This is a genomic window from Oceanobacillus sp. M60 (genome assembly GCF_053839645.1).
On record NZ_JBSSNH010000005.1, the window covers coordinates 1 to 115,343 of the forward strand.

The window sequence follows — 115,343 nt, forward strand, 5'->3', positions numbered from 1 at the left end:
ACTTATTTTTTAAGAAAAACGAGGTTGTCTTTCTTCTTTCGTACTGGTTGTTTTGTTCAGTTTTCAAAGAGCAATTTTGTTTGTTGCTGTTTCAAATCAGCAACTTTATTAATATATCAGATAACCAATGCTGCGTCAACAACTTTTTTATAAAATTATTTTTACAAAAGCGCTAACTCAACGCTGGAAGTTTATTATAGCATTATCGACAAATTAAGTCAACACAAAACGAGAAAATTTCTTTTTATCTAATAAAGGGATTAAATAAAGCGGTATTATGTCCTTTTTTGTACTCCCTTCATTAAATTATAAATCTCGTATTGTCTGGTTACCTTACTCCTGCTCAGCATAAAAATCCCGCGGGAATTTATTTTCCCGCGGAATATCCTCTATAGAGTCTATAAATTCGTCACGCTTATGGAATTATTTAATAATAATTTCTCCATCCCACTCCAGCATTCCGCCGCTCATGTTTGATACATTAAACCCTTGCTCTTGTAAAAAAGCGGTTGCGTTATGGCTTCTTCTTCCAGACCGGCAGATCATAATATATTCCTTATCTTTATCTAATTCCTCATAAGCAGCCGGTATATCGCCTAAAGGAATATGCAAAGCATTTTCAATGATTCCTTGTGCTACTTCTTCATCTTCTCTGACATCGATCAACTGAATATTATCGTTTTCTCTGATAGTATCCACTTCTGCCGGTGTAAGCTCTTTTATATCTGCCATTTTCTCTCATCTCCTTCTGTTTTCCTTCTTTATTATATTAAATGCATTATGAATAGGATTCAAATCGTTTGATTAAACTAAGGCAAAACTTAATTATTTTATGAATAGAAGGTGTTATTGATGGCTTATATCAGTTTATTGTTTTTAGCTCTCTTTTTCGCTCCGGCAGAAGCAGCTTCGAATGATGCGATGCAAATCCAAACGTATGAAGAGGATGTTACAGGAGATGGAGAGAAAGAGCTGTTAGAGTTAAAAGGAAAATTATTTGCTGCAGATGGTGTTTATTATCAAGATATTTGGGTTGAAATTTCCAGCCCCTCTACTGATAAAACATGGCGGATAAACTATGGTGGAGGATACGATCCCGAATTACATTTTGCAGAATTAACTCACAACGGTGTCATGGATATTCTTTATCAGAGTCCTACCGGCGGAAGCGGCGGATTATATACTTCTCAGTTAAATCAATGGGAAAAAGATGATTTTATCGAGCTTCCACTGCCAGTAGAGCAGCCCGTGAAAGGGGAATTTATGGATGGTTTTCGAGTGTCCATTCAATTGCTTCCAGATGAAGACCCCATCATTTTAGATGTCTCGGGCCAAAAAGAAGAATATATCCGTTTAAAGCTATACGATGAGCAGGGGAAACTTCTGGAACCTACAACACTTATGATTGATCCTGTTGCATTTTTTGACATCATTGACTTAGACGATGAAGGTCAAAAAGGTCTTAAGAGCTTTCAGCAAATAAGTGGTGCTTATCATGCAGACGGAATTGGAACCGTGGAATCGATTTGGATGTATGATGAGGGGAAATGGATGCTGCTAGAAACAGACTTGCAAACAGATCTTCCGCGTTTGGATAATTCCTCCAGTTAGTATTTTTTATAAAGAAAACATAGAAAAACCGGACTATAATCAATTTCTGCCAAGCGAATTTTGATTATAGCCCGGTTTTCAGTTAGAGAAAATGGATTAATTAGCTACAACATTAACAAGTTTATCTGGAACAACAATCACTTTTCGAATTGTCTTCCCGTCCAGCCATTTTTTTATACTTTCTTGATTTAAAGCCATTTTTTCAAGGTCGTCTTTTTCAGTACCTGCTGGAACGCTTAGTTTCGCACGTACCTTGCCCATCACCTGCAAAACAACTTCCACTTCTTCTTCCACCAGCTTCGATTCATCGTAAGCAGGCCAGCCAGCAAGGCTTATAGAATCTTCATTGCCCAGCTTTTGCCAAATCTCTTCACACATATGCGGAGCGACTGGAGAAAGAAGCTTCACAAAGCCTTCTGCGTAATTTTTCGGGATTGATTCTGCTTTGTAGCATTCATTTACAAATACCATCATTTGAGAAATACCTGTATTAAAGTGAAGATTCTCAAAGTCCTCTGTCACTTTCTTAACCGTTTCATGATAAACCTTATCTAATTCTGTTGCAGCTTCATCTGTAATCTTATCTGTTAATGAATTATCATCATTGATATACAGTCTCCAAACACGATCCAAGAAACGCCGGGAGCCATCTAAACCATTTGTTGACCAGGCAACAGAAGCATCTAATGGTCCCATAAACATTTCATACAATCTTAGCGTATCTGCGCCATGAGAAGAAATAATATCATCCGGATTAACAACATTTCCTTTTGATTTACTCATTTTCTCATTACCTTCTCCAAGAATCATCCCTTGGTTAAATAATTTTTGGAAAGGCTCCTTCGTGGAAACAACTCCAATATCATAAAGGAATTTATGCCAGAAACGTGCATATAACAAGTGAAGCACAGCATGCTCTGCTCCGCCGATATATATGTCGATTGGAAGCCATTCCTCCAATGCTTTTGGATCAGCAAGCTGTTCCGTATTATGCGGATCAACATAGCGCAGGAAGTACCAGCAGCTGCCGGCCCATTGCGGCATCGTATTTGTTTCTCTTCTGCCCTTCATTCCTGTTTCCGGATCAACTACATTTACCCAATCTCCATTCGTGGCAAGCGGAGATTCTCCAGTTCCCGATGGTTTAATCTCGGTCATTTCCGGAAGTTCCAATGGAAGCTCCTCATCCGGCACAGCAGTCATGCTGCCATCTTCCCAATGAATGATTGGAATCGGCTCTCCCCAATAACGCTGCCTTGCAAAAAGCCAGTCACGCAAACGATACGTGATTTTCTTTGTCCCTTTTTTATTTTCTTCCAGCCATTCAATCATTTTAGAAATAGCCTCATCTTTATCCAGTCCATCCAAAAATCCAGAATTAACATGGGGTCCGTCTCCTGTATAAGCTTCCTCTTCTATATTTCCGCCAGCGACTACTTCTCTGATTGGCAAATCAAACACAGAAGCAAATTCATAGTCACGCTCGTCATGTCCAGGAACTGCCATAATTGCTCCGCTTCCGTAACTCATCAATACATAATCTGCTACCCAGATCGGCATCTTCTCTCCATTAACAGGATTAATCGCATAGGCTCCCGTAAATACACCTGTTTTTTCTTTGGCAAGATCCGTACGTTCTAAATCAGACTTCGTTTGTACGTCATGCAAATATTTTTCCACAGCTTCTTTTTGTGCTGCGGTTGTAATTTTTTTAACAAAATCATGCTCTGGTGCCATAACAGCATACGTTGCTCCGAACAATGTATCCGGACGTGTTGTAAATACAGTAAAGGTTTCCTCATGTCCTTCAATGGAGAAGGTCACCTCAGCCCCTTCGGAACGCCCAATCCAGTTACGCTGCATTTCCTTCAGGCTTTCCGGCCAATCCAATTCTTCCAAATCAGAAAGCAGTCGATCTGCGTACGCCGTTATTTTAAGCATCCACTGCTTCATCGGTTTACGAACTACCGGATGCCCCCCGCGTTCACTCTTCCCATCAATTACTTCTTCATTGGCAAGCACCGTTCCAAGAGCAGGACACCAGTTGACAGCCACTTCATCCATATAAGCCAAATCATTTTCATAAAGCTTTTTGAAAATCCATTGTGTCCACTTATAATAATGAGGATCTGTTGTATTGATTTCCCGGTCCCAATCATAAGAAAAGCCTAACTCTTTAATCTGTCTCTTAAAGGTTTGAATATTTGCTTCTGTAAATTCTTTAGGGCTGTTTCCTGTATCAATGGCATATTGCTCTGCCGGAAGTCCAAAAGCGTCCCAGCCCATCGGATGCATGACCTCATATCCTTGCATTCTTTTCATTCTGGCTAAAATATCAGTTGCCGTATAACCTTCCGGGTGGCCAACGTGCAGCCCCTGGCCGGATGGATAAGGGAACATATCAAGTGCATAAAATTTCTCTTTATTAGAAAATGTATTTGTTTTGAATGTTTGATTGTTATCCCAATATTTTTGCCATTTTCTCTCGATTTCCTGATGTTGAAAGCTCATTATAATCCTTCCTTTCGTCCTGACTCTTGTATCGTTCAATCACATACGGCACGGACATCTATATCCCGATTTCTTATAAAATCAGGTATAAAAAAAGCCACTCATCCCAATGAAGGGACGAGAAGCTGTGTTTATTCCCGCGGTACCACCCAAATTAACGCTAAGAAGCGCTCGCTTGACATCGGTAACGTTGATGAAACGACAGTAACTACTCTGATTTCATTACTGCAAACTAAAAAGGTGAGTTCATACGTCTATCAGTAGCAGTTTTCACCACCCACTGCTTCTCTAAAACTGATAAAACCTATTACTAATCCTTTTTCATCGTCTTTCGTTTTATGATAGATACTGGAATTATAATGAAATAAATATTCCGTGTCAAGTTGACCTGACGTATCTTACTTCTTAGTATACACTTATTTTTATAATTGGAAACCATATCACGAGGAAAAATATAATACAGACTGTTGACTATTCAATTGGAAGCGGAGCAATAAACATTTTACCGTTTTTCTTGTTATAATGAAATACAGCATATTTCCATTGGAAAAAATACAGAAGGAGACAGTAACATGCTATTAAATGTTTTAACCTGCGCACATGCACTTTTAAAAGAAAGCCTGAAAGAAGGAGATACAGCTATCGACGCGACCTGTGGAAACGGATATGATACATTATTTTTAAGCCAGACTGTCGGCCCTTCCGGCAAGGTATATGGATTTGATATCCAGGAGCAGGCCATTCAAAATACGAAAGCGACACTTTACGAAAATGACTGTCATAATGTAACCCTTATTCAGGACAGCCATGAAAAGATACATAGCAATATTAAAGAAGAAATTTTTGGCGGCGCTATTTTTAACCTTGGCTATTTGCCAAAAAGCGATAAATCAATAGTCACAAAAGCGCCCTCCACCATCGCCTCGGTTGAAGCGATATTGAAAAAACTGAAAACAAACGGTCTGATCGTTCTGGTTATTTATTATGGACACCCGGGCGGCGGGGAAGAAAAAGAAGCGGTTCTTTCTTACGCTTCACAATTAAATCAAAAAGAATATCAAGTGCTCAGGTACCAATTTATCAATCAGCAAAATAAAGCACCTTTTTTAATTGCTATCGAAAAAAAGAAACGCTCTGCATCATAGAGCGTTTCTTATGCAATTCCTAAAAATAGTAATCGAAAGAATAAATTTAAGAAGTGCCCGGCTGTCATGATAATAAATATAATAAATGAAATCATGAGCACACGGGAGCGAAGTGTCTTATATTTTTTGGGATAGGGAATCCAAATATAAGCTGATACAACCATGAGCGGGACAGAATATAAATATCCAAATAGATAAACCCAGTCGCGCAATGCAGAAAGGTCACCCAGTTCAGGGTCTTGCAGGCTGTTCAACTGATTCATATATCCGGCTGCAAAAATAATAGTTAGCAAAATAAAATAACCAAATGTTGTCAGACGCAGCCATTTTTGCTCATCGCTTATCAGAATATAGACACCGATAAAAAATAAAATCCCTATTACAATTTGAATCAACATGAAAGTACAACCCCATTTTTAACGATAAATCAGTTCTCTGCGCCACATGCAAAACTTTCTCTCTCTGTAAAAGTCCGCCTGTTTGTATGGATGTCCCATTATCCATAGCGAGATTAAAACAGATTTATACAATTACTTATTCCAGTTATGACTGGAACATCTGTTACTGCTCCCATTGTCAAATCAACAACGTGGAAATTACTTAGAATAGCATTTCTGTTTATCTCTTTATGTTATTACTATCCTTAAGTAACCAGCTTATTTATTCTACCATAAAAAGATGCGTATCTGTAGAGGATAAAAAGAAATAAATCTACATTCAAACTTATTATCCACATCAAACAAATGACTTAGAATATATGCCTACAATTAGGAGATTACGATAGGAATAACAAGTCTTTCTCCTTCATTCAGTACTAAAATCAACTCATTTAGAACTGCCTTTCCAGATAATATTTCCTTTGATATACTTTAATCAATATGACTGAGTTGGAGGAATACAAATGATTGAATCATATAAAGGAATAACCCCGTCTATTGATTCTGCCGCATTCATTGCCAAAAATGCAGTAATCAACGGAGACGTGACGATTGAAGAAGAAGCAAGTATTTGGTTTCATACGGTGATTCGCGGTGATGTAGCACCGACAAAAATAGGTAAGCGTACCAATGTCCAGGATCTCTCTATGCTGCATCAAAGTCCTGATATGCCGTTAATTCTTGAAGATGATGTCACTGTTGGACACCAAGTCACCTTGCATTCAGCAATTATACGCCATCATGCGCTGATTGGCATGGGGTCCATTATTTTAGATGGCGCAGAGATCGGGGAGCATGCTTTTGTCGGCGCAGGAAGTCTGGTGCCGCCGGGCAAAAAAATACCGCCCCGCACATTAGCTATGGGTAGGCCGGCTAAAGTGGTTCGTGAATTAACCGATAAAGACTATCAAGAAATGGACCGCATCCGTAAATCCTATGTGGAAAAAGGACAATATTATTTAAAAGAAACAAACATGGGCGGAAATGAGTAAAACCATCCTATTCCAAAGAAAAACGTCAGGCATCTTCAAACACCTGACGTTTTTTTATTTTGCAGTCAACGCTTTTAATTCTTCGACTTTATCTGTTTTTTCCCATGGGAATGTAATATCTGTACGTCCGAAATGGCCGTAAGCAGCTGTGTTTTTAAAGATTGGCCTTCTTAAATCAAGCATGCGGATAATACCTGCCGGACGCAAATCAAAAAGCTCCCGGACTGCTTCCACTAATCTCTCTTCACTGACTTCCCCTGTACCGAACGTATTGATTGAGATAGAAACGGGCTGTGCAACGCCAATCGCATAAGCCAGCTGAACCTCACAAGAATCAGCAAGACCTGCAGCAACAATATTTTTAGCAACATAACGGGCCGCGTATGCAGCAGAACGATCCACTTTCGTTGCATCTTTACCGCTAAAAGCGCCGCCGCCATGTCTGGCATAGCCTCCATAAGTGTCTACAATAATCTTTCTTCCGGTCAAGCCGACATCGCCTTGCGGACCGCCTAAAACAAAGCGCCCGGTCGGGTTAATATAGTACTTTGTTTTTTCATCCAGTAATTCACCGGGTACAACAGCTTCGACAACATGTTTAATAATATCCGCTTCGATTTGTTCATTCGTAATATCCGGATGATGCTGCGCGGAAATGACAACCGTATCTACACGCAGCGGCTGGTTATCTTCACCGTATTCAACGGTTACCTGTGTTTTCCCGTCTGGACGCAGATAGCCGATAATCTCTTCCTTCCGGACATCTGCTAATCTTTTGGATAAACGGTGTGCTAAAGAAATTGGTAAAGGCATCAGCTCTTCAGTTTCATTACATGCATAACCAAACATTAATCCCTGGTCACCGGCACCAATTGCCTCGATTTCTTCTTCGCTTTCTTGTCCTTGTCTTGCTTCCAGCGCAACATCCACACCGCCGGCAATATCAGGAGACTGCTCATCAATAGCAGTCAATACAGCACATGTTTCTGAATCAAAACCATATTTTGCCCGTGTATAGCCAATTCCTTGTACTGTTTCACGTACAATTGCAGGAATATCTACATATGTACTTGTAGAAATCTCTCCGGCAACTAAAACAATTCCAGTTGTAACCGTAGTTTCACAAGCTACTCTGGCATTCGGATCCTTCGAGAGAATCTCATCCAGAATAGCGTCTGAAATTTGGTCAGACATCTTATCCGGATGCCCTTCAGTAACTGACTCAGAAGTAAATAAACGACGATTTGCAGCCATAAGGCTAACTCCCCTTCTCCAATAATGTTACGGAACTCTATTTCAATATAAATTTATCATTCCACCCAATGTGGTTTCATTTTTTAGAGGATATTTAAAAAGTCTCCTAAAAACAAAAAAACCTCTCCTTCAAAATATATGAGGAAAGGAAAACTTATTGGCCTTTCGCTCTTATTGTTCAAGGAATGATCCTTGCATCAGGTTAGCACCTTTCACTTCAAGTGAGGTTGCTGGGCTTCATCGGGACTGTCCCTCCACCATCTCCAAATAAGAGTATCCGTTCAATATTTAGATTAACGAAACAAGCCTCTCCTGTCAACCTTATTATCATTTGTGACAGAAAAAATAATTTTTCATAAATTAGTATGGACTATTATATTTAATGTGTTATACTAATAAACATATTTCAAGATAAAATCAATTCTAAACCATTAATTAAGGAGTGAATAATTGCTTTATGAAAATATTGCGGAGAAGTATACTGGAGGAGCTCACTTTAACTAATATTTACAGCAACTATTCTGTTGGCCAGCTTATTGAAAAAATTATTCATCGTGATGAAGCAAAATTAACATCTACTGGCGCGGTCCGTGCCACCACTGGAAAATACACGGGACGTTCTCCAAAAGATAAATTTATTGTAAAAGATGCTTTGTCAGCGGATAAGGTAGACTGGGGAAATGTTAATCAGCCTATTGAAGAGGAAGTCTTTAATCAGCTGCTGGGCAAAGTGATTGCCTATCTAGATAACCAAGAGGAAATTTTTCACCTGCAAGCTTATGCGGGTGCGGATGAAAAATACAAACTGCCTATTCAGGTAATCAATGAATACGCTTGGCATAATTTATTCGCAAGACAATTATTTATTCCTGTTGAAAAAGACATGGAGCAATTACATGAAGCTGATTTTACAGTAATCTCCGCTCCCGGTTTTAAAGCAGACCCGGAAGTTGACGGTACAAACTCCGAGGCTTTTGTTCTCATTTCCTTTGAACAGCGCATTGTGCTTATCGGCGGAACAGAATATGCTGGAGAGATAAAAAAATCTATCTTCTCTGTAGCTAATTTCCTGCTCCCTGAGCAAAATGTTCTGTCCATGCATTGCTCCTCTAACGTTGGAGATGAAGGCGATGTTGCTTTATTTTTCGGGTTATCCGGAACTGGAAAGACCACACTTTCAGCTGACATTGACAGAAGATTAATCGGTGATGATGAGCATGGCTGGAGTGACGAGGGTGTCTTTAATATTGAAGGCGGCTGCTATGCAAAATGCATTAATTTATCCGCAGAAAAAGAACCGCAAATCTTTGATGCGATCCGCTACGGATCTGTTCTGGAAAATGTCGCCTTGGATGAAGATACACGCGTCCCGGATTATGATGATACTTCGTTAACAGAAAATACACGGGCAGCTTATCCATTAGAAAATATTGATAACAGCTTAGAGCCAAGTGTGGCTGGACATCCAAATACAATTATTTTCCTGACCGCAGATGCTTCCGGTACTTTGCCGCCAATCAGTAAATTGACAAAAGAGCAGGCAATGTATCATTTCTTAAGCGGATACACGAGCAAACTGGCTGGTACAGAACGTGGTGTAACTAAGCCTGTAGCTACATTCTCAGCATGCTTCGGATCTCCGTTTTTACCATTAAATCCATCTGTCTATGCAGAAATGCTCGGAGAAAAAATTGATAAATTTGATGCAAATGTATTTCTGATTAATACTGGCTGGACCGGCGGCATGTTCGGTGTGGGAACGAGAATGAAATTATCCTACACGCGTGCGATGGTGCATTCCGCTTTAATCGGCGAGTTAAATGACGCGGAAACAACAACAGATGAAATTTTCGGATTGGCTATTCCAAAATCCATTCCAGGTGTTCCTGATGAAGTGCTTGTTCCTAAAAATGCTTGGGCGGATAAGGAAAGTTATGAATTGGAAGCTAAAAAATTAGCTGGAAAATTTCATATGAATTTCGAGAAATTCACGGAAGTCAGCGAAACAATTCAACAGGCTGGTCCGCTGTATCGTCCAGTATAATCAAACAGCTTCTCCAAAATAGCATATTCACGCGTTAAAAGGGTAAACTCCAATTTGGATTTACCCTTTTTTCTTGCTGCTCTTTCCTTTTCACCTCACAAAATCTCCAAATTCTAGGCGTTCACACAATCATCCCGCGAAACATATATTTATAGAAGATATTCAAGAACAGTTTTTTGAGAAAGGAAGGAAGAAGAAAATGAGAAAGCTCGCTTGTTTCATTCTATTGATTTGTTCTCTGCTTCTCATTAGTGCCTGTAATCAAAATAAAATGACCCAGATAGACCTTGCAGAAGTCACACGATCTATTTTTTATGCACCGCAATATGTTGCTTTAGAAAAAGGCTTTTTCGAAGAAGAAGGACTGGAGGTTGATTTGCAAACAACATGGGGCGGCGATACGACAATGACAGCACTGTTATCTGACAGCGCAGATATTGCGCTGGTCGGCTCAGAAACATCTATCTATGTCTATGCTCAGGATTCCAGGGATTACGCTGTGAACTTTGCCCAGCTGACTCAGACAGACGGCACATTTTTAGTAGCCAAGGATGCAGATGAAGGATTTAATTGGGAGGATTTACGCGACAGCCATTTTCTCGGCCAGCGTGTCGGCGGAATGCCCCAGATGGTTGGAGAGTATGTTTTGAAGCAGCATGATATCAACCCTCAAGAAGATTTAAATTTAGTTCAGAATATTGATTTTGCAAATATTCCAGGCGCTTTTGCCAGCGGCGATTATGAGTATGTGCAGTTATTTGAACCAACCGCAAGTATTTTTGAAGCGAATGGCCAGGGTGAGATTGTCGCCTCTTTCGGAGAAGAATCCGGGCAAGTGCCGTACACTGTCTTCATGGCAAAGCAAAGCTTTTTAGATGAAGAAGAGGAAACGGTCGAAGCATTTACCAGAGCAATCTATAAAGCACAGCAATGGGTGCAGGAAACAGATTCGTTAGAAATTGCCGAAGTGGTAGAGCCATATTTTGAAGATACCGATGTAGAAATGCTCGCGAATGCCATCGACCGTTATAAACAGCAGGGATCCTTTGCGACATCTCCACTGCTGAAAGAGGATGCCTGGGAAAACCTAAAAGATATTATGGATGAAGCTGGAGAACTCCCTGGAGACGCTCCCTATGAAGATCTCGTCAACACAGAGTATGCAGAGCGGATTATCGGGGAATAAAGGAGGCCAACAATGTCTTATCTTACATTAGACCGGGTATCTCATTACTACTTCTCCAAAAAACAATATACAGAAGCGCTGCACAATATCTCTTTCTCTGTGAAAAAGAATGAATTCATTTCATTGCTCGGACCAAGCGGCTGTGGTAAATCTACGCTGCTCTCTCTTATCTCTGGAATGCTGCAACCTGCTGAAGGCAATATTTTAGTGAACGGTAAGAAAATAGAGGGAAGCGATTTAGAAATCGGCTACATGCTCCAGCAGGATTATCTGTTTCCCTGGAAAAATATTATTGATAATGTGCTCATTGGACCCAGAATCAGAAAACGGCAGCCAGAGGATTTAAAGCAAAGAGCAATTGCCCTTTTGGAAGAAGTCGGTCTAGAAAATGTCGCAGATAAATACCCTAATGAATTATCAGGAGGGATGCGGCAGCGGGCGGCATTAATCAGAACACTTATCACAGAGCCGGAAATTCTCTTACTGGATGAACCCTTTTCTGCTCTGGATTTTCAGACAAAGCTAAAACTGGAAGTATTGGTAGCTGATTTATTAAAAGCTTATCAAAAAACAGCGATTCTGGTAACACATGATATTGGGGAAGCTATTTCAATGAGCGACCGGATTATTCTGATGTCTTCGCATCCCGGTGCAATTGAAAAAGTATATGACGTGCCTGTTGAATTACGAAATGAATCACCGTTTATGGCAAGAAAGCATCCAAAATACAGCCGGCTTTTCGATAAAATCTGGGCGGACTTAGACCAGCAAAAAGATACAGTAAAGCCTCTAGAGGAGGATGCTTATGAACGGCCCTAAGTTATTTGCACTCTATCAGCAAAAATTAAAAAAAGAGGCTAAGATTGTACTGACCTGGCAGCTGTCTATTTTAATTTTATTTTTTGCTCTCTGGGAGACAGCCAGCAGGTTTTACTGGATAGATCCGCTGCTCTTCAGCTCGCCCAGCCGGGTATTCAGCTCGATATGGAGCCGGCTCTTAGAGGGATCCTTACTCAGTCATATTCAGATTACGCTGCTTGAAACCATCCTCGGCTTTTTGATCGGCACAATTGCCGGGATTATCATTGCTTCTATGCTCTGGAGCTTTCATCGTTTTGCGAAAGTCATGGATCCTTATCTGGTAGTTTTTAACGCGATGCCAAAAGTGGCTCTCGGCCCGATACTCATCGTAGCACTTGGTCCCGGCTATTTATCAATCATTGCGATGGGATTTATTATTTCTGTTATTGTTACCACCCTTGTTGTATTTGCGGCTTTCAACGAGGTAGACCAAAATTATTTAAAAGTGTTGCGGAGCTTTGAAGCAACAAAATGGCAATGCTTTAAAGAAGCGGTTTTTCCTGCCTCCTTACCAGCTATTATCTCCACCTTAAAGGTGAATGTCGGGCTATCCTGGGTAGGAGTTATTGTCGGGGAATATTTAGTTTCCAAACAGGGGTTAGGATATTTAATTATTTACGGCTTTCAGGTATTTGATTTTACGCTTGTTATGTCCAGCCTTGTCATCATCGCTATCCTTGCGGCGATTATGTACAAAACCGTAGAAAAAATAGAGCAGATGCTGATCCGAAAATAGCAGCCAGCGCTCAGCTGACTGCTATTTTTATACATACGTTTTTTTTATCCGGAGCAAACAGGATTCCAGTACAGCATCCTTCATAATAAAACTAAAATCCGTTTTCCTTTTTACATTCGCCGGGATATTCTTTAGGAATACCGGACCTTTCGTTTCATAATAAGTAGATTGCGGAATCAATTCATCAATTTCCGCATAGTAGACATTCTTAATGACTGTTTCATAACGCCCGTCCACTTTATACTGTCCAATGTAATAGAGCTTGTTTACCGTTGCCCCTGTTTCCTCCATAACTTCCCGGACAGCCGCCTGCTCTGCTGTCTCTCCAGGTTCGACCTTCCCTCCAGGAAACTCAATTCCTCTTTCTTTGTGATCCGTTAACAGCCATCTATCTTTATATCTGCAAATCACCCATACATGCTTAGGGCTTTTTGAAAATGGATGATCTAAAAAAGATAATTGTACCGTATTATTGTAAAAATCCTTAAAAACGTTCACTACTTCCACTACTTTCCCACAGGGCTGTTATCACTTATAGCTTATATCTTGAATTTTCCAGCCGTTTTGAAATGCCATCTCCACCACAAGAGTGTAACTCCCTACCATGTCATTTTCATTTTCCTGTACTACTTGTACAGAATGATTTGATATATTTATCATATCATATTCATTTTCTTCTTGAAACCATGGCTCCGTTTGTGTCGGGATAACATAAACGCCTTCCGCTTCAGCCCGGAAGTAATAGTCAACAAAGGCTGCGGCTAATTCTGGTATAACATATGCTTCAAAAGCTTCTGTAAGCTCCTGTTCTGTTGCATAATGCTTCAGCTTATACGAATCATCCGCATCCTGCTTCAATGTATCTTCTAACCCATTCAAAACGCGAATAACTTCATCCTTATCCGGCTGCATTTCTTCTGCTTCTGCAGATGCATCAATCTGATTGTTTCCTTCGCCAGCAGACTCTCCAGGTACAGTGATAGATAAAATAACGGCTGTCATCATTGTAAAACAAAGAATTAAAGCGAGCTTTCTCATCTACAAGCACTCCCTCTTCTTATCTATGTTTCCTGTCTAAACAAAACCTGTTTTTACTGATGAAAAATTCTTTATTTCTGATTTTCCATACACTATACTGTACCTTTTTATTATATCATCTAAACATTTTCATACCAAAGTACTTTTTTACCTACTCTTCATCCAATATTCCCATAGTCCGAATATGGTTCTTCGTATTTTCATCCCCCAGATCATATAACGCTTGATACACTCCTGCCATCGTTTCATCATAGACATCATTGGCAGTGTCCAAATGGTAGGGCACAAAAGGGATATGTGAACGTTTATAGCTGTCAAAACTCGCTTCATGCAGTCCTTCAAATTTTCTGCGCAGCATTAATATCTCTTCTGCCGTCGCATAAATCACAAAATCATCATTTCCCTGATACGGAATCCGGGAAATCTCACCTTGTCCAATACTGATAAAATATTTTTGTTTATCCAATATCATCACCTCACGATTATATTCTCCGCAAAAAACGAAAATAATCTCTTAAATATGAAAAAAGCGCATATACCTTTGAAGGTATACACGCCTTTTCAAACTGTTATTACAGATTATCATTATTGTCCGTATTATCCGTACGATTCTGCTGCTCCTGATTAATGGAAGTATTATCAATTGTTCTATCAAATTTCTGCAGATATTTTGCTGCAAAATCTTTTCCTCCCAAACCAAAGGCAAGTCCAAAGGCCAATGCTAATGCGGCCAGCAGCAAGATAAATGCACTATTTACAATAGTTGATGCAATACCTAATTGGGATACAGCCATAAATGCTGCCAGAATCAAAATACTATACTTGGCAAACCCTGCAAGTACACCAGTTGCCGGTCCATTTAACAGATGCAGTAATACTTTTTGCACCATTGAACCGAGTAATAAAGCAATGCCCAAAATAAGCACTGCTGCCAGAACATTTGGCAGATAAGCAGTAATCGCGGTTGCAATTCCTACCAGGAAATCCAACTGAATAATATACAATGCCTGCACCGTTAAGAAGAAAATAATTAAAATCTGTACAACATAGCCGCCAATATAAGATGGTGTCCATTTCGCCTGGTCCACTGCTTTATTATTGCTGACCGTGGAGACAAAACGATTAAATCCTAATTTAGCAAGATAACTGCTGACAAATTCGCCAATCAGTTTACCTAACCAGATGCCAACCAGAATTAAACCAATTGCAATCAAGATATTCGGAATCATCTGCACAACACTGTGCAGCATGCCAATCGCCGGCTCCGTAATCCCTGCTAATTCCAATTGTTCTAAAGCAGAGATGGTAATTGGAATCAGAATAAGAATGAAAACAATGTTTCCGACAAATTTTGCAAAAGATGTCCCTTCAAATAAATTGGACAGCTTTAATTTTTGAATCCATTTCTCTGTACCTGCTGCGTCTAATAAATTCGTTACGACACTGCGGACAATCTTCCCGACAAACCAGCCTACTGCAAAAATAAGTACGGCTGCAGCAAGTTTAGGGATAAAGTTTAAAACAGACGCCAACAGACCGCTAAACGGTTCGGCAACCCCCTGAATATTTAAAGCCTGCAGTACACCAGGAATAAATAGGAGTAAAATAAGATAGAACGCAAATTTCCCGATAGTTTCCGTTGTTTTTCGGATTCCATCCTCAGAATCAGCAACTCCTATTTTGGAAAACAGGCGCTGAATGCGCAGTTTCTTGCTTCCTTCAACAATCATCCATTGGACAACGGTTGCAATGACCCAAGCCAATAGTAAAATTAATGCTGCCTTCACTACTGCCGGTATGAAATTTAAGAATGTTGAGATCAAATCCGATAATGGATTAGCAATCATCGACAGATTAAGAATATTGAAGAACAAAATAAATGCAACAATCAGCAGTATGTAATAAACTGCTTTTGCAATAACCTTTTCTGACTTCACCGGTTCCCCTTTTAACCGGAACCGATTAAATAGCTTATCATCCCAGTTCGTTTTCTTTAACGCTTTTTCTACTACGTTGCTTATCAGTTTAGCAAGCAGCCATACGATAAGAAGAACAATAAGCGCTATAACCACATTTTGGAGTCCAGTCCAAAAGTTTGCTGTAAAATAATCGTTCATAAAGTTTTCCATTGATTTTTGCCCCTTTCTAAACAGTATAGTTAGCGCTACCCGTCATTAAAAAGAGCCAAACCTATTTTATGAAACTGTAAAGAAACAGCAAAAAATTTGTTACAAACTTGCTATGCGCCTATCGATAATTCTTTAATGCCTGACGAACCAGCTTATTTGCAGCATTTCTCGGTAATTGATCCATATAATGAATTTCCTTCGGATGTTTATAACGTGCTAATTTATCCTTTAAGAAAGAAAGAATCTCCTCTTTTGTAATCATTTTGTCCGTAACAACAAAAGCAACCGGAATTTCTCCCCATTCCTTGTCCGTCAAGCCGGTTACCCCCGCTTCCCGAATTCCTTCTATCTGCAGCAATATATTTTCAATTTCTGACGGATAAATATTTTCCCCGCCGGAAATAATTAGATCACTGCGGCGATCAACCACATATAAGAAGCCTTCTTCATCTAAATACCCCACATCGCCTGTTGCCAGCCAGCCATTTAAGAAAGATTTTTCATTCGCTTCTGGTCTATTATAATAACCAGGTGTCACCATTGGCCCCTTAACAAGTATCTCCCCAACTTCATTCGCCTGCTGTCCGCGTATTTTTAATTGCGCCGGAAACAGCGGTTTTCCTGCTGACCCCACTTTTCGAAGTGCGTCTCTCGGACTTAATGTCACAATTTGAGAAGCTGTTTCCGTCATACCATAGGACTGGAATACAGGAATTTGTTTTGCTTTCGTTTGCTGCAGCAGCGATTCTGGGGCTGGCCCTCCTCCGAGAAGCATACAGCGGAAACTCTCCGGATAACTTGATTCCCCCAGATAACTTACCAGGCGCTGCAGCATGACAGTGACAACAGAGGCAATCGTTACTTCCTTATTCATAATCGCATCGTGGACATCTTCCACATCAAATTTTTCCAATAAGTAAATTGGCATGCCGTAAATAATTCCTTTTAACATCGTGGACAATCCGCTCACATGGAATAGCGGGAGTGGAATCAGCCATTTATCGTCATTGTGCTTTCCAAAATTCAAGCTGGAGCTTGTTGCACTCCACCAGTGATTTTCATACGTATGCTGGACAGCCTTCGGAAAACCGGATGTCCCGGACGTATACATCATTGTGAATACATCAGACAGCTCTATCTCTTCCAAAAGCTGCATATGAGGAGAGGCTTTTAACTGATTCAGTTTTTCAAACGTCAGCTGTTTTATTTCTGTCAAAGCCTCCTCCTCTGCTTCTGCAACCAGCAGCGTAACTTCCGCATCTTCCATTTGCTGTTTTCGTTCGAAAGCAGTTAAGCGCATATTTAATAAAACAGCCACTGCACCTAAATAACTGCAAGCATGAATGGTCTCTATCATTTCGATGCTGTTGCCTGAAAGCACCGCCACATGATCACCTTTTGTTACATCAGCGGCAGCAAGCTTTCTTGCTTTTTCCCGGCTGTTTTCAGCCAGCTGGCTAAACGTCACGGTAGTGCCATCTTTCCATTCTACGGCTGTTTCATCGGGGGATAAATCGGCTTGTTTATCAAGCCAATGGGGAATAACTGTACTCATTTTACTTCCTCCGTCGTTATTAAAATATATTCCTTCCCTTGCGAAAAGAAACCTTTGCGTAATCTGCAAAGGTTTCTTCCATACTGACTTAAGGGAATCTAGGGAACTGTTTGAAGTTCGGCTTTCTTTTTTCTTTAAACGCGTCTCTGCCTTCTTTTGCTTCATCTGTTGTGTAGTAAAGAAGGGTTGCATCCCCGCCAAGCTGCTGCAGTCCTGCTAAGCCATCCGTATCAGCATTAAAGGATGCTTTCAGGAAGCGTAATGCCATTGGCGATTTTTCTAAGATTTCTTCACACCATTGTAAGGTTTCTTCTTCTAATTTTTCCAAAGGTACCACGGTGTTTACCAATCCCATTTCATATGCTTCTTCCGCATTATATTGACGGCACAGGTACCAGATTTCACGTGCACGCTTGTGTCCTACTAAGCGGGCTAAATAGCCTGCACCATAGCCTGCATCGAAGCTGCCCACTTTTGGTCCGGTTTGTCCAAAGATTGCATTATCTGCAGCAATCGTTAAGTCACAAACTACATGAAGCACGTGTCCGCCTCCGATTGCATATCCAGAAACCATTGCAACTACCGGCTTCGGAATGGTACGGATCAAGCGCTGCAGATCAAGTACATTTAAACGCGGAACTTCATCGCCGCCAACATAGCCGCCATGGCCGCGGACAGACTGGTCTCCGCCGGAACAGAATGCTTTATCTCCTTCTCCAGCTAACACAATCACGCCGATGGAGGAATCGTCTCTTGCATCTGTAAAAGCCTCAATCATTTCTTTTACGGTATTTGGTGTAAAGGCATTACGTTTTTCAGGACGATTAATCGTTACTTTTGCAATCCCGTTGTATTTTTCATAAATTATTTCTTCAAAGTTCTTCACTTTTTGCCATTCTACTGTCATGTTAATGACTCCTTTCAAGCGCAAGGCTTATGACGTAATATGATTTTCATTTAAGAACACATTTACCATTTTACCAAAGTTTCGCGATTTTTCCACATGAACAGCATGACCGGCTTTCGGACAAAGCATGAATGCTGCCTGTGGAATTGCTTTTTGCATCATTTGATTTATGGCGACAAATTTCTCGTCCTCTTCGCCGGCAATCAATAAAGTCGGTTTCGCAAGCTCTGATAATTGCCTCCACCAGGAGGGCTGAGTACCTGTTCCCATCGCCTGCAGAGACATCGCCAAGCCTTCCTCCTTTTGAGAAAGACGTTCATTACGGATATTCCGCTGCACATGATCCGGCAGCTGTTTTTGAGTGGCGAATAAAGGAAGCTCCTGCCATGTATCTACAAATGCTTCGATGCCATTTTCTAAAATACGCTGTGCCAGCTGCTCATCCTTTTCTTTCCTTTCACGACGGGCAGCTTCCTCTTTTAATCCTGGAGAGGCACTCTCTAATATAAGAGAAGCAATATACTCCGGATAATACATTGCAAAGCTGAGTGCGGTTCTTCCTCCCATAGAATAGCCGACGACATGCGCTTTTTTTATTCCTAATGTATCTAAAAGCTCCGCAAACAGGGTACAGCAATCTTTCATCGAAGAAATGGTACTGTCTGCCTCTCCATGCCCCGGCAAATCCAATAAAATACATTGATAGCCGGATAAATACGAGCAAGTCTCGCGCCAGGTCTCGCGTGTTCCGGTAAATCCATGTAAAAACAGCACAGGTTCTCCTTCACCGATGATTTCGTATGGTAAACCCGCTGAACTCATTGCCATCCCTCTTTTATCTCTGCCATAACACGATTCCATTTCTCCCGGTGCCAGACAGCATTTTCATCACGATCTGTTTTCACTTCAATGATGGATAAGCCGGATTGCTGATAACTTTGCTCCAGCTGTTCCTTTAAAGCACGCTCTGTTGAAACAACCTGATAAGCTGCACCATATAACGCTCCGGCTTTTTCAAAAGGCAAGTCAACCGGCGTGCCAAAAAGTGCTTCAAAATGCTTCTTATCATTAGCCTGTGGAAGAAAAGAAAAAATTCCTCCACCGTTATTATTTACTAATACAATAGTGATTGGGAGCTGGTATTGTTTTGCCGCCAGCAGCCCATTCATATCATGGAAAAAGGAGAGGTCTCCAATCAGCAGGGTAACCCGCTGGCCAGCTGCTGCTGCACCAACAGCACTTGAAATCACACCATCAATCCCATTAGCTCCCCGATTGCAAAGGATGGAAACAGCCTTCGAAGACACCATAAAAAAGCTATCCACATCACGGACAGCCATACTGTTTCCGACATATAATGTTGTCTGGTCAGGAATAACCGCTGCTATTCCGCGGGCGGCTTCTCCCTCTGTTACCTGCGTTTCTTCTCCAGATAATAAATGATTCTTAGCAATTTGATTATAATGCAGCCATTCATCCAGCCATGCTGCAGTTGAAAGCTTATCCGGCGCTTTTTCAATCAGCTGGCTGCATAGTTGTCTTGGGTCAGCATAGATATAAGCTGTATCATTGCCGGTCGGGTCACGGAAGCCTTCATTCTCTTCTACAACAAACTGCGGAATATGGCTATGCTCTTTGACATAAAACAAATATGCTTTCGATACCGGCATCGCTCCGAAGCGGATAATATAATCCGGCTGCAGCCGCTCACGGATTTCCGAATCTCGTAAGAACGCATCGTACCCTTCGATGACATGAGTTTTGTCATGTTCCCCTGTCCGCAGCTGTGATAAAGGATCAGCCAGAACAGGCAGATTCCAAACTTGAGCCAGTTCGCATACACGCTCTGCGAAATTTACATTCATCTCTGGTCCGCACACGAGGAGCCCTTTTCGAGAAGAACCAAAAAGAGCCGTAAGTTCCTGTATTTGTTCTTCGCCTAAATACTTCATGCCTTCCATTCTATTTATGCGGGCAGTAGATTTCTCTTTTTCAGCACCCCAAATATCAGGAAGGGTGAAATCTGGCGTGAGCGGTTCTCTAAAGGGAAAGTTTACTTGAACAGGCCCTTTATTCCCCTGCTCTGTAAAGGCAAAAGCCTGCGCTGCTTTTTGACGCGCATAACGCAGCATTGGCGGCGTTCCTTCCGGGGTCGCCATCTCATGAAACCATTTGACATAATCTCCATACATTTTTATTTGCTCAATGGCTTGCGGAGCCCCGACCTGACGTAATTCATGCGGACGGTCCGCTGTCAAAACGAGCAGGGGCACTCTGCTGTAAAAAGCCTCTACCACAGCCGGATAATAATTTGCAGCAGCCGTTCCTGATGTACATACCAGTGCTACCGGCCGATTTGATTTTTTCGCTAATCCCAATGCAAAAAAGGCTGCTGACCTTTCATCGATAACAATCCATTCTTTGATAGATGGATGCTCTCTAAACACCAGCGCCAGAGGAGTGGACCTGGAGCCGGGAGAAATAACAACATCCGTCATCCCATTCCTCGCCAGCTCGTCAATAAAGTTTGCAGTATAACGTGTTAAGCTTTCTGTATAATTCATTTCTCTAATCCACTCCTAAAACAGATAACATCGGCATCAATTTAATATTAGTCTCTTCATATTCACTTTCCGGAATCGAATCCTCGACAATTCCGCACCCTGCAAACAGGGAAGCTTCGTCCTTTTGGATAAGTGCGGAACGTAAGGCGACAGCAAATTCTCCATGATTATTACTGTCCATCCAGCCAATAGGTGCTCCGTACCAGCCCCGGTCCAATAATTCATTTTCCCGGATAAACGCTAACGCTTCCTGTCTCGGCGTTCCGCCAAGAGCAGGCGTCGGATGCAGACCGCTGATAATGGAAAAAATACGATGGTTTTTTTTCAGTTTTGCACGCACCGGCGTATATAAATGTTGAAGTGTTTTATATTGATGCACAGCCGGTTCAAACGGAACATTAACATCTGTACAGTAAGCCTCCATCGTATTGCGGATCATCTGCACGACATAATCATGCTCCTCGCGGTTTTTTGGGTCTCTAAACAGATTATCAGCGATTTGCTCGTCCTCTTCCATTGTCTCTCCGCGTGGTGCTGTACCGGCTAAACAGGTAGAAAGTACTTCGTCATCTTTCACTTTAACGAGACGCTCCGGCGTTGCTCCAAGGAAACAATCCTCTCCCATTTCATAGCCAAACACATAGGTATTTGGCTGCGTATCTACAAGACGCTTGAGAATGTCGGGAATGTTTGCTGATTGATTAAAATGCAGCCGTACCTCTCTTGCCAGCACAATTTTATCAACTGCCGTATTTTTCATCACATCTGTAGCCTTTTTAATTGTTTCCTTCCATTGTTCCGGATCAATCTCTGTTTTACGTTGAATGTGCAATACATATCCATCCCTCTTATTCTCTGCATTATTCAGCAGGGTCTGACGATGGTCTTGTAATTGCTCCAATACACCAGCATACGTTTCGTCTGTGCAGATGAAGCGATTTAGGGTAAGGTAATAATTCCCTTCTGCATGAGTTAGAATATAATTTGGAATAGAAAAATGACTGCAGGGAAAGTTTTCCCACAGCTTTGTCTGGGGCTTTAACGGGTCAAAAGAAAAACCTCCAAGTGCGACAACCCCAGTACCTGAAACATGATAGGGGTTATAAATAACAGCGTCACTTAATAAAGCATGCCATTCCTGCTCCACTTGTTCATAGCGAGATGGAGAATCTTTAGCAGATAATTCAAAAGCATGCCCCGCCCCCGCCATTTGAAAATCTTCATTTGCACTGGACCAAAATGTACGAGGAAGCTTTAAATCAGCCGCTTTTTCTAAAAATCTATATAAATTAACTGGATTTATTTTTTCCGTATAACTAAACAGTTTGTTTTTTTGATCTGTATGAACGGACTGTATAGCAGCTTCCAATTCAGCAGTAAACTGTTTTTCTTTTACTTCGATCATGTTGATAAACCTCCGTAATAGGTACGTGTTCAAGAATCACAAAAGAGATAACCTCTTTTTTATTATACTTCTTGAACATCCTTTCATAAGTTGGACAGGTATTTTTTATCCTCTCCTATTTTATGCCCTTTTCGTTACTTTCTCAAGAAAAGCCTACTAATTCGTTTAAATCTGCTATACTTTTCTCATTTTCCATCCATAACTGTCTGTTCCTCCCGCAAAATAGGTTTGACACGTCTCTGTCCCTTATCTAAAATAAATACGATATTGTTTTTTAGGAGGAAGCAGGTAATGACGACGAAAGATTCGGCTGATATAAAAGAATTACTGAATGAACGGGAAGGATTTCATAAATGGTGGCGGTTAATCCGGCCGCATACACTGACAGCATCCTTTGTCCCTGTTTTTGTCGGGACAATGATTGCTTTTAATGAAGGTACCATTGATTGGCTGCTGTTTTTTGCGATGATGGTTGCCTCTTTACTGATTCAGGCAGCTACCAATATGTTTAATGAATACTACGATTTTGTACGCGGATTAGATAACGATCAATCGGTCGGAATCAGCGGTTCAATTGTCCGGGACGGGATGCACCCAAAGCGGATTCGTAACATTGCTTTACTTTTTTATGCTATATCCGTTGGAATTGGTGTATACATATGTATCGCATCGAGCTGGTGGATTGCAATTATTGGTTTATTTTGCATGGCAATCGGTTATTTATATACTGGAGGTCCTATTCCGATTTCCTACACACCTTTTGGAGAATTATTCTCTGGTGTGCTGATGGGATCCGTTATTATTGGGATCACCTATTATATTCAAACGGCTTCCGTGACGACGGAAATGATCTGGATCTCCCTTCCAATTACTATATTTATCGGCTGTATTAACTTTGCCAACAATATCCGGGATCGTGATGGAGATGAGAGAGGCGGAAGAAAAACCATTGCCGTTCTTCTTGGCAGACCAAAATCAATCAAGCTGCTTGCTTTGCTGTTTATTGTTTCATTTTCAATCACTATTATTCTTATACTGACAGGCGCTCTGCCCTTATGGTCTTTCCTTACTTTACTGAGTATTCCACCGGCAGCCAGTGTCATCATCCAATTTAAGGGGAAGACAAAAGCAATTGAAATGATGCCGGCAATGGCAAAAACAGCGAAAACAAATACAATTTACGGGATGCTGTTAGGTCTCTCTTTGTTAATTTCCGGATTGTTCTAAAACGAAACTTCACGCAGTAGGGGTTTTTACGGACAGTTCTCTGTGAGAAAAGTGCTTGTTCAAAAAGTCCGATAGAAATTTGATATGTCATGTTGATTGGGCTTTTTGAACATCGTTTATAAGCATTTGTGGATAAATCATTTAGAAAGGATGGTAATCATGCAAGCGGAACATTTAACTAAAGAAGATATCACTTATTTTAAAAAAAGGCTTTTAGACATGAAAGAGGAAGCGGAAGCCCATATAGAAACAGATAATAATCAAGATGATGAACTTGCTTCCGTCAATAATCATCCGGCAGATTTAGGAACAGAGCAGTTTGAACAGCAGCGGGAGGCCGGGTTCAATCTAATGCGAAAAGAAGAGATTACAGAAATTGACGATGCGTTACAAAGAATAGAAGATGGCACATACGGAATCAGTGAAAAATCCGGAAAACCCATCCCTAAAGAAAGACTTGAGGTATTGCCTACTGCAAGCATTCTTGTGGAAGAAGCTTCCGACACAGAATAATTATCTGGGACTAAAAACAGAATAACAAAAAAGCAGAGACTTATTTTATCCAAGTCTCTGCTTTTTTTTGCATGTAACCTTCAGCGGAAAGTTTCTTTACAGCTCCCGGCTGAAGGAATTTCACTTTATATAAATCTGGTCCGCTGCTGCTGAATCCAGCTTTGCATTCTATTAAATAACGGGATAAACAAAATCGCGATAATAATTCCTTTAATAAAATTGAACGGAAGCACCCCGCCGATAACGGTAACCCACTTCACTTGCTCAGACATTTCCCAGCCCATAAACCAGCCGTACGCCGGTAAAATGAAGTAATAGTTGAGTACGCTCATGCCAACCGCCATGATAACGGTACCCGCTGCAAGCCCTGTAATAAGACCTTTTAAGCCTTTGACCCGATGATAAATGAGTGATACTGGCAATACAATCATAACCCCTGCCACAAAATTAGATAACACGCCAATCGGCTCTCCAGAACCAGATACAGCCAGATATAACAAGTTTTTAAATCCTACGACAAGCACTCCGGCCAACGGTGAGAATATCAACGATGCGATTAACGCTGGAACATCACTGAAATCGACCTTTAAATATGGTGTTGGTAAAAATGGCAACGGAAAATTGATAAAAAATAACACGAGTGAAATAGTACTTAATAATGCGATAATAATTAACTTTAACAGCTGATTTTTCTTCTTTTTTTGCATCAGTCTGCCTCCTCCATCATTTTTCCGATTCCAACTCGTGATGAAGGTTCGATGCTATTCTTTATTCTGTGTATAACCCAGAAAAGCGGTATCTCTTTACTAAACATTATCATGCCTATCCCGCTAAAAAAACCCTAAAGCTTTTGAGGCTTTAGGGTTCTGTGTCATCGCTAAATAAATACGCAAAAACATACACGTATAGTGAATAAAATAAGCTCGACATCTTCTCCCATCCAGACTATCACTGTCGGTTCTGGAATTTCACCAGATCAACTGTAACGTTATACAGTTCGCGGACTATTTCCGCCGGTCGGGAATTACACCCTGCCCCGAAGATTGGAATCGAATATTTAATTTAGGTATAGTATACCATATAAAACGCATTTGACAAGAGAAAAATTTTTAATTCAATATATCTTCACATTATCCATTTTTCTCATCATATAATGGGTTTAAATTTTCTTTTCCTGTCATATTTTCAAGCATCGTTACTAATAATTCAATTTCCATTTCCATATCTTTTTTACTTACTGTTTCTACAGGTGAATGCATATACCTGAGCGGCAAGGACACCAGCGCTACTGGCACACCTTTGCCTGTATAGCGCATTTTATCTGCATCTGTACTTGTCGCCTTAGGCGTTAACTCATATTGTAAAGGTATGTCTTTTTCCTTCGCTGCTTTTTTCAGCCACTGATTGATTTTACGGTGAATTGGAGCGCCTTTAGCTAAAACCGGACCGCCTTCTAACTCAACTTCCACTTGCTTTTTCGTATTCACATTAGGGTGGTCCGTTGCAAAGGTTACATCCATAGCGATGGCAAAATCCGGCTCTATACCAGCAGCGGCAAAATACGCCCCTCCCATATTTGTTTCTTCATTGACCGTACTTGCGCCATAAACACCAATGGACAAACCTTTTTCAGAGAGCCTGCGAATTACCTCCGCAACCATAAAAGCTCCGGTACGATTATCCAATCCTCTCGCTGAAATATAACGGTCCTGTAATATTTCCGGCTCCGTTTTGAACACACAGAGATCGCCAACCTGCACCTTCCTGAGCGCTTCTCCCTTTGATTGGAAGCCGCAATCAATGTATAAGTCCTGTACATCAAAATCACCCTTTATTCCGCCGAGATGCTGCGCATTTACCCCAACAACACCTGTAAAGGTTTCCTGATAGCCCAGCACCGTTACCCGCATCCCTACAGCTGCTTTTGGATTGACGCCACCCATTTTTTCAAAAAATAAAAAGCCTCGCTCATCGATGCGTTGAATCATTAAGCCAATTTCATCACAATGACCTGCTAAAAGTACTTTAAATGGAGCAGCCGGATTCAATACTGCAATTGCATTGCCGACATGATCTGTTCTGATTTCATCCGCAAACTCCTTAACATAGTGGATCCATTTCTTTTGAATTTCCATTTCCATACTTGATGGAGACGGGGTATGAAGTAAATCCATTAAAAAATCATATTGTTTATCTGCCATTTTATAGCCTCCTATCACCTATTCTTCCATCTAAAGTGATTTACCATTCACGCTTCATTTGAAGGAGGAAGATTTACAGAACCTCTCCATAATAAGTAACAACTGTTTACCAAATTTACAGAAGAAGGTACACTTACTATATCAAATAATTGAAATGAGGGATATAGATGTCATTAAACGAATGGTATGACAAAGGACTTGATCCAGATGAATACATTGAAGCAATGGAAGTAAATAAAGAGGATTTATTATACATCTATGATAATTTTTCATTACCAGCTGATGAAGCCTTTTTTGAAGAAGTTAAAAATAAGAACTTAAGAGCCATTATTCTTACAGAAGATTGGTGTGGCGACGCGATGTTAAATATGCCGATTCTTCTTAAAATTTCAGAGGCTGTCAATATGCCTGTTAAAGCTTTGCTTCGGGACGATAATCTTGAATTAATGGATCAATACTTGACAAACGGAACAGCAAGATCAATTCCGATTATCATTTTTATTGATTCAGAAGGAAATGAGGCTGGCAAATGGGGACCGAGGGCGTCTAAAATTCAAGCTTATATAGATGAAGCACGTGCGCAGCTTCCTTCTAAGGATGCCGATGACTTTGAGGAAAAACAAAAACAAATGCATCGTTTTATCTCCAAATCTTATCGGGACGACCAAGATAATTGGTCCATTGTTTATGAAAGTATGAAAGAAACGTTGAAAGCAATATAATATTTTCTAAAAGCATCCATTCACCTGTGTAATGGATGTTTTTTTAAAGATGGGAGCGGATATTGTCTACTCCTGCGGGAAAAGCAACAGGTAGACCTGATCAGGAAGCGGTTTTCTTCCGAAGAGACTGAAGCGTTGCTTCGGAAAGCGACTTCCCGGAGCGGACATCTGCTCTCCTCTTTTTCATAAATGCTCCAGACAAAAACACTCCCCCTGGGCATGCAAGGCAGCTGCAAAAGAAAACGAATAATGACCCCTGCTCTCTGCACATACTAACCAATATAGATTGGAGGGCTCCCGATGAACGTACGTTTTTTCAGACTGCTTTATTATCGTATACCCAATATCCTGAAACTCCTGCTGCTTGTACTGATCGCGATGCCGTTCTTTGGATACCTTATTTATTTAATTGAACCGGAAACCTTCCCTTCATTAACAGATGGTATTTGGTGGGCGCTTGTCACCGGGGCGACTGTCGGCTATGGAGATTATGTGCCGGCAACATTAATCGGGAGATTACTTGCTGCATTTTTAATTTTAAGCGGCGGGGGGTTAATTGCATTCTATATTGCATCCTTATCTACGACCGTTATTAAACGTGAAAAAAAATCACAGGAAGGAAAGCTCGCTTTTCATGGAACAGACCATTATGTCTTTATCGGTTTTAATGAACGGACCCGTCAGCTTGTCCATTTAATCATCGAATATTACTACAATAAGAAAATCGTTATCATTGACCGGACATTGAATAACCTCTCTTACACCAAATTGCCAGTCCATTACATTAAAGGCAATGCAACAGAAGATGCCATCCTGCATATGGCCAATATCAAAGCAGCATCCTGTGTTTTTATTGCTGCAGATAATCAAAAATCAGATTATGAATCGGATACACATACTATACTGACTACGATTGCTGTTCGCGGAAATAACCCTGATATCCCTATCGTTTCCGAGATTCTCTCCAAGAAGCAGATTGATAATGCTGCCCGTGCAGGAGCAACAACGATTATCCGATCAAATGATTTTATGAGCAGCCTGTTTTTTCATGAATTGGATCCCGAGGTGCAATCGACACCGTTTGAAGATATTTATCACCTTCTCACCCAGCAAAAATTTGTTCATCGAGCTGTACCTTCTTCTTTAACAGGAAGAACCTATACAGAAGCAGTCACTTCTTTCTTGGAAAAAGAGATTCTAGTAATTGGCATTATTCGTGAAAAAGACTATATCCTTCATCCGGAGACAACATATATACTTGAAGAAAAAGATACCCTTATCTGTCTCAGCAAACGGCAGCATTGAAAGCATAATTGTTAGATTAGCCATTTCCTATAGATTGTGATATACTGTTTTATTGTTGAAAAAGTACGTGTTCAAAAGATGCAGAAAAAGATAACGGTTTTAATCAGCTGATTCTCAGCAAAAATTGATAAAAACCTCACCAAAATCTGGTTTTTCTTTTTCCATCCGCTTTGGATAGCTTATAAAAGGTATAAAAAGATATAGGAGATGTTTAATGTGACTGCAAACGTAGAAATTGGTCAAGTAATAGAAGGAAAAGTAACTGGTATCCAGCCTTATGGTGCATTTGTTGCAATTGATGGAGACACCCAGGGGTTAGTTCATATTTCTGAAATCATGCACGGATATGTAAAAGATATTAATGAACACTTGAATGTCGGTGATACAGTTAATGTGAAAGTCATTCAAATTGATGAAGAAAAAGGAAAAATTTCTTTATCTATCCGCGCTACCGAGGAAGCACCAAAAGAGACGGTGAAACAAGAGAATACCGCAAACAATTATGATTCTAATAATGACTCAAGCGGTTTTAATATTCTGAAGGACAAATTGCAGGACTGGATTGACCAGACACAGAATAAGTAAGACAAAAATCGTCACCCAAGAGCGTTATCGCTCTTGGGTGATTTTCATATTCTGTTACCTCTGTTCTTCGGACTTTGTTTCTCTTCTAAACAGCCTATTATTATCCTCTTTTTTAAGAACATCCCGTTATTTTCAACCTTTTTTCCAGAACGTTATTTTCCTTTTGGGCACCCCCCTTTCAGACCCTTAGCCTTGATTTCATCACATTAATAGATTAAAGTAGAATAAGATATGGAATCAATTTTTAAGGGGGAAATCTAAATGACACATGTTACGTTTAAATATGATAAAGCACTTTCATTTTTTGGCAAAGAAGAGATTAAAAACTTGTCTCCATTTGTATTGCGTGCGCACCAGATGATTCATGAAAAAATTGGTGCAGGTAATGACTTTTTAGGCTGGGTGGATCTACCTAAAAACTATGATCAGGAAGAATATGCACGCATCAAGAAAAGTGCAGAAAAAATTAAAAATGACTCTGATATCCTGCTTGTTATCGGTATCGGCGGTTCTTATCTTGGAGCGAAAGCAGCGTTAGAAATGCTCAACCACTCCTTCCAAAATCTGCTTTCCTCAGAAGAGCGAAAAGCACCTCAAGTTATTTTTGTTGGCCACCACCTAAGCTCTACTTATATGAGTGAACTGACAGATATACTGAAAGATAAAGATTTCTCTATTAATGTTATTTCTAAAAGTGGAACAACTACAGAGCCTGCCATTGCTTTCCGTATCTTTAAAAAGCTGCTGGAAGAAAAATATGGTCAAGAAGAGGCTAAAAAACGTATCTATGCAACAACCGACCGCAAACGCGGCGCATTAAAAACTACAGCTGATGAAAACGGTTATGAAACATTCGTTATTCCTGATGATGTCGGCGGACGTTATTCTGTATTAACTGCAGTAGGTCTATTACCGATTGCAGCAAGCAACATTGATATAGATGCTATGATGAAAGGGGCACAAACTGCCATGGAAGACCTGGCTGTTCCTGACGTCTATCGCAACCCGGCATATCAATATGCAACCGTGCGTAACATTCTGTATCAAAAAGGAAAAGTAACTGAGTTGCTCATTAATTATGAGCCGGCGCTTCAATATTTTTCTGAATGGTGGAAACAGCTGTTTGGTGAAAGTGAAGGGAAAGATCAAAAAGGTATCTACCCGTCATCTGCCAACTTCTCTACAGACTTACACTCCCTTGGACAATATATCCAAGAAGGAAGAAGAAATATTTTCGAAACCATCCTTCATGTGAATGAGCCTAAGAAGAATTTGAAGGTAGAAGAAGAAGAAAATGATTTGGATGGCTTAAATTATCTGGCTGGCAAAAGTATTCATGAAATTAACGATAAAGCATTCCAAGGAACCTTATTAGCACATACAGATGGTGATGTTCCAAACCTGATTATCGAGGTTCCAAAACTGGATGCATATACTTTCGGCTATTTAGTATACTTCTTTGAAAAAGCATGTGCTGTCAGCGGGTATCTGCTTGGTGTTAATCCATTCGATCAGCCTGGTGTAGAAGCATATAAGAAAAATATGTTTGCCCTGCTTGGTAAAGCTGGTTTTGAAGCAGAAAAAGAAGAACTTGAGAAGAGATTGTAAAAAATAGAAAACCTTTCTTTTATGGGGAGAATCCATAAAAGAAAGGTTTTCTGCATTTGTGAGCACCGTTAAATAAGCAATCTTTAATAAAAATAAATTTAATAAACTTTTTTAAAAGTTTTTGGTTTATTTTTATTAACAGCGGGTATTACTATAATTGTAAGGCTTTCTCGTATTCCCCCTGTAGGCAGAGCGTATTCACGCTTTGCTTTTTTTTGTCCTAAAATGAATAACTGCAAGTTTCTGGTCAGCTTTCTATCTTTCTGAGGAATCTTTGTTATAATAGAAAAATGAAATCATGTAAGGAGGCAAACGAAGAATGAGTATTTTTGAAGAGGTACATGACCGTAAGCAAACCAAATCAATGAAATGGGATATGCTTCAAAAAAGATTCCAGTCGGAAGATGTTATCCCAATGTGGGTAGCAGATATGGACTTTAAAGCCCCGGAAGCTGTGAATCAGGCGCTTATTAAACGTGCAGAGCACGGAATTTACGGATATACAGTAATCGATGAAGATGTTACATCTTCTATTACAGATTGGGTTAAAAACCGGCACGGATGGGATATCCAAGCGGACTGGCTTAACTACAGTCCTGGCGTGATCAATACGCTACATATGGCATTGCAGGCATTCACTGAACCCGGCGATAAGATTATGATTCAAACACCTGTGTACACACCCTTTTATAATATTATAAAGGTGTTGGACCGTGAGGTTGTAAAGAATCCATTAATTCAACAAGATGACTATTACACCATAGATTTTGAGGATATGGAAAAGAAACTAGCAAGCGGTGTGAAGGCATTTATTTTATGTTCACCTCATAATCCGGTAGGGCGTGTCTGGACAGAGGAAGAGCTTCGAAAAATGGCAGAGCTGTGTTTACAATATGATGCGATGATTTTCTCTGATGAAATTCATGCTGATTTAGTTTTCAAAGGACATAAACATCTGCCAATTGCCAGTTTATCAGAAGAAATTGCTGATAAAACCATTACTTGCATGGCTCCCTCTAAAACTTTTAATTTAGCAGGCTTGCAAGCTTCCTATGCCGTGACGCCAAACAAGCAAAACAAACAAAAATTAGAAAAAGCATTTCTCCGTCAAGGTTTAAATAACTCTTTAAACGGAATGGCTATTACAGCTATGGAAGCAGCCTACCGTCATGGCGGGCCTTGGCTGGAAGAACTGCTCGAAGTTGTTGAAAGCCATACAGCATATATTAAAGAAATGTTTGCCGCTCATGCACCTGAACTAAAAGTAATCAAGTCGGAAGGAACCTACCTTGTCTGGGTAGATTGCTCCCAGCTGAATATGGATAAAAAAGAATTAAACCGATTCATGATTGATAAAGGACGAGTCGGCTTAAATCCTGGTCAGGACTATGGAGATGAAGGGGACGCTTTTATGCGTATTAATGTCGCATGCCCCCGGGCAACCATTGAAGAAGGCGTACAACGAATTATTCATGCAGTCGAGGCATGGAGAGCATCTACTAATTAATTAGAAAAGAGTAAAAACTGCATTCATCCTTGGGAGAATGCAGTTTTTATTATCATGAAATCAGACATTATTATATTTCACATCCAAATGCAATTACATCTTTAGCCGTTTTCTTCGTTTTTCTGTTTATCATTATTTTCCGTCGGATCAGTCGGTGCGTCCTGCTCTTCCCCGCTTTGAGAATCTCCGCTGATTACTCCGCAAACGATACGGTCTCCTGAATTACCTGCCGGCTGGCTCATCCCATCATCTACCCCATCATGAATAATTAAAGAAGTTCCGTTATCTGCCGTCAGGCTATTTTTTCCTTTTTTTAATGTTGCCTCATTAATAATCAGCTCTTCTTGAACAGCCCCGTCCGCATCTGCTTCAATATTCGGGAGATCACCGACGTGCGGTCCATCTGTTTGCATCAGACCATGGTCTTTCCCATCCGGGTTAAAATGATTTCCGCTGGAAGAAAAATCAGGCCCCTCACATTTTCCGTATTCATGAACATGTATTGCATGAAAACCAGGACTTAAACCTTCTACTTCCACATTTACAGAAACACCGCCATCGGTTTCATTTAATCTGGCTGTTCCTACACGATCTCCATCCGCATTATACATCTCCAGCGTTTCTGAGTTTTCATGCGGCAGCAAGCATCCTGATAAAAAAAATAACATCATTAGAGAGAGCATCCATAACTTTTTATTCCGTCGTCGCATCGATAAGCTCCTTTACCTTTTTTTATAGTTTAGGCAAAGAAGTAATTTTTAATCAAAAAACTCCTCAAATCTTATTGATTAGAGGAGGTATTTGTCACATTATTATTTTTTTGCGTTTGCTGTAAAACATCCTGGTACTCCTGCTCAAAACGTTCCTGATCTTTTTTCGACTTTTTCATCATCCACCGCATCACTGTGACGGCCAATGCGATAAAAATAATTAGTGATATCACTGCAGGAATATACTCCATTTTATCTTCCGGGAAATAAAGAAATGGCATCATAAAGCTATTCACACCTTTCTGAAGACAATTATATCAAATATTCGATGCATGTAAATATGAGCATTTTTGAAAACCATATGTATATACATAAAAGCGCCCTGAAATCAGGACGCTTTTATGCATCATGTAAAATTATTCACCTAAATGTTCTTTAATTACGTCAGCGATACCGTTTAAAGCATCCGCTTCGTCTTTTCCGTCTGCGCTTACTTCAATTTCAGCACCTTTTGGAATTCCTAAAGACATTACACCCATGATGGATTTAAGGTTAACATTTTTACCTTTGTAGCTCACTTCAATTTCTGAATCAAATTGACCAGCTTTATTTACTAACAAAGTAGCCGGACGTGCGTGTACTCCAGTTTCTGCAGTGATTGTAAAAGTTTGCGATTTCATTATATACAACATCCTTTCTTTTTTTGAAAACCTGTATCGTTTATGTACCAAATTAATTAATTCACATAAACCTATGTTCTATTATATACAAAAATCACGAAATATGAAATACATAACTGCTTTTTTTATGAAATAAAGAATCGGATACGCTTTCATTTTGAATTCACACTTAGTTTAGAAACAACTATACATACACAGCTTTGTGTTCCAATCTTTGAATTTTTCTGCTTTTTATTTTGAAAATGGATTCATTTGTTTTTCAAAAATCTTTATGATACCTTTAATTTAAAGACGGAAACTAATAATGGAGGGATATGAAAATGAGTGTACATATCGGAGCAAAGCAGGGAGAAATAGCAGATAAAATCTTATTGCCGGGTGATCCGTTGCGGGCAAAATACATCGCAGAAAATTATTTAGAGGATGCTGTATTATATAATGAAGTCAGAGGCATGTACGGGTATACCGGCACTTACAAAGGAGAGCGTGTTTCTGTACAGGGAACCGGCATGGGTGTCCCTTCTATCTCCATCTATGTGAATGAGCTGATTCAAAGTTATGATGTCAAAAAACTGATTCGCGTCGGCACATGCGGTGCAATTCAAAAAGATGTCAAGGTCCGTGATGTAATCCTGGCACAGGGAGCCACAACAGACTCGCAAATAAATCAGCTTATTTTTAACGGCATTGATTATGCGCCAATTTCTGACTTTGAATTATTAAAAAATGCTTATGATGCCGGAACAGAAAAAGGATTACAGCTCCGTGTCGGAAATGTATTTACAAGCGATACCTTCTATCGTGATAATGCCAAAGAAGTAAATGAATTACTTGCCAAATATCAAGTGCTTGCCATTGAAATGGAATCTACTGCATTATATACCCTGGCTGCGAAATACGGACGTCAGGCATTATCCATTCTTACTGTTTCTGATCATATCATCACCGGCGAAGAAACAACAGCAGAAGAGCGTCAAACCACATTCCATGAAATGATGGAAATAGCATTAGACACGATTATTCAATAAAACGAAACTTCATTCAGCGGGAGTTTCACAGACGATTCTCCGTGATAAATTATTACAGAGAAGGCTCAAGCACTTCCAGGAATACACTTTTCTAATCTGCAAAACCGCATATTCCTGATAGCACCTGAGCCTTCCTTTTATTCCGGTACAAACTATGGTAAAATAATTAGAAAACTTGATTGTCACCAAGCCTGTAGGTGACAACCTTAGCTACACTTATGCAGTAAGAAAGTATATACTTTTTTAACTGCCAAAAATTGATGCGTTACTTAGGAAGGAAGTTCCCTCATCCATGACTTTATTAACGAATTTCCCATTATGGGCTGCACTCATTGCGATTGTGTTCGCTCAAGTTATAAAGATACCAATTAAACTGATTTTCACCAAAGAATTTCAGCCTGGACTTGCTTTCAGTACAGGGGGAATGCCCAGCAGCCATTCTGCAGCAGTGACATCGTTAGCTACTGCTGTCGGCATTGCAGAAGGTGTATCATCAAGTGTATTTGCGCTTGCTTGTATATTCAGTGTCATTACCATGTTTGATGCTTCCGGGGTCCGCAGGCAGGCTGGTGAACAGGCAATTGTGATTAATCAGCTCGTCCGTGATTTTCAATTGATTACCTCCAGCGCCAAAGACTGGAGCAAAAAGAAAGAAAATGAAAAAATACAAGAACTGAAAGAATTACTCGGGCACCAGCCGATTGAAGTATTTTTTGGCGCCATCACAGGAATTATTATTGCCTTTTCTCTTGCACCGTTTTTTTCTTATTAATCCATAAGAACCAAAAGACCAATGCTCCTGCTGGGAGCATTGGTCTTTTCTTTTATGTAATCCCATTTCTCTGTTAAAACATTTGATAGCCGCTTTTCCTTAAAAACCGGATAACCAAACCAGATACAATCGTTCCAATAAAACCAGATAATAAAATCACAATATCAGCAATTGTTAAAGCAACCATTCGTTCTCCAAGCGCCGAAAAAGATTCCCCCGGACTTGTGAAATAGCTGAAAAAAGAAACATTATCTATAATAAAAATCATTAGAATCGGATATAAGCACGCCATCAGCCATGTTTTTCTTAATAACATATTTAATATAAATGCAATTCCAAAAAAGATAACAAAATATAATACAACAGAAACAACAAGTTGAACCATTCTCTTCCCTCCGTCCTTTCTAAGGATGCATACAAAGCACATTTTATCTTAAAATGACAAAAAAGCAAAGCAGCATCTGCCAACCTTTGCTTTTTTGTCACTATATTTCTATCTATTATTATTTATAATAAATGAAAGTTTCCTTTTTTCAGTAATAATTGCCATCCGCCTAATTGAAATAAATAATGATTATCGTAAATTCGTTTGACTAATACAGCTCGCCACCCAAACACCTTTCGATTCTTTATGACCGCCACTCCGTCTTCTTGACCTAAAGTAGCGAGCATTCCTTGTTTAACCGGCTGACAAGCAGTAAGTTCTTTATTCCGTAACCTGGAAGAAACATTTTTTGCGACTACAGCGGCTTCCTCGATAGCTTTTTTTGCAGTTGGAAGGACTTCCTCCCCATGTTCATCTGCTGTATATGCACATTCTCCAACGACAAATATGGAATCATCTTTTGTAGAAAGCATATTGGGATCCACTTCAATTTTTTTATTTTTCAAAGCCAGTCCGGCTTTTTCAAATGCAGGATTGGCCTGTACCCCGCCAGTCCAAATAAATGTATGTGTACAAATTTTATGATTTTTCCCTTCTGTTTCATAAATAATTTTATTATCCTGACATTCCTTCAGTTTAGCTTGATGGATAATCTCTACTCCTCTGGATTGTAGAGACGTAGCTGCGTAATGTGCCAGTTTCTCATCGAACCCTGGCAGAAGAGATTTACTTTCCTCCAGTATGGAAATATGCACCTGCGTTTTCTCAATGTCAAATTCTCTGCATATCTCTGGTATTTGATTAATCAGTTCCCCTGCAAATTCAACACCTAGAATTCCACCGCCGCCAATAACAATATTTAACTTGCTCTCATCCTTCTTTTCAGCATTCGCATAACTGGCAAAATTATATTCGATATGCTCACGGACAAAACGGGCGCTGTTGATATCCGTGATAGAATAAGCATGTTCATCCAGTCCCGGAATTCCTTCAGCCCTCGGCTCAAAGCCAAGACCGATAACAAGTAAATCATAGTGTAATTCCTTATTTTTAAGCTTGATTTTTTTAGAATTTCTTTTGATAGAAACAACTTCATCTATAATAAAATTTATTTTAGAACGATTAATAATTTCTTTGATTTTTATTTTGGAGCGATCTTGATGCCGTGTACCAGCAGCATTTTCATGCAGACAGCTTGCTTGAAAATGATAGTCATATTTATGAACCAGCGTTATCTCTGCTTCATTCTTTCCAAGCTGTTTCTGAAGCTTAACTGCCGTCATTATACCTCCATAACCCGCCCCTAATATTACAATATGCGGTTTAATCATGGTTTTTCACTACTCCTATTAATTTTGTAATTTATCACTAAAATGCGAAACAAAACGCATTTTGTCATATAAATAACTTCGTTTTGTAATCAAACTGTAATAATACTAACTTATCTTAAATGCTTTAATCAAAAATAGCAAGCTTTAAAACCTCTTTTTTATCTATACCTATGAAGAAAGCATTTAGACATGCTACTATCTAAATGAAAATTTCTTCCCTTTTGAAACGATATAATTCAAACTAAAACAAGTTTGTGATACCATAGGATAGGTAAACGTCTAGAAAGAAAAGAGGTATTGTATGGAGAAAGTTTTTGATGTAACAATCATTGGAGCTGGACCCACTGGCTTATTCACAGCCTTTTACGGCGGCATGCGTCAAGCTAGTGTTAAGATAATTGAAAGCCTGCCTCATATTGGAGGACAGTTAACAGCACTATATCCAGAGAAATATATATACGATGTTGCAGGATTTCCAAAAGTCCGTGCGCAGGAGCTTGTTGACCAGCTGGAAGAACAAGCCAATTTATTCGATCCTGAAATTGTACTTGGACAAGCCATTGAGACAGTGGAACGATTAGAAGATGACAGCTTTCGTCTTGTGTCAAACACCGGGGAAGTTCATTTGACAAAAACAATGATTATCACGGCCGGCAATGGGGCTTTTCAGCCTAGAAGATTAAACGTAGGAGACAGCGAAGCCTACGAAAATACGAACTTACACTATTATGTGACGGATATGAATAAATACAAGGACAAGCATGTTGCTATTCTAGGTGGCGGAGATTCAGCTGTAGACTGGGCCTTGATGCTTGAAAAAGTTGCTTCTAAAGTGACATTGATTCATCGCAGAGACCAATTCCGAGCTCATGAGCATAGTGTAGAGCAATTAGAGGCCTCTGCTGTAGAAAAGCTGACGCCATATGCTCCAACAGCCATTGTAGCAAATAAGAAGATTGAAAAGCTTATTTTACAAAAGATAAAAGAAGAAGAATTGATTGAATTAGAAGTCGATGATGTTATTTGTAACTATGGATTCATCTCCAGTCTCGGGCCAATTAAAAACTGGGGATTAGAAATTGAAAAAAATAGTATCGTTGTAAATTCTAAAATGGAGACAAATATTCCTGGTATATACGCCGCTGGAGATATTTGTACGTATGACGGAAAAGTTAAATTGATTGCAACAGGATTTGGTGAAGGGCCGACAGCAATCAATAATGCTAAAAATTACATCGATCCCAAAGCAAGAATTCAACCGAAACACTCAACAGCAATGTTTTAAAAAGGGGAATACATGATGGAAAAATCGTTTGAATGAGAATTTTCTCTGCTTCAGACGATTTTCTTTTTTTATACAGTTCACTTCATTAAATCCTGGGGATAAAAGAGCTTGAACACCACATTGTTTAGTTTGAGGATCTTGGAGATGTTTTTAGTAGAAATTTAGATAAAAGATTTAAAAGAAAGATTGGCAGTATTTCTCTGCCAATCTTTCTTTATTAACAATCGCCAGGTGCACCGGCATTTTGTGCAGTGCGGAAGGAAGAGCCGCATCCGCAGGAAATAATTGCGTTCGGATTATCAATGCTGAACCCGCCGCCCATCATGTTTTCTTTATAATCTATCTTGGTACCTTCAATAATTGGAATATCCTGGTTAAAAAAGACGATTGGAATACCGTTAATGGTTTCAATAATATCCAATTCCTCATTTACTTCATCAGCAAAACCTAAGGAGTAGGATAAGCCGCTGCAGCCGCCGCCTTTCACGCCAAAACGAAGCATCGCCTGGTCTGATTCCTCTCTCATCATTTCTTTAATCTGTGCACTTGCACGATCAGTCAGTTCAATAATCATCTTCTGAACCTCCTTTTTTCCTTGTATATCCTATATGTTTAGTATACACCTGAACTTGTCAGAATCAAGTAATTCATTTTAAGCATAAAAAATTCCCGTTGCGATGGTTTCTGCTCCGCCGGTCATCCAGATATGATCATCTTTTCTCCATTCAATGATTAAATCTCCGCCGGCTAAATGAACAACAATCTTTTTACCTTTGGTTACTTTTTTATTTAACGTTGCTGCAACGACAGCCGCACAGGCTCCTGTTCCGCATGCTTCTGTCACGCCGGAGCCGCGTTCCCAGACACGGAAATGTATTTCCTCATCCGACACAACCTCAATAAACTCTGTATTAACCCCTTCAGGGAAGCGTTCATCCTTTTCAATAACCGGTCCCAGCGTTGTCAGCGGCGCGTCATCAATCGCATCCACCATCGTTATCACATGCGGATTTCCCATGGAAACCGCAGTGACATGCAGTGTCTTATCTGCAACCTCGAACGGCTCATTTATAACAGTTGTTCCTGCTTCTCCAAGCATCGGAATCTGTTCTCTTTGTAATATCGGAGCTCCCATATCAATGGTTACTTCGTTGACTTTCTGCTCGTCATTCTCTTTCACAGTAGCTCGAACAATATTAGCTTTTGTCTGTATCGTAAATTCTTTTTTATCCACAATTCCTGTTTCATAAGCATATTTAGCTGTACAGCGCAATCCATTCCCGCAATTCATTCCCTCTGAACCGTCCTTATTAAAGATACGCATACCTACATCTGCTTTTTCTGCCGGATGAATCAAAATCATTCCATCCGAACCAATGCCCGTATTCTGATTTGACATGTTGATAGCTAATTCAGACAGCCGGTTCTCTGGCAGCTCTGTTTGAAAAAGATCAATATAGATATAATTATTTCCCAGCCCATGCATCTTCGTAAAAGGTATTTTCATCTTCTCTTCCCCTCTTCTGTTCATCCTTCTATTTCTTCGAGTCCCAGTTCTTCCAATGCTTGATAAATTGGCTTTAAACGCGGGATTCCTTCTGCTACCATTTTATCATTAATCCATACAACTGGATAAAAAAGATCTTCTTCTATTATTTTCTCTACATATGCTTGCTGACCAGCGTCTGGTTGCGTTTGATTGATATCGATATAATTATATTGAACGCCGTCAGAAGCATATTTCCTCCCTATTGCTGCCTGAAGCCACTCATACGTATCTTTGGAACCTGGTGCTCCGACACAGCTTGCGCAGATTTGTTCACTTCCATAGACAGTTATCGTTATTGCCGGCATGTTAACACCCTCTCCTTCCAAATATCTCTTTCCTCTCGCCTGTCCTCCATATTAATTATTTTACAAAATAAGCGTAAAAAGATAAAATAAAATTAACCAGCTAATTGAAAATCATTTTCAAATAGATTTTTATGCTTAACCGCGTTATAATAGATTTGTGGGAAAGGAGTAGGTGACTGTGGAAGAGCAAGTACAAGAAGTATTAAGCAAGCTTCGTCCATTCTTATTACGTGATGGCGGAGACGTAGAGTTAGTTGACGTTGACGATGATGGCGTTGTTTTACTTCGTCTCATGGGAGCATGCGGCAATTGCCCTAGTTCAACCATTACATTAAAAGCAGGAATTGAGCGTGCATTGATGGCAGAGGTTCCTGGCGTAACAGAAATAGAACAAGTATTTTAATTAAATATAAACGGAGAGGCTTTTGGCAATATCAAAACCCTGCTCCGTTTTTTATTTTTTTAAAATCAAATTTTGTTCTATGAAATTGGTGTAATTGCTTCTTCTCCGCTGACGACTGCCAGGATATTATCCATGCATAACTCTACCATTCTTTTTCTTGTTTCTACACTGGCAGACCCGATATGCGGAAGACATACGGTATTATTTAAACCAACAAGCGGATGATCTGCTCTAATCGGCTCTTCTTCAAAGACGTCCAATCCTGCTGCTTGGATTTCTCCCGTTTTAAGTGCATGGACAAGTGCATCCTCAACCACTACTTTTCCGCGTGAGATATTAATAAAAATAGCACTTGATTTCATTTTTTCAAAAGCGGCCCGGTTAAACATTTTATCCGTTTCCTTCGTATGCGGAACTACTGTCACAACAAAATCAGAAGTCTCCAAAAGTTCTTTAAAGCTGACATACGTTGCTTGCAATCGTTCTTCTGCATCTTTTTTACGGGAACGGTTATGATATTGGATATTCATATCAAAACCTGCTGCACGTTTCGCTATTGCTTCTCCAATTCTCCCCATTCCTACAATACCGATAGTTTTTGCGTGAATATCTGAGCCGGCAAAGAAAAATGGCGCCCACGCCTGCCACTTATCCTCCTTCACCCACGCATCCGCTTCTACAATTCGTCTGGCAGCAGCCATCAATAAGGAAAAGCCTAAATCTGCGGTCGTTTCCGATAAAACATCCGGTGTATTCGCTGCGATAACATCATGCTTCTCACATGCTTCCAAATCGATGTTATCGTAACCGACGGCCATATTCGCAACCACCTTCAATTGAGGAGCTTTAGACAGAAGCTCTTCATCAATAGAATCACTTAATACGGCAAATAAGGCATTTGCATCAGCAGCCTCTTTCAAAAGCGTCTCTCTTGGCACAGGCTCCTCCTCTTTTTCCCACATCCGGATTTCCAGCTGTTCCTGATAAGCTTTTACATATTTCTCCTCTAATTTGCGCGTAATATAAACCTTTGGCTTGGACATATACGAGTATTCTCCTTCCTGCGATGAAATAATGAATTTTTGCTTATAACCAGCTTATCATAGGTATCTGCCAATCCGAAACATCAACACCTACCGTTTCATAAAACCTCGCCAGTCTCCTCTCATAAACCTCTTGATGCTTTAATAATTGCTCTAACGCTTGAGAATTCGGGTACTGGAAAGCGCCCTCTAAAAAATCGTAAAGATGGATCGGATAGAACAGCCTGGCAAAGATAAGTCTCCACGCAAATACAGACAGCGGCTGATAGTTTTGATAATCATTTAAAAACTGATTAATTTCTGCCTCCGATTTATTTTGTAAAAAAGCATAACGGATATACTCGGCAATATCACGCGTCGGATGGTCATATACGAGTTCATCTGTCCAAACAATTTTCTTTTCAGATGTATTCCATCTGGCAAAAGCAACCGTACTCTGATCTGTTTGTAAGATGCGCTGCTCTTTTTCGCTTTCCCGTAAATATTGAATAGCATTTTCGCTGATTCCTACAATATATGGTAAAATATCCATCACTTCAGATAAATAATTACTCGCTCCTTCTTCTTTTGCCTGTCTTGTTAATTCTTCCTCAAAAAAAGTCAGCTTTTCTTCCCAAAGCTTTCTCCATAACCCATAGCTTGAAATCGCCTTCGGTTCATACTGAAAACTGCTCCCAATGCGGTGAATATCACCGAGCATTTTACCAGGGCTTTCCTGACGAGATATTTGTGACTCATCGTCTAATACAAGAACCATCCACAATTCATTGCCATAATTGGTAAACCAATCTCCGTTGATATTCCGAATGGGATAAGCTACATTGTATAATCCGTTTTCTCTTAAGAAATAGGCCAAAGTTGCTTGTTCCATCAATATCATTTCCTTGTTTGTCGCAGGAATGGTAAAATAGTGATAGCGCTCTTTTTGATAACCCTCACGCTCTTCGATGAATTGCTTCCCTTCTATCTGGATAGCGTATTGACTGCGGAGCATTTCTGACATCGGCATCAACAAACTCCTCCTTATCGTATATATTAACTATATGAAGGAAAGGACTATACAATTATATTAAATCGAAAAAAGGTGTGTTTTAAATGACGAAGTATACAAGCAAAACAGAACTTGAAGTAAGAGCAAGACAGCTTTTAAAAGAACGTGGTGTCAAAATAGATGATATTGCAGAATTGGTATACTATCTGCAATCAAAATATCATAACGATTTAACGATGGATACCTGCCGTTTTAATGTAAATCGTGTGTTAACGAAAAGAGAAGTACAAAATGCAGTCATCACAGGCATTGAATTAGATATGCTGGCGGAGAAAAAGCTATTAAGCGAGCCGCTTCAGGAAACAATTCAGATTGATGAAGGCTTATATGGAATTGATGAAGTCATTGCCTTGTCTATTGTCAATGTCTACGGTTCCATCGGCTTGACCAATTTTGGATATATCGATAAACAAAAACCCGGTATCTTAGAAAAACTGAATGATAAAAGCAGCGGCGAAATCCACACATTTTTAGATGATATCGTCGGCGCTGTCGCAGCTGCAGCCTCCAGTCGTCTGGCTCATGGAGATGCAGAAAATGAACATGAAGAATTAGACGGATAAAAAACATTGGACACAAAAAAGCATTCATTCTCCCTATGCTCATATTAGATAGGGGATGAATGCTTTTTTGCTATTCAAAGGTCCATTCTGATAAATTTTCTATGATATATGTCGGCTGCTCTTCAAAGGTTGCCAGCTCTTCTGTGGAAGTCACCCCGGTAGAAACAAATAACGTATCTACACCGGCATGGATTCCCGACTGGATATCTGTCTGGTAATTATCTCCAACCATTACAACATCCTCTCTCCGCAAACCGAGTACATCTAATGCCTCTTTCATGATAACCGTATCCGGCTTGCCAATAAATACAGGCGCCTGCTGGGTGCTTGTCTGAATCAAAGCAGTAAAAGCCCCGTTGCCTGGTCCCATACCGTCTTCAGTTGGAATAGCGTGATCCCGATTGGTAGAAATAAACTGTGCACCCTTGCGGATAGCTATGCATGCTTTAGCAAGCTTGTCATAGGTAATATCCCTGTCCAGACCTACAACAACCGCATCCGCATCTGTACTATCCGTTAATTGGATACCATATTCTTTTATTGGATTCTTCAGACCGCTCTGCCCGATACAGTAGCAGGTTTTTACGGATTGGTCCTGCAGATACTTCGCCGTTGCCATGCTGCTGGTAACGACCTGTTTGTGATTTGCCAGGATTCCTAATCCGTTTAACTTTTCAGCTACTTCCCGGGTGCTTTTTGTAGAATTATTTGTTACAAACACATAAGGAATATTTTTTTCTGCTAATTGCTTTACAAAAGGAATTGCTTCAGGAATAACCTCATTCCCTCTGTAAACAGTCCCGTCTAAATCAATAAGATATCCTTTATATTTCTTCACATTATTACCTCTCTATCTCGATTACATCATACCTATTTTAAGACGCTTGACTGACCGATGTTTATTCTGAGTTAGCAGCTATCCGCCATTGACAGCATTTATCTCCATCAACCAGCAGCGCTTTTGTCTTAATTTCCTGATTCGGAAACAAGGCTTCATACATTTCTTTTTCATGCTGGCACATCACAGGATAATCCCTTGCCACTTCTAAAAAAGGGCAATGAAAATTATTTAATTGAAAGCCTTGCGCACCTTTATCTTCTGCTTGAAACATATAGCCGCTCCGATTTTGAAAATCCTTTAACGCAGCTACTTTTTCTTCCGTTGTAGAACAGGAATCTAAAAGCTTCTTTAATTGCTCTTTTTCCTTCGTTGACTGTTTTTTTAAAAGCTTGCTGATTAGCTGTTTTCCCTGTAATGCTTCTAAATCATGGAGCAGGTCTAAAGAGAGTTCTTTATAGCGATTAGGGAAACTTTCTTGACTTTTCTCTGTTAAACGATAAGTATGATACGGCCGTCCAATCTCTTTTTTATGCTGCTGCACCTCAATAAATCCCTCTTGCACAAGCGTATGAATCTGCTTCCGGACAGCTGTTTCTGAGATAGTAAAATGGGCCATCAGTGTATCCATCGTTATCGTACCCTGTTCTTTCAATACCTGGATAACCTTATCCTTTGTCGAGACACGTTTCCCCATCCGCTTGCCCTCCCCTTTTAAACATACATTTTATTTATTTGAAAAAGCATTTGCTACGCCTAGTTCATTCTGCAGATATGTATGAATCCGCTTTGAAAAATAGGTAAATACCTCTGCGTGCTCTTCAAAAAACTGCTCCAGACTTTGATGATCGATTGCCTGATATTCATGTACTAAAGGTTTACGCCAATGAATCAGAGCTTTATATACTGCTTCTTCCTCCGCAGGAATAACTTTTTCATCTGTTAAGATGTCAATAATATCCTCGTAACTACCCGGATCCCTCATAATAAAACCGTCTATCATCATATTTCCTACATCCAGCACACCTTCGATAAAGACATGCGCCATGCGCTCCAACGCAAGATATTCTACTGGGCTGTGATAGGAATGATTCTTTAACGTATCTAAAATCTCATTCATAAATGTCAATGTCTGATTAATTTTTTCCTGATCTACAAAATACATTATGATTCCCCCAAAAACGTCTATACTAAAGGATGTTTCCATACTACTATTATCATATCATAATTTGTAATGTATTTTCACTGAACTTTCTTGATAAAGTATAGAATTAAGAAGCGAATCTTTCCTTCTTTTTCAAAAAACGTGATATAGTAAGTCTAATACGTGTGAAGGAGATAAATGCCGGATGGAAAAGCGAGATATTTTAAAAATGGATGCCACGGGTATAGCATCCGCAATTAAAAAGAAGCATCTAACCTCTATAGATGCTGTAACAGCTTTTATTGAACAAATCAAAGCGATTAACCCTTCCATTAATGCAGTTGTTGAAGAAAGATTTACTGAAGCGCTGCAAGAGGCTCAGGAAGCAGATGAACTGCTGCAGAATAATGGGGCTCTGGGTAAATTACACGGAGTTCCCATCAGCATCAAAGAGTGCTTTCATGTGAAGGGAATGAAAACTACAGCAGGCTTAGAACACCGTCAGGACCTTATTTATCAAGAGGATGCAGAAGTTGTTCAGCAATTAAAGCAGGAGGGCGCTATTATACTCGGAAAAACAAATACGCCTGCACTTTGCTTCTGTCAGGAAACGGATAATAAGTTATATGGCAGAACAAATAATCCCTGGGACATCACCAAAACCGCTGGAGGCTCCAGCGGTGGTGAAGGTGCGCTGCTTGCTTCCGGCGGGTCTGCTGTCGGGATTGGTTCAGATATTGGCGGTTCCATTCGTTTTCCATCTCATTTTAATGGAGTTATCGGTTTCAAACCCGGGAAGGATACCATTTCCACAGAAGGCCATTTTCCGTCTGTCCAGCATGAACTGCAGCATCGGATGCTGACAGTCGGGCCAATGGGGAAATCTGTAGAGGATATGCAGCTTATTTATGAAATTTTATCTCCAAGCCACTTCAAGCATCAGACATTGCAGGAATTTAAAATAGAAATATTACCAGCTAATCCAGGCTATCCGCTTTCCACAAGAACAGGGAATTTATTAGGGCAGCTGGAAAATTTTCTTGAAAGAATTTACAATGTCCAGCAGGTGATGCCGCCTTATTTTAGGGACAGTGCCTTAATATGGCAGGAAATCATGTCGATTAATGGAAGTAAATTGGTTGAAGATGAAGCTTTTAATAATGACCGCTCCGGATTAGTGCGTTCCTTTTTAAAAGAGAAACTGAGACAGCGTACGAATGTCCACCCATATTTATCCTGGGCCATTATTGGAGCAAAAATGTTTAAACCTTCGCAAAAAAGAGTCCGGGAAATAATGGATATCATTCAGCAGGGTGACGAGCTGTTAAAAACATATTTAGATAAAAGGCTGCTGATAATGCCCGTGTATTATCAGTCCGCATTAGATCACGGGCAGGTTTTTAAAGAGATTTTCTCTATCCGTAAAACCTATTTGCAATACATGCCTTATACTGCCTATGCGAATGTATGGGGGCTTCCTGCTCTGACTATTCCAGTTGGAGAAGACGAGAAAAACATGCCCATCGGCGTACAAATTATCAGCAGTATTGGTAATGAGGATGCCATTTTTCGTCTGGGTAAATTACTTACGAAACGCTTTCGCGGGTATAAGCTGGCAGAGGTGACAGACAGGTAATTATTAGAAGGCGTGATTTCCCTCCATCTGCACAAACTACAAACTAACGGGAGGGAAATAACGATGCCAAAAAAAGATTATCAAGAGCATTCAACCGTTCAAAAACAGCATGATGCCCTCATTCCAGAGGAATTTCCCGAGGGGCCTTTTGGATCTGATATTCGTGAACATGACTTGGTTTCTGGAAAGTCAACAGATTGGGAAGAAGGCCAGCAGCGCACAAGTGCCTTCACCTACGCAGACAAAAAACAGCATAAAAAGCTGCAACGAAGAGCTCCCGGAGCCCATCCTCTCGAAGAAAAAGATAATTAAAGCTTTCCTGCTGTATAAAAAAAGAAGTTCAAAATGTCTTCTTAGCCATAAGAAGATAGATTGAACTTCTTTTATTTCTGCATCTTTTTCAAAACAAAATAAGCACAGCCGAAATTACAGTATTCATAAATATAATCCTGAAAACAGCTGATTTTCGCATCTATTGGTGCTTTGGCATGATTATCATGATAAAACCCTTTTAAACGAAGCTGTTCATACGCCCAATCGCCTACGATAAAATCATATTTTGATAAAACCTCTGAATAGCGCTCTTTCACAGCTTCTGCTTCAAAGCCTTCTTTATTTTCTTCAATTAATTCATATGTTTTCCCATTTAACTCAATCATAAGAGAATAGTCACACTCCTTATCAATTATTCTTAGTTTATCACAGAAACAGTTAGAAAAACCAGAAAAAATTACCTGCATGATTTACGCTTGTTTTCCAAAACTAAGATGTAAGAAATAGTTCTTGGAAAGGAGACTTAAAGATGAAAAAAGGATTTGGAATCATTTTATTAAGCCTTGTTATAACGCTTGCAGCTTGTGCAACAGATCAAAATAACTCCGATTCTGACCCATTAGATCCAAAAAACAGAAACCCGGAGATGGAATCAAACACGAATTCGCCATCTCGTGATCAGCTTGGTTTTGTCCGTTATACACAGGATGAATTTAATCAAGATAATACATCAGAACCAAAAGAGATTCATGTAGACCGGGAAGAGATGGCTGATATGATTACCCGCATTTTATTACAGAACCCTGATTTTAAAGAAGTAGCCACGCTTGTAACGGATGAAGAAGCTTTGATTGCTTTTGAAGCTTCAGATAACCTATCCAAAGAAATGGCAATTGATAATGCAGAAAAAACAGCAATGTCTGTACTGCCTGGCTATTATACGATTCATGCTTCTAATAACAGAAGCTTGATTCAAAACATTGAAACCCTGCATTATTCTGTGACGGAGAATGAAGATGTAGATACCGGGCCTCTGGTACAGGAAATTGTCGACACGATGAAGAAGGATGATTAAAAAATACTTATCCCATAAGGAGGTGATTTATCTGGCTAGAATTCGCACTACGGTCCTGATTATGTGCTGCTTTCTTACCTTTATGCAAACCACCGCTGTTGTCCATGCAGAATCAGAGGATCAAATATATACAGACCGCATGGCTCTATTCAAAAAGGTAGAAAGCCTTACCCAGGTCCCTTGGTATTATTTTGCTGCAATGGATAATTACGAACGTAACACACTCTCTTCCTCAGAAGAAGAAAAGGTTATTTCCATACAATTTGAAGAGACCGCATGGTTTGGGCTGGGAAATGCAGCTAAATCAACAGAACAGGGAGTTATCAGACAATTTGGCGGAATCGGTAAAGACGGAAATGGTGATGGCCAGGCAGATCCCGATGATCCTGAAGACATCCTTTATACGATGGCAAATCATATCTTAGCATATGGTCTGCATAAGGATGATGTTAAAATCGCACTCTGGGAGCATTATAAACGTGACTTGACTGTCCAGACAATCATGAACACCGCCAAAGTGTTTCAAAATTTTGGCGAAATCAACCTGACAGATCGTGCCTTTCCTTTAGATACAGATTATAATTACAGTTACCGCAGTACGTGGGGAGACCGCCGCGGTTTTGGCGGCTTGCGCATTCATGAGGGGACCGATATCTTTGCATCCTACGGCGTCCCTGTCCGCTCAACAACCTATGGTGTGGTCGAAATGATGGGATGGAACTTATATGGAGGCTGGCGTATTGGTATACGGGATATCTATAATATTTATCATTATTATGGACATATGAGCGGCTATGAGGATGATGTAAAAGTAGGCCAGGTAGTAAAACCGGGAGACGTGTTAGGCAGCGTCGGATCTACTGGTTACGGCCCTCCTGGAACTTCTGGAAAATTCCCGCCGCACCTGCATTATGGCATGTATAAAGATAATGGATACAGTGAATTTTCATTTGATCCTTATCCTTATATCTCGAAATGGGAACGGATGGAGAAAAATAATTAATAACAATCCTATCCGTGAAAAAGGTGTGTATCCCAGTTGTAAAACAGGATACACACCTTTTTAAATAAAATATTGAGGATAGCCGCTCCAACGGGTTTCATGGAATGAATAACCTTCGACCCCAGAAATACACTACACTTTCCGTCGGCTTAAGCTAAGCCGTTACCCGCGGAAAGCGACTTCCCGGAGCGGACATCTACTCGGCAAGAATACCAGTATTTTAAAGACCAATTTATTCTCTTGGCTTTTCTTAAGTTTAAATAAGAGTAACACTTATCCTTTACTTTTCTGGACAGCGTTCCAAATACTAGCTGCTAATCCGCCCCATATCACAACAATACCGATAATCATTACAATGATAGCTGAAGCACCCATACGCATCTTCCCTCCTATTTATCTTCATAATCGGATAGAGAATTTTCTGACCTCCATTTCAAAGCTGCCAGGATAATTCCAAGAACTAACACACCTACTACTACGGCCCAGCCTGTATTATTGATAAAGGCATTCGAGTAATTTTCATAGTTCCCGGTATCTGTATCAAACTCTCTTAATAAATTCTGCTTAAACAGCCCAAACATCATATAACCCATAACTACTGGTGTAATCATAGCTAAGCTGATTGTCCACCAGGAACCTAAACGGATATCTGAAATTTCATTAGCATGATTTTTAAGCATATTGGTTTTACGAAGAATCCAGGCAATCAGGACAACTTCGACAAGACCGATCATGGCAACTCCGAACTGGTTAATGAAATAATCGACATTATCTAAGAAGTACAAGCCACCTCTGGAAGCATATAATAAGGAAATCAATGCTGCGAGACCGCCTCCGAAAAGAACGGCTTTCGATCGTGTGATTTTAAACTTATCTACCAATGCTGCTACATACGCTTCTGTAATGGACATAAGAGATGTAATTCCGGCAAGCGTCAATGAGATAAAGAAGAGCGCTCCGAACAATCCATTAAATGCCGGCAACTCATTGATAATGGCCGGAAAGACAACAAAAGCAAGACCGACCCCGCCAGCGACGACATCATCCACACTGACACCGGCAGAAAATGCCATAAATCCTAATATTCCAAACACCCCAATTCCCGCTAATAATTCAAAGCCGGAATTTCCAAAACCAACAATAAATGCATTATTGGTAATATCAGATTTTTTAGGGAGATAACTTGAATACGTAATCATAATTGCAAAAGCAATCGATAAGCTGAAGAAAATTTGTCCATATGCTGCAATCCATACACTTGGTGACAAAATTTGACTGAAATCAGGTGTAAAGAAGGCATTCAATCCATTCATTGCTCCTGGCAGCGTGACTGCTCTTATTACAATAATAATAAATACGATGAGAAGCAAAGGAATAAAAATCCGGTTTGCAACCTCGATTCCTTTTTTTACACCGCGGAATAAAATTCCCAGCACCAATAGCCAAACAATCACTAACGGAATAACTACTCCCGGTACCAATCCGCCTATTTCCCCAGGAATCTCCGCCAATTGAAGATGCTCCCCAAATAAAAATCCTTCTGTATCTTCTCCCCAAGACAGATTAAACGAAAAGATAGAATAAGATATTGCCCAGGCAATAATTACCGAATAATATGTTGAAATAACAAAAGCAACAAGTACTGCCCACCATCCAATAAACTCTGTTTTCTTATTCATTTTTCGAAATGTCAAAGGTGCAGAACCCCGATACTTTTGACCCATGGTAAATTCCATAATTAAAATTGGAATACCCGCAGTCAGTAAAGCAAATAGATAAGGAATAAAAAATGCTCCGCCGCCATTTTCATAAGCAACAGCAGGAAATCTCCATATATTTCCTAAACCAACTGCTGATCCGACAGCCGCTAAAATAAACCCCGCCCTTGTTCCCCATTGTGATCGACTCTCCATCCATCATAACCCCCTTTTTTAATGAATAACAACAGAATGAAAGCGCATTAAATAAGAATAATAACAAAAATCATTACTTTCAGACTATTCATCTTGTATTATAGCTTTTTTGACATTTTTGTCAAATATCTAATTATGGAAATAGCAGGATTTAATTGCAATACCCTTATTACATCATAAAAGGCTTGGAATACTAAAATGTATTCCAAGCCTTCTGTTAAGATGCCTTCTTTTTATTTTTATTAATCAGGAAATGAGTAATCCAGACAATCCCAGCCAAAAGAACAAGCGTTACAGTTAAAGCTAACCACGTAGAATGAGTTAGTCCAATAACCAAGAAACCAATCAAAGCAGTAAAAGCAGCAATGAAAGCATAAGGCAGCTGTGTAATAACGTGGTCTATATGGTGCGCCCCGGCTCCGGTTGCAGATAAAATTGTTGTATCAGAAATAGGTGTACAATGATCACCGAACACTGCTCCGGCTAATACAGCCGCTAATGCAGGTAAAAATAGCCCCATATCTGTGTTCGCCATAACCTCCGCTGCAATCGGAAGCATAATGCCAAAAGTTCCCCATGATGACCCGGTTGCCAAAGCCATTAAACCGGCAATAATAAACAGAATAGCCGGCAGAAAATCTGCAGAAATAGAGGAATTATTTACTAAACCAGCTAAATAGCTTCCAGTCTCTAAAGCACCGATAATCGAACCAATCATCCACGCAAGAACGAGAATATTAATTGCAGGAATCATGGTTTTAAAGCCTTCAATAAAAATACGTCCCATGTCTGAGCGCGGTTTTCTTTGCTGCATATGAAAAATAATAGAAGTAAGAACAGCTGCAACACCGCCAATAATTAAGGAAAGATTAACATTCGTATTGGCAAAGGCATCAAGGATAGATGCGCTCCCTTCTGTTTCCATAATCCCTGTCACAATCATAGCAAGGACGGTAACAATAAATAAGACAATGATAGGAACAATTAAATGAAATACTTTTCCATCCTTATGCGGATCAAAAATATCACCTAAATCCCCAGAAACCTGATTTCTTTTTGGATCCAGCAGTTCTCCCTTTTCTTTTGCTCTTTTTTCATGCGTGCGCATCGGACCGATATCAAAATGAAAATACGCCACAATAAACACCAGAACAATCGAAGCAATCGCATAAAAGTTTAATGGAATCATTTGTATAAATGCTTCAATCGGCTGCAAATTTATAATTCCATTTGCTGCAAATAACCCGCCTAAAATACCAATAATATAGGCTCCCCAGCTTGATATAGGTGCGATTACGGTAACGGGAGCAGAACTGGAATCAATGTAATATGCCAGTTTCGCCCGGGAAATTTTTTGCCTGTCTGTTACAGGTCTTGCAATCTGTCCAACTGCTAAGCTGTTAAAATAGTCATCTATAAAAATAATCAATCCAATTACAGCAGTCATGATTTCCGCACCGGTACGTGTTTTCACCCGACGCAGCATCCAATCTCCAAAAGCTTTAGCCCCGCCAGAAGCTTGGAGAAACGCAGTAAGCACGCCCAGAAAGAGAAGAAAACTGATTAATAATAGATTCCCCATCTCCAAGGCTCCATCTGCATAAAAAATTGTATAAAATACCGTCCATATTTCTTTTAATGTTCCCCATATATGGAAATCATTTAATAATAATGCTCCTACAACAATCCCTGTTCCTATTGAGATAAGAACCTTTCTTGTTAACACCACTAATATCAGCATGACAATTGCAGGTATCAGTGACCAAAACGTACCTTCCATGTTAAGACCTCCAACGATTTATTTTCGAGCTGAGTATTTAAGCATTTTGAATAAGGTCAACGACGCGTAATGAATAATGGAAACTGCAGTTCCTTTTGAAATAATTACGTGCATATAACCGATTCGAAATAGGAAAGTAAGACACAGGGATATCTATCATACTCAAGTACTGTTTCACAGTAAAAACATATACAAATTACCCTTTAAAAACGCAAAAAAACAATGATAGAAAATAACCTATCATTGTTTCACCAATTCACGTTATCCTCCATTTCGATCAGTAGTTCTCCATGTAAATCATTACATGACAGCATAATACTTTTTCAGTAATATGCCAGCAATATAAAGCATGACCTCTTTATATACTTCGGCAAACTATCCTTTCTCCAGCAATCTTCGTTGTCATTCTCCTGCCGGATACTCATCTAATCTGCGCCTCTACCTCACCGATCTGATAAGGTTTTTATTCAATTATAAATATCTTCTCAACTAATTTGTACTATACTACATATTCAGTCGCTCTGCAAATCATCTTTTGGTACGGCAATATCAGGAGCATTTCCATCCCCGCCATAGAAATCAGGCACTTTTCCCATAATTGCGCCTCCATCTAAATAAAGCTCGGTATGTACAGTTCTAACTTCGGAGGTAAATGGCACAATAATTTGTACATCTGCTTCTACATTGATATACAGGGAAACCCAAGCTCCATTAATCCCAAATTCTTCTTTATCCTCGACCACATTTGTCCGCACTGCTCCAACCACTTCCATATTAATAGGAATTTTAGGACCTAAATTAGCCAGTACAGAATTTCCCGTTACTTGCCCTAAAGGAATCTCAATCAGCGTAGGATCAATCTGTACCCTGCCATCCGCACCGCCCTCATAGTCATAAGGCTCATGCAGATTATGCTCAAATTCAAGCTGCTCCCCCCGATTCACATGCGCAAAATACTCCTCTACCCGGTCAGTAGCTACCCGGTTGATTTCACTGATAACTGCAGGATCTCGGTTATATGTTACTAAATTTCCTTCATTGTCATAGGTAATGTTCAGGATATCCTCAAATCCATATTCCTCTACATAATATACAGCGGAGTTAATCGCTCTCGTAGCAAATTCATCCGCTTTTCGTTTGGCAATATCAATAACAATCGGTTCAATTTTGACGTTTATCAAATAAAAACTAAAGCCCACTACTGCAAAGAATAAAATTAACGTCAGCATCAGAATGGAGCGTCGAGAGGGGGGCATTCTTCTTTTTCTTCCCGTTCGCTTTCGAAATCGATATCTTCTTTTAAGTTTCAATGCAACAACCCCCTTCGTAATAATTTATGCAATTATGGAAGGGAATTAGAACAAAGGAAAATGGATTGGTTTTACATGTAAAAAGACACTTCTTCTGTCCCCTGCAAGAACAAAAAAAGTGTCTTTCCATGTATTATGATATTTTAAGCAATGCTTCTTTTCCTGTCATCCCGACTTCCCAGCCGTGCTCCTTCGATGCATCTGTTATTTTCTGCAACGGAGCGTTCAGCAATTGATCAATGGTTCTTACTCCCATTGCCCGGCCGGCGATAACGTTTCTTTCTTTCAGCTTAGGTATTTCATTAAAAATATCCACATCGAGCGCTGCACACATAATATACCCTACATCATTGCTGATTGTTAATAAGGTTGTTTGCGGCAATTCCACACTCACTGCTGTAAAAATAATTCCATCCACCTCAAGAGGTTCTACCGTAATCATAAAAATGCCCCCTCTGTTTTTCTCTCGTGATAAGTGTATGCAGAGGGGCTAAAGAACGTCACACATAAAACGAAACTTCACTCAGCGGGAATTTTCGGACGGCTCTCCGTGATAGAATGGAAATGAATCAATGCTGTTTGACAGCATATACTAATAAGTCACGCAAAAATTCCGGGACAAAATATTGTTTTTTTGCAGAACGGGCAATTTCCGGCAGGAGCTGGCCAAAAGTAAAAGTATCTGCAGTAGCAACATAGTATACTTTGTCTGGATGAATAGGGTAACCATCTTCAGTATACACCCGCTTCACATACACTTCCCCATTCCGATGAAAGGCTGTCTCGACCTGAATGCCTGAAAAAATCATTTTCCCTAAGATTTCCCCGCGGAAACCAAAGCCCTTTAATTTTAATTCTGTAAAAGCAGGAGATAATGCCGCTCTGACCGTTTCTATGATTTGATCCCCCTTTAAATCCACAAGGACGGGATTGATTGGATGAGGGCAAATTCGGTGTATATCCCCTTTTGTGATTGCCCCGGCAGGCAGCGAATCTAACAGCACGCCAGCATTCAGCATAGCTATATCCGCATTGGTCCATCTTCGGAGCACTTTAGTCAGTGAATCAATAATGGGGGTTTCTCCAAACCAGTTTACTTCCAGCGGCTTTTCTACACTTGCTACCGCCTGACCCAGATATTGGTCAGCCTGTTGTAATAGCTGCTGTAAATGTTCTTCCGTCTCCAAATCCTTTCCTGTATCCTGCAGACTGATTGCTGCTGCTTCCTTCGAAATTACTTTTTTCTCCTTATGATCCCAAATAAGCTCCACTTCACCGATATAGTAGCAATGCTTTCCCGCTGCAGTGATTAAGGTCTGATTTACCAGTTCACCCTCTTTTAACAGATGATGCGTATGTCCCCCGATAATCACATCAATTGCCGGATAACGCCGGGAAATCTCCTGGTCAACGGAAATTCCTAAATGGGAAAGAAGCACAATAATATCCGATTCTTTTTTCAAGTCTTCTATATAACGTTCAATAATGTCAAATTCATTTTCTACATGCCAGTCAAGCAGCTCGTAAAAGGCATTAAACGGTGCCGTTAAACCTAAGACACCTATCCGTATCCCGCTTTCTGTCATAAAAGTGTGTGTCCGCTTCAGCCAAAATGGCGTCAATTCATCTCTGCTGAATAAATTACTGCAGACCACTTGGAAATCGGCTTTATCATATAATTGATATAATTCTTGATGGGAAAGCGTTATCCCCTCATTGTTTCCCAGCGTCACGATATCATAGCCTGCTTCATTCAGCAGCTCCACATTGGCTAACCCATTTGAAGCTTCTGTAATTGGATGAGAGCGGTCAACGTGGTCTCCTATATCCATTGTAAAGGCAGCTTCATTATTCTCTTTCCGCAGGCCCTGCTTTTCTTTTAAAAAGGCTGTTACTCTAGGCCATTGTTCAAAATGACTATGTAAATCATTTGTATAGTAAAAGTAAACTTTCTCTTCTGACATACTTCATCGCCCCTAACCAATTCCTTGTAAAATCATGCGAATCCCCATCACAATTAATAAGATTCTCAAAAGCAGCTCTAAGAGCGAACTTGAATTTTTTTGATTGGTGAACGCACCCAGTTTGCCCCAATCCATTCCCCCGGTATAAAGAAAAGCACATATGCCCACTCTATGTTGCCAAGCGCAACAGCAGGTATAATTTGAAATTTATATGTATATATTTCCGTTCCCATTTCCGCCTGGCGAAATTCTTTTTCAGAAGCATCTACATTTCGTGGTTTTTTTCCTTTTAACTGCCGAAAAAAAAGAATAACGAATACCACCAGCAAACCAACTTTCTACTGTAATCATATCACATTGCTGGATAGATGAAAGCGAGGGAGTTTTTTACAAACGCATTGATTTTATTTTATATAGAAGAATCCATGTTCCAAGATAAAACTGTTTTTTTAAATAGGTTTACGAAAGGGTTTCCTCCAAATATACTTTTTCCCTATTGCCAAAGCAATCTTCCAAAGTTAAAATTAAATTAGTTTGTTAATTAATTTAATTATCTTAGTTGGTATCTTATTAATTTTTAAGATTACTTCTCTACAATAAAAGCATCAAAAGCTTTACGATTACAACTAATCTAAAACACATTGCGTTGTTTTTCAAACTGAAGGTGAGAAAATGAATATTCAAGTAAAAGAAGTCGTAAACGGCTGGAAAGAATACACACTAACCAATGATACGATTGAAATTAGTATTCTGGATTATGGAGGAATCATCACAAAATTATATGCACCAGATCGAAATGGAAACGAGGAAAATATTGTATGGACTTTTAAAGATTATCATGATTATGAAAATAACCCATTATATTTAGGTGCTTTGATTGGCAGAGTTTCTGGACGAATACCTGACGGGCGATTAAGATTAATCAGCAGAGCTGGCAGCTGGAAAAAAATGAAGGTAACCATCATCTGCATGGTGGAACAAGCAAGAACGAATTGTCTATACATTATCAAGCCGTTCCAGATGCAACAACCGCCCTTTCTTTAACAAATCATAGTTATTTTAATTTAACCGGAAATGTGCAAAATTCTATTTATCAGCATCATGTCACTATGCCGGACAGCACCATCATAGAATTGGATAAAAATCTGCTGCCTACCGGAAAGCTTCTGGATACGTCAAATACAGCATTCGATTTTCGATATGGAGCTCGCTTGGGAGAAGGGGTGCATTCATTATCTGAATCTGAACAATTAGCTTTAGCCGATGGATATGATCATTATTTTTTATTTAAGAACGCTAAAAACAGAATAGAAATTTATGAGCCCACCTGTGGGAGAACCTTATCTATAGAAACGAACCAGCCTGGTATGACGATGTATACTGCGAATCAGGGTTCACAAGGATATCTATTAGAAAATGGGACTGCCCCAGCTCATTATGGGGTTTGTTTTGAGACTTCCAATACACCTTTAGCACTCTATCAAGATAGACTGCCGTCCATCGTTGTAAAAGCAGGTGATGTTTATAACAAATCAACTACCTTTACATTTGGCACGAATTAGCTTTCTGATTTTATCAATGCACGAAATAACCTTCCAAAAAAAGCGAATCCGATTGAACAGGATTCGCTTTTTTTGGAAGATGACTCGTTTCCCTTCTGAAGTTAAGCCATATTCCTATATGATTCTTTCGTTATTTTGTATTGAAGCGGCTCACCTGCCGTAAAGCGCTTTGCTTCTTCCAGCATGAAAGCCCCTAAACGAGCCCTCTCATTACCAGAACTTCCTGCTATATGCGGTGTTAAAACAACGTTAGGCAGAGTGTATAATTTGGATTGTTCCGCTGGCGGTTCTGGATAAGTCACATCTAAAACAGCTGTAATATCTGTACGTTCTTGTAAAACTTCTATCATCTCATCTTCTCGAACAATAGCACCTCTAGCTGTATTAATAAATGTTGCATTTTGCTTCATAGACTGAAAATGCTCTTTTCTAATCATTCCTTTTGTTTCGGGCAAAAGCGGGCTATGTAATGAAACAACATCTGCATGTTTAAAAATCGCTTCTAAAGAACAAAGCTCTACATTTAAATTACTAGCTTCATCTTCGTTTACAAATGGATCATAAGCTAATACATTCAAGTCAAAATGCCGTAATAAATCCGTTACTTTCCTGCCGATTTGACTCAAAGAAATAATACCTGCCGTTGCTTGATAATTGCCGATTAGCGGCTGATACATACCATTAATATAATTTTTTTCCTCTTTTAGCCATCTGGATAGCTGCCAACCGTTTTTTAAAGAAAATAGAATTTCACTTAATGTAAATTCTGCTACTGGAATGGCATTTGCCTGATTAGCTGTGGTAACTTTTATGTCTCTTTCCCATATCTCGTCTGATAATAATTTCTTCATTGTTCCAGCTGCATAAAAGATGGCTTCTAAAGATGGCGTTTTTTCTAAAAACGATTGATCAAATACCGGAGCACCCCATCCAGAGAAAATAACCTCTGCTTCTTTTAATAAATTACCTTCTTCTTGATAATTATATTTGGTCAATGGTTTTCCAATAACATCAATATATTGCGAAATCTCTCTTTGTATATCAGGTGTATAGACTTTTTCAAACAAATTTTCGTCCATTATAAACAGACCTTTTCTCATATGTTTTCACTCCTTTGACCGACGCATTGCAGAAATACTGCTGCTTGTTTTTTGTTTCTGAAACAGTTTAATAAGCGGTCCAATAATCAAAGCTGATATAATGGTTCCTTCTCGAACACCCTGAACAGAACCAAATACGATAAACGAAATAAACATTGCTAAGCATACCAAACTTATATCAAAATAAAGCTTTACCTTTCCAAACTCCTGTGAAGTTTTGTAAGAAATCACTTTTACAATTCCTTCAGCCGGATTATTTACCACTTGTGCCTTCAACTGTATCACCGTGCTAAATGCAATAATAACACAGCCAATGACAACCATATTTAATTGAACCCAGTAATAAGGTTGCGGGATATGAATAAGGAGATAAGACCAAAAATCAATAGCTATTCCTAATATTGGCCCTACTAATAATTGCAAATACTGAACTCTGGGAAAATTTTTGCCCATCATTATTATTTCGATTAAGACAAAAAGAAGATTAAACAGCATCGTCAGCATTCCAAAACTAATAGGTAAGAATAGACTAAATGCATATGGCGGACTCGTAATAGGAGTAGTACCGAGATGTGCAAGTGTAACCAGACTAATGCCGAGTCCCATAATGAAAAGACTCAGCAAGAAAAGCCCATAAGATTTTAATAGATTGGATTGTGCCAAATACATACACTTCTTTCCATAAATATTCCGATATTTTAATAGCTGCCTTTTTATTTTTTTGAACATAGATAGTTAGCGATGGAAAAATAAAATCCTGTTTTATGGACGTTTCTCTCCCTGTCCTGGACAATCTCATTCCATATTTTTAATAAGCAGCGGCACTTTTTTTCCGTAAATATCTAGTAATTTTTTATTGTGTTCATCTGAACCAGTAATATTTCCACTCAGAAATACTGGTGGAACTTGCCCTGTTTTGATAAGTAAATCAGTGACTTCTGCTAAAATAGCTTGAAGAATCGAAATGCCAATCACAGAGGACGATGGGGCAAAACGAATACCTGTGTCAGAATTACTTAACATTGCGTCTCCAACCTGTACATGGTTATCTATTGTATAATCGCAGACATCTTTCAAGTATAACCCGTCTTCATGTCTGGAAGGCTGCTGTTCAGCATATGCTGTACTGGTTAATGCCACTGTAACAGCTCCATGTTCTTTCCCATATAATACGACATCTATTGGAACTGGGTTGATGCCTGAAGTAGAAATGACAATTAGCACATCCTTCTTAGTAATGGAATATTCCGCTAATAATGGACGAACATATCTATTTTTTCTTTCTTTTTGAGAAGATGCTGCCCCGCCTTGATGAAGCATCAATTCGTCAATCAATATAGGATAAATCGGTGCAAGTCCTCCTGCACGATAGAATACTTCCTCTGTTAAAATATGAGAATGACCACATCCGAATAAATAAACTACTCCGCCATCATTTATTTTATCTGCGATTACTTCACTCACTTTCTGCATAACGTTTGTTTCTTTATTAAACGTATTTTCAAGCTGCTCTTGTACTTTTTGATAATACTTCTTTATCATCATAATCCCCCTTGAATAATTGGTTTAAAGTTTGAAACGGCCTTCTTATCCATTGGTTATTCTCCATTTAAGAGGCAGCCCTTCCTTTCTCTTAAATGGAGATAATCATTCTAGTTTAAACGCGATGCATTCTATCTTTATATTTTTCGATTAATGACTCATTGTATTCTCGGCCGCCTTCCACGTTGGCGCTTTTCATTATCGGCGGTTCGATACCTTTTTTCACTAGATTTTCGATTGCTTGTAAAACAACACTATCAAGTAAGTAAGCTGCTGAAATAGAAGATGTAGGACCTGTTTTCATTCCATATTCCGGTATATCTATTCCGCAGTCTCCAGGGTCTCCACAGTTATCCAGGACCACATCGGCAAATTCATATAATTTTTTTCCGCTTGAGTGCAGGCTTTTCGCATTTTGAGAATCTTTTAAATTTGTAACAACAATCAGCTTATTCCCTTTTTCTTTTATATATTTAGCCATGTCAATGTGCAAAGGGTTTTTCCCAGAATTGGATATAAAAATAAAACAATCCTCATCCTGCTGGTCGACTAAACGAATAAACGCATCACCAACCCCTTCAATTACCTCAAACCAGCCATTGATTCCGTAAAACTCTTTGATAGCCTTGGAGTTAACGAATCCTCCTGCCCGGCCAGCAACTTCAATGGCAGCTGCGAAAGAATGTCCCGAGCCAAAAGATTGAATAATACCTCCCCGTTCAACCGTTTCTGTCAGGATATCGGCTGCTCTTTCAATATTCTCCCGTTGCTCTGTTCGTATTTTCTTTAAAATATAATCTATTTTCGCATAAAATTGGTCGACATAGTTCACTGCATTCACTCCTCTTACTTATCGCTTGGCTTTATTCAAAAATACTTCAATGCTTGTTTCCGGGTCATCTGGCACCATTTGAGCTGTCACCTTCACCCCGCTGTTAAGAAGTGTTTGAATCGCTTTCTCTTCATCTGCTGAGAGACTTACTGATTTTTTGATTTGCACTGTATCAAAACGATTGGAAAGATTTCCGATATTGACCTGTGGCAGCTCCAATCCTTCCTCCTGCAGACGAACTAGGATTTCTGGTGATTTAACAACCAGTAAAACACGCTGTCCCTGATAGTTGCCTGCTTTAATATTTGCGGCTGCTTTTTCAAATGGCAAAATAGATGTATTTACTCCTGATGGTGCTGCCATTCTTAATACCGCTTTCTCATGATCACTGGCAGCAATGATATCATCTATTACCATAATTCTGTTTACCCTTAAACCAGTAGACCATCGAGTAGCTACCTGTCCATGAATTAATCTATCGTCAACTCTTACATGTACAATTCCTTCCATTTCTATCTCTCCTTATGTTGTAAATATTTTTAAATTATAAGCAATAATCCCAAGTGCCATTAGAATAAAGACAACGCGTGTTGAATTTAACTTTTTCTTACCCAGCATCCAATAAGTGACTGCAACAACAAGAACTGGACCTAGGGATGGCAAAATTTGATCAGCAAGCTCTTGTATAGAAAGTGTAACTTCCCCTTGCTGGAACTCATATCCAAAAGTTGCTGTAACCACCGTTGGGATAAGCGCACCTACAACGGTAATTCCAAGGATATTAGCAGCTTTTGTAAGATTCTTTAACCTGCCGCCTATTTCGGTTACGAGTCTCACACCTTCTTGGTATCCGGACCAAACAAAGAAACGCATGGCACCAAGACGAATAAATCCAAACACAATCCAAAGAATCAAACCGATTGGGTTTCCTTCAAGTGCTAAATAGGAAGCAATGGAACCTATGATGGTAGTAGGTATAACAAAGAAAAGCGTATCACCAATCCCGGCCAGCGGTCCCATCATACCTGTTTTTAATGAAGCTACTGCTTCCATTGATTTGATTCTTTTCTCTCTTTCAAGAGCTGTATTTACACCTAATATTAAAGGGGCCATCGTATTATTCGTGTTAAAAAATTGCATATGTGTCATGGCAACTGTTTTGCGTTCTTCGGGATCCTTATATAAATTCTTAAGTAACGGCAAAATACTGAAATAATATCCTAACCCTTGAAACTTTTGATAATTCCAGCTTGCTTGTCCAAAGAAAAACCATCTCCAAAATACTTTCTTTAACTCACGATCCATCTTTCGTTTACTCATCGCCCATCCCTCCATTAGCTACCGCAGGATCATTGTTATCATTATTTTTAGTGAACCGCTGATATCCTAAAATTGCCAGAGCTAGTCCAACAAGTGCAGCTCCTAATACAGACATACTTAAATATGCTGCTACGACAAATCCAATAATAAGATAAGGGATATTTTCCTTTACAGGTAAATATCGTAATTATATGGCTATACCTAGTGCAGGAAGCATTCCGCCAGCTACACTCAAACCACTCATCAGCCAATCAGGCATATAGTTCACGATAGATTCTACAAACCTTGCACCAAATACAAGTGCTAAAAACACGGGTATCATTCTAGACAGAGAAGTAGGAAGCAATCCCCATAACCCCATCCTGGCAGCTTTATCAAGGTTCCCTTGTTTGATAAAGGTCTCTGCCCTGTTTTGAAAATACGTGTTTGTAAATCGGGCAAGAACATCGAGCTGAACCATTAACAAGCCAATCGGGATTGCTAAGGATATCCCAAACTCAGCTCCTTCGCCTGAAAAGATAGCAAAAGCTGTACCAATCAATGCACCCGTCATATAATCTGGAATCGATGCACCGCCGAAATTTCCAACTCCAAGCACCAGTAAATTCAACGTCCCTCCGACAATCAATCCTGTTTGCATATCTCCAAGAATCAGCCCGGCAAAAAAACCTGCCATTGTCGGTTTAACAAATCCCATTGTTGTGTTGTTTCCATCATAAATTGCAAATGCTGCATACAGCGTTATTAATAATACTTGCCACCAGACAATCTCCATCCTTACTGCCCCCTATTCATCTAAATCATTATTATTCAATTCAAGTGGATCCGCTTTAAAAATTGCACTTCTTAAAGATTCAATAACCCGATTAAGGTCAGAAATCATAAAATCAGTTTCATCTAAAAAGAGTGTTTCCAAGACTAGCGGCAGATTAACTCCGCTAATAACAAAGGCGTTTTGTTCCATCTCTAATTTATGTGTCAGCGCTACCGCCTGGTTGTAGGGCGTTCCCCCTTTTAAATCAGCAAGAATCACTATTTTTTTATTAGAACGCTTCCATTGTTCCAAATAAGATTCCAATTTTGAGGAAAAATCCTGAACACCAGCTTCGGTAAGTTCGATAATAGAAAGCTCTTCTTGTTCTCCCGTAATCATATCAACTGCTTTTTTTAGACCACCAGCTACTCCATGGTGAGATACTAACAAGATATTCATTTGTCCAACTCCTTTTATAAAGGTTCTATTTTATTGCTGAAATACTCCCAACGCTTATACGTTTCAATATATTCCACCACTCTTTTTTCCAGTAAGTACGTGTATCTGCGTATGAACGCAGTTGGTTTATCGCCTTCAATCTCAAGCAGCTTACTTTCCTCAGACGGCGTCGGGAAACAAATTTCTGTTATTTCTGTCGAATCTGCCTGGAAAAGATTAATTTCAAAATCATGTTTTATTTTTTCATAAATTGAGGAAAATGCTTCTAACTCTCCAATATCTTCCTTAATAAATTCAGATAAAACATAAGAGTATTGGACAAGCAACGGCACATCATCAATCATGCGTACGCGCTTGATTAAGTAAAATGCTTCCTCTTTGTTAATATTTAATTCTTTAGCTATTCGTGGATCTGTCATTTTTTCTACATTTAGTACTCGGACAGATTCTTGCTTCCCTTGATATTTTTCCTGATCAGAAAAACGCACTACTTTTGCTTTTTTCCCTTTGGAAACGTAAGTCCCTTTGCCTTGATAACGTACAAGATAACCTTCCTGTGTCAGCTCCTGTAAAGCCTTAATTACAGTAATACCGCTTACATTGTATTCTCTTTTCAACTCCGCTTCACTGTAAAACTTATCTCCTGGAAGAAACTTTCCGTTATTAATCTTGTAAAGAAGACTTTGCTTGATTTGCAGATATTTTGGAATAGAAATAAGATAACCTCCTAACTAGTTAATCAGTTAATATATTAAGTTAAAATAAAAAAAATAATAGCATTGTTTTCATAAAGTTGATATCTATCCAATTCCCTACACCTTGCAATCAATCCAGGCATTTCGTTTTGCAATAAGCTAGTATTTAAATTTATGTTTGTCCTTTACTTGGCGGAATATGATGTAATTATTGATTGAAGCACTTTTACATCATTCTTTAATTGTTCGATACTATCTTCTTTCACAAATTCCATCATTAAATAACGCATTCCTTGTTGCTTTTCTAGTTGTTGTAAGTACTTTTCCCAATCAGAAATACCTGCTGAAAAAGGATACACAATGACGTTATTTTCAACAAGCTGCCAATGAAAAACATGAACATGGCTAAGCCATTGTCTTACGGTATCAATACTCTTCACATTCTTATTCACTGTTTCAAATGGCGAGGGCTGCCAGTATAAGGAAACGTTTGAATGATTAATTTTCTTCATTAGCCGTATGGCACTATCTGCCGTATCTGTTAAAGTTCGGCCATGATACTCTAGATTAATATGAATTCCTTGTTTTTCTGCTAAATCAGCAATTCGTTTGGCATCCTCTATCACTTTTTCCCATTGTCTTTCTGTTGCTTCGCTTGATCCAATATTTCCAGCCCATACTCGAATGGCAGGAGCCGTCAATTTTTCAGCAGTATCTAAGATAGCTTCAAAAGAAAATGGTTGTTCCTTTACCCCTAGACGATAATAGGAACCATAAGAGATAATATCTATTTCTGCTTGCCGGGTTATATTAGCAGCATACGCAGCATGTTCTAAGTCACCAGGCGGAACATGAATATCGCCGCCCCATTCTATTCCTTGTATATCCGTATTTTTAGCAGCTTCTATTATTTCTTCTACAGATAAGTTTCTAAAGGTTACAGAACATAAGCCTATTTGAAACATCCTTTTCCTCCTCTCAAATTTATTTTTCTTTCCTGTTAGTCCACTAGAAAAAATAACTTACCGTTTTATAGCATCTAAATCGCTTCTATTTGTATGCTGTTTTTTAATAGCTTTCTTTTAACAACTTACGCTTATCATACGAAAAATTTTTTTAGCTGTCTTATTAAAGGCGGAATAAAATTCTCAATTTCGGAAATAAACTTTTGAAGGTGTATACCTTCTTTTTTTAAATAAACTAAAAAAAGAATATACTAAATATCAGCATATTCTTTCAGCTATCTGACTCCTTTGTATATTGATATTTATTCCTGAATTTCTGAGGAGAGATATTCGTATACGCTTTAAATTTTCTATAGAAGGTAGAAATTGCTTCAAAACCTACTTCAAAACAAATAGATGCAATATCATTATTGGTTTCCATGAGTAATTTTTTGGCAATTTCCATTCTTACTTCATTTAAATATTTCATCGGTGTCATATCATATTGATCTTTAAAAATCGTATTGATATGTCTGGTACTTATCCCAAGCTTTTGAGAATAATCATTGGCATCTCTAATTTCAAAATATCGTGTTTCGAGGTAATCTTTTAAACGTTCAGCCCGAAGCACATTTGCATCCGTAATATTTAATTCTTTTTGACTTCGAAATAAAATCAGCAATAATTCTTCCAGATAGATTTTTACAGCTACTACATTAATCAAATCCCCTTGTGCTTGCTCATAAAGCATCCTGCGAAGTAACTGTCTTACATTTCCTGCTTCAAATGGACTTAAATCAATTAACCTCGGATTGCTAAAATCCTGCATTTCTAAAACCTTTTGAATATCCGAATCCAAATGGAGCACATCAAACTCAAGCACAAGTACTGTCATTTTCCCCTCTGATGTAATAGAGTGGTCTGAATATGGCGGGATAAATGCCAGACTATCTTGAAAAAAAGTGTTTTTTTGATTATTAAATGTAATCTCTCCTGTATTTTCGAGAGCATAAAGAATCTGGTGAACCTTATGATGGTGTTTCTTTACAAGATTTCTATTCGAATGTTTATTTTCTTTTAAACGAATACGATATCCCATTATAACTGCTCCTTTGGTGTGTGCTTTCTTTAATTAATTCTTAGATGTAATACATTTTTTGTTAAATACTTGTAAACAAAATAGACTTTTAACGTTACGCTAAAACATAATAACTACTTTAAAATCATGTTTAGCATTAATTATTTTTTCTTGATTTTCTCATCTAACATTTCTGTTCTTTTACTACATTTATTTTATAGCATGTCATTTCATATCGTCCATCTAAAAAATAAGGATACTATCTCCTCCAAGACAGCACCCTTATTTTTAATCTATTTTTCGTATTTAAACCAGCTTATGTCCACAATTCCCGCAGAAATTCATTCCTTGTGTTTTACTTCCGCAATTCGGACAGAAGTTTGGAATTGATTCGCTTCCTTCATTATCAGAAGCATTCTGCTGGTTTCCGGTCTGTTGATTCTGGCTTTGTTGTCCACCCTGATTTTGCTGTCCGCCCTGATTGGACTGCTGGTGATTTGCTGTATTTTGGTCATTCGTACCGTTCATCATTTCCTTTGCCATCTGCATTCCCATCATCATTCCGGCCATATCTGTTGCGGAATTGCCGCCATCTGATTTCCCGGAAGCAATCGCATCCGTCATAGCGACATCTTTATACCGTCCCATATCGCCGATCATGCCATGCGAGGCAGTTTTTGTAATCATATCCTGGATTTCTTTTGGATAATTAAAGCTCATGATTTGAAAACCTTTAATCTCAAAACCATCCTGATTGACTTGCTTATCTAAATCCTCTTTGATACCCTCGCCGATTTCAAAGGAATTCGCCTGAAGATTAAACATATCCTTTCCTTCTCTGGTAATCCACTTCATTAATAATTGATCTAAAACAGCAGTAATTCTCAGGCGAATGTCTTCCACCAGAAAACTGTCTCTGACGCCTGCGATATTATCTATCAGCTTCACATAATCTTTCACTGTAAACTGAAAGGTTCCATTAGCACGGATCGGTATACCGCCAGGAAGCTGTGGAGAAGGTATGTTTATCGCATTTTTTGTGCCCCATTTCACAGTAAACTGTTTTGTATTGACAAAAAGCACTTCCACACGCATTCCGCTGTTAAATCCAAATTTAAATCCTTTTAAGGTAGATAAAAAAGGAATAATGTCTGATTCAATTTCATATTCGCCCTCTTCTTTAAAAACCCCTTCAATTTTTCCCTGGTTGAAAAAAATAGCATCCTGGCCCGGGCGAACAATTAATTTACTCCCTTTTTTCACCTCGTTGTTATTCCATTTCCAAAAGATCATATCATCACGAAATGATTCCCATTCAATCACATTTGCTAATTGCCCTCTAAAAAAGCCCATCATTCTGTTCATCCTTTCTTTATTTCAATACCTTCATTCAATCTATAATTAAAACTTTGCACGCCCGGAAGATCGGGAATGTCCGCCGCCAGTTCTGCCTATACTGCCGCCTCCCCGGCCTCCGCCGCTGTTGTTCTTCTGAATTTTCGTTTTCGTAACGGTTTGACGTAAATATCTATCTGACTTGCTTTTAATTCTTGAATTATCTGCATCAAGATACGTACTTGCATTCGTCGTCACACGGCCGCCCATATTAAAAATCATGGAACCTACAATAACTGCACCAATTATAACAGCAGCCAGCAACTGGAACCAAGTTTGAAGAAAAATACTGTCCGGGTTGATACTCGGGTTCACACCCATATATCGCTCTACCTTTTCAAAATATAATAAGCTGGCATCGTAATAATCGTTATTTCGTAAATCAGGAACTAAATCATCGGCAAGCTGCTGCGCACGCTCAGGGCCAACATACTCTTCTCCCTTATAAAATCCGCTTACCGCAATATCTCTTTCTCCGGAAGGTCCTGAAAAATCAAGCCCCATAAATACCGTATCTCCATGTTCTCCATCATATCCGGGGCCCTGTTCATCATAGAAGTCATCGATATATTTTTGGATATCTCTTCCATCAGACTCATCCTTCGTCAATATAAGGATATCAATCTCGTTCTCTTCACTATATTCAGCCGCCCTCTGCTCCAGATCCGTCCGCTCATTATCTGTAAATATGTTTGCATCATCATAAATATACTGCTTCTCTGCAGACACTGTAGGCAGCATTAGGAAAGATATAAGTACAAGTATACCAGCCGTAATTAAAAACTTCTTCATAGTAAATCACCGCCCAGCATCATCGCTATTGCTTTAAATAAAACAAAAGACCCTCCAGCAATGCTGGAAAACCAAAGCGCTGCCTTCGAATAGCTCAACGGCGGCTTTCCGACAATTTTTCCAGTCTGCCCATTCATTGCAAAGGTATGCTCTTGCTGATCAAAATCGTAATATACCATCCAGACTGGCAGCAGGACATAGTAGCTGTTTGCTTTCTTGGTGCGTATGTTTTTTTGTTGATAGCTTACAGAGCTGTATCCACGGATGGTGGAAGCTATATACGTATCCATAAAACCTTGAATTTTTGCCTTCACCCGGTCAAATAATTCATCATCGGTATAATTATACTTTTCAGCTAAGTATCCTGCTAGATAAGGCGTTTTAAAATCCTCCAGCTTGTTATAATCATAAGGCTCTATTTTATCCATCAGCTCATCATTCATTTTTTCTGATGCATCGACCGGCACTTTTAAATAACTGATATCAATATCTCTATGCACACGATAATACTTGGTTTCCGTATAACGATAATCGCCGCGCCGATACGTGCGTACTTTGGTACCTGTTGCCTTTACGTCTACATCATTGTCTAAATCGTACATCCAAAAAGGGACATACATTCCTGTAATATTTTTCACACGGTCTGCAGTCATAAAGCCCTTAGGCGTCAACCTGCCATTTTTACACCATTTTTTAAATGCTTCCATTGCTTCTTCTTTACTGATGGTAAACGGAATTACTTTCGCAGGTGCCAACTCCCCGGATAACCGGTCAGCAAGCACCACCCCGGCCCCGCAGAAGCTGCATGAGGTCGCCGTTGTATCTGCATCAGTTAAAACAATAGCACCGCAATTCTCACAATGATATTCCTTCGCCTCGTCTTCCTCAAAGGACTGCGAGATATTCACGTCATCATACGTATCAATATGCTCCTCATGCCCGCAGCTGTCACAGGCCAAATGACCGGAAGCACTGTCAAATTCCATATCCGCCCCGCAGTTGGGACATTTATAATGCACTAACATCCGTCTTCACCTCATTTTTCTGATCGCAATTCAAGCAGCGCCTCTGCTTCAGCAAGCTCAAACTGGATCTTCTCTTCTTGTGCTGTTGTGTATTTCATTATATCGGCTTCATTTTCTTTCGCAGAGGTCTCCCTCTCTAAAGCATCCAGCTGGTCAAAGGTTTCTGAAAATGTTTGACGCATTCGGTCATAGCTTTGCTGGAAAGGGACCATCTGTGTTTCAAAATCATATTTTTGGCGTTGTAATTTTTCAATTTCTTTCTGTGCCGCTTCTTTTTGCATTTGAAATCGGCTTTTTTCATTTGCTTGTTCCGAGCTTTCTTCATATCTGGCAAACTTATCTGCCAGTCCTTGCTGCTCTATTAGCTTTTCCTGTGTTCTGGTAATGTTTAGTTGAATAGTGTCTATTTTGGCGTGCATTTCCCGCATTACGCTATCCATTTCTTTTCTGTTTTTTTGCAGCTTTTGTCTGTTTTTCTTCGCTTCTCGTTCAGATGAAAAAAGGCCTTTAAAAAAACGCATTCTGAATCATCCTTTCTGCCTCGCTTAAATAATTGTACGTTTGAACTCCACAAAAGGTTTCACTGCCTTTTCAGAACGGTAAGGACGTTTCAAAATAATCAATTACCTTATAAGGATAACTTATTTTCTATTAAAATTCTAATTACCTTTTTAAAAATTTCGATTTCTTTTACAAGATTGTAATATTAATAGCTTTTCGAAATGAAAATGAAATGAAAAAACCGTAAATTTATCTGAAATTGTTGATAGAACTTGATTCGAAACCTGTCGATTGATGTAATATATTTTAATAATTTGTTACCGACCTTTAAAAATTTGGACACCTTCTTGTGATATCTCTATGTTACCTTGTATATAGTGAAAAAATAAAAGTTCAGCGAAAATATAGCTGAATCAGGTCTGGGTTGGTTTCAGTCCGTTATCTTCTGTTTCAATCAATTTGTACTCCCCTATATACAATACATCATAGAATAGGAGATTAACGGACGGCCATACCACGATTTGAGCGAAATCTTGCTACATAGGTTTCTGTTTTTCAACAAAATAATATAAACATTCTTAAGGAGGAATTCTTTTGGCACCATTGAATCTTGATGCAAAAAAATATGTTATTTCGACTGCGTTTGCTGCAACGTTAGCACTCACTCCAGTAGTAGGCTCCAGTGTATTAGCAAATGCGGGAGAAGGATCAACAGAAGGAGATATCACCTACGAAGAAAGTAGCCTCCCTGAAGCTCAAGAGGAACAATCTTCTGAAGAAACACCTTCTGCAACAGTTAACTCTTCTCTTGTTCAACAAGGTGATTCCGGTTCAGAGGTAGAAAATATACAAAGTTCATTGCACGATCAAGGCTATTCTTCTAGTAACGTAGATGGTATTTTTGGAGAGCTTACGGAACAAGACGTAAGAGATTTCCAATCTGATCAAGGCTTGCAAGAAGACGGTATTGTAGGACCAGCTACTTCTGATGCACTAGGTACTCCTGTTGAATCCGCTCCAAGCTCTGAAGAAGCTTCAGAATCAGAAGCTAGTGAAGAGGAAGCAACAGAAGAAACAACTGAGAATGACATTGTTATTGAAGAAGTCTCGAATGATTCCGGATCCGAAGACAATGCAGGAACACAATCTGGTTCTGTCAGCGGTTCTGACATCGTTGCAGCAGCTGAAAGTGCTTTAGGAATCCCATATCAATTTGGAGCATACACTCCGGGAGAATCAAATCCTTCTGCATTGGACAGCAGCGGATTGATTAACTATACGTTTGACCAAGTAGGCATCGATGTTTCCCGTACACACAGCCAAATGTGGGCAAATGACGGAGTTCATGTAGATTCTCCAAGCGTTGGCGATGTTGTCTTCTTTGAAGGAACATATGATACAGCTGGCGCATCTCACAGCGGAATTTACATTGGTAACAACCAAATGATCCACGCAAGCAGCGGCAGCGGTGCAATGGTTGTAGCTGACATGAGCGTTGATTATTGGCAGCAACATTACCTTGGAGCAAAATCTTTCAATTAATAGTTAAAAAAACAAGCGCAACCTGGCGCTTGTTTTTTTATGTTTGCTTTTTATTCTTTTCTAGCATTGAAAATTTTATATAGACTTTTTAAATTTTTTGCGATATACTTGTCAACAATTTATTAGAAGGATTTCCGAAAAAAGGGATAAAGGAATATTTTACATAAACATTATTTTCAGACTAATCCGATATTATTTATTTATCGCAAAGTTTGTGCATTCTATTCCGTCTATCCAAACTTAAAGTTTATTTCTTGTCTATACATACTCAGAAAATGTGCATCAAAATAAAATACGGAATCCTATTCTATTATATTGAAGTAAGGGAGTATCATAGAAGTATGAAATTATTCATTCACATCAGTAATTTTTCGAATAAGTATTTTGCATTCATCACTATTTTAGTCGCTGTTGCCGCCTTCTATATGCCTGGCGGTTTTAATTGGTTAAACAATTACATGACCATATTACTCGGAATCGTTATGTTTGGAATGGGGCTCACCATGACACCAAACGATTTTAAGCTGGTGTTAACAAAACCTGTACCAGTTATTATTGGCGTTATTCTGCAATTCACCATTATGCCGCTGCTTGCATTTGGAATTGCAAAACTTTTAAATTTACCGCCTGCTCTGGCAGCTGGAATTATCTTAGTAGGATCTGTTCCCGGAGGTACTGCATCGAATGTCATGGTATATCTCGCTAAAGGAAATGTAGCGTTATCCGTTACGATGACATCTGTTTCTACTATGCTGGCACCAATTATGACACCAGTGCTTTTGTATCTTCTAGCTGGACAATGGATCCCAGTAAATCCGTTTGCCATGTTTATTTCTATCATTCAAGTTATTATTGTTCCCATTGTGTTAGGACTTATTTTTCAAAGGTTCTTTCCAGTGGCAGTTGACAAAAGTATAGAAATTTTGCCGCTGATTTCGGTTATAGCTATTTCGGGAGTAGTGGCTGCAGTTGTTTCAGGAAATACAGAAAATATTGCATCTTCAGGAGCGCTTATTTTTGTCACAGTTCTCTTGCATAATTGGTCGGGACTTTTGCTTGGCTTCTTAGTTGCCACAGTGCTTCGTCTCAATGAAGAGACAAGAAGAGCAATATCCATCGAAGTCGGCATTCAAAATGCTGGATTAGGCACCACCTTAGCGAGCGCCCATTTTGCTGCACAGCCATTGGCTGCATTGCCAGGTGCTATTGCCGTTGTGATGCATGTAATCAGCGGGTCTATCCTTGCATCCATCTGGTCAAAAATACCGGTGAATAATAATAAAAAAGGAAATAAGAGAGAAATAGCTTAATTTGCTGAGGCTATCCTCGTGGAGCTGATTAAAAATGAAACAGAGGACACAGGTGATTGAAAAGTAGAGGCACGTTCCTTTTCAATCATTTTTCAAAAAAGCGATACCCAATAAAAAGGAATAGAAAAGGAGATTCGTCCATTGCAATATACAGACAATAATCTAAGCATTCGTACAATTGAAGAAAAGGATCTGCCGCGTCTGTGGGAGTTGATATTTAAGGAAGAAAAGCCAGAATGGAAAAAATGGGATGCCCCCTATTTCCCGCATCAGGCAAAATCATATGAAGCTTTTTTAACAGAACAGGCGCATTGGATAAATTCTGAAAAATATTGGGCTGTAGAGCTTGATGGTCATATTCTTGGTACGATTTCTTATTATTGGGAGCATCAGCCCTCCTGCTGGTTAGAGATTGGTATTGTTTTACATGAAGCAGCATCCTGGGGAAAGGGAATCGGCACTCGCGCTTTGAAACTATGGATCAATCTTCTTTTTAATCAACTGCCGTTAGTTCGTATCGGTTTAACAACTTGGTCCGGTAACATGCGAATGATTCGGGTAGCGGAAAAACTCGGGATGCAAATGGAAGCACGAATTCGCAAGGTCCGGTATTATCAAGGTGAATATTATGATTCCATCCGCATGGGGATGCTGCGTGAAGAATGGGAGCAGCATCATTACAGCACGAGAAGACAGGTCTTAAAATAGACCTGTCTTCTCGATTACAACAAACGATTTTCCAACTCCTTTTTATCAAGCAGTTTTATCATACTTCCCTTCCTCTGAATAAGTCTTTCTCCTTCTAGCCATTTCAATTTTCGAGACAGTGTTTCTGGCGTCGTTCCCAGAAAAGAAGCCAGCTCCTTCATCTTCATAGGAATCTCTACTTGCTTGGATCCTGCAGTTTTATATAAATCAAGAAGATATGTCATTAAACGATTTTCTACTTTTTCCATCATTAAAAATTGTGCTTGCTGTTCTGCCTCCATCAATTTTTGAGCATTGATTTCTAACAGCTTCAAGCTTATTTGCGGGTATTGCAATAGTATTTTTTGAAAATCCTCCTGTTTTAACAGGCAGACTTCTGTTTTCTGCATTGCTTCCCCAAATAAATTTTCATTTTGGGCACCAAGCAGTAATCCTTCTCCTTCATAACCGTTCGGTCCGACAACTCTTAATAATTGCTCGCGGCCAGTCGCTGAAAGCTGATATACCTTCATATTTCCCTGGGCAATCACAACTAATTGCGGGTTTTCGTCTGGAGTAATAATTTGTTCACCCTTTTGAAAAATATGGTGCTTTACCAACCGGTTAATTATCCTTTGATCTTCTAAATCTAAATGCTGGAAAAGCGGTACTGCAGCTACACATAAATGCTCCTGGCTCACGGCAAGTCCTCCTTTTCAACATGGCAGCTTTTTTTAGCAGATAGATAAAGCTGCCATGTTATTGTCTTTCCTCTATTATACGCCTTGTACTTTTGTATTTTCTACTGTATATCCCAGCTTTTCAATGACTTCTGATAATTTATCCGCACTTGTTTCCTTATTATTAATTTCTGCTTTTACCTTACCGGCATGAAATAAGACATTCACCTTTGCTACGCCTTGCTGCTTCTGAACAGCACTTTCGATTTTTTGAATACATGACGGACAGGTTAAGCTTTCTAATTGAATCGTTACTTTTTCCATAATTAATCCCCACTTTCCTTTTATTTATATTTCTATCGTACTTCTAAAGTTTTATTTTGTACTTGATAGCTATCAAGTTTTTCATCCTTCGTACGATAGCGTAATAAACGCATGCCATTGATAACTACTGCTAGAATACTTAATTCATGTACCAGCATACCGCTGGCCATGTGGATATATCCAAAAATCAATCCGATGAGGAGAAAAACCACCGTCCCCACTGCAATGATGATATTTCCCTTCATATTGGCTGTTGTTTTCTTTGTTAAACCAAAAGCGTGGATCAATTTTTTAAAATGAGAGTGCATTAGGATAATATCAGAGGTTTCCACTGCTATATCCGTCCCGCTTCCCATTGCAATTCCTCCATCAGCTAAAGCAATAGAAGGGCTGTCATTCACTCCATCTCCGATAAAAGCTACCGTTCTTCCTTCTTCTTGAAGCCGTTTTATAAAGCTGGACTTATCCTCTGGAAGGAAATCCCCATGAACCTCCGTTATACCCAATTCATTTCCCACTATCTCTGCCGTTGTCTGATTATCTCCTGTCAACATCACCAAACGCTTGATCCCCATTTGTTTTAAAATACGCAACGTTCTTTTTGCATCTGGCCGAACCTGGTCTTTGATACCAATCAGCAGTGTTAATTGACGATTGATTGCTACAAATACGGTAGAATTCCCTGACTGTTGAAGATAAAGTAAATCCTGTTTTGCCTGATTATTTATCCAAACAGCATGATTCTCCATGAAGGTCTGATTACCAATCATTATTTCCTCCGAACCGACGTGAGCAATAATTCCTTGTCCTTTCACAACCTCTGTTTTATCAATTTTTGCATATTCGGTTTTCCCCACATAATCTAAGATTGCTTGCCCCAATGGATGCTCTGATTCTCTCTCCACACTCGCAGCTAACCGAAGTGCTTCTTGAAAATCATCCGTATATGCTTTCGCTTCAGAAACTGTCGGTTTGCCACTCGTTAATGTTCCAGTTTTATCAAATACCATCGTATCTGCCTTGCTGAATGCAGCCATCAATTCCCCGCTCTTGATTAGAATGCCATTTTTTGCTCCATTGCCAATTCCGGCAACATTAGAGACCGGGACACCAATAACCAGCGCCCCCGGACATCCTAAAATTAAAATCGTAATTGCCAGATGGACATTCTGAAAAATCAAACCGACAATAAGCGCAAGCAGCAACACAATCGGCGTATAATATTTGGCAAACCGATCCATAAAACGTTCCGCTTCGGATTTATTATCCTGTGCTTCTTCCACAAGTTCAATAATTTTTCCAAAGGTCGTGTCTTCTCCAATTTTCTCCGCCTCTATCTTCAACGTACCATTTTCTAAAATTGTACCGGCAAACACTTTCTCTCCGGTTGTTTTTCCTGCTGTCATGGATTCACCTGTCACACTTGCTTCATTGATATAGCCTTTTCCTTCTTGAATAATACCATCCACAGGAATTTGCGCTCCTGTCTTAACAAGGAGCAAATCCCCTTTCGTTACGTCATCAATATTAATTTCTTCTATATTATCACCGTTGATTCGTAAAGCGCTGGCGGGAGCCATTTTGGTAAGTTCCCGAATAGCAGAGCGTGTTTTTTCCAATGTTTTTTGTTCCAATAACCCTCCGAACAAAAACAGGAAAATAACAATAGCAGCTTCACTGAATTCACCGATGATAAACGCTCCAGTAACAGCAATGGATACCAACAGTTCAATACTGATTACTTTTACTTTCAGTGCTTGGTACGCTTGGATAAATATCGGCGGAATCCCGATAATTGCAGCCATTGCAAGTGAATATACCGGATTCCAATCAAATAAAAATTTTGAAATAAATGCTGTAATAATCAATATTCCGCAGATTAGTACAACGGGATGCTTATGTCCCATAAAGAAATTCTGCAGCTTCATTTTCTCTCCCCCTCTCCGATTACACTGTCATTTTATCGTGAAAGAAAGAGAAAATAATTGATGCTTATCAAGATAGGAAAACTCATTTTGCAAAACGGTTATTTGTACAAATAAAAAAAGCATCCTCGAAAGATACTTTCTTTACATATACCGAAATAAATCCCAAACAGTGGGCTATTTTGAACATAAACCTACAAAATTCCTTTTGTTATCCTCGTTAATACTTTATGAAGCAAATCTAAACAAAAAAAGAGGACGACAGCTATCGTTACAAAAAATGCAGCCGAACGGAGAAATGCAAATGGAATAAAGCTGACCAGCCAGTTTCCAGCATAGTATATTAGCACAAATGCTATCGCAATCGTTACCAAGTAGGAGATAATAACACCGATTATTTGAACAGCATGAAGTTTTGAATAGGTTGCTTTCAGCTCTTTTCTGTTTTTCCAAAAATTAAAAGCGAATAGAACTATACTCAAAAAAGAAAATACACCTGCCAAGATTCTCCTCCTTTACTTTTATATTGTAAATCTCTTATTGCTTTTTCGTAGTAATCAACGTTTTCTATTTGCCATTATTAGAAATAGCACCATAATAATCCCAGTATAAATCATTATCCATAAAAATGGAAAGCCCGATAAATAGGTCAGGTTTTCTTCCTCCCATTGAAATAGCGGCTTCTGGGTAATCGTGGCCGGTGGAATAATCCATGTAATATATTTGAGAGATGCCGGTAAAGCATTCTCGATACCTAGTGCAGCAATGGAAAGAATGACCGTCAGTGCTAAACCGCCATAGGCATTGATGGCACTTTCCATCATTACGCTACTGAAAAAAGCGGCAATACAAATTCCGAGCGCAGCCAATAGGAGATGATTCACTATCGATACGAAGCCAACTGTCATGGATACAGAATCAGAAAATAGATGAAATATAATCGGATAAAGAAAGGCAAACACTGCCAATAGCAAGGCAATCAGCCAAACCGCTGCTAATTTTGCCAAGTAGTATCGATAGCTGCTTCTCAGATTTAAAACCAGCAGCTGTCTTTGTACTGGTGAATCCAGAGACAAGACGCTCATACATAACCAGGCAGAGACCACAAACAAAAACAATGCTGTAATCGCATAGCTATCGACAACCGGATTCGGCTTATACGTATAAAAAACAGCGATTAACACAATAAAGGTGGAGACCGGCGGAAAATATTTATGAGAACGGATATAATCATGCAAGCTGTATTTAATGACTTCTTTCAAATAAATCTCTCCTTCTATGTAAAACGAACAAACACATAGTTTGTTCTTCACTCCATTTTATAATCGATGTTTCCGACGTACTCAATGCTTCCCTGCAATTCAAGAATCCTGGACAGGAGCTGATCGCTATTTTCTGAATTCACATATAGCAGCAAGCTATTTTCTCTTCTTTCTTTATTTATTAATTCGTTCCATTCCTGCACATCTATATCCGTTAAACCCTTTACTTCAATCACCTTCACAGCATCTTTTTCCACAAGTTTTTCTTCTGTTAATTGCCCATCTTTTATGTAATAGGTTTGGTCAACAACCTCTTCAAAAATGGGAGCTTCATGATAGGTTAATAGAATGGCGGTTCCTTGTTCCTTTAATTCGTCTAGAATCAAAAGTAATTCCTGCTGCGCGGAAAAATCGAGCCCGGATAACGGTTCATCTAAAACTAACAGCTCTGGCTGCGGAAGAATGGCTTGAATAATACCTACCTTTTGGATATTCCCTTTAGACAACGTGCTAATTCGCCGGTCACTCCATTTATCCAATTGAAACCGATGCAATAACGACGAAATACGCTGTTTGAGCTCAGCCTCTGAAACATCGCCTATCCTTCCGGTATAGTGCAAATATTCATTTGGTGTAAAACGGAGATAGTTTGGAAACCTTTCTGGTACATACCCTATCCGGATATTCTTATCAGTATATACTACCTGCCCTGAATCCGGTCGTTCTACTCCTGCTGCCATACGTAAAAAGGTACTCTTTCCACTGCCATTCCCACCTAAGACAGCAATGACCTCCTTTTCTTCCAAGCGAAGTGACATGTCGTATAAAATAGTTTTCTTCCCGTATTTTTTCTTGATACTCTTTAGCTCTACAAGCTGATTCATGTAATTCTCCTTGTCATATCATTTGGTATATACTGACATACTCAATTCTGCCTTTTTACAGTTCCTTCGCTAAATGATCTATGTTCAAAGGATATTATTATAGCTATTTATCATATTATATATATTTATCTTACAATTAAATATAAATGATAAATAGAAACTTCATTAAAGCCAGTTACACTGCGAAAAATTGATTATAAAATAACTCTCGATGATTTCCATAAAGCTGCTGAACGATTTACTGACTTAATTCCCTTTTTCCTGCCTCCATTTATTAAATTCTAGATATTCTCTAAAATGCTCTTTCGACACACCAGATTCCATTGCTTCTTTTACAATATTCACCCATTCACTATCTAATTCTGTTTCATGTATCGAGTTGTTTTCAATTATTAAATCTTTCACAGAAACCTCTAACACTTGGCTGATTTTCTCGATGAATTGGATGGAGGGGTTTGATTGAAGGTCTCGCTCGATGGAACTTAAATAGGATTTTGCTACTCCTGCCTTTTCAGCCAGTTCTGATAGCGACATTCGCTTTTCTTGACGTAATTGTTTGATTTTTTCACCAATCAAGTTATTCACCTGCTTTTTCTGAAAATTATATCATAATATTGCTGGGGAGTTCTATTATTAAAAATTAACAGTTTGTTCTCAGATAGAGGCTAAATATAATCAGAAGAAGAATAAATTAGATGAACAATCGTTCCGTTTTTAAAACAATTTAAGTTATTTAGATAACCGATATGATTAATTCATTTAAAAGGATTTATTTTTACATATAATCTTTCCATATAAATCTGTCGAAAAAACTCAAGTAACCCACTGCGGATTATACAATGTCTCCAAGCTTTGTGTTGTTTATCTTTATTCTCTGTAATAGACTTCAAGTGTCCTGTTAGTTGGGTTGCATTACTTGAAGTGAAGACTCTTGCTGATTTTTCATTTCCGTTATCGTCATGATTTCTCTTTTTATTTTACAGAATTGAAATGAAAATATACAACTCATCCGTTCATTCTCTTATGAAAACGCATAGCCTGCAGTTACATTTTTTCTGATATTTGGCTCATACTAACCAAAAAGGAGGTATTGGAATGAGCGTAGATAAAGGAAAAAAGAAGAAGAAAAAGAATAAAGAAGAATTAAATGCCATGAAGGGCGGGAAAGAAAGGCATCGCAGAAATCGTTCTTAGGTTGGTGTATAAGAGGAAGGCTGAATCAAAGTTATTTCATCGCTGAGGCTCCATCATATAACGAAAGCCTCCCTGAATTGAATTCCAGGGAGGCTTTCGTTATGAACTATTTACAAGTAAAAATCGAATACATAAATACCAGCCAGCTGCCTAATTCCAATCAATTCCCGCTCAAGAATTCACTTGGAATGGAGGTTAAATCAATTCCCCAAACTATTGGAACAAAATAATACACAGCTAAAATAATAATAATTGTTCCTACGATATTGACCCAGAATCCTGTTTTGATCATCTCAATAATTTTCAGTTTTCCTGTACCGAAAATAATGGCATTCGGCGGTGTTCCAACCGGTAGCATGAATGCACAGTTTGCTGCCAGTGCACATGGAATCATCAGCGCAAACGGATGAATGTTTAACGCAACCGCCAATGCTCCAACTACCGGCAAAATCATGGTCGCTGTTGCTGTATTGGAAGTAATCTCCGTCAGAGCCATAATCATCAAGGTTGCTGCAGCAATAACCACAAGAATATGGAAGCCGTCTAAAACAGTCAGCTGCTCCCCGAGCCAGTCAGATAAGCCTGTTTCTGTAAAACCAGCCGCAATTGCCAATCCGCCTCCAAACAGCAGGAGCACCCCCCATGGAATATCACGGGAATCCTTCCAAGATAAAATACGTTCCTCTTTTTTTGCTGGAATAGCAAATAATAATACTGCGGCTACAATTGCAATCATCCCATCAGAAATCCCTGGAACGTTAACAATGCTAAAATTTCCATCTGTCCAGAGGAAATCTCTTGTAATCCACATAAATGCAGCAAAAACAAACACTACTGCGACCATCTTCTCTTCATAGCCTGTTTTCCCCAGTTTACTTCGTTCACGCTGGATTAATTCTTTTCCACCAGGCAGCTGCTTAATACTTGTTTTAAATGCAACTTTCCCTAAATATAACCATGTAAAGAAAAGCATAAAAACAACAACGGGAAAAGCAAACAGCATCCAGGTCGCAAAAGAAATATTTACACCAAATAATTCGTCCAGCTGCCCTGCCAGAATAATATTCGGAGGTGTTCCAATCAATGTTCCCAAACCGCCGATTGTTCCAGCGTAACCAATCCCAAAAATCAGGGATTTTTCAAACTTTGGTAATTCTTTTTCTTCCGGAGTTCCTTTTAACACACTTGCTACCTGTACTGTAATCGCCAGCCCCATTGGAACCATCATCATTACCGCAGCCGTATTGGAAACCCACATAGAAAGAAAACCGGTAGCTGCCATGAAACCAAGTAGAATTCGCTGTACACTTGTTCCAATTACCGCAATGATAAAAAGGGCAATACGCTTATGCAGATTCCACTTTTCCATGGCTGTGGCAATAAAAAATCCGCCTAAAAATAGAAAAATAATATCATTTCCATAGGCAGAAGCAACATCTCCGCCTTCCATCGCTCCCGTTATCGGGATTAATATCAATGGCAGGAGAGACGTAGCCGGGATAGGCAATGCCTCTGTGATCCACCATGTGGCTACCCATAATGTCGTAGCCAGAACAGCCTTTCCTTCGGCTGATAATCCTTCCGGCTGAAAAAATAACATCGTTAAAACGAATAAAAGCGGTCCTAAAATTAAACCGACGATTTGTGCCCTGGAATAAGGTTTCTTTGGCGGTTCGTCTCCTGAATCTTCAGGCTGCCCCTGAACCGTGCTGTCCTTTGCAGAAGTTTGTTTATGTTTTTCAACATCTTTTTCAGTAACATTTTTATGGAGAGCAAAAATATTTAATAGACTTTTTGTGCGTTTATGCTGCCTCCAAAGTTCGTTCCATGCCGATGTTACATAGTTCATCGTTCATACCCCTCTCTGAAAACGCTTACCAAAAATGGTTATTCTTATTTTCGTCTATTTACTATGGTTTGTATATATTTTTTAACTAATCGAAACTAGAAATACGTGTTCAAAAAGTTCGATAAATAGGACCAAGAAGTTCAAGGCGACGAGCTATTTACGAACGGACTTTCACAGGATGTGATGACTTCTGTGTTGTCCACAGGACGTGGACGTTCTTAACAGAAGTTCTTTCGTGCTTTATAATACGTGAGTAACGGTCTTGGTGGGGCGAGTAATCGCAGACCCCATCGGAAATAGCTCGTCAACGTAGAAAGTCGCCGTGTCATTTTTATTGGACTTTTTGAACATCCTCTAGAAATGACGAAAATTGTTTTTTCCTGTTTGCGAGAGTCTATACTGCTGCAGCGGACGTCCGAAGCTATGGTAAATCACATTTTTTTCAAGCAATCTTTTTTCCTCAAAAAAACGTAAATATTTACGCAGGGATACATGGGAAATGTTTGCATGAGCACTTAAATCTGCCGCTGACAGCCAATCCTCATGCTCCATCATGACCGTTAATATATTTCGACATGTTTCTTTCGTGATTCCTTTTGGCAGATCCTCCGGTTTTAACACAACAGGCTGTTCATGCGGGTGAAATAAACGATCCACTTCTAATTGATGCACCTTTCCTTCCGTCACTCTTATGGTTTGCTGATAACGTAGGAGGGACGCCTGGAAACGTTCGAAGGTAAATGGCTTCAGCAGATAATCTACGACTCCGTAGCGGTAACCAGTCTGTAACGATTGCTGATCATTGGCGGATGTGATTAAAATAACGTCCACATTTATTTCTTCTGAACGGATTTGTTTTAATACATCCAGCCCATTTTTCTGCTGTAAATAAATATCGAGTAAAATCAAATCAACATCTGGGCGCCTTGCCAGCTCAATACCCTCCTCGACCGTTTCTACACTCCCTGTACAGCAAAATCCATCAATTTTTTCAATATACTTCTGATGAAATTTAGCAATAAGCGGTTCATCTTCAATAATAGCTATCCGTATCATTGTGAATTATTCCCCTCTTTGTCGTTCCATTCATATGGCATCGTAATTTGTAAACAAACGCCTGCACCAATCTCAGATTGAATATGATAATTTCCATTGCCCGCTTTAACTGCATTAATCATAATCGTCATCCCGTAGCCGCGGTTCAATCCTTTTGTCGAATAGCCTTTTTCCAGGATAAAAGGTAAATCCTCGACATCAAATCCTTCTCCATTATCACGGATTTCATAGAATAACGCTCCGTCAAAAACATCAAAAATCAATGTGACCTTTTTTTCTTCCTGACCGGCCATCGCCTCGACTGCATTTTCCAGGCTGTTTCCAATAATCGTTATCCAGCGGTCAACAGCTGTTGGATCAGAAAGGCTCGGCCATTTATTTTCCCCTTGTATATCCACATCAATTTGAAGCTGTTCCAGGCGCTCCAATTTGGTCAATAAATATCCTGCAATGGCTACATCATCAATATGAGCGGAAATAATCCCTGTTTCCCGCTGATAGATCATGGAAAGGCTATCTACATATTCCGCGAGCTCTTCATAGGATTCGGTATAGACCATTGCTCCGATAATATGAAGCTTATTCATAAACTCATGCGTCTGCATCCGTAACGTATGGGCATAGGACTCTACTCCAGAAAGCTTCTTCATCATGGCGTCCAGCTCATTTCGATCCCGGAAAGTGACAAGTGCCCCGACATTATGTTTATCCACTTGAAAGGAAACACTGTTCGTGATCATTTCTAACTCACCGAAGCGGACAGCTTTATCATAAACGGCCTTTTCCCCGTTTACGAATACTTCCAGTGACAGTTCAGGCCAGATCTCACTTATTTTTTGTCCAATAATATTCCCATGAAGCCCGGCGCGCTCCAGCATTATTTCCGCGGATGGATTCGCAATAATGATGTAACCGTCTGCATTAATAGCGATAACTCCTTCACTTACGCTGTCAAGCATTGCTTCCCGTTCCTCTATCAGATAGGCAATCTCCTGAGGCTCCAGGTTAAATAAGGTTTTCTTCAGCCTCCTTGCTAAAAAGTAAGAGCCTGCTAAACCGAGAAGAAGACTTACAGCTGTTCCGTAAATGGTTATCTTTACACTATCCCATACAGCCTGATTAATAACCTCTGTGGAAATCCCTACAGAAATAGCTCCGATCTGCATACCATCTTGATCATAAACCGGTTCAAAAGCGCGCATCGACGGTCCTAAAGTGCCAACTGCCTCAGACGTATAGCTTTTTCCTTCAAACACATCCTCAATATCCCCGCCGACAAAATGTTCTCCAATCCGCTCCGGAACAGGATGCATCAGCCGGATCCCTTCCATATTCATCAACACAATATATTGCAGATTATTATTCTCGCGAACCTCGGCTGCAATAGTGCGGAGCTCGTCATCTGCCTCCCCTTCTGCAAGCGCATCCGCAACGATAGGCATTCGGGCAAAATGACTTGCACTCAAGCTCGCTTTATCAGCAAGCGCTTCCTTTGTTCCTGTTGCTTGATTATATCCAATAAGCAGTCCTGTAACAAGCAGCGTCAGGCAGATTAATCCGCTGGTGAACAGCAGCATTTGAAGCATGAAGGGCATGTCTTTTTTCCGCATACCAGCTCGTCCTCCTCCCTGTTCAGTCAAACTGCTTCTTTTTTTACAATTGTATAATTTTTATTCATATCAAGGAGTGCAGCTTTGCCAGCACACTCCATAACTGTCCGTATATTTTAAAATAATAACACAGATTCCGTAGCTATATAAGTTGAAATAAAGATTTTAGCTTCTAGTAATCACTCCAACTTTTTATATACTCCCTCTTTTTACTAACATTTTTACCTGTTTTCTTTCTTATCCCTAAAAAAATCCAGATAACCTTCACATACAATAAAGCGTATGTAAAGACCATCCAGATTTACAAAATCGATAGTAATATGAACAAACTCAATGGTCACGCAAAATCAAATAATCTAACAGCTGATAAAAGAAAGCAATATCCGGCAGCGTTGCTAACTCTTTTCTGGCTGCCATATAATGTCTCCACATTTCCTTCTGCGCCTCTTCCTTGCCAAGGATGGACACAAAGGTCGAGCTGTTATTCCGCTCGTCTCTTCCCGGCTGTTTGCCCAACAGCTTCGCATCCCCTGTTATATCTAATAAATCATCTTTGATTTGAAAGGCAATGCCTGCGTGGTACGCGAAACGCTGGACTGCCTGTTTCCGCTCGTCCGATTCTCCAGCCATAATCATCGGCATCATCAGGGCCGCTTCAAAACCAAAGGAGGTCTTATAAACCGATAATTCTCTCAGCTCATCCAGCGTTAATTGCTTTCCTTTTGCCTGCAGATCCAAAAATTGTCCCTGACACATGTTTTGGGTGGTCCGGGTGGAATAAGCAATAAGCTCCAGCAGCCTGCCAGGTTCTTGATGTTTGATTACAGCCTGCTCTTCTACAGCGCGCTGTGTTAACCAAAGTCCAGTCAGCTCCGCCGTCGCATGATTATATTTCTCATGCAGCGTCTGCTTGCTTCTTCTTTCGGGTGCATTATCCTGTGACGGCAAATCATCAAAAATAAGCGAGGCGGTATGCATATATTCTATTGATTTTACTAAGGGCAGGACCAAATGGTCTGGAAGACGAAGCCCTTCTTTTGCCAGAACCCACGTCATCATCGGGCGTAAACGCTTGGCATTGCCTGACAGGCTGTCGTTTGCCGCTTCTTCTAATGAATTTTTCGCTGACTCAAAGGGAAGCTGTTCTTCTACTTGTTCTTTGATTTCTTTCATTTTCGATACAAACTGGTTCTTTAATTGCTGATTTTGTTTTAATGTATCTAAAAATTGATCACGGATCCATTTATCAAAGAATGCTACGTTGTGCGTACGATGTACTGTTTTCTCTAAAGCTTTGTCAAAATTCGGATCAAAGGAAAACTGCTGCATCAATTTCTGATAGCGTTCTTTTCCCAATCTTGCCTTTAGCCGTTTTAAACCGTTTATTGCCCTGTCCAAAATAACATCTCTTATCTCCGGCTTTCCCGGATAGAGCTTATGAATAAAATAATAAATAACAGACCAATACATGGCAAAGGGATTGATTAAATTAGAATTCTGTTCACGATACGTCACAAAATACGTATACGGCGTGACATTCCTATTCGCCAGGTCTTCATCTAAATCTGTTAAATCATCCGCAAGCTGATTATACATCCCGTAATGAAACATATTTGCTTCGATGTTCTCGACCTCTGAAAAAGGCTTAAACGAACGGATAATCAGTCTGGAGGAAGCCGATTTTAAAATAACAGATGTATACAGGTCTTCATTGGTATACCTGTCATTATCCAAATGCTTTTGCCTGTCCAGTTCCTGTGCTTCGAAAAATAAATACGCATTTTCCAGGAAAAGCTGTCTATTCTCCTCCGGCTGGCAGGACTTTAAATAATGAAATGCTTCCGACAGCTCCTGATGCACAGCAGAAATGAATTCCCAATGATTCTTCTGCCAATCGTCAGCTTTTACTGGAAGCACCTCCCCTGTGAATAACGTCTGCCGGATAAAATAAGCGAAAGTCTTCTTCTCCGATGCCGTTAACATATCCGCATCCAGCACATCATCAATCAGCGGATAGGTCAATCCATAATAATATCCTGTACGAACAGCCTGATCTAACAGCTGCCTCCTCCGATCTTTGGACAGTTCTCCATCCAATTCTTCCAATTCATGCATAACGACACCAGCAATAATCTTCATTATTTTTCGTTTCGCTTCGTTTTTATCCAAACCATCCGGAAGTATCGCGGAGACACGTTTAAGTTTATCCGACACCCAGAAGAATACTTCTTCCAGCGATTCTTTTTGTGCCATTTGGTAAAGCTCTGTCAGATGGAACGGCACTCGCTGCTCCTTCTGATTCAAGTAATTTTTGACGCCTTCTGTGACAGCAGTTATTCTGTTCTGCATTGCTTCAGAGGTAATATCCCTTCCCAGGTCACGAAAATAAATGTACGAAATACTTCGATGCAAATAAGCATCAAGCTGGCCTGATTTCGCTAAATAAGAAATAAATAATTTGCTTGGCTGCTGCTTCCAATGATCTATATTTACCCATGTTTTCTTTTTATCTTGTTGATATTGATGAAGCGTCTCTATCAAGGCTGACGCAAAATTCTCTTCTTGTATTTGAGCCTGCAGCGTTTGAAAATATGCTTTTGCCTGCTCCTGCTTTGTCTGAAAATAATCTTTGTCCATCTGCATGTTCCGTCCTCATTTTTTTGTTAAGTAATTAAGTATACCACGATGTTCCGTACACAATAATGATGCAAGTAAAACTTAACAAAATCTTTACATTTGTTAAAAATATGCCGTTTACCTGACCTAAAAATCCCAAGTAAAACGGCATATTTTTTTAAGAGGTTATTCAAAAAGCCCGTTAAAAAATACTTTTTGAATACACACTTTAACTTATTTCTATTCATTTCGTTTATGCTCTATGAAAAATCTTTTTTGCTATTTCCATACAAACCACAGCGGCAGCTGCCAGTCCTGTTGCAATTCCCCATTCCTGGAAACCAAAGGAAGCAGGTATATTAAACACCTCTCTTGCAAAAGGAAGCAGCGTTATCCCATATAAAGCAAACCCGATTACAACTGCTCCTATCACATATTTATTAGAGAAGAAGCCAATTTTAATCGATGTCTGTGTATTCGAACGTGCAGCAAAGGTCTGCAGGGTACGTGACATAATCAACGTCGTAAATGCCATCGCCACACCCATTTCATTGGAATGGGACAAACCAATATAGAAAGAAATAACAACAGCAGCAGCAATTAAAATCCCTCTTGTCAAAACAGTCCGCAGCGTACCGCCGGCAAATATACCTTCGTTAACCGGACGCGGTTTCCGCTTCATCACGCCTGCCTCTGATTTTTCCACACCTAACGCAATTGCAGGCAGCGAGTCATTGACTAAATTAATAAACAAGAGCTGCAACGCTGTAAATGGATTCGGCAGATTGAAGATAACAGCATACAGAATCGCGAGGATGGCTCCAAGATTCCCGGCAAATAAATAACCGATTGCTTTTTTAATATTATCAAATACGGTTCTCCCGACCTGAACAGCATTAACAATAGATACAAAATTATCATCGGTCAGAATCATTGCCGACGAATCCTTGGATACATCCGTTCCGCTTCCCATCGCAATACCGATATCCGCCTGTTTTAAAGCAGGAGCGTCATTCACTCCGTCACCCGTCATGGCTGTTACAGCACCTCTTTGCTGCCAGGCTCGGACAATTCTTATTTTATTTTCAGGTGATACGCGGGCGTAAACGGAAATCTGCTCAATTTTGTCCTCTAATTCTTCCTCTGACATCTTATCGAGATCTTTTCCTGTGATTGCAATATCATCATTTTCCATTAAGCCGATATCCCGCCCAATTGCCTGGGCAGTAGTTTTATGATCGCCGGTAATCATAATGGTCCGGATCCCGGCTGCTTTTGCTTCTTCAATCGATCCGTACACCGCTTCCCTTGGCGGGTCCATCATCGCAGTCAGCCCGACTAACACAAAATCCCGCTCATCCTCATACGTAATATCTGTCTGATTATCAGGCAAGCGTTTATAACCATAAGCCAATACGCGCAGAGCCTGGTTGGAGAAGTCTTCATTGGCTCCTTCAAACCGCTCCAGCAAATCATCGGTCAATGGCTGTTCCTCACCATCGAGCAGCACATGACTTGCGCGATGAAACATTACATCTGGACCGCCCTTGGCAAATAACAGACGTTCCCCGTCCATATGGTGAACAGTGGACATCAGCTTGCGGTCAGAATCAAAGGGCAGTTCTGCTTCCCGTGGATATTTTTTTCGTAATTCCTGATAACTGTGCGCATGTTTATCCGCAAATTGAATTAAAGCAACCTCCGTCGGATCGCCAATCTCTTGGTTCTCCTGATTAATATACGAATCATTACAAAGGGCTGCAATATAGACAAGAAATCTCTCGGACTTATCCCATTCATCCGGATTCTCCGGTAAACGTTCATTTTTATGAAAAGGGATAAAATCATCGGTAACGGTCATTTTATTTTGGGTCAGTGTCCCTGTTTTGTCTGTACAAATAATCCGTGTAGATCCAAGCGTCTCTACAGCTGGCAGCTTACGAATAATGGCATGCTGCTTTGCCATTTTATTTGTGCCGACAGATAAGACAATAGTAACAATCGATTGCAAAGCCTCAGGGATAGCAGCAACTGCGATAGCTACCGAGAACATCAGCGCATTTAATAATGCAGTGGTTGTATCTGCCTCACTGTCGCCAAACCAGATACGAGCTGCCTGAACAGCAAAAATAGCAATACATAAAATCAAAATGCCGACACCGAGCTTCTTGCTGAAGCTGTTTAATTTCTGTTGTAACGGCGTTTCTTTCTGCTCTGCAGTAGAAAGCATATCGGCAATTTTACCGACCTCTGTTTGGTTTCCTGTACCGGTAACTACAAAGGTTCCCCGTCCATAAACAACCAAAGAGCTGCTGTACACCATATTTAGTCTGTCTCCTAAAGCAGCCTCGTCCTCAATGATATCGGTGTTCTTTTCTACCGCCTCCGATTCGCCGGTAAGCATTCCTTCATTTACTCGTAAAGAGCCGCTTTCCAGCATACGTCCATCCGCAGGTATATAGTCTCCCGCTTCTAAGTAGACAATATCACCGGGAACAAGCTCTTTGGCAGCGATTGTTTTTTCGGTTCCATCCCGCATCACATTCGCATCAGGGGCAGACATATCCCGTAATGCCTCCAGCGAGCTTTCCGCTTTTCTCGTCTGTACCACGCTGATTACCGAGTTAATCAGCAGAACCAAAAAGATAATAATGGATTCTACCCATTCTCCAATCAATATTTGTACTGCAGCCGCCGCTAACAGGACAATAACCATCGGATCTTTGAAGGTCTCTAAAAAAAGCTTCCACGTCGGTACTTTTTCTTTATCCGCTATCTCATTATATCCGTATTGATCCAGTCTGGATGCTGCTTCTTCGGTTGATAGCCCCTGTTGGGAAGCCTCTAATTCTTCCAAAACATCTGCAGCTTTTTTTTGATACATTTCCATTTTCAAAATCTCCCTGCTTGTTCATTTTTCAATTATAGAGTGCATTTATTGTTTATTTTGCATTCTTCAACACATTCCATCCCCATTTTCAAAATAATACAGCAATGAAAGGTTTTTCTTTATCTTGAGCTATTGCCTTTTTTCATTCGATTGAAACCTTATTACTGCAGAAAAGAAGGAATCTTTACAAAATCTTCATATTTATCTTTTAAAAATGATTTAACTTATCCTGCTGCTATGGAAGCTATTATATACTTCTTTTTCCTTTTATGCTTGCTTGGATATACTCTAATCTGCCAAAAGCCAATATAGACTTTGCAACAGTCAGTTTTTGCCCATCAAAAAAACTGACCTTGTCTCTGGTCAGTTTTTCTGCCGATGTTACTTCTACTCATTCCCCATCTCAATAATCCGCTGATTCCGGCTGCCACGAAAGGATAAGGTTAAATCCCGCTCAGCCAATATAAATGGTCCGTCCACCAGCACATCTACATAGTTAAGAAGCTCCAGCTGATGCGGATCTTTGTTCTCACGCAGCTCTTCGATCGTCCATCCAGTATACGCCCATATATTTTTCCCAAGCGCCTTCAATTGTCTGGCAATACTTGCTGCAGCCTGTGCCTGGTAAAATGGATCTCCGCCGCTTAACGTAATATCTGTCAATGGATTCCATGCCTCCTCGACAATCTGCTGCACATCCATCTCCTTGCCATTCCGTATATTCCAGGACCTTGGATTATGGCATCCCTTGCAGTAATGGGGACAGCCGGCAAAGAAAATAACCGTACGTAAGCCCTCTCCATCAACGACTGAATCATGATAAATGGATAAAATCCGTGCTGTTTCCATCATACATGCCTCACTCTGTCTCGTTCTTCCGATGCTTTTGCTGTATTCCATTTATCCATTGTTCCTACCAGATAGCCGGTAATACGGCGAATCCGGTCAAATTGTCTTTCATCCGCGATTTGACAGCTTGGACACTCGTTATCGATCGTTCCGGTATAGCCGCAGCTTTGACAGCGGTCGACCGGATGGTTTACACTGCCATAGCCAATCCCGCTTTCAGCCATGGTTTTCACAAGGGTGTCGATAGCTTTTATATTTTTGCTGACATCTCCGTCTACTTCAATATAAGTGATATGACCCGCATTGGTATATGGGTGATAGACAGCTTCCCGTTTTATTTTCTCCACAGCTCGAATCGGATAGTACACAGGAATATGAAACGAATTTGTATAATAATCTCTGTCTGTAATTCCGTCTCTTTTTCCAAAATCCTTGCAATCCTGCTTCACAAATCGGCCACTCAGCCCTTCTGCCGGTGTTGCAATCAGCGAATAATTCAAATCATAGTCTTCTGCAGCCTCGTCACATTTCTTCCGTAAAAAGGCAACAATCTCTTCTCCCAGCTCCTGCGCCTGTTCTGATTCTCCATGATGCTTGCCTGTCAATGCTTTTAAACACTCCGCCAGGCCAATAAAACCAACACTTAAACTCCCCTGCTTCAATACCTCTTCCAATGTATCCTCTGGATTTAATTCGTCACTGCCTGTCCAGACACCTTCTCCATGCAAAAAAGTGAAGTTATTCACAAGTTTATATGCCTGAAATACATACCGTTCATACAATTGACGAATGACCATTTCCGTATAGACCTCTAATTTCGCCATAAATGCCTCGACGGTTGATGAGGTCAGCGCTATTTTCACTAAATTAATACTGGTAAAGGAGATATTGCCGCGCCCGAGACTATTTTCTTCTCCATGACGATTAGCCATAATACGCGTACGGCAGCCCATATAAGCTACTTCCGAATCCGGATTTCCTTCTTCATAATAAACGAAGTTGAATGGCGCATCGATAAAGCTGAAGTTTGGAAAAAGCCTTTTTGCTGTTGTTTCCAAAGCCAGCTGATACAAATCATAGTTTGGATCCGCTTTATAAAAATTAACGTCTTTTTTCATTTTAAAAATTTGAATCGGAAAAATTGGTGTCTCCCCTTTTCCTAAACCAGCCTGTGTAGCTAAAAGAAGATTTTTTATAATCAGTCTTCCTTCTCTGCTTGTATCTGTTCCATAATTGATTGACGTAAATGGAACCTGACCGCCGCTTCTGGAATGGAGGCTGTTTAAATTATGAATAAACGCTTCACAGGCCTGGTAGCATTCCCGGTCCGTTTCCTCCCAAGCTAACTTCTCCAATTCCTGTGGAGCAAGGGGAAGCTGATATTGCTGTAATCTATGCAGCCGCTTTTGATAGGACTTCTTCACAAACGGCGCTAAATCATAATCAAACGCCTGGAAGCTCTGTCCACCATGCTGCTGATTTTGGTTGCTTTGAAAAACGATTGCCGCTAATGCCATCGCACTCAGAATGCTTTGTGGGGAGCGCATATGTCCATGCCCTGTGTTAAACCCTTTTTCCAACAATTTTCCTAAAGGAATTTGGCAGCAGGTCGCTGTCCCCGTGGGCATATAATCTAAATCATGAATATGAATATAATTATCCTCCATTGCCTGCTTCGCTTCTCGGCTCAACATCTTTTCTTTCGCATAAAGTTTTGCACTTTCACTAGCAAACTTGTTCATCTGCCCGCATGGTGATTTCCCGTCCACATTGGCATTCTCCTGTATTAAATCCTGATTGGTGCTGGATATAATCTCTTGAAAATCCTGCATTAAATCTGCTTCTGTACTTTCAGGAGCAGTCATTACTTCCGCCATCTTCTATTCCTCCTTCTTCGTCTCCGCAAATACGTTTCAACGCACTCAAAAACTATATATAGTATGTTTGAAAACAAAGCAGAACTATATATAGTTCTATGGTAAAGGAGGTTAGAAAGAAGTTCAAATGGATATTTTATGACTTTTACCACTTTTTCTTCTCATTCTCTATCCCGATTATGAATTTTTTAAGTCATTTTTGAACCGTTTCAAGCATTTCTTCCAGAAGCTGCTGCCGGTTACCCTGCCGCAGGAATTCCTCTTCTGTAATTTTCTGTAGAATCTGCTTTTTTTGCTCGGGTGTTAAAGGCAGGGTGAGGATTCTTTTTCTTGCCTGATCAAGAAAGATAAGATCAGCTTCTATTTCTGCTGGCAGCTGATCCGCCAGCTTATTTTTTAACTGTTTTGCATAAATTGGACTCGCACCGCCGGTGGACAACGCAAGGCTTAGCGCTCCCCTTTGTAGAACAGCAGGAAAGGATACATCACTTTTCATGGCATCATTTGCAACATAAGCCAGCTGATGCGGCTGTTTGTTTTCATAAAGGGACACATTCAGTTCTTTCTTATCTGTCATCAATAAAAGAAATAGACAATTAAAATGTTCTCCCTCGTGAACCTCTCTTTCCTGCCACTTGATTTTTCCTTTTTGATAAAGCTGCTGCAAAAATGGATGAAGCTTCGGCGCAATGATAGTGATAGCAGCTCCAGCATCTAAAAAATGACGTATTTTTCTCGCTGCAACAGCTCCTCCGCCGACTGCAATGACGGTCTGATTCTTCACCTCTAAAAAAAGCGGCATGTGCATCAGCTGACTCTTCCTTTCAGCAATGTATTGACTCGATCGACTAGGACTGTAACGAGCTGATCATCAAATCCTAAGTACGGACAAAGAATAAATTGTTTATCTGTCCGTTCAGACAGTTCATCTAATTTCTGGCGCAGCTCCCTCATTAATACACCGGAGAATAGCAAATAGGGGACAACATACACCACCGAATTAGGACTTTTAAGCAATTGCTCCAGCCCCTCATCCAATGTAGGACGGGTTGCTGCCAGATAACATGTATTTACTTCATTTACCGGAGCTGCCTCCCATAATAAGCGTGCAATTTTGGCAAGGTCGCTATTGGCATCCGGATCACTGCTGCCCCGCCCGACAAGTAATACAGAAGCAGGTTCGCGTTCTTCATACACAGGCGGTTTACCGGTTTGCTTCAGTCCTCCCATTTCCAGGCGTTTGTTTAGTAAATCAATGATTGCCGGATCTACTCCCATCACCTTTCCATAGGTAAAGGTTACGTCTGGATAGCGTTTTTCTGCCTGCCCTATTTCTTTTGGGATATCCTGCTTTGCATGCCCAGCTGAAAGCAATAGAACCGGCACAACTGCAATCTGTGCTGCTCCCTGCCGGACACAGCTATCGATGCCTGTTTGGATGGATGGTGAAGCAAGTTCAATAAAGCAGGTTTCCTGTATCTGAATCTGCGGATTTTTTTTCTTCGCTCTGTCTACAAAAGCCAGAAGCTCCTCATTCCCCCGTTGTACCCGGCTTCCATGCCCGATATATAAAATAGCCTGCATCCTGTATTCCCCTTCCTCTCATTCTCTTTCAAGTCTAGCAAATTTCTGCTTAATGAACGATATTAATTGTAAAACTTAAAAATTTTAAGAAAAGGCCGCTGCAGCCAGCGGAGCTTCTTTTTGCAAAAGAACTTCCTGCAGTGCTTCTTCGGTCGGTTCAGATAATACCTCCGAAACAGCATACCCTGCTTTGACAGCAGCCTGCTTTGATTTTTCTCCAAAACAAATCACGCGTGCATAGGTACTAATGTTTTCTGGCGTTTCTCCACAAGCTTGAAACCCTTCCGTCACTGTTTTCACAGAACGCGCATTAGGAAAAATGATCGTTTCGATACGCTCCTCCTCCTGAAGACGGCTGAACGTTTGCTCCGTCTGCTGCACACGAATAAAGCTATGCGTAGCAATGAAATCAGGCTCAAATACGAATGGATAACGCTGCTCTTTTCGATGGAAGCCTTCCGGGTCTCCTAATATTACCAGCGGGGAAGCGTCGGGGCTCCGTTCTGCTATTTCTTTTCCAAAACAATGATAGGATTCTATGGCCTTTACTGTTTTTTTAGAAATTCCATAGAATTCACCTTGAATCCTTCGAATATCGATTTTATTTGCCTGCAGAGACTCGAAGAAAATGTCCACACTTGCCGGTGATAAAAAAAGAAGATCCCGATTTGCCGGAATATCGGCTTTTTTCAACAGATGCTTTTTCTTTTGCATCCGCGGAAATTCAAAAACCTCTGCTCCCTGCTCCCGTAAATGCCGGGCCATTTCACTCGGTTCTTCACCAGCCCGCCCGAGAAGCAAATGCTGACTAAACAGCGGCTTGCTTTCAAACCAGCTTTCTCCTTTTTTCAGTGTGCTTACATCTCCTACTAAGATGATAGCTGGATTTTTAAACTGTGCCGCTTTTGCTTTCTGTACAATAGTTGCAAGATTTCCCTGCAGCGTTCTCTGTTTTCCGGTCGTGCCCCATTGAATTAATAAAACTGGCGTATCCGAAGACCGCCCATATGAGATGAGCTGTTCTGAAATGTAAGGCAGATTGCCCAATCCCATATAGAACGCAATGGTGTCGATCCCGTTCGCTAAAGCATGCCAGTCAATCAGCGGTTCACCTGAAGGCGACTTATCATGACCTGTAATAACAGCAAAGGATAAGCTATGCTCACGATGTGTAACAGGCACGCCCGCATAAGCAGCAGCTCCGATTCCCGCCGTTATCCCTGGAACAATCTCGTAAGGCACACCGGCCTGTTCCAGTGCAGCTGCCTCCTCGCCTACCCGGCCAAATACGCTTGGGTCGCCGCCTTTCAAACGCACAACATTCTTTCCTTCTAAGCCATGCTTTACTAATAACTCATTAATTGCTTCCTGACGCAGTATATGTTTTTTAGGCATTTTACCACAATATATAAATTCTGCTTGCGGTGAAGCATATTCCAGTAAGAGAGGGTTAACCAGCCTATCGTATAAAACAACTTCTGCCTGCTGCAAATACGTATAACCTTTTAAAGTCATTAACCCAATATCTCCAGGACCAGCTCCGACTAAGTACACACATCCTGGTTTTGTCATCATTCGTCACCCTCATTTCATCCATTTCTAAGCTTTTTCGTATCAAATCGGCTTTTCAAGTCAATAGCCCTGCTTTTCTTAAAGTTAAAGAAGAGCAGGGCGATAACCGCAGCCCTGTCTCTTCTTTAAAGTTTTCAACCTTAAAACGTTTAATCATGAAAGTTTACTCCAGAAGTAACAGCCTTCACATACTCTTTTCGAACTACAAAATCACCGAAGTGTTCGCCATCCAGACGTTCCTTTGCATAATGCCGAATAATCGGCTGCAGCGTTTCTAAAATTTCTTTTTCTCCAATGCTTTCCCGGTAAATCTTGCTTAAACGCTGTCCGGCAAATCCTGCTCCTAGATACATATTATATTTTCCTGGGGCTTTCCCAATAAAGCCAATTTCTCCTAATGCTGCTCGTGAGCATCCGTTCGGGCAGCCAGACATCCGAATGACAATTTCTTCATCACGTAGCCCTTCTTCTTCCAGCAGTGTTTCCAGTTTCTCAATCAAGGAAGGCAGATAACGCTCTGATTCAGCCATCGCCAAGCCGCAGGTCGGAAAAGCAACACAAGCCATGGAATTACGGCGTAATGCAGATTGCTCCTTTCCATCTGACAGTCCATACTGCTCGATAAGTGCGATGATTTCCTTTTTCTTCTGACTGGTGACATTTCCGATTACCAGGTTTTGGTTTGCCGTTAAACGGAAATCTCCGGTATGAATTTTGGCAATTTCCCGCAGTCCCGTCATCAGCTGATAGTCTTCTTTATCCTGAATACGTCCATTTTGAATAAAAAGCGTAAAATTCCAGCGATTCTTCGTCCCTTTCACCCAGCCATAGCGGTCGCCGTTATGGTCAAAATGAAAGTCGTGTGCTTCGTCCAGCTGCCAGCCTAAACGTTCCGTCAGCTCATTTTTAAGCCAATCAATCCCTCTGGCATCAATCGTATATTTAAAACGTGCGTATTTTCGTTCGGAACGGTTTCCATAATCCCGCTGGATGGTAATGATTTTTTCAGCAACATCCGTGATTTGGTCCGGCTTACAGAAACCAATCACTCTTCCCAGCTGCGGATACGTATTGGTATCGCCATGTGTCATGCCCATACCGCCGCCAACCGATACATTGAATCCTTGAAGCTGTCCATCCTCCAGAACAGCAATAAAACCTAAATCCTGCGAAAAGATATCTACATCATTGGATGGCGGAACTGCAATTCCAATCTTAAACTTTCTTGGCAGATAAACCGTTCCATACATTGGCTCTACTTCATCAGTTTCTTTAGAATCAACCACCTTATCCCCATCAAGCCAAATTTCATGGTACGCATTTGTGCGCGGAGATAAATAGTCACTCAATACTTTTGACCACTCGTGGACTTCTGCATGCACCTCCGATTGATCCGGGTTAGGATTACACATAACATTCCTGTTAACGTCTCCGCAGGCTGCAAGGGTATCCATCAAAGCATCATTAATCCCTTTGATACTTGCTTTCATATTCCACTTTAAAATGCCATGCATCTGAAACGCCTGTCTGGTAGTCAATTTAATCGTCTGATTCCCGTAGGTGTTAGCCAATTCATCAATAACCAGCCATTGCTCCGGTGTAGCAACTCCTCCGGGTACACGGACCCGCACCATAAATTGATAGGCAGGCTCAAGCTTCTGCCGCTGCCGTTCGGTACGCAGATCCCGGTCATCCTGTAAATAGCTTCCATGGAATTTCATTAACCGGTTATCGTCATCCGGGATACCTGCACTTAACGGATCACTCAGCGTTTCTTCCAATGTCCCGCGTAAATAATTACTCTCTTTTTTGATTCTTTCTACATCGCTTGGCGGTCCATCCTGAATATGGACCGGTTTATGAACTGTTTTACTATCTGACATTTCTGATTCTCCTTTACTTACTAATAGACATCCCGCTGGTAGCGTTTCTCCTGCTGCATCTCCATTAAATAATGCTGCGCATCTTCTGTACTGAGATTTCCTTCCCGTTCCAGGATAGTCACTAGCGTATCGTGGACATCACTTGCCATGTTTTTCTCATCACCGCATACGTAGACGACTGCGCCTTCTTTCAGCCATTCATAAAGCTCCTTGCTTTGCTCCAGCATACGATGCTGTACATAGACTTTTTCTGCTTTATCCCGCGAAAAAGCCACATCTACTTTAGATAAAACGCCGCTCTTCAACCAGCGATGCCAATCTGTCTGATAAAGAAAATCGGTAACAAAATGCTGGTCTCCAAAGAACAGCCATGACTTTCCGTTTGCTTCCATTATTTCACGTTCTTCTACGAAGGAGCGGAATGGGGCGATTCCAGTTCCCGGGCCAATCATGATAATTGGTTTATCCGGATCAGCCGGCAGCTTGAAATTCGGGTTTTTATGAACATAAACGGAAAGGGTCTGCCCCGGCTCTTTTCGATCTGCGCATTGCACAGAGCAAACGCCGCTCCGCTCTCTGCCATAAGTTTGGTAACGTACTGCTCCAACCGTCAAATGAACCTCCTCCGGATTTGCTTTGTAGCTGCTTGCTACAGAATATAGTCTCGGTGGCATTTTTCGTAACAGCGCAATAAATTCCTTTGCCGGAAGATCCTTTATCTGATAATCACGAATCAAATCTAATAAATCACGTCCGTATATATATTCTGTTACCGCTTCTTCGTTCCCCTGCTCCAGTAATTGCTGTAATTCCGGAATTTGTGTGAATTCCGCTATTTTTTTCAGCAATGGCTTTGTCAGTACAGTGATTTCATAATTTTTTTGCAATGCTTCTTGCAGAGGAACTTCATCCCCTTTTTTATTCACTGGAATCAGCTCATTCGGAGCCCACCCTGTTTCTTTGATAAGCTCTTCGACAATGACCGGATCGTTTTCAGGATAAATTCCAATGCTGTCTCCTGGTTCATACTCCAGGTTCGACCCTTCCAGCGACAATTCCATATGATAGGTTTCTTTATTCGAGCCGCGCCCATTTATATTCAGACTTTCAAAGATTTCTGCTTCAAATGGATTCGTTCTTGAAAATGCGGAAGCTTGTGTTTCTACGGCAGCAGCTGCTTCAGCTATTGTCGGAGCCTGAGCCGTTTCCTGTGACTCAGACAGCTTATTTAATACATTTTCCAGCCATTCCTCAGCCGCTTCATCATAATCCAAATCACAATCCACACGGTCGATAATTCGATTTCCTCCCAATTCTGCCAATCTCTCATCAAACTGTCTGCCAGTTTCACAGAAAAGGTCATAAGAGCTGTCTCCGAGCGCCAATACGGAATAATTCAAGTCCTCCAGCTTTGGAGCCCGGCGTCCGTGGAGAAATTCATGAAATTGAAGCGCTGTATCCGGCGGATCTCCTTCTCCCTGTGTACTGATTACAACCAGCAGGTTTTGAAGGTTTTTCAGTTTATTGGGTTTAAAATCAGCCATAGAGGCAAGGGTAACCTTCATTCCTTTTTCTTTTAGCTTTCCTGACACCTCTGTTGCCAATCCTTGACAATTCCCTGTCTGTGACCCGAAAAGAACCGTCACCTCTACCGGGGAAGCTTCTGTTACAGCAGCGGTTGGCAATTGCGCTGTGACTGCTTCTGCGACAGGTGCAGCCGGGGCGGCGCCGGCATTTTGTAAAGCAGAAAGATAACCGCCAAGCCATATTTGTTGAGTTTCCGTCAATGTTGGAAATAGACGATTGAGCAGCTCAACCTGCTCTTGATTAAATGGACTATTATTCACTTGAAATTGCAACGCTATCTACCTCTCAAAATTAATTTTAAATTTAAAGGATGTGTTCAAATTAAATATCTTCTTAATGTGTTATGCGAACCTATTAATCTGGCAAATAATTTCTTTCTCGTAAGAATGCAATCATCTGATCAACGCATGCTTCAATAGAATGCTGGTCGGAATCAACAACCAATTCCGGCTGCAGCGGTTCCTCATAAGGAGAACTGATACCGGTAAAATTACTGATTTCTCCTGTACGTGCTTTTTTATACAACCCTTTCGGATCGCGGTCTTCACAGGCTTCTAAGGAGCACCGTACATAAATTTCCACAAATTCATCCTCTTGAACCAGCGCTCTCACCCGATTTCGATCCTCTGCAAATGGAGAAATAAATGCTGTGCAGACAATCAACCCTGCATCTACAAACAGCTTCGCCACCTCGCCGATTCGGCGGATATTTTCCTTTCGATCTTCTTCACCGAAGCCAAGTCCTTTATTCAGGCCGTGCCGGACATTATCGCCATCCAGCACATAGCTGTTTAAACCTTGCTCAAATAAACGATGCTCCAATGCATTAGCTAGTGTTGACTTCCCTGCTCCGGAAAGTCCGGTAAACCATAAAATACAGCTTTTATGCTGATTTCTCTGCTGCCGTTCTTGTTTCTGTACAGCAGTATCATGCCAAACGATATGTTTTGTTTCTTGTTTCAAATAAACACCATCCTTCTATAACTGTTCATTCTGATGTATTTACTAAGGTTTAACGCATTAAATGCCTCCGCCTTCGTCATACGTGGAACGACGCTCTGCTCTTGTAGACAAATAAAGACTGTAGACACCTGCTGTGGCAATAAAAACGGAAAGGATTACGAAAAGCGTATAATAATCCGTTGTTTTAAATAAAAGAATAAGACCGTACGACAGTACTAATGAAATAACCGGTGAAACAACCCAGACTTTAATAATTTGTTTCACAATGCTCTGCTGCCACATTTGAAATCCTTTGTCTGCTGTTCCAACGCCAACGATGGCAGAGGTTGTTATTTGTGTCAGCGGCACCGGCAAGCCAAAAATGGATGCCGTTATCACCAGACTGCCTCCCGTCAAAGAAACAGCACTCCCCTGCAGCAAGGACAGCCGCGTAATTTTTTTCCCATTTGTTTCTAACACGCGGCCTCCCAGTAACACTGCTCCAAGAGATACGAAAAGTCCGCCAAGCAATACTGCCATAGTCACATCAAGCAGCCCGACACCAACTAACGGGCCGACAGCATTAGCTACATTATTCATTCCAGCAGCATATGCCTCGATACAGCCGGCCGCGATGAGCAAAAAAGCCAGTGGTTTTTTCCATTTACCAAGCTCTGTAAGCTCCTTCCAGCGATTTTCCGCATAGCGTATCCATTTCCCTAACACCAATCCAAGCAAAAAAGCGGTAATAGGAGTAATCAGCCAAAATGCAATGATGATAATCAACTGATCGAATAAAAGTGCCTGATAAGCGATACCTGCTCCAATAATTGCACCGACAACCACTTCACTCGTAGATAGCGGAATTCCTAATACGTTGGCAAAGAATAAAGTCAGACAAGCTGCCGCTAAAATAATAATGACAATTTCTACATCAAGGACCCCTGGGGAAATGATTCCATTTCCAATCGTGCGGACAACCTCGCCTCCAGATAAGGCGCCCAATAAAGCAAAAATACTAACCAGGATCATTGCCGTTCTTTTCTTGGGGATAGCACCGCTCCCATAAGCCGGCCCCATCGAAGCAGCCGTTCCGCTGGCTCCAATGTTCATCGCAAAAAATAAAGCAATTATAAAAGCAACAGCAACCAGCATAATTCTAAAACACCTCTCTCTTTCTTACTTACACACTTGCTTGCTGCTGCATCCCCCGGATAAGCACCTCGACAACCTCTTTCCGGCTGAATTCAGGAGGTGGAGTAATTCCATTGGTCAACATCTCTCGTACCTTTGTTCCAGACAAGATCACATGGCTTTCTTTGTCATGAGGACATGTTTTCGTCGATGCCATATTCCCGCATGCTTTGCAATAAAAGCTATGCTCAAAAAATAATGGCGTAATCTCGAGATCTTCTTCTGAAAATTGCTGGAAGATAACCTGCGCATCATAGGTTCCATAATAGTCGCCTACCCCTGCATGGTCGCGCCCGACAATAAAATGGGTACAGCCATAATTTTTTCGGACTAATGCATGAAAAATCGCTTCTCTTGGCCCGGCATAACGCATCGCTGCTGGAAATACAGCGAGAAATACCCGGTTTCGCGGATAATATTTGGACAATAGCACTTCATAGCTTTCCATTCTGACATCTGCCGGAATATCATCTGCTTTCGTATCTCCTACCAATGGGTTTAAGAATAACCCATCCACAATTTCGAGTGCTGATTTCTGAATATATTCATGAGCCCGGTGAACCGGATTCCTCGTTTGAAAGCCGACTACCTTTTTCCAGCCTTGTTTTTCAAAATGCGCTCTGGTTTCTTTTGGATCGAGATAATAGGCTTGAAAACGATCACGCTGCAGCCGCTTAGTTAATGTAATTGGACCAGCTGCATAATAATCAGGACGTTCAAACAGCTTCTTCACACCTGGATGCGCCTGATCATCCGTCCGGTATACCTGTTTTGCCTCTTTCCATTTATTTGGTTCATACACCTCGGTAATATCGATGACACCATACACTTCGTTGTTAAAAGTTAACTTAGCGCGTGTTCCGATTTCCAATGTGTTTGCTGCTGTCTCTGAAATTGGCAATGTGATTGGTATACTCCAAACCGTTCCATCTGCTAGGCGCATATCGCTGACTACCGATTCGTAATCTGCTTTTCCCATAAAACCTGTTAACGGGCTGAATCCCCCAATACCAATCAGCTCTAAATCGGAAAGAGCAAAGGAATCCAGCTCTATTTCCTGTGTGATTCCCTGTGTATCATAGTCTGGCTCATACTGTTGAATCAATGTTCCTCCATGTGGAGCAATGGTTGTCATAACGTTTACCTCCAATAATATTCAATTTCATCCTGGCTAGATTGCTTATTTATCCAGATGTAAGCCGCATTCTGTTTTGTTTGTGTCTGCCCATCTGCCGCTTCTTGCGTCTTCCCCTGCCAACACCGCTTTTGTACAATGTTCACAGCCAATGCTCGGGTAATTTTTATCATGAAGCTCATTATAAGGCAGCTGATGCAGACGGATATACATCCAGATTTCTTCTTCTGTCCAATGAATCAAAGGACAAATTTTAATCGAGTGAAACCGTCTGTCTTGATTAACAAATTCCGTATTAGCTCTTGTGGGGGATTGCTCCCGCCGTAAGCCGGATATCCAGGCAGTGTATTGATTTAATTGCTGCTCCAAAGGAATCAGCTTACGAATGCTGCAGCATAAATCAGGATTCACCTTCCATAGCTCAGGACCATGAACTTCCGCCTGCTCCTCCGGTGTCAGCTCCGGTTTCGTCATTTCAATCCGTAAACTCGGATACCGTTCTTTTACTCGATCAATGAGTTCGTAGGTTTCTTTAAAATGAAAATCGGTATCCAGAAAAACGATGACAGCATCTTTTTTTACCTTATGGATCATATCAATCAAAACAATACCTTCCGCCCCAAAGCTGCAGGCGTAGACAAGCTCATCACCATAGGTCTGATATGCCCATTTCAATATCTCCAGGCTGTCTTTCTTTTTAAGCTTTTGATTCAGAGATTCATAATCCTCTGCCGCAGCTTTTTGATAGGTTAATTGCATGCATAAACCTTCTTTCTCAGATAATACTTGACCATTAAAAAAGACGCCGCTCCTCCAGATTTTCTTCTGAACAGAACGCCGCCTCTAGTTGTCTAGTCAGCAGTGTTTTTTCGTGTTTACTTTAATCTTACTTTTTCATTTTTCTCTAATTGGATTACCTTTCCATCTTGAACCACAATCGTTATGGTGCCATAATTCAAGTCATTTAATAATTCCTTCAACTTCACATAAAAATCATCCATTTCATGCTCTTTTGACATGTTATCTTCCCCCTAATTATTTTTCGTTGCTTGAGGAAGTTCAATTCCCTGTAATTTGATAAGATTTATTAGTATTCTATCCATATTTCTGCCTTTTGTCAATCACTCATTTAAAAATTTTTAAATGTAATGAAAATTGCTTTGATTTTCTGTTAAAAAACCAGGAAAATCACTTTGTCTTTAAAACATCGGTGCCCTTGCCAAAGAGATGTCCGCTGCGACGTTTTTCGATGGGGCGAGTAATCGCAATGGTTTTGGGTGGGGCAAGTAACCGCAGTCCCAGCCCCTGTGGGAAGAACCCCGCAGGAAATAAGCGTGACTTTAGCTCTGTCTGCGCCTGTCAGCTTGCCAATCAGCAAGTCTTCTTTAAAGAATGCTGAGCTCGGGGCCCACCGAAAGCTTAGTGTATTTCTGGGACCTAAGATTACTCACCCCATGAAACCCGTTGGAGCGGCTATCCTTAACATTTTATTTCTTACTCTTTAAAAAACTTTATATGAGCTTCAATTCTTTTTGATTAATTACTTATTATACTATCAAACTTCATAAAAAAGTATTCTTATCTTAATGATATGATTTATTTTCAAAAAAGACACTTTTTCAGTTATTATATTTTAATAAAAAACACGAAATAATGGCTCACACTGCGAATGGTTTCGCTCCAAGCCACTATTTCGTACCTAAAAAGTTAATTTACTTTAAGCTGACAAATTTTCCTTAATACACATGCTCCACTTCATAGCCTTTGTCTTCAAGCTCTGTGATAATACTTGGTTCTACGGTAAAGTGTGCTGTGCCTACGAAAACAAAATACACCTGACCGCTATCCTCCTGTAAAATATCATCCAGGCTATTTGCCATGTCAATATTCCGGTTATCATTTAATTCTTCCATATACTCCGCATTGATTCCAGCTTCTCCATAGTCATCAGACATCGTTTCCATCGCTTCAATGTCTCCTTCAAGCCAAGCTTCAGCAAGCTCCTCCATCTCTTCTGGAGCCTCTTCATAGCCATCAATCGCTAGTTCCAATGTCTGTATTTGCGTTTCCATCGAATAACCGCTCAGCACTTCAAATTGTTCCTCTGCACTTTCTAATGAAATAATTTCCTTCTCATCCTCTGTTGCTTTTTCAAGGAAGTATAAATCAACAGCTTCTTGTGAATCAACGTCGCTGGACATGGTTGTAAATTCAAGCAGCATCATCTCTACGAACCATGGCTGAAATTCATTCATTGTTTCCAAATCTAATCCATTCTCTTCAAAAATAGAAGCAAGCTCTTCATATGTCTCATCGGAAAGTTCATCTTCCAATGTTGTCCCCTCTTCCAGCATGGCATACTCTAAGACCTCTTCCTGAGCTGGCATTTCCTCCAGCAGATTAAATTCTGGCAGTACCACATCCGCACTGTCAAACGCTTCTTCAATCGCTGGATCTAATGGATAAAAGTCATCCGTTCCTAAATGGATGGTTCCTTGTAAGTACATTTCGGTATCACCGGATTCTACCTTCCATAAGAAACCGCCTTTTCCTTCACCGCTCTCTGCTTCTTCTTTCTCTGCTTCATCAGCACCAGCCTCATCCTCTTCTGTTGCCGGCTCCTCTGCAGGATTTTCTGTTTCAGACGCGTCCTCATCCCCGCTGCATGCCGTAAGCATACCAGCAAGCAGAAGCGTGAATAATGCTAATAAAAGTTTTTTCATTCCCATTTTCCTCCTTAGTCTGCCTCATCATTTTTATTTATAAAAAATACAATACGTTCATTCTAACAGAATAACTTGAGTATTTGGAAAGCTTTTGAAATAATTCTATATTTTACTCACAAAGAATTGCTCCTAAAGATTTACTAAGAATGATTATTTATGTACAAACTCGTTTACTAAAATACTTTTTATCATATAAATCATACGCATCAATGTACAAAAAAAAGTGACTTCCGCAGAAGCCACTTTTTTTATTCAATCTTTTTAGCATACTTAACCGATAGAACCTTCCATTTCGAAGCTGATCAATCGATTCATCTCAACCGCATATTCCATTGGAAGTTCTTTTGTAAATGGTTCAATGAAGCCCATAACGATCATTTCTGTTGCTTCTTCCTCTGATAAGCCGCGGCTCATTAGATAGAAGAGCTGTTCCTCAGATACTTTCGAAACTTTTGCTTCGTGCTCTAAGGAAATGTTGTCGTTTAGAATTTCATTGTACGGAATCGTATCTGAAGTAGACTCGTTATCCATAATCAGCGTATCACACTCAATATTGGAACGAGCTCCGTCTGCTTTACGTCCAAAGTGTACCAGTCCGCGGTAAGATACTTTTCCGCCTTGTTTAGAGATAGACTTCGAAACAATGGTAGAAGACGTATTTGGAGCCAAGTGATGCATTTTCGCACCAGCATCCTGTAATTGTCCTTTTCCAGCTAAAGCGATAGAAAGCGTATTTCCGCGTGCGCCTTCTCCTTTGAGCAGGATAGCAGGATATTTCATCGTTAACTTCGAACCAATGTTTCCGTCAATCCATTCCATGGTTGCATTCGCATCACAGGTCGCACGTTTCGTAACCAGATTATAAACGTTATTTGCCCAGTTTTGAATCGTTGTATAACGGCAGTAGGCATCCTTTTTAACAATAATCTCAACAACAGCACTGTGAAGCGAGTTCGTTGTATAAACAGGTGCTGTACAGCCTTCGACATAGTGTACAGATGCGCCTTCGTCTACAATAATCAGCGTACGTTCAAACTGTCCCATATTTTCAGAGTTAATACGGAAGTAAGCTTGTAATGGCGTTGTTGCTTCCACGCCTTTTGGCACATAGATAAATGAGCCGCCGGACCAAACTGCCGAGTTTAATGCAGAAAACTTATTGTCTGAGTAAGGAATAACCTTACCAAAATATTCTTTAAACAGCTCTTCATTTTCTTTAAGTGCTGTATCTGTGTCCTTAAAGACGATGCCAAGCTCTTGAAGATCTTCTTTCAAGCTGTGGTAAACAACTTCTGATTCATACTGTGCAGATACACCGGCAAGATATTTTTGTTCTGCCTCCGGGATACCTAATTTATCAAACGTCTGCTTGATTTCATCAGGCACTTCATCCCATGTTCTGCCTTGTTTCTCAGAAGGTTTTACATAATAAACAATCTCATCGAAGTCTAAACCTGTAAGGTCTCCGCCCCATTGCGGCATTGGACGGCTATAGAAATGCTCCAGTGCCTTCAAGCGATAATCCAGCATCCACTGCGGCTCTTCCTTCATTTTCGAAATTTCTTTAACAATATTTGGCGTTAATCCTTTTTCTGTACGGAAAATAGATACGTCTTTATCGTGAAATCCATATTTATACTCTTCCATTTCCGGCATATTTTTTGCCATTGTTAATAACCTCCCTCTGACAGATTAAAAGCTCTGTCTTATTCGTTGTGTACACCCTTTTCCATGGCTTTCCAAGCGAGTGTTGCACATTTGATCCGTGCAGGAAATTTGGAAACTCCCTGAAGTGCTTCAATATCTCCCATCTCCTCTGAATCGACGTCATGTCCTAACATCATTTCAGAGAAGGCTTCTGACATTTTCAATGCTGCTTCCACTTCCATTCCCTTGATTGCCTGTGTCATCATCGATGCGGATGCCATACTGATCGAACAGCCTTCTCCCTGGAATTTCGCGTCCTTTACAATGCCATCTTGTACATCTAATTGTAATTGAATACGATCCCCGCAGGTCGGATTGTTCATATCTACTGTCACAGATTCTTTCTCCAGGGTTCCTTTGTTACGCGGATTTTTATAATGATCCATAATAACTTGTCTATAAAGTGTATCGAGGTTATTCAAAGCCATTCCCAAAATACTCCTTTGTCTTTAACAGCCCAGCTACTAAAAGGTCAATATCCTCTTTGGTATTATAAAGATAGAAACTCGCTCTGGCTGTTGCTGTTACATCCAGCCATTTCATCAAAGGCTGAGCACAATGATGTCCGGCACGAACAGCGATTCCTTCTGCATCAAGCACGGTTGCTGTATCATGCGGATGTACATCATCCAGATTAAACGTAACCAGCCCGGCTCGTTTCTCCGGTCCATAGAGCTGAATACCATCGATGGTGCGCATCTGTTCCAGTGCGTAGGCTGCCAGCTCTGTTTCATGAGCTAGTATTTCATCTTGACCGACTTCTTGAAGAAAGTCGATTGCTGCTGCAAGTCCAATTGCTCCTGCAATGATAGGTGTACCGCCTTCGAATTTCCAAGGCAGCTCCTTCCATGTAGAATCGTATAGATTTACAAAATCAATCATCTCTCCGCCAAATTCAATCGGCTCCATGTTTTCTAAAAGCTCCTGCTTCCCATAAAGAACGCCAATGCCGGTCGGCCCGCACATCTTATGCCCTGAGAAAGCATAGAAATCGCAATCGATATCCTGCACATCCACGTTGATATGTGGAGCACCCTGTGCGCCATCCACAACCATCACAGCTTGATGCTGGTGTGCAATTTCGGCTATTTCTTTTATTGGGTTAATCGTTCCAAGAACATTGGAAACATGTGTTATCGCAACGATTTTTGTTTTTTCATTCACTATATTCTTTACATCGTCTAATAAAATCGAGCCGTCTTCCTGTAATGGCAGATATACCAGACGGGCTCCAGTTACTTTAGCAACCTGCTGCCACGGTATCAAATTACTATGATGCTCCATTGGCGTAATCACTATTTCATCATCCGGGCCGACGTTATCTCTGGCATAGCTTGATGCTACCAAGTTGAGTCCCGCGGTGGTACCCCGGTTAAAGATAATTTCTTTCGTGCTTCCCGCATTGATAAACTCCCGGACCTTTTCGCGTGCTCCTTCGTATTGATCGGTTGCTCTTGACCCGAGGGTATGGACCCCGCGATGAACGTTGGAATTATTTTGCTTATAATAATCATTCACCGCTTCAATCACCTGAATCGGCTTTTGCGACGTCGCAGAAGAATCCAAATATACTAAGGGGTGTCCATTTACTTCCTGTTGAAGGATTGGAAATTGTTCTTTAATGGCCTTGATATCCATTAATAAACTTTCCTTTCAATCACTTGTGTTAATTGCTTACGTACTGACTCAATTGGAATTTGAGCTACCACAGGAGCCAAGAAACCATGAATAACCAGGCGTTCTGCTTCTTCACGCTCTAACCCTCTGCTCATAAGATAATACATTTGCAGCGGATCCACACGGCCTACAGAAGCAGCGTGACCTGCTGTTACGTCATCCTCATCAATAAGAAGAATTGGATTGGCATCTCCACGGGATTTTTCACTCAGCATCAATACACGGGACTCCTGCTCAGAGTTCGATTTTGTGCCGCCATGTTCAATTTTACCGATAGCATTGAAAATCGTAGAGGCAGAACCCTTCATCACACCGCGCTGTAAAATATACGCATCGGTTTCTTTTCCGAATTGGCGAATGCTTGACGTGAAGTTCTGTGTCTGCTTTCCGCGTCCGACAGATACTGCTTTTGCTTCGGAAGCTGAATTATCCTCCATAAGGTAGGTAATGTTTTCAGAAACCGTATTTCCATCGTTCATTTGTCCAAGTGCCCAGTCAATTCTTGCATCACGTTTAGCAACACCGCGACGGTTCACATACGTAGTTGTGCCGGCAGCAAAGTTATCTACTGCACCGTAAGCAACCTGTGCGTTATCATGCGCAAATACTTCCGTTACAAGGTTCGCAACGTTTTCTTCTGTATCATTATGAGAAATATAGTTTTCTACATAGGTTAATGAGCTGCCTTCTTCTGCTACAACAAGCACGTGATTCAATAATGCGCTGCTGTTATCTTCCTGCCAGAAGATTGCTTGAAGCGGTTCTTCCACCTGTACATTTTTAGGAACATATACAAATACGCCGCCGTTCATCAGTGCTGCATGAAGCGCTGTTAAACGGTTCTGATCAACAGCAACTGCATCATTCATATAATATTTTTCAACCAGCTCGCTGTGCTCTCTGACTGCTGTAAAAATATCTGTGAAAATAACCCCTTTATCCTGAAGCTTCTGCGCAAGGCTGTTATATGCAGCTGTCTGATTACGCTGAATATATAGATTCTCCATGCTGGCATCTTCATCGAAGTATTCTTTTAATTCTTCAGGCAGTTCATCAAGAGAAGCGATTTTTGCCGCTTCTTTATAGGAATGCTGGAAATCTGTAAAATTCCAGTTTGAAATCTTTGTTTTATCTGGTTTTGGCATTTCTAGCGAATCAGCCATTTCCAAAGCTTTGGAACGAAGCGTAGCCATCCAGCCGGGTTCATTTCGTTCTTTGGAAAATGCCTGGATATATTCTTGATTGAATGAAAGCTTTGTTTCTACAGTCATGATTATCCCTCCTTACATTACGCGTTTTGTTCTGCAGTTTCTTCGTCTTCGATTCCTAATTCTTCTTTAATCCACTCGTAACCTTCTGCTTCAAGACGTTTTGCTAACTCTGGTCCGCCAGACTTCACAACGCGTCCCTGCATCATTACGTGTACGAAATCAGGTGTAATATAGTTTAATAGACGTTGATAGTGAGTAATAATCAAGCAGCCAAAATTATCCGAACGCATTTGGTTGATTCCTTTTGATACTACTTTTAATGCGTCGATATCCAGCCCTGAATCAATTTCATCAAGGATAGCAATGTTTGGCTCCAGCTGCATTAATTGCAGGATTTCGTTACGCTTTTTCTCCCCGCCGGAGAAACCTTCATTAAGGTAACGTGTTGCCATATTTTGATCAATATCAAGGTAATCTAAGTCCTTATCCAATTTTTTGATGAATTTCATCAATGGAATTTCATCGCCTTCTTCGCGTTTTGCATTAATCGCAGAACGTAAGAAGTCAGAAGTAGTTACACCGCTGATTTCACTTGGGTACTGCATTGCTAAAAACAGACCGGCACGGGCACGTTCGTCTACTTCCATCTCTAAAACATCTTCCCCGTCGAGGGTGATGGATCCTTCTGTTATTTCATATTTAGGGTGACCCATAATGGCAGATGCCAATGTGGATTTACCTGTACCATTCGGTCCCATGACAGCATGGAATTCTCCACCTTTAATGGTTAGGTCTACCCCTTTTAATATCTCCTTATCTTCAATAGATACGTGAAGATTCTTAACTTCTAATACTGAGCCTGACATAAATCATACCTCCAAAAACTGTATTTTAAATGAAATGAATATGATATCCATTCTCAATTTATTCTCATTACAATCTTAAAGCATTTCAAATTAATTCGCAACTGTTATCATTCGTCTTTAAAAAGCTTTTAACTATGCTTCTTTAGACACTTTTTTCATGATCTGTTCCCATTTAAAAAGCTGATGCCCCGTGACATCAGCTTTTGTTATTTTTATCTTAAATTACCAGAAACTGCTTCTGTAGAAAGTCTCTTCGCCTTCTGGTATTCCTGTTCTCTTTCTTTTTCCACTTTTAACTTTTTATTCAAGCTTCGGTCATATTCCTCGTAATTGACACCTCTTGATTGACCAATTCCTTTTTCCATTTCCGAAGTGTAGCTTAAACCATTTTCAGTGGTAATAATAAATCATCCTTTCGGTTTGTTTAACACATTCAATATGCTAACACAGGTATGATTCCCGCTCAAAATCGATTTAAACTTATATTTTCGGATAATTTATGAAAATCTTTCGCTATAGGTGGATATACTCTCACATTCTTAGTATTCTTCGGAAATGCTCTTTATTCTGCATCAGTTGGTGTTGGAATTACAGCACCATTATAGTTATCCGTAATAAAATCCTGTATTTCTTGAGATTGCAGTACCTCTACTAATGTATTTAATGCTTCGCTGTCTTTGTCTTCTGAACGTACAGCTATAACATTTACATAATCTGATTCATCGCCTTCAATGAAAAGCGCATCTTCAAGTGGATTTAATCCTGCTCCGATAGCAAAGTTGGTGTTAATAACCACTAATGAATCTTCTTCACTATTATAAATATCCGGTGTAATCTCAGGAGCAACGTCCGGGTGGAAGGATAAATCTTTCGGATTTTCCTCAATATCGTCTATTGTTGCAGCAACTTTATCCACATCTTCATTTAATGTAATTAATCCATTTGCTTCAAATAAAGATAAAATTCTCCCCTGATCTGATACAGAGTTACTTAATACTACCTCTGTTCCATCTGGAATATCATCAATACTTTCAATACCTTGAGAATAGACTCCCATTGGTTCTACATGAACCCCGCCGATAGATTCAATCTCATATCCGGCATCCTCTATCGTTTGATCAAGAAACGGCTGATGCTGGAAGAAGTTCGCATCCAGTGTTCCATTATCTAAATCATCATTCGGTAAAACATAGTCTTCATACTGTTCAATTTCTAATGTAATTCCTTCTTCTTCTAATAATGGTGCTGCTTCTTCTAAGATTTCAGCATGCGGGATACTGGAAGCACCAACTGTAATTTCAGCCGGCTCGTCCCCATCACTGCCTGTACCTTCTTCGTTGTTGGAAGAATCATCATTTCCTCCGCATGCTGCTAAGAATAAAATCAAACTCGCAGCTGCTAAAAACCAAAGCTTTTTCATGTTGAACGCCCCTTTTTATTTTTTATTATGTGAATCAAGAAATTCTTGAATAGCACCTTTCTTAACGCTTGTCTATCTTTCTGGTTATAGCATCCCCAATAAACTGGAAGATAAATACGATAATCACAATGATGACTGTGCTGACAAATACAACATCCCAGCTTTTCCGCTGAAACCCGAAATAGTAAGCATGGTTCCCTAGTCCTCCTGCTCCAATCGCACCTGCCATCGCAGTATAACCGATTAAAGCAATCGCTGTAACCGTCAGCCCCGATACAAGTGCAGGCTTGGACTCCGGAAGCAGCACCTTAAAAATAATCGTACTTGCTTTAGCTCCCATTGCTTTGGCAGCTTCTACAACTCCTTTGTCTACTTCTTTCAATGCAATCTCCACTAATCTTGCATAGAAAGGTGCAGATCCGAGGATTAAAGCCGGCAGTGCAGCATTAGGACCGCGCAATGTCCCTACTACAAAATCGGTGAAAGGAAATAACAGCAGGATTAATATAATAAACGGAACGGCACGAAATACATTGACAAATGTTGCAACAACAAAATTAATCAATCGATTTTCCCAAAAGTTCCCTTTCGATGTTAAAAATAACAGCAGGCCTAAAAGTAAGCCAATAATAGCTGTACCGACTAAAGCTATAATGGTCATGTAAAGTGTTTCTTGAGAAGCTTCTACTAAATCTTCTATTGTAACGTTCGGAAATAATTCCTCAAGCATGCTGAATTACCTCCAATTCAATAACATCCTGTTCTTCCAGGTACTTTATTGCCTCTTCCTGCTGATTACCTACCAGCTGAACAATCAATGTCCCATAGCTCCCGACCTGTGTCTGGGTGATTTTCCCCTGCAAAATATTAACATGGATATCAAAATTCTTCACAAGCTGGCTGATTACGGTCTGATTTGCACTTTCTCCTAAAAACTGAATCCGTAATAACGCGCCCTCTTGATATCTTTCCTTCAACTCTGTCATGTCTTCCTCTTCCTCATCTGATCCAGTCAGCTGTTCAACAAACTTCTGTGTTACCGGCTGCTTTGGTCTGGTAAATACATCGAGAACCGTTCCTTCTTCTACTACTTTCCCCTGCTCCATCACTGCAACTCGATTACAAATTTTGCGGATAACATGCATTTCATGGGTAATCAAAATAATGGTTAAACCCAGCTTTTCATTAATATCCTGCAGTAAACGCAAGATTTGATTCGTTGTTTCTGGGTCAAGTGCAGAGGTTGCTTCATCACAAAGCAGCACCTTCGGAGAGTTTGCTAATGCTCTTGCAATTCCTACCCGCTGCTTTTGTCCGCCGCTCAGCTGTGCAGGATAGGCATTTTCCTTTCCTGATAAGCCTACTAATTCAACCAATTCCAGTACCCGCTTTTTCCGGTCGCTTTTCTCCACACCGGAAATCTCAAGCGGAAATTCTATATTTTCAGCGACTGTCCGGGACCAGAGCAGGTTAAAATGCTGGAATATCATTCCAATATCCTGTCTGGCGATACGCAAATCCTTTTTCGATAAGGAGGTAATAACCTGATCGCCGATTTTTATCGTACCTGTCGTTGGTTCTTCCAGCCTGTTAATCAAACGCACAAAAGTACTTTTCCCCGCGCCGCTGTATCCGATGACGCCATAGATATCTCCATCCGCTACGTTTAGATTTAAATTATCTACGGCGACAATATCTTTTTTTTCTAAAGAGAATATTTTCTTCAATCCTTCAATGGATATCACTTTATTTCACTCCTATATGTGTACAAACCTATTTTATTGTGTACGCTATATTTTCCTCTTCATTGAAAAAGCGTCCTTCTGCAAGAGAACAGAAAGACGCTTTATTATACACAATATCGTCCATTGCTCCCTTATCTTTACAGTTTCCTGCAGGAATTGGCACCTTTTCAATGATTGAAGGTTGCCGCGGTTTCAATGGGCCAGTCCCTCCACCGCTCTTGATAAGAGTTTGCCTATTTTTAAATGAAGTGCCATTATAGTAGCATGCCATTTGTGCCTTGTCAATCACAATCCCTAGCCATTCACTCAGGTTTCTGTGGAATCTGCTGCTTCTCGTATATTGAACCGTCCTCTTGTACAGAAAAAACTTAGTTGTTTATTGCTGTGAATAATTCCGGTTTGTATTTCATCAAATACTGATAAATATTTGCTGTCGATTGAAACGTGTACACTTTCTCAATCATTTTACCGTTTTCCATAAATGCAAGACATGGCACGCTTTCGACTTGATGAGACTGCATAAAATCAGGGTGCATGGACGCGTTCATCTCCGTAAAAATATCAGTTTTATGCAGTCTTTCTATTTTTTCAAGCATAGCGCGGGCTACCGTACATGTCCCGCAAAATGGTGTATAAATATATAGTATGAATCGTTGATGATTCTTTTCTTCTCCACTAAACTGTTTCAAGTTCATTCCCCTCAATCTTTTTCTTCCCATAAAATAATATATGCTGAGTGAAAGGATTACACTGATTGCGTATAAAACGACTTCGCATCTTTCCTTATTTATTTCCTCGGCGAATAGAATCCATTCTTATTTTAACGTTTTACGTTACCATTTTGCAAGGTAATTGAGATTGATTCCAATGCGTTTTCCTGCCAGAATACTTGCCAACATTCTTTTTGGGGTGGCGGCAACCTCACGAAATTCACTGCTTACATAAATATGCTCTGCGTGCGGCAGTTCCCTGGCTAGCTGTTTTCGGAGTTTCATTCCCGAATCATCCTCGTCCACCAGAATAAATACATCTGTATCGTCCAAATGATAATATTCCAACAGCTCTTCAAATTTTTCTACACCGATGGTTCCATTTGTACAAACAATGGTGATGGTATTGTCGTCAAGAATTTTTTCTAGATGCTTTTTATCAGATAACCCTTCAACGATTATGACTTTGTTGTAATCATCTTCCATCATCGTTTTGCACTCCTTATCGAAGTGATTAGGTAAACATCTTTTTTAACCTAATCCTATCCTATGCTTTTTCTATATTATATGAAAAGAAAAGAGCTAACTATACACGAATGTGGAAAAGTCAGCTCTTTTTCACCTATTTTTAGAGCCTTTTTTGAAAATTCAGGAGCAGCGCCTGTATTTTCTCTTTCTCTAAAATAGGTGTAATGTAATTTTATTATCCTTCGATAAATTCCTGGTATGCTTTCGAATCTAATAAT

115 protein-coding genes, 1 pseudogene, 4 riboswitches and 1 other annotated feature (1 of these 121 running past the window's edge) are annotated in these 115,343 nt (G+C 40.1%); of the genes and pseudogenes, 28 read left to right on the forward strand and 88 right to left on the reverse strand.

From position 1 onward, the window contains the following. Window positions 1-423: 423 nt before the first annotated feature. The gene (locus tag ACW0TQ_RS13160) at window positions 424-732 is read right to left on the reverse strand and encodes a rhodanese-like domain-containing protein (protein WP_193065444.1); all 309 of its coding nucleotides are present in this window, start codon (window positions 730-732) and stop codon (window positions 424-426) included. 120 nt (window positions 733-852) lie between these two features. Here ACW0TQ_RS13160 and ACW0TQ_RS13165 point away from each other — a divergent pair, with 120 nt between their 5' ends. Continuing rightward, window positions 853-1,611, forward strand: coding sequence for a hypothetical protein (locus ACW0TQ_RS13165; RefSeq protein WP_455725765.1), 759 nt, complete (start codon window positions 853-855; stop codon window positions 1,609-1,611). Between the two features lie 96 nt (window positions 1,612-1,707). On the opposite strand, the gene leuS is transcribed toward ACW0TQ_RS13165, so the two are convergent. Then, window positions 1,708-4,122, reverse strand: coding sequence for a leucine--tRNA ligase (leuS, locus tag ACW0TQ_RS13170; RefSeq protein WP_289584326.1), 2,415 nt, complete (start codon window positions 4,120-4,122; stop codon window positions 1,708-1,710). A 110-nt stretch (window positions 4,123-4,232) separates the two neighbouring features. Continuing rightward, window positions 4,233-4,456, reverse strand: a binding site (T-box leader). Window positions 4,457-4,694: 238 nt separating this feature from the next. Between leuS and mnmM the strand changes: the two genes are divergently transcribed. Next, entirely contained in the window at window positions 4,695-5,267 is a 573-nt protein-coding gene (gene mnmM, locus ACW0TQ_RS13175) for a tRNA 5-(aminomethyl)-2-thiouridylate-methyltransferase MnmM (protein WP_289584327.1), read from the forward strand. Window positions 5,268-5,275: 8 nt separating this feature from the next. Here the strand turns inward: mnmM and ACW0TQ_RS13180 are convergent, their stop codons facing one another. Then, window positions 5,276-5,665: a hypothetical protein gene (locus ACW0TQ_RS13180; RefSeq protein ID WP_042530708.1), complete on the reverse strand. Its 390-nt coding sequence runs from the start codon at window positions 5,663-5,665 to the stop codon at window positions 5,276-5,278. 503 nt (window positions 5,666-6,168) lie between these two features. Here ACW0TQ_RS13180 and ACW0TQ_RS13185 point away from each other — a divergent pair. Beyond that, a complete protein-coding gene (locus tag ACW0TQ_RS13185; protein ID WP_042530706.1) occupies window positions 6,169-6,696 on the forward strand; it encodes a gamma carbonic anhydrase in 528 nt (175 codons plus the stop codon). A gap of 54 nt (window positions 6,697-6,750) precedes the next feature. On the opposite strand, the gene metK is transcribed toward ACW0TQ_RS13185, so the two are convergent. Continuing rightward, window positions 6,751-7,950, reverse strand: coding sequence for a methionine adenosyltransferase (gene metK / locus ACW0TQ_RS13190; RefSeq protein ID WP_042530704.1), 1,200 nt, complete (start codon window positions 7,948-7,950; stop codon window positions 6,751-6,753). A 168-nt stretch (window positions 7,951-8,118) separates the two neighbouring features. After that, window positions 8,119-8,224: riboswitch (SAM riboswitch) on the reverse strand. A gap of 183 nt (window positions 8,225-8,407) precedes the next feature. On the opposite strand from metK, the gene pckA reads away from it, so the two are divergent. The 4 genes from pckA to ACW0TQ_RS13210 all read left to right on the forward strand — a co-directional run bounded on the left by pckA (window position 8,408) and on the right by ACW0TQ_RS13210 (window position 12,777). After that, window positions 8,408-9,994, forward strand: a complete 1,587-nt coding sequence (gene pckA, locus ACW0TQ_RS13195) for a phosphoenolpyruvate carboxykinase (ATP) (RefSeq protein ID WP_193065451.1) — start codon at window positions 8,408-8,410, stop codon at window positions 9,992-9,994. Window positions 9,995-10,193: 199 nt separating this feature from the next. Next, window positions 10,194-11,180 carry an ABC transporter substrate-binding protein gene (locus ACW0TQ_RS13200; RefSeq protein WP_455725766.1) on the forward strand — a complete coding sequence of 329 codons (987 nt, stop codon included), beginning with the start codon at window positions 10,194-10,196 and terminating at the stop codon, window positions 11,178-11,180. Window positions 11,181-11,192: 12 nt separating this feature from the next. Next, complete coding sequence (locus ACW0TQ_RS13205; RefSeq protein WP_042530700.1) at window positions 11,193-11,999, forward strand: ABC transporter ATP-binding protein; 807 nt, start codon at window positions 11,193-11,195, stop codon at window positions 11,997-11,999. Then, complete coding sequence (locus ACW0TQ_RS13210; RefSeq protein WP_139089033.1) at window positions 11,986-12,777, forward strand: ABC transporter permease; 792 nt, start codon at window positions 11,986-11,988, stop codon at window positions 12,775-12,777. Before ACW0TQ_RS13205 ends, ACW0TQ_RS13210 begins: the two co-directional genes overlap by 14 nt. 27 nt (window positions 12,778-12,804) lie before the next feature. On the opposite strand, the gene ytkD is transcribed toward ACW0TQ_RS13210, so the two are convergent. The 9 genes from ytkD to ACW0TQ_RS13255 form a co-directional block, all read right to left on the reverse strand. After that, on the reverse strand, window positions 12,805-13,275 hold the full coding sequence (gene ytkD / locus ACW0TQ_RS13215) for an RNA deprotection pyrophosphohydrolase (protein ID WP_455725767.1): 471 nt from the start codon (window positions 13,273-13,275) through the stop codon (window positions 12,805-12,807). 30 nt (window positions 13,276-13,305) lie between these two features. Then, entirely contained in the window at window positions 13,306-13,815 is a 510-nt protein-coding gene (locus ACW0TQ_RS13220) for a hypothetical protein (RefSeq protein ID WP_368901432.1), read from the reverse strand. 151 nt (window positions 13,816-13,966) lie between these two features. Further along, a complete protein-coding gene (locus tag ACW0TQ_RS13225; protein WP_226895252.1) occupies window positions 13,967-14,287 on the reverse strand; it encodes a hydrolase in 321 nt (106 codons plus the stop codon). A 100-nt stretch (window positions 14,288-14,387) separates the two neighbouring features. Further along, on the reverse strand, window positions 14,388-15,944 hold the full coding sequence (locus ACW0TQ_RS13230) for a mechanosensitive ion channel (RefSeq protein ID WP_226895251.1): 1,557 nt from the start codon (window positions 15,942-15,944) through the stop codon (window positions 14,388-14,390). A gap of 118 nt (window positions 15,945-16,062) precedes the next feature. After that, window positions 16,063-17,499 (reverse strand): o-succinylbenzoate--CoA ligase, encoded by a 1,437-nt coding sequence (locus ACW0TQ_RS13235; protein ID WP_042530694.1) that lies wholly within the window; start codon window positions 17,497-17,499, stop codon window positions 16,063-16,065. Window positions 17,500-17,587: 88 nt separating this feature from the next. Next, window positions 17,588-18,406, reverse strand: a complete 819-nt coding sequence (menB, locus tag ACW0TQ_RS13240) for a 1,4-dihydroxy-2-naphthoyl-CoA synthase (protein WP_042530692.1) — start codon at window positions 18,404-18,406, stop codon at window positions 17,588-17,590. A gap of 27 nt (window positions 18,407-18,433) precedes the next feature. Further along, entirely contained in the window at window positions 18,434-19,228 is a 795-nt protein-coding gene (gene menH / locus ACW0TQ_RS13245; RefSeq protein WP_425313004.1) for a 2-succinyl-6-hydroxy-2,4-cyclohexadiene-1-carboxylate synthase, read from the reverse strand. After that, window positions 19,225-20,970 carry a 2-succinyl-5-enolpyruvyl-6-hydroxy-3-cyclohexene-1-carboxylic-acid synthase gene (gene menD / locus ACW0TQ_RS13250; RefSeq protein ID WP_042530689.1) on the reverse strand — a complete coding sequence of 582 codons (1,746 nt, stop codon included), beginning with the start codon at window positions 20,968-20,970 and terminating at the stop codon, window positions 19,225-19,227. The genes menH and menD overlap by 4 nt, the downstream gene beginning before the upstream one ends. 4 nt (window positions 20,971-20,974) lie before the next feature. After that, window positions 20,975-22,375: an isochorismate synthase gene (locus tag ACW0TQ_RS13255; RefSeq protein WP_042530686.1), complete on the reverse strand. Its 1,401-nt coding sequence runs from the start codon at window positions 22,373-22,375 to the stop codon at window positions 20,975-20,977. Window positions 22,376-22,666: 291 nt separating this feature from the next. Between ACW0TQ_RS13255 and ACW0TQ_RS13260 the strand changes: the two genes are divergently transcribed. Together ACW0TQ_RS13260 and ACW0TQ_RS13265 are read left to right on the forward strand one after the other, a co-directional pair. Then, window positions 22,667-23,602 carry a 1,4-dihydroxy-2-naphthoate polyprenyltransferase gene (locus tag ACW0TQ_RS13260; RefSeq protein WP_042530684.1) on the forward strand — a complete coding sequence of 312 codons (936 nt, stop codon included), beginning with the start codon at window positions 22,667-22,669 and terminating at the stop codon, window positions 23,600-23,602. Between the two features lie 159 nt (window positions 23,603-23,761). Then, window positions 23,762-24,115, forward strand: coding sequence for a TraR/DksA C4-type zinc finger protein (locus tag ACW0TQ_RS13265; protein WP_042530682.1), 354 nt, complete (start codon window positions 23,762-23,764; stop codon window positions 24,113-24,115). Between the two features lie 125 nt (window positions 24,116-24,240). On the opposite strand, the gene ACW0TQ_RS13270 is transcribed toward ACW0TQ_RS13265, so the two are convergent. After that, window positions 24,241-24,822: an ECF transporter S component gene (locus tag ACW0TQ_RS13270; protein ID WP_042530680.1), complete on the reverse strand. Its 582-nt coding sequence runs from the start codon at window positions 24,820-24,822 to the stop codon at window positions 24,241-24,243. Between the two features lie 217 nt (window positions 24,823-25,039). After that, a riboswitch (FMN riboswitch) is annotated at window positions 25,040-25,163 on the reverse strand. Window positions 25,164-25,245: 82 nt separating this feature from the next. Next, window positions 25,246-26,316 (reverse strand): M20/M25/M40 family metallo-hydrolase, encoded by a 1,071-nt coding sequence (locus tag ACW0TQ_RS13275; protein ID WP_042530679.1) that lies wholly within the window; start codon window positions 26,314-26,316, stop codon window positions 25,246-25,248. 167 nt (window positions 26,317-26,483) lie between these two features. On the opposite strand from ACW0TQ_RS13275, the gene ACW0TQ_RS13280 reads away from it, so the two are divergent. The 5 genes from ACW0TQ_RS13280 (at window position 26,484) to ACW0TQ_RS13300 (ending at window position 32,043) form a co-directional block, all read left to right on the forward strand. Beyond that, window positions 26,484-27,038, forward strand: a complete 555-nt coding sequence (locus ACW0TQ_RS13280) for a thioredoxin family protein (RefSeq protein ID WP_193065514.1) — start codon at window positions 26,484-26,486, stop codon at window positions 27,036-27,038. Window positions 27,039-27,338: 300 nt separating this feature from the next. Next, window positions 27,339-28,343, forward strand: a complete 1,005-nt coding sequence (locus tag ACW0TQ_RS13285; protein WP_042530675.1) for a potassium channel family protein — start codon at window positions 27,339-27,341, stop codon at window positions 28,341-28,343. 216 nt (window positions 28,344-28,559) lie between these two features. Then, window positions 28,560-28,928, forward strand: a complete 369-nt coding sequence (gene yugI, locus ACW0TQ_RS13290) for a S1 domain-containing post-transcriptional regulator GSP13 (protein WP_042530673.1) — start codon at window positions 28,560-28,562, stop codon at window positions 28,926-28,928. 261 nt (window positions 28,929-29,189) lie between these two features. After that, on the forward strand, window positions 29,190-30,536 hold the full coding sequence (locus ACW0TQ_RS13295; RefSeq protein ID WP_042530671.1) for a glucose-6-phosphate isomerase: 1,347 nt from the start codon (window positions 29,190-29,192) through the stop codon (window positions 30,534-30,536). Window positions 30,537-30,855: 319 nt separating this feature from the next. Next, on the forward strand, window positions 30,856-32,043 hold the full coding sequence (locus ACW0TQ_RS13300; RefSeq protein WP_193065517.1) for a MalY/PatB family protein: 1,188 nt from the start codon (window positions 30,856-30,858) through the stop codon (window positions 32,041-32,043). A gap of 101 nt (window positions 32,044-32,144) precedes the next feature. Here ACW0TQ_RS13300 and ACW0TQ_RS13305 read toward each other — a convergent pair whose 3' ends face one another. From ACW0TQ_RS13305 to ACW0TQ_RS13315, 3 genes are all read right to left on the reverse strand, one after another. After that, a complete protein-coding gene (locus tag ACW0TQ_RS13305; RefSeq protein ID WP_246529002.1) occupies window positions 32,145-32,753 on the reverse strand; it encodes a superoxide dismutase family protein in 609 nt (202 codons plus the stop codon). A 71-nt stretch (window positions 32,754-32,824) separates the two neighbouring features. Next, window positions 32,825-33,037 carry a hypothetical protein gene (locus ACW0TQ_RS13310; protein ID WP_042530667.1) on the reverse strand — a complete coding sequence of 71 codons (213 nt, stop codon included), beginning with the start codon at window positions 33,035-33,037 and terminating at the stop codon, window positions 32,825-32,827. Window positions 33,038-33,169: 132 nt separating this feature from the next. Then, window positions 33,170-33,433: a phosphocarrier protein HPr gene (locus ACW0TQ_RS13315; protein ID WP_042530665.1), complete on the reverse strand. Its 264-nt coding sequence runs from the start codon at window positions 33,431-33,433 to the stop codon at window positions 33,170-33,172. 320 nt (window positions 33,434-33,753) lie between these two features. Between ACW0TQ_RS13315 and deoD the strand changes: the two genes are divergently transcribed. Further along, entirely contained in the window at window positions 33,754-34,461 is a 708-nt protein-coding gene (gene deoD / locus ACW0TQ_RS13320; protein WP_042530663.1) for a purine-nucleoside phosphorylase, read from the forward strand. 292 nt (window positions 34,462-34,753) lie between these two features. Beyond that, entirely contained in the window at window positions 34,754-35,233 is a 480-nt protein-coding gene (locus ACW0TQ_RS13325) for a divergent PAP2 family protein (RefSeq protein ID WP_042530661.1), read from the forward strand. Between the two features lie 73 nt (window positions 35,234-35,306). Here ACW0TQ_RS13325 and ACW0TQ_RS13330 read toward each other — a convergent pair whose 3' ends face one another. Together ACW0TQ_RS13330 and ACW0TQ_RS13335 are read right to left on the reverse strand one after the other, a co-directional pair. After that, window positions 35,307-35,618: a YuiB family protein gene (locus tag ACW0TQ_RS13330; RefSeq protein WP_455725768.1), complete on the reverse strand. Its 312-nt coding sequence runs from the start codon at window positions 35,616-35,618 to the stop codon at window positions 35,307-35,309. 122 nt (window positions 35,619-35,740) lie between these two features. Beyond that, window positions 35,741-36,901, reverse strand: coding sequence for an NAD(P)/FAD-dependent oxidoreductase (locus ACW0TQ_RS13335; protein ID WP_419880331.1), 1,161 nt, complete (start codon window positions 36,899-36,901; stop codon window positions 35,741-35,743). A gap of 349 nt (window positions 36,902-37,250) precedes the next feature. On the opposite strand from ACW0TQ_RS13335, the gene ACW0TQ_RS13340 reads away from it, so the two are divergent. Continuing rightward, window positions 37,251-38,234: an NAD(P)/FAD-dependent oxidoreductase gene (locus ACW0TQ_RS13340; RefSeq protein WP_042530654.1), complete on the forward strand. Its 984-nt coding sequence runs from the start codon at window positions 37,251-37,253 to the stop codon at window positions 38,232-38,234. Window positions 38,235-38,451: 217 nt separating this feature from the next. Here the strand turns inward: ACW0TQ_RS13340 and ACW0TQ_RS13345 are convergent, their stop codons facing one another. From ACW0TQ_RS13345 to ACW0TQ_RS13355, 3 genes are all read right to left on the reverse strand, one after another. Continuing rightward, entirely contained in the window at window positions 38,452-38,808 is a 357-nt protein-coding gene (locus tag ACW0TQ_RS13345; protein WP_193063666.1) for a HesB/IscA family protein, read from the reverse strand. 78 nt (window positions 38,809-38,886) lie between these two features. Next, entirely contained in the window at window positions 38,887-39,741 is an 855-nt protein-coding gene (dapF, locus tag ACW0TQ_RS13350; RefSeq protein WP_193063665.1) for a diaminopimelate epimerase, read from the reverse strand. 20 nt (window positions 39,742-39,761) lie between these two features. Continuing rightward, entirely contained in the window at window positions 39,762-40,088 is a 327-nt protein-coding gene (locus ACW0TQ_RS13355) for a YuzD family protein (RefSeq protein WP_193063664.1), read from the reverse strand. Window positions 40,089-40,266: 178 nt separating this feature from the next. Here ACW0TQ_RS13355 and ACW0TQ_RS13360 point away from each other — a divergent pair, with 178 nt between their 5' ends. After that, complete coding sequence (locus ACW0TQ_RS13360) at window positions 40,267-40,491, forward strand: NifU family protein (RefSeq protein WP_040979025.1); 225 nt, start codon at window positions 40,267-40,269, stop codon at window positions 40,489-40,491. Window positions 40,492-40,568: 77 nt separating this feature from the next. Here the strand turns inward: ACW0TQ_RS13360 and ACW0TQ_RS13365 are convergent, their stop codons facing one another. After that, the gene (locus tag ACW0TQ_RS13365; protein WP_368901427.1) at window positions 40,569-41,534 is read right to left on the reverse strand and encodes an NAD(P)-dependent oxidoreductase; all 966 of its coding nucleotides are present in this window, start codon (window positions 41,532-41,534) and stop codon (window positions 40,569-40,571) included. Between the two features lie 43 nt (window positions 41,535-41,577). Then, window positions 41,578-42,543: a hypothetical protein gene (locus ACW0TQ_RS13370; RefSeq protein WP_193063662.1), complete on the reverse strand. Its 966-nt coding sequence runs from the start codon at window positions 42,541-42,543 to the stop codon at window positions 41,578-41,580. Between the two features lie 86 nt (window positions 42,544-42,629). Between ACW0TQ_RS13370 and ACW0TQ_RS13375 the strand changes: the two genes are divergently transcribed. Then, a complete protein-coding gene (locus ACW0TQ_RS13375) occupies window positions 42,630-43,148 on the forward strand; it encodes a phosphatidylglycerophosphatase A family protein (protein WP_042530643.1) in 519 nt (172 codons plus the stop codon). Between the two features lie 70 nt (window positions 43,149-43,218). On the opposite strand, the gene ACW0TQ_RS13380 is transcribed toward ACW0TQ_RS13375, so the two are convergent. The 3 genes from ACW0TQ_RS13380 to ACW0TQ_RS13390 form a co-directional block, all read right to left on the reverse strand. After that, complete coding sequence (locus ACW0TQ_RS13380; protein WP_212928797.1) at window positions 43,219-43,986, reverse strand: TIGR01457 family HAD-type hydrolase; 768 nt, start codon at window positions 43,984-43,986, stop codon at window positions 43,219-43,221. A 61-nt stretch (window positions 43,987-44,047) separates the two neighbouring features. Next, window positions 44,048-44,683, reverse strand: coding sequence for a helix-turn-helix transcriptional regulator (locus ACW0TQ_RS13385; RefSeq protein ID WP_455725769.1), 636 nt, complete (start codon window positions 44,681-44,683; stop codon window positions 44,048-44,050). A gap of 30 nt (window positions 44,684-44,713) precedes the next feature. After that, entirely contained in the window at window positions 44,714-45,151 is a 438-nt protein-coding gene (locus tag ACW0TQ_RS13390; protein ID WP_042530636.1) for a DUF86 domain-containing protein, read from the reverse strand. A 184-nt stretch (window positions 45,152-45,335) separates the two neighbouring features. Here ACW0TQ_RS13390 and ACW0TQ_RS13395 point away from each other — a divergent pair, with 184 nt between their 5' ends. Both ACW0TQ_RS13395 and ACW0TQ_RS13400 read left to right on the forward strand, forming a co-directional pair. Continuing rightward, on the forward strand, window positions 45,336-46,766 hold the full coding sequence (locus ACW0TQ_RS13395) for an amidase (protein WP_042530635.1): 1,431 nt from the start codon (window positions 45,336-45,338) through the stop codon (window positions 46,764-46,766). A gap of 63 nt (window positions 46,767-46,829) precedes the next feature. Beyond that, on the forward strand, window positions 46,830-47,078 hold the full coding sequence (locus ACW0TQ_RS13400) for a hypothetical protein (protein WP_042530633.1): 249 nt from the start codon (window positions 46,830-46,832) through the stop codon (window positions 47,076-47,078). Window positions 47,079-47,149: 71 nt separating this feature from the next. Here ACW0TQ_RS13400 and ACW0TQ_RS13405 read toward each other — a convergent pair whose 3' ends face one another. Next, window positions 47,150-47,425, reverse strand: a complete 276-nt coding sequence (locus ACW0TQ_RS13405) for a YutD family protein (protein ID WP_042530631.1) — start codon at window positions 47,423-47,425, stop codon at window positions 47,150-47,152. Window positions 47,426-47,568: 143 nt separating this feature from the next. On the opposite strand from ACW0TQ_RS13405, the gene ACW0TQ_RS13410 reads away from it, so the two are divergent. Beyond that, window positions 47,569-48,114 carry a YhcN/YlaJ family sporulation lipoprotein gene (locus ACW0TQ_RS13410; protein ID WP_212928795.1) on the forward strand — a complete coding sequence of 182 codons (546 nt, stop codon included), beginning with the start codon at window positions 47,569-47,571 and terminating at the stop codon, window positions 48,112-48,114. Further along, window positions 48,107-49,117: a M23 family metallopeptidase gene (locus ACW0TQ_RS13415; RefSeq protein ID WP_413465444.1), complete on the forward strand. Its 1,011-nt coding sequence runs from the start codon at window positions 48,107-48,109 to the stop codon at window positions 49,115-49,117. Before ACW0TQ_RS13410 ends, ACW0TQ_RS13415 begins: the two co-directional genes overlap by 8 nt. Window positions 49,118-49,390: 273 nt before the next feature. Here ACW0TQ_RS13415 and ACW0TQ_RS13420 read toward each other — a convergent pair whose 3' ends face one another. The 7 genes from ACW0TQ_RS13420 to ACW0TQ_RS13450 all read right to left on the reverse strand — a co-directional run bounded on the left by ACW0TQ_RS13420 (window position 49,391) and on the right by ACW0TQ_RS13450 (window position 56,413). After that, window positions 49,391-49,492, reverse strand: a complete 102-nt coding sequence (locus tag ACW0TQ_RS13420; RefSeq protein ID WP_139089031.1) for a methionine/alanine import family NSS transporter small subunit — start codon at window positions 49,490-49,492, stop codon at window positions 49,391-49,393. Window positions 49,493-49,506: 14 nt separating this feature from the next. Then, window positions 49,507-51,030, reverse strand: a complete 1,524-nt coding sequence (locus ACW0TQ_RS13425) for a sodium-dependent transporter (RefSeq protein ID WP_212928794.1) — start codon at window positions 51,028-51,030, stop codon at window positions 49,507-49,509. Window positions 51,031-51,247: 217 nt separating this feature from the next. Then, entirely contained in the window at window positions 51,248-52,810 is a 1,563-nt protein-coding gene (locus ACW0TQ_RS13430; protein ID WP_212928793.1) for a Na+/H+ antiporter NhaC family protein, read from the reverse strand. Between the two features lie 273 nt (window positions 52,811-53,083). Next, window positions 53,084-53,259, reverse strand: a riboswitch (Lysine riboswitch). Window positions 53,260-53,322: 63 nt separating this feature from the next. Next, entirely contained in the window at window positions 53,323-54,120 is a 798-nt protein-coding gene (yunB, locus tag ACW0TQ_RS13435) for a sporulation protein YunB (protein WP_226894835.1), read from the reverse strand. A gap of 133 nt (window positions 54,121-54,253) precedes the next feature. Beyond that, window positions 54,254-54,562 carry a YunC family protein gene (locus ACW0TQ_RS13440; protein WP_040979011.1) on the reverse strand — a complete coding sequence of 103 codons (309 nt, stop codon included), beginning with the start codon at window positions 54,560-54,562 and terminating at the stop codon, window positions 54,254-54,256. A gap of 127 nt (window positions 54,563-54,689) precedes the next feature. After that, window positions 54,690-56,084, reverse strand: coding sequence for a bifunctional metallophosphatase/5'-nucleotidase (locus ACW0TQ_RS13445; RefSeq protein ID WP_212928792.1), 1,395 nt, complete (start codon window positions 56,082-56,084; stop codon window positions 54,690-54,692). Between the two features lie 77 nt (window positions 56,085-56,161). Beyond that, window positions 56,162-56,413, reverse strand: a complete 252-nt coding sequence (locus ACW0TQ_RS13450) for a hypothetical protein (protein WP_212928791.1) — start codon at window positions 56,411-56,413, stop codon at window positions 56,162-56,164. A gap of 343 nt (window positions 56,414-56,756) precedes the next feature. Here ACW0TQ_RS13450 and ACW0TQ_RS13455 point away from each other — a divergent pair, with 343 nt between their 5' ends. After that, a complete protein-coding gene (locus tag ACW0TQ_RS13455; RefSeq protein ID WP_455725770.1) occupies window positions 56,757-57,128 on the forward strand; it encodes an aldose epimerase family protein in 372 nt (123 codons plus the stop codon). Then, on the forward strand, window positions 57,077-57,646 hold the full coding sequence (locus ACW0TQ_RS13460) for an aldose epimerase family protein (RefSeq protein WP_455725771.1): 570 nt from the start codon (window positions 57,077-57,079) through the stop codon (window positions 57,644-57,646). Before ACW0TQ_RS13455 ends, ACW0TQ_RS13460 begins: the two co-directional genes overlap by 52 nt. Window positions 57,647-57,747: 101 nt before the next feature. On the opposite strand, the gene ACW0TQ_RS13465 is transcribed toward ACW0TQ_RS13460, so the two are convergent. From ACW0TQ_RS13465 to ACW0TQ_RS13535, 15 genes and pseudogenes are all read right to left on the reverse strand, one after another. Then, entirely contained in the window at window positions 57,748-58,746 is a 999-nt protein-coding gene (locus ACW0TQ_RS13465; protein WP_212928789.1) for a hydroxyacid dehydrogenase, read from the reverse strand. Window positions 58,747-58,752: 6 nt separating this feature from the next. After that, entirely contained in the window at window positions 58,753-59,415 is a 663-nt protein-coding gene (locus ACW0TQ_RS13470; protein ID WP_212928788.1) for a YczE/YyaS/YitT family protein, read from the reverse strand. Between the two features lie 126 nt (window positions 59,416-59,541). Further along, window positions 59,542-60,288, reverse strand: a complete 747-nt coding sequence (locus tag ACW0TQ_RS13475) for an SIS domain-containing protein (RefSeq protein WP_455725772.1) — start codon at window positions 60,286-60,288, stop codon at window positions 59,542-59,544. Window positions 60,289-60,403: 115 nt separating this feature from the next. Then, window positions 60,404-61,120, reverse strand: a complete 717-nt coding sequence (locus ACW0TQ_RS13480) for an SIS domain-containing protein (protein ID WP_193063646.1) — start codon at window positions 61,118-61,120, stop codon at window positions 60,404-60,406. A gap of 18 nt (window positions 61,121-61,138) precedes the next feature. Then, window positions 61,139-61,630 (reverse strand): PTS sugar transporter subunit IIB, encoded by a 492-nt coding sequence (locus ACW0TQ_RS13485; RefSeq protein WP_212928786.1) that lies wholly within the window; start codon window positions 61,628-61,630, stop codon window positions 61,139-61,141. Between the two features lie 12 nt (window positions 61,631-61,642). Then, window positions 61,643-62,440 carry a PTS system mannose/fructose/sorbose family transporter subunit IID gene (locus tag ACW0TQ_RS13490; RefSeq protein WP_246529001.1) on the reverse strand — a complete coding sequence of 266 codons (798 nt, stop codon included), beginning with the start codon at window positions 62,438-62,440 and terminating at the stop codon, window positions 61,643-61,645. Further along, window positions 62,433-63,215: pseudogene (locus tag ACW0TQ_RS13495) on the reverse strand (PTS mannose/fructose/sorbose/N-acetylgalactosamine transporter subunit IIC). Before ACW0TQ_RS13495 ends, ACW0TQ_RS13490 begins: the two are co-directional and overlap by 8 nt. Window positions 63,216-63,227: 12 nt before the next feature. Next, a complete protein-coding gene (locus ACW0TQ_RS13500) occupies window positions 63,228-63,653 on the reverse strand; it encodes a PTS sugar transporter subunit IIA (RefSeq protein WP_455725773.1) in 426 nt (141 codons plus the stop codon). A 14-nt stretch (window positions 63,654-63,667) separates the two neighbouring features. Next, complete coding sequence (locus ACW0TQ_RS13505) at window positions 63,668-64,369, reverse strand: UTRA domain-containing protein (protein ID WP_193063678.1); 702 nt, start codon at window positions 64,367-64,369, stop codon at window positions 63,668-63,670. A 164-nt stretch (window positions 64,370-64,533) separates the two neighbouring features. After that, window positions 64,534-65,313, reverse strand: coding sequence for a sugar phosphate isomerase/epimerase family protein (locus tag ACW0TQ_RS13510; protein WP_212928784.1), 780 nt, complete (start codon window positions 65,311-65,313; stop codon window positions 64,534-64,536). A 271-nt stretch (window positions 65,314-65,584) separates the two neighbouring features. Continuing rightward, the gene (locus ACW0TQ_RS13515) at window positions 65,585-66,391 is read right to left on the reverse strand and encodes an AraC family transcriptional regulator (protein WP_193063634.1); all 807 of its coding nucleotides are present in this window, start codon (window positions 66,389-66,391) and stop codon (window positions 65,585-65,587) included. A 285-nt stretch (window positions 66,392-66,676) separates the two neighbouring features. Next, on the reverse strand, window positions 66,677-67,723 hold the full coding sequence (locus tag ACW0TQ_RS13520) for an SPFH domain-containing protein (protein ID WP_193063677.1): 1,047 nt from the start codon (window positions 67,721-67,723) through the stop codon (window positions 66,677-66,679). Window positions 67,724-67,771: 48 nt separating this feature from the next. Next, entirely contained in the window at window positions 67,772-68,557 is a 786-nt protein-coding gene (locus tag ACW0TQ_RS13525) for a TPM domain-containing protein (protein WP_212928783.1), read from the reverse strand. Next, window positions 68,554-69,582, reverse strand: coding sequence for a TFIIB-type zinc ribbon-containing protein (locus ACW0TQ_RS13530; RefSeq protein WP_193063632.1), 1,029 nt, complete (start codon window positions 69,580-69,582; stop codon window positions 68,554-68,556). Before ACW0TQ_RS13530 ends, ACW0TQ_RS13525 begins: the two co-directional genes overlap by 4 nt. Before the next feature lie 11 nt (window positions 69,583-69,593). Continuing rightward, the gene (locus ACW0TQ_RS13535) at window positions 69,594-70,103 is read right to left on the reverse strand and encodes a hypothetical protein (RefSeq protein ID WP_193063630.1); all 510 of its coding nucleotides are present in this window, start codon (window positions 70,101-70,103) and stop codon (window positions 69,594-69,596) included. 574 nt (window positions 70,104-70,677) lie between these two features. Here ACW0TQ_RS13535 and ACW0TQ_RS13540 point away from each other — a divergent pair. From ACW0TQ_RS13540 to ACW0TQ_RS13550, 3 genes are all read left to right on the forward strand, one after another. Continuing rightward, window positions 70,678-71,625 (forward strand): C40 family peptidase, encoded by a 948-nt coding sequence (locus tag ACW0TQ_RS13540; protein WP_193063628.1) that lies wholly within the window; start codon window positions 70,678-70,680, stop codon window positions 71,623-71,625. Between the two features lie 341 nt (window positions 71,626-71,966). Continuing rightward, window positions 71,967-72,935 carry a bile acid:sodium symporter family protein gene (locus ACW0TQ_RS13545; protein ID WP_193063626.1) on the forward strand — a complete coding sequence of 323 codons (969 nt, stop codon included), beginning with the start codon at window positions 71,967-71,969 and terminating at the stop codon, window positions 72,933-72,935. 141 nt (window positions 72,936-73,076) lie between these two features. Next, window positions 73,077-73,643, forward strand: coding sequence for a GNAT family N-acetyltransferase (locus tag ACW0TQ_RS13550; RefSeq protein WP_212928780.1), 567 nt, complete (start codon window positions 73,077-73,079; stop codon window positions 73,641-73,643). Window positions 73,644-73,657: 14 nt separating this feature from the next. Here ACW0TQ_RS13550 and ACW0TQ_RS13555 read toward each other — a convergent pair whose 3' ends face one another. The 37 genes from ACW0TQ_RS13555 to gcvH form a co-directional block, all read right to left on the reverse strand. Then, window positions 73,658-74,323, reverse strand: a complete 666-nt coding sequence (locus ACW0TQ_RS13555; protein ID WP_193063623.1) for a Crp/Fnr family transcriptional regulator — start codon at window positions 74,321-74,323, stop codon at window positions 73,658-73,660. Window positions 74,324-74,398: 75 nt separating this feature from the next. Further along, window positions 74,399-74,626 carry a heavy-metal-associated domain-containing protein gene (locus ACW0TQ_RS13560; protein ID WP_193063621.1) on the reverse strand — a complete coding sequence of 76 codons (228 nt, stop codon included), beginning with the start codon at window positions 74,624-74,626 and terminating at the stop codon, window positions 74,399-74,401. 32 nt (window positions 74,627-74,658) lie between these two features. Then, window positions 74,659-76,554, reverse strand: coding sequence for a heavy metal translocating P-type ATPase (locus ACW0TQ_RS13565; RefSeq protein WP_455725774.1), 1,896 nt, complete (start codon window positions 76,552-76,554; stop codon window positions 74,659-74,661). Window positions 76,555-76,745: 191 nt separating this feature from the next. Then, window positions 76,746-77,054 (reverse strand): hypothetical protein, encoded by a 309-nt coding sequence (locus tag ACW0TQ_RS13570; RefSeq protein ID WP_212928778.1) that lies wholly within the window; start codon window positions 77,052-77,054, stop codon window positions 76,746-76,748. 54 nt (window positions 77,055-77,108) lie between these two features. Then, on the reverse strand, window positions 77,109-77,813 hold the full coding sequence (locus tag ACW0TQ_RS13575; RefSeq protein ID WP_212928777.1) for an ABC transporter permease: 705 nt from the start codon (window positions 77,811-77,813) through the stop codon (window positions 77,109-77,111). 47 nt (window positions 77,814-77,860) lie between these two features. Next, complete coding sequence (locus ACW0TQ_RS13580) at window positions 77,861-78,697, reverse strand: ABC transporter ATP-binding protein (RefSeq protein WP_193063613.1); 837 nt, start codon at window positions 78,695-78,697, stop codon at window positions 77,861-77,863. A gap of 246 nt (window positions 78,698-78,943) precedes the next feature. Then, the gene (locus ACW0TQ_RS13585; protein ID WP_212928776.1) at window positions 78,944-79,273 is read right to left on the reverse strand and encodes a helix-turn-helix domain-containing protein; all 330 of its coding nucleotides are present in this window, start codon (window positions 79,271-79,273) and stop codon (window positions 78,944-78,946) included. 778 nt (window positions 79,274-80,051) lie between these two features. Beyond that, window positions 80,052-81,740 carry an SLC13 family permease gene (locus ACW0TQ_RS13590; RefSeq protein WP_193063609.1) on the reverse strand — a complete coding sequence of 563 codons (1,689 nt, stop codon included), beginning with the start codon at window positions 81,738-81,740 and terminating at the stop codon, window positions 80,052-80,054. A gap of 354 nt (window positions 81,741-82,094) precedes the next feature. Next, window positions 82,095-82,796 (reverse strand): response regulator, encoded by a 702-nt coding sequence (locus tag ACW0TQ_RS13595; RefSeq protein WP_212928775.1) that lies wholly within the window; start codon window positions 82,794-82,796, stop codon window positions 82,095-82,097. Further along, entirely contained in the window at window positions 82,793-84,406 is a 1,614-nt protein-coding gene (locus ACW0TQ_RS13600; RefSeq protein WP_455725775.1) for an ATP-binding protein, read from the reverse strand. Before ACW0TQ_RS13600 ends, ACW0TQ_RS13595 begins: the two co-directional genes overlap by 4 nt. Window positions 84,407-84,736: 330 nt before the next feature. Beyond that, window positions 84,737-87,049, reverse strand: coding sequence for a polyprenyl synthetase family protein (locus ACW0TQ_RS13605; RefSeq protein WP_455725776.1), 2,313 nt, complete (start codon window positions 87,047-87,049; stop codon window positions 84,737-84,739). Window positions 87,050-87,275: 226 nt separating this feature from the next. Beyond that, a complete protein-coding gene (locus tag ACW0TQ_RS13610; RefSeq protein WP_193063602.1) occupies window positions 87,276-89,912 on the reverse strand; it encodes a cation-translocating P-type ATPase in 2,637 nt (878 codons plus the stop codon). A gap of 387 nt (window positions 89,913-90,299) precedes the next feature. Next, window positions 90,300-90,764: an anaerobic ribonucleoside-triphosphate reductase activating protein gene (nrdG, locus tag ACW0TQ_RS13615; RefSeq protein WP_226894831.1), complete on the reverse strand. Its 465-nt coding sequence runs from the start codon at window positions 90,762-90,764 to the stop codon at window positions 90,300-90,302. Beyond that, window positions 90,761-92,638, reverse strand: coding sequence for an anaerobic ribonucleoside triphosphate reductase (locus ACW0TQ_RS13620; protein ID WP_455725777.1), 1,878 nt, complete (start codon window positions 92,636-92,638; stop codon window positions 90,761-90,763). The genes nrdG and ACW0TQ_RS13620 overlap by 4 nt, the downstream gene beginning before the upstream one ends. Window positions 92,639-92,831: 193 nt before the next feature. After that, entirely contained in the window at window positions 92,832-93,446 is a 615-nt protein-coding gene (locus ACW0TQ_RS13625; protein WP_193063598.1) for a precorrin-2 dehydrogenase/sirohydrochlorin ferrochelatase family protein, read from the reverse strand. Next, entirely contained in the window at window positions 93,446-94,222 is a 777-nt protein-coding gene (locus ACW0TQ_RS13630; RefSeq protein WP_256704948.1) for a sirohydrochlorin chelatase, read from the reverse strand. Before ACW0TQ_RS13630 ends, ACW0TQ_RS13625 begins: the two co-directional genes overlap by 1 nt. An 84-nt stretch (window positions 94,223-94,306) precedes the next feature. After that, window positions 94,307-95,797 (reverse strand): uroporphyrinogen-III C-methyltransferase, encoded by a 1,491-nt coding sequence (gene cobA, locus ACW0TQ_RS13635; protein WP_332094368.1) that lies wholly within the window; start codon window positions 95,795-95,797, stop codon window positions 94,307-94,309. 146 nt (window positions 95,798-95,943) lie between these two features. Next, the gene (cysI, locus tag ACW0TQ_RS13640) at window positions 95,944-97,677 is read right to left on the reverse strand and encodes an assimilatory sulfite reductase (NADPH) hemoprotein subunit (protein WP_193063594.1); all 1,734 of its coding nucleotides are present in this window, start codon (window positions 97,675-97,677) and stop codon (window positions 95,944-95,946) included. A 20-nt stretch (window positions 97,678-97,697) separates the two neighbouring features. Beyond that, entirely contained in the window at window positions 97,698-99,536 is a 1,839-nt protein-coding gene (locus tag ACW0TQ_RS13645) for an assimilatory sulfite reductase (NADPH) flavoprotein subunit (RefSeq protein ID WP_368901421.1), read from the reverse strand. A gap of 82 nt (window positions 99,537-99,618) precedes the next feature. Further along, entirely contained in the window at window positions 99,619-100,227 is a 609-nt protein-coding gene (gene cysC / locus ACW0TQ_RS13650; protein WP_193063590.1) for an adenylyl-sulfate kinase, read from the reverse strand. A gap of 57 nt (window positions 100,228-100,284) precedes the next feature. Beyond that, a complete protein-coding gene (gene cysP / locus ACW0TQ_RS13655; RefSeq protein ID WP_042530575.1) occupies window positions 100,285-101,361 on the reverse strand; it encodes a sulfate permease in 1,077 nt (358 codons plus the stop codon). Between the two features lie 28 nt (window positions 101,362-101,389). Beyond that, a complete protein-coding gene (gene sat, locus ACW0TQ_RS13660) occupies window positions 101,390-102,535 on the reverse strand; it encodes a sulfate adenylyltransferase (RefSeq protein WP_193063588.1) in 1,146 nt (381 codons plus the stop codon). A 45-nt stretch (window positions 102,536-102,580) separates the two neighbouring features. Next, window positions 102,581-103,294 (reverse strand): phosphoadenylyl-sulfate reductase, encoded by a 714-nt coding sequence (locus ACW0TQ_RS13665; RefSeq protein ID WP_193063586.1) that lies wholly within the window; start codon window positions 103,292-103,294, stop codon window positions 102,581-102,583. A gap of 116 nt (window positions 103,295-103,410) precedes the next feature. Beyond that, a complete protein-coding gene (locus ACW0TQ_RS13670) occupies window positions 103,411-103,536 on the reverse strand; it encodes a YezD family protein (protein ID WP_226894844.1) in 126 nt (41 codons plus the stop codon). Between the two features lie 735 nt (window positions 103,537-104,271). Further along, window positions 104,272-105,258 carry a TraB/GumN family protein gene (locus ACW0TQ_RS13675; RefSeq protein WP_193063585.1) on the reverse strand — a complete coding sequence of 329 codons (987 nt, stop codon included), beginning with the start codon at window positions 105,256-105,258 and terminating at the stop codon, window positions 104,272-104,274. Between the two features lie 273 nt (window positions 105,259-105,531). Then, a complete protein-coding gene (gene sufB / locus ACW0TQ_RS13680; RefSeq protein WP_193063583.1) occupies window positions 105,532-106,929 on the reverse strand; it encodes a Fe-S cluster assembly protein SufB in 1,398 nt (465 codons plus the stop codon). A 38-nt stretch (window positions 106,930-106,967) separates the two neighbouring features. Continuing rightward, on the reverse strand, window positions 106,968-107,396 hold the full coding sequence (sufU, locus tag ACW0TQ_RS13685) for a Fe-S cluster assembly sulfur transfer protein SufU (RefSeq protein WP_042530566.1): 429 nt from the start codon (window positions 107,394-107,396) through the stop codon (window positions 106,968-106,970). Then, window positions 107,383-108,606, reverse strand: coding sequence for a cysteine desulfurase (locus tag ACW0TQ_RS13690; RefSeq protein ID WP_212928770.1), 1,224 nt, complete (start codon window positions 108,604-108,606; stop codon window positions 107,383-107,385). The genes sufU and ACW0TQ_RS13690 overlap by 14 nt, the downstream gene beginning before the upstream one ends. Beyond that, window positions 108,606-109,916, reverse strand: coding sequence for a Fe-S cluster assembly protein SufD (gene sufD, locus ACW0TQ_RS13695; RefSeq protein WP_042530562.1), 1,311 nt, complete (start codon window positions 109,914-109,916; stop codon window positions 108,606-108,608). Before sufD ends, ACW0TQ_RS13690 begins: the two co-directional genes overlap by 1 nt. Before the next feature lie 17 nt (window positions 109,917-109,933). Next, on the reverse strand, window positions 109,934-110,722 hold the full coding sequence (sufC, locus tag ACW0TQ_RS13700) for a Fe-S cluster assembly ATPase SufC (protein ID WP_042530560.1): 789 nt from the start codon (window positions 110,720-110,722) through the stop codon (window positions 109,934-109,936). Between the two features lie 212 nt (window positions 110,723-110,934). Then, window positions 110,935-111,087, reverse strand: coding sequence for a YuzK family famiily protein (locus tag ACW0TQ_RS13705; protein ID WP_175297017.1), 153 nt, complete (start codon window positions 111,085-111,087; stop codon window positions 110,935-110,937). A 197-nt stretch (window positions 111,088-111,284) separates the two neighbouring features. After that, on the reverse strand, window positions 111,285-112,142 hold the full coding sequence (locus tag ACW0TQ_RS13710; protein ID WP_455725778.1) for a MetQ/NlpA family ABC transporter substrate-binding protein: 858 nt from the start codon (window positions 112,140-112,142) through the stop codon (window positions 111,285-111,287). 61 nt (window positions 112,143-112,203) lie between these two features. After that, window positions 112,204-112,872 carry a methionine ABC transporter permease gene (locus tag ACW0TQ_RS13715; protein WP_042530557.1) on the reverse strand — a complete coding sequence of 223 codons (669 nt, stop codon included), beginning with the start codon at window positions 112,870-112,872 and terminating at the stop codon, window positions 112,204-112,206. Then, window positions 112,865-113,887: a methionine ABC transporter ATP-binding protein gene (locus tag ACW0TQ_RS13720; protein ID WP_256704951.1), complete on the reverse strand. Its 1,023-nt coding sequence runs from the start codon at window positions 113,885-113,887 to the stop codon at window positions 112,865-112,867. The genes ACW0TQ_RS13715 and ACW0TQ_RS13720 overlap by 8 nt, the downstream gene beginning before the upstream one ends. Before the next feature lie 128 nt (window positions 113,888-114,015). Continuing rightward, a riboswitch (SAM riboswitch) is annotated at window positions 114,016-114,115 on the reverse strand. 140 nt (window positions 114,116-114,255) lie between these two features. Next, on the reverse strand, window positions 114,256-114,576 hold the full coding sequence (locus ACW0TQ_RS13725; protein ID WP_374705738.1) for a thioredoxin family protein: 321 nt from the start codon (window positions 114,574-114,576) through the stop codon (window positions 114,256-114,258). 144 nt (window positions 114,577-114,720) lie between these two features. Next, window positions 114,721-115,086 (reverse strand): toprim domain-containing protein, encoded by a 366-nt coding sequence (locus tag ACW0TQ_RS13730; protein WP_042530551.1) that lies wholly within the window; start codon window positions 115,084-115,086, stop codon window positions 114,721-114,723. 214 nt (window positions 115,087-115,300) lie between these two features. Next, on the reverse strand, window positions 115,301-115,343 hold the end of the coding sequence (gene gcvH, locus ACW0TQ_RS13735) for a glycine cleavage system protein GcvH (protein ID WP_042530549.1). Its footprint extends 338 nt past the window's final position; 43 of the gene's 381 nt are visible here — the last part of the coding sequence; its start codon lies off the right edge, out of view; it ends in the stop codon at window positions 115,301-115,303.

Bases quoted from the DNA above. Each gene is read 5' to 3' on its own strand.
- dapF (WP_193063665.1), bottom strand. From the start codon at position 39,741: ATGAAAATACCTTTTACGAAGATGCATGGGCTGGGAAATAATTATATC.
- ACW0TQ_RS13355 (WP_193063664.1), bottom strand. From the start codon at position 40,088: ATGCCGGCAATAACGATAACTGTCTATGGAAGTGAACAAATCTGCGCA.
- ACW0TQ_RS13230 (WP_226895251.1), bottom strand. From the start codon at position 15,944: ATGGAAAACTTTATGAACGATTATTTTACAGCAAACTTTTGGACTGGA.
- ACW0TQ_RS13500 (WP_455725773.1), bottom strand. From the start codon at position 63,653: ATGAATATCTTGTTAGTATCTCACCATGGAGTAGCTGGTGGTCTAAAA.
- nrdG (WP_226894831.1), bottom strand. From the start codon at position 90,764: ATGATGGAAACAGCACGGATTTTATCCATTTATCATGATTCAGTCGTT.
- ACW0TQ_RS13710 (WP_455725778.1), bottom strand. From the start codon at position 112,142: ATGAAAAAGCTTTGGTTTTTAGCAGCTGCGAGTTTGATTTTATTCTTA.
- leuS (WP_289584326.1), bottom strand. From the start codon at position 4,122: ATGAGCTTTCAACATCAGGAAATCGAGAGAAAATGGCAAAAATATTGG.
- ACW0TQ_RS13305 (WP_246529002.1), bottom strand. From the start codon at position 32,753: ATGCGACGACGGAATAAAAAGTTATGGATGCTCTCTCTAATGATGTTA.
- sat (WP_193063588.1), bottom strand. From the start codon at position 102,535: ATGACAACCATTGCTCCACATGGAGGAACATTGATTCAACAGTATGAG.
- ACW0TQ_RS13470 (WP_212928788.1), bottom strand. From the start codon at position 59,415: ATGTATTTGGCACAATCCAATCTATTAAAATCTTATGGGCTTTTCTTG.
- ACW0TQ_RS13430 (WP_212928793.1), bottom strand. From the start codon at position 52,810: ATGGAAGGTACGTTTTGGTCACTGATACCTGCAATTGTCATGCTGATA.
- ACW0TQ_RS13385 (WP_455725769.1), bottom strand. From the start codon at position 44,683: ATGGGGAAACGTGTCTCGACAAAGGATAAGGTTATCCAGGTATTGAAA.
- ACW0TQ_RS13295 (WP_042530671.1), top strand. From the start codon at position 29,190: ATGACACATGTTACGTTTAAATATGATAAAGCACTTTCATTTTTTGGC.
- ACW0TQ_RS13665 (WP_193063586.1), bottom strand. From the start codon at position 103,294: ATGCAATTAACCTATCAAAAAGCTGCGGCAGAGGATTATGAATCTCTG.
- metK (WP_042530704.1), bottom strand. From the start codon at position 7,950: ATGGCTGCAAATCGTCGTTTATTTACTTCTGAGTCAGTTACTGAAGGG.
- ACW0TQ_RS13315 (WP_042530665.1), bottom strand. From the start codon at position 33,433: ATGAAATCGCAAACTTTTACAATCACTGCAGAAACTGGAGTACACGCA.
- ACW0TQ_RS13210 (WP_139089033.1), top strand. From the start codon at position 11,986: ATGAACGGCCCTAAGTTATTTGCACTCTATCAGCAAAAATTAAAAAAA.
- ACW0TQ_RS13510 (WP_212928784.1), bottom strand. From the start codon at position 65,313: ATGTTTCAAATAGGCTTATGTTCTGTAACCTTTAGAAACTTATCTGTA.
- sufD (WP_042530562.1), bottom strand. From the start codon at position 109,916: ATGACTGTAGAAACAAAGCTTTCATTCAATCAAGAATATATCCAGGCA.
- ACW0TQ_RS13465 (WP_212928789.1), bottom strand. From the start codon at position 58,746: ATGAGAAAAGGTCTGTTTATAATGGACGAAAATTTGTTTGAAAAAGTC.
- ACW0TQ_RS13580 (WP_193063613.1), bottom strand. From the start codon at position 78,697: ATGAATCAGCTTGTAGAGCTAAAGAGTATCAAGAAAAAATACGGGAAG.
- cobA (WP_332094368.1), bottom strand. From the start codon at position 95,797: ATGATGACAAAACCAGGATGTGTGTACTTAGTCGGAGCTGGTCCTGGA.
- ACW0TQ_RS13515 (WP_193063634.1), bottom strand. From the start codon at position 66,391: ATGGGATATCGTATTCGTTTAAAAGAAAATAAACATTCGAATAGAAAT.
- ACW0TQ_RS13545 (WP_193063626.1), top strand. From the start codon at position 71,967: ATGAAATTATTCATTCACATCAGTAATTTTTCGAATAAGTATTTTGCA.
- ACW0TQ_RS13200 (WP_455725766.1), top strand. From the start codon at position 10,194: ATGAGAAAGCTCGCTTGTTTCATTCTATTGATTTGTTCTCTGCTTCTC.
- ACW0TQ_RS13475 (WP_455725772.1), bottom strand. From the start codon at position 60,288: ATGATAAAGAAGTATTATCAAAAAGTACAAGAGCAGCTTGAAAATACG.
- ACW0TQ_RS13605 (WP_455725776.1), bottom strand. From the start codon at position 87,049: ATGCAGATGGACAAAGATTATTTTCAGACAAAGCAGGAGCAGGCAAAA.
- ACW0TQ_RS13410 (WP_212928795.1), top strand. From the start codon at position 47,569: ATGAAAAAAGGATTTGGAATCATTTTATTAAGCCTTGTTATAACGCTT.
- ACW0TQ_RS13565 (WP_455725774.1), bottom strand. From the start codon at position 76,554: ATGAAGCTGCAGAATTTCTTTATGGGACATAAGCATCCCGTTGTACTA.
- ACW0TQ_RS13610 (WP_193063602.1), bottom strand. From the start codon at position 89,912: ATGGAAATGTATCAAAAAAAAGCTGCAGATGTTTTGGAAGAATTAGAG.
- ACW0TQ_RS13670 (WP_226894844.1), bottom strand. From the start codon at position 103,536: ATGGATGATTTTTATGTGAAGTTGAAGGAATTATTAAATGACTTGAAT.
- ACW0TQ_RS13285 (WP_042530675.1), top strand. From the start codon at position 27,339: ATGAACGTACGTTTTTTCAGACTGCTTTATTATCGTATACCCAATATC.
- ACW0TQ_RS13255 (WP_042530686.1), bottom strand. From the start codon at position 22,375: ATGATCGAAGTAAAAGAAAAACAGTTTACTGCTGAATTGGAAGCTGCT.
- ACW0TQ_RS13280 (WP_193065514.1), top strand. From the start codon at position 26,484: ATGTCATTAAACGAATGGTATGACAAAGGACTTGATCCAGATGAATAC.
- sufU (WP_042530566.1), bottom strand. From the start codon at position 107,396: ATGGCTTTGAATAACCTCGATACACTTTATAGACAAGTTATTATGGAT.
- deoD (WP_042530663.1), top strand. From the start codon at position 33,754: ATGAGTGTACATATCGGAGCAAAGCAGGGAGAAATAGCAGATAAAATC.
- sufB (WP_193063583.1), bottom strand. From the start codon at position 106,929: ATGGCAAAAAATATGCCGGAAATGGAAGAGTATAAATATGGATTTCAC.
- ACW0TQ_RS13300 (WP_193065517.1), top strand. From the start codon at position 30,856: ATGAGTATTTTTGAAGAGGTACATGACCGTAAGCAAACCAAATCAATG.
- ACW0TQ_RS13630 (WP_256704948.1), bottom strand. From the start codon at position 94,222: ATGCAGGCTATTTTATATATCGGGCATGGAAGCCGGGTACAACGGGGG.
- ACW0TQ_RS13690 (WP_212928770.1), bottom strand. From the start codon at position 108,606: ATGGATATCAAGGCCATTAAAGAACAATTTCCAATCCTTCAACAGGAA.
- ACW0TQ_RS13375 (WP_042530643.1), top strand. From the start codon at position 42,630: ATGACGAAGTATACAAGCAAAACAGAACTTGAAGTAAGAGCAAGACAG.
- ACW0TQ_RS13345 (WP_193063666.1), bottom strand. From the start codon at position 38,808: ATGATTATTGAACTGACTGATCGTGCAAGTGCACAGATTAAAGAAATG.
- ACW0TQ_RS13620 (WP_455725777.1), bottom strand. From the start codon at position 92,638: ATGGCGGAAGTAATGACTGCTCCTGAAAGTACAGAAGCAGATTTAATG.
- ACW0TQ_RS13270 (WP_042530680.1), bottom strand. From the start codon at position 24,822: ATGCAAAAAAAGAAGAAAAATCAGCTGTTAAAGTTAATTATTATCGCA.
- ACW0TQ_RS13400 (WP_042530633.1), top strand. From the start codon at position 46,830: ATGCCAAAAAAAGATTATCAAGAGCATTCAACCGTTCAAAAACAGCAT.
- menB (WP_042530692.1), bottom strand. From the start codon at position 18,406: ATGACAGTAGAATGGCAAAAAGTGAAGAACTTTGAAGAAATAATTTAT.
- mnmM (WP_289584327.1), top strand. From the start codon at position 4,695: ATGCTATTAAATGTTTTAACCTGCGCACATGCACTTTTAAAAGAAAGC.
- ACW0TQ_RS13415 (WP_413465444.1), top strand. From the start codon at position 48,107: ATGATTAAAAAATACTTATCCCATAAGGAGGTGATTTATCTGGCTAGA.
- menH (WP_425313004.1), bottom strand. From the start codon at position 19,228: ATGAGTTCAGCGGGTTTACCATACGAAATCATCGGTGAAGGAGAACCT.
- ACW0TQ_RS13365 (WP_368901427.1), bottom strand. From the start codon at position 41,534: ATGTCCAAGCCAAAGGTTTATATTACGCGCAAATTAGAGGAGAAATAT.
- ACW0TQ_RS13275 (WP_042530679.1), bottom strand. From the start codon at position 26,316: ATGGCAGATAAACAATATGATTTTTTAATGGATTTACTTCATACCCCG.
- menD (WP_042530689.1), bottom strand. From the start codon at position 20,970: ATGAATTATACAGAAAGCTTAACACGTTATACTGCAAACTTTATTGAC.
- ACW0TQ_RS13225 (WP_226895252.1), bottom strand. From the start codon at position 14,287: ATGATATTGGATAAACAAAAATATTTTATCAGTATTGGACAAGGTGAG.
- ACW0TQ_RS13440 (WP_040979011.1), bottom strand. From the start codon at position 54,562: ATGATTACGGTAGAACCTCTTGAGGTGGATGGAATTATTTTTACAGCA.
- cysI (WP_193063594.1), bottom strand. From the start codon at position 97,677: ATGTCAGATAGTAAAACAGTTCATAAACCGGTCCATATTCAGGATGGA.
- ACW0TQ_RS13525 (WP_212928783.1), bottom strand. From the start codon at position 68,557: ATGAAGAAGTTTTTAATTACGGCTGGTATACTTGTACTTATATCTTTC.
- ACW0TQ_RS13455 (WP_455725770.1), top strand. From the start codon at position 56,757: ATGAATATTCAAGTAAAAGAAGTCGTAAACGGCTGGAAAGAATACACA.
- ACW0TQ_RS13730 (WP_042530551.1), bottom strand. From the start codon at position 115,086: ATGATGGAAGATGATTACAACAAAGTCATAATCGTTGAAGGGTTATCT.
- ACW0TQ_RS13625 (WP_193063598.1), bottom strand. From the start codon at position 93,446: ATGCACATGCCGCTTTTTTTAGAGGTGAAGAATCAGACCGTCATTGCA.
- ACW0TQ_RS13715 (WP_042530557.1), bottom strand. From the start codon at position 112,872: ATGCTTGAGGAATTATTTCCGAACGTTACAATAGAAGATTTAGTAGAA.
- ACW0TQ_RS13395 (WP_042530635.1), top strand. From the start codon at position 45,336: ATGGAAAAGCGAGATATTTTAAAAATGGATGCCACGGGTATAGCATCC.
- ACW0TQ_RS13330 (WP_455725768.1), bottom strand. From the start codon at position 35,618: ATGGTTCAACTTGTTGTTTCTGTTGTATTATATTTTGTTATCTTTTTT.
- ACW0TQ_RS13340 (WP_042530654.1), top strand. From the start codon at position 37,251: ATGGAGAAAGTTTTTGATGTAACAATCATTGGAGCTGGACCCACTGGC.
- ACW0TQ_RS13160 (WP_193065444.1), bottom strand. From the start codon at position 732: ATGGCAGATATAAAAGAGCTTACACCGGCAGAAGTGGATACTATCAGA.
- ACW0TQ_RS13390 (WP_042530636.1), bottom strand. From the start codon at position 45,151: ATGTATTTTGTAGATCAGGAAAAAATTAATCAGACATTGACATTTATG.
- cysP (WP_042530575.1), bottom strand. From the start codon at position 101,361: ATGCTGGTTGCTGTTGCTTTTATAATTGCTTTATTTTTTGCGATGAAC.
- ACW0TQ_RS13325 (WP_042530661.1), top strand. From the start codon at position 34,754: ATGACTTTATTAACGAATTTCCCATTATGGGCTGCACTCATTGCGATT.
- ACW0TQ_RS13445 (WP_212928792.1), bottom strand. From the start codon at position 56,084: ATGTCAGAAGAGAAAGTTTACTTTTACTATACAAATGATTTACATAGT.
- ACW0TQ_RS13310 (WP_042530667.1), bottom strand. From the start codon at position 33,037: ATGATGCCATTTCTTTATTTCCCGGAAGATAAAATGGAGTATATTCCT.
- sufC (WP_042530560.1), bottom strand. From the start codon at position 110,722: ATGTCAGGCTCAGTATTAGAAGTTAAGAATCTTCACGTATCTATTGAA.
- ACW0TQ_RS13335 (WP_419880331.1), bottom strand. From the start codon at position 36,901: ATGACGGCAGTTAAGCTTCAGAAACAGCTTGGAAAGAATGAAGCAGAG.
- ACW0TQ_RS13675 (WP_193063585.1), bottom strand. From the start codon at position 105,258: ATGAAAAAACTTTTATTAGCATTATTCACGCTTCTGCTTGCTGGTATG.
- ACW0TQ_RS13220 (WP_368901432.1), bottom strand. From the start codon at position 13,815: ATGAGAAAGCTCGCTTTAATTCTTTGTTTTACAATGATGACAGCCGTT.
- ACW0TQ_RS13205 (WP_042530700.1), top strand. From the start codon at position 11,193: ATGTCTTATCTTACATTAGACCGGGTATCTCATTACTACTTCTCCAAA.
- ACW0TQ_RS13560 (WP_193063621.1), bottom strand. From the start codon at position 74,626: ATGGAAAAAGTAACGATTCAATTAGAAAGCTTAACCTGTCCGTCATGT.
- ACW0TQ_RS13370 (WP_193063662.1), bottom strand. From the start codon at position 42,543: ATGCCGATGTCAGAAATGCTCCGCAGTCAATACGCTATCCAGATAGAA.
- ACW0TQ_RS13600 (WP_455725775.1), bottom strand. From the start codon at position 84,406: ATGCGGAAAAAAGACATGCCCTTCATGCTTCAAATGCTGCTGTTCACC.
- ACW0TQ_RS13235 (WP_042530694.1), bottom strand. From the start codon at position 17,499: ATGAGTACAGTTATTCCCCATTGGCTTGATAAACAAGCCGATTTATCC.
- ACW0TQ_RS13425 (WP_212928794.1), bottom strand. From the start codon at position 51,030: ATGGAGAGTCGATCACAATGGGGAACAAGGGCGGGGTTTATTTTAGCG.
- ACW0TQ_RS13165 (WP_455725765.1), top strand. From the start codon at position 853: ATGGCTTATATCAGTTTATTGTTTTTAGCTCTCTTTTTCGCTCCGGCA.
- ACW0TQ_RS13185 (WP_042530706.1), top strand. From the start codon at position 6,169: ATGATTGAATCATATAAAGGAATAACCCCGTCTATTGATTCTGCCGCA.
- ACW0TQ_RS13485 (WP_212928786.1), bottom strand. From the start codon at position 61,630: ATGGAAGGAATTGTACATGTAAGAGTTGACGATAGATTAATTCATGGA.
- ACW0TQ_RS13420 (WP_139089031.1), bottom strand. From the start codon at position 49,492: ATGGGTGCTTCAGCTATCATTGTAATGATTATCGGTATTGTTGTGATA.
- ACW0TQ_RS13590 (WP_193063609.1), bottom strand. From the start codon at position 81,740: ATGAACTATGTAACATCGGCATGGAACGAACTTTGGAGGCAGCATAAA.
- ACW0TQ_RS13535 (WP_193063630.1), bottom strand. From the start codon at position 70,103: ATGCGTTTTTTTAAAGGCCTTTTTTCATCTGAACGAGAAGCGAAGAAA.
- ACW0TQ_RS13705 (WP_175297017.1), bottom strand. From the start codon at position 111,087: ATGGAAAAAGGAATTGGTCAATCAAGAGGTGTCAATTACGAGGAATAT.
- ACW0TQ_RS13490 (WP_246529001.1), bottom strand. From the start codon at position 62,440: ATGAGTAAACGAAAGATGGATCGTGAGTTAAAGAAAGTATTTTGGAGA.
- ACW0TQ_RS13530 (WP_193063632.1), bottom strand. From the start codon at position 69,582: ATGTTAGTGCATTATAAATGTCCCAACTGCGGGGCGGATATGGAATTT.
- ACW0TQ_RS13265 (WP_042530682.1), top strand. From the start codon at position 23,762: ATGCAAGCGGAACATTTAACTAAAGAAGATATCACTTATTTTAAAAAA.
- ACW0TQ_RS13520 (WP_193063677.1), bottom strand. From the start codon at position 67,723: ATGGGCTTTTTTAGAGGGCAATTAGCAAATGTGATTGAATGGGAATCA.
- pckA (WP_193065451.1), top strand. From the start codon at position 8,408: ATGAAAATATTGCGGAGAAGTATACTGGAGGAGCTCACTTTAACTAAT.
- ACW0TQ_RS13260 (WP_042530684.1), top strand. From the start codon at position 22,667: ATGACGACGAAAGATTCGGCTGATATAAAAGAATTACTGAATGAACGG.
- ACW0TQ_RS13180 (WP_042530708.1), bottom strand. From the start codon at position 5,665: ATGTTGATTCAAATTGTAATAGGGATTTTATTTTTTATCGGTGTCTAT.
- ACW0TQ_RS13405 (WP_042530631.1), bottom strand. From the start codon at position 47,425: ATGATTGAGTTAAATGGGAAAACATATGAATTAATTGAAGAAAATAAA.
- ACW0TQ_RS13595 (WP_212928775.1), bottom strand. From the start codon at position 82,796: ATGATACGGATAGCTATTATTGAAGATGAACCGCTTATTGCTAAATTT.